Origin of the sequence: Azospirillum sp. TSH64, assembly GCF_003116035.1 — a bacterium.
Classification (GTDB): domain Bacteria; phylum Pseudomonadota; class Alphaproteobacteria; order Azospirillales; family Azospirillaceae; genus Azospirillum.
Window position 1 is genome coordinate 3,589,736 of sequence record NZ_LGQW01000015.1, and the last position, 87,233, is coordinate 3,676,968.

Genomic DNA, 87,233 nt, shown 5'->3' on the forward strand with positions numbered 1-87,233 from the left:
GCGATGGCGCGGATCGAACGCCCGAGCGGCGTCAGCCGCAGCATGGCGAAGAAGCCGATCAGGCAGACGGCGGTGATGGCGATGGCGGCGATCTGCAAATCGGACAGGATGGCGCCCCACAGATCGTGCGGCGGGGTCAGCGGCGTGTCGAACTGCTGCGGCCGGGTACCGAAGACCGCCTGAAGGCCGGCGCGCAGCATCATGGCGATGGCGAGCGAGCCGATCAGCGCGCTGGCCGGGCCGGCGCCGGCGAGCCGCTCGAAGGCGAAGCGGTGCAGCAGCATCGCCGCCAGCCCGGCGGCGAGCGCCCCGGCGACGGCGGCGCCGACCAGCCCGCCGCCGGGAAACAGGGCGGCCACCGCCAGCGCCACCGCCGCACCCAGCGGGGCCATCTCGACATGGGCGACGTTGGGGAAACGGCTGACGCCGTAGGACAGGTTGAGGCCGAGTGCGATCAGGGCGAGGTCGCTCGTCCGGATCAGGGTGTCGATCAATATCTGGATCACGGGACGTGTCTCCGGTCGGGCGGGGCAGGGGCCCCGGCCGGGCGGCCGGGGAACCCTTCGCGTGCGGGAGGTCCGATCTGGGGCGGCGCCTACTTGGCGGCCGTCTTCAGCTCGCCGCCTTTGTAGGAGACGACGATGTAGGGCTGGGTCTTGCGCTGGCCCTGGGCGTCGAAGGCGATCGGCCCGGTGGCGCCGGCATAGTCGCCGAGTGCTGCCAGCGCCTCGCGGATCTTGGCGGGCTCGGCGCTGCCGGCCTTGTTGATCGCGGCGGCGGCCATCATCACGGCGTCGTAGGTGTAGCCGCTGAAGGTTGTGGCGAACTCCTTGCCGAACTTCTTCTTGTAGGCGTCGCGGTACCAGGCGCCGTCGGGGCCGACATAGTTGACCTCCATGCCCATCTGGCCCTCGACCGTCTCCGGCCGGGAATCGGCGGTGCACATCGACAGGTAGATGCCGAACCAGGGGGTCTTCGACAGTCCCAGCTCGAAGGCTTCGCGGTTGATCGTCGCCGCCTCCTGGCCGTAGCCGGAATAGATGATCACGTCGGGCTTGGCGGCGGCGATGCGCTGCAATTCGCGCCGGTAGTTCGACTGCCCCTCGGTGTAGAGCAGGTTGGCGACGACCTGGCCGCCCAGCGCCTCGAAGGCCGCCTTGGTCTCGCTGTAGACGCCCTGGCCGTAGGCGTTGTTGGGCGCGAGGAAGACCGCCTTGCGGTGGCCCATCCCGTAGACCGCCTGGGCGGTGAACTTCCCGGCGACGTCGTCCAGCCCGATGGTGCTGAAGGAGCGGTCGCCGATGGTCTTGATCACCGGCGAGGAGGAGCCGGGGTTGATGTGGACGATCCCCTCGCGCTGGAGATACTGGCCGACCGGGATGGTGTTGCCCGAGGAATATTCGCCGATCACCACCGGGGTCTTCGACACCGACACCAGCTTGCGCGCCGCGTCGATGGCGCTCTGCGCCCGGCCGCCGGAATCCTCGACCGCCACCGCCAGCTTGCGGCCGAGCACGCCGCCGTCGGCGTTGACCTTCTCCACCGCCAGCTCGATGCCGCGGCGCTGGTCCTCGCCGATGGTGGCGCTGGCCCCGCTCAGCGGCAGGACCGCGCCGAGCGTCACCGTGTCCTGTGCCAGCGCCGCACCGCCGCCCAGCATCGCCAGCGCCACCGCGCCCAGCAGCGCGCCCCCTGCCGAGCGCCGCGTCATGCCGTTCATCCTCGCCATCGCACATCTCCCTGCCGGTGAATGTTAAGCTGAATGACAATCTGTATACACTTAAGCGTATCGTCGTCCGCAAGGGGGCGTCAACGGATTTGTTCATGGGGCGAACATTTGTGCAGTTGCACAGGAATCGGGCCCGATTTTTGGGCGGTGCAGCATGGGAAAATTTCTGTGGACTATTGTGTATACAGTTACGTATCGTGTTTCGGACAGGCGGCGCCGGTCCCCGGCCCGCCGGCTTTCCGGGAGACAAGCATGAGCATCCAGCGTATCGAGGTCGGCCCGCGCATGAGCCAGGCCGTCGTCCATGGCGGTCTCGTCTGCACCGCGGGCGTGGTGGCGCTGCGGGCGCCGGGCGCCCCGGTGGCCGAGCAGACCACCGACATCCTCGGCAGGATCGACGAGCTGCTGGCCGCCGCCGGCACCGACAAGACCAAGCTGCTGACCGCCACCATCTGGCTCGCCGACATCGCCGGCTTCGCCGAGATGAACGGGGTGTGGGACGCCTGGGTCGCGCCGGGCAACACGCCGGTGCGCGCCTGCGTCGAGGCCAGGCTCGCCGCCCCGCAATTCACCGTGGAAATCCAGGTGACCGCGGCGCTGTGACCGCTCCGGCCGGAGGCGTTCATGCCAGGGAGGGGTTCATGAAGGTCATCGTGATGGGCAGCGGGGTCGTCGGCGTGACGACGGCCTACTGCCTGCTCAAGGACGGACACGAAGTCACCGTCGTCGAGCGGCATGACGGCGCCGCCGACGAGACCAGCTTCGCCAATGCGGGGCTGGTGGCGCCGGGGCACGCCTACACCTGGGCGTCGCCGAAGGCGCCGAAGATCCTGCTGAAGTCGCTGTGGCGCAACGACCAGGCTTTGCGCTTCCGGCTGCGGCTGGATCCGGCGCTGTGGTCCTGGTCGCTGAAGTTCCTCGGCAACTGCCGGTCCGACCGGGTGGCGGTCAACACCGCCCGCAAGGTGCGGCTCAGCCTCTATTCGCAGGACATGCTGCATCAGGTGGTCGAGGACACCGGGGTCGCCTTCGACGGCGCCAAGGGCGGGCTGCTCTATCTCTACCGCAGCCCGGCGGCCTTCGACGCCGGGGTCGCCAAGATGAGGATCCTGACCGACATCGGCCTGCCGCTGGAGGTGGTCGACCGCGACCGCGCCGCCGCCATCGACCCGGCGCTGTCGGCCACCAGGGACCGCATCGTCGGCGGCATCTACGCCCCGTCCGACGAGAGCGGCGACGCCCGGCTGTTCACCCGCAACCTCGCGGACTGGTGCGCGGAGCGGGGCGTCCGTTTCCTCTACGGCACGACGATCCGCGGCGTCGAGACCGCCGCCGGCGAGGTGACCGGGCTGGTCACCGACAAGGGCACGCTCACCGCCGACGCCTATGTGCTGGCGATGGGCTGCCAGAGTGCGGCACTGGCGAAGCCGCTCGGCCTGTCGCTGCCGATCTACCCGATCAAGGGCTATTCGGTCACCGTGCCGGTGGCCGGGCGCAACAACACGCCGCGCATTGGCGGGGTGGACGAGGAGAATCTCGTCGCCTACGCCCCGATGGGCGACCGGCTGCGCATCACCGCGACCGCCGACTTCGCCGGCTACGACAAGCGCCACAGCCCGGCCGACTTCCGGGCCATGCTGGCGGCGGCACAGGATCTGTTCCCGGACGCGGCCGACTACAGCCGGCCCAGCTATTGGGCGGGCTTGCGGCCGATGACGCCGGAGGGAACGCCGATCTTCGGCCGCGGGCGCCAGCGCAACCTGTTCCTCAACACCGGACACGGCCACATGGGCTGGACCATGTCCTGCGGGTCGGCCCGCATCACCGCCGACCTGATCGCCGGCCGCACCCCGGCCATCCCGCTCGACGGCATGCAGGCCGTCCACTGACAGGCGCGCGGGCGGCGTCACAGCCCGTGCCGGTGCGTCCGCGCCACTCCTCCGCACCACTGGGAGAATCCCCGAAATGGATACCAATGTCACCGTCGCCGGGGATGGCGCCGGTTCCCCGGCCGCCACCCTGGTGCTTCCCTTCGCGACCGACTGCGGCCTGGCCGCCCGCGCCGCCATCGGGCTTCTGGTGCTCGCCACCGACCAGACCATCGAGCATGAGTGGCGCTTCCTGCTCGGGGAGCCGGGGATCGCCGTCTACAATGCGCGCCTGTGGAACGACAAGGAGATCGCGCCGGAAACGCTGGCGCGGATGGAACAGGACATTGCACCGACGACCCGCCTGATCCTGCCCGGGCTGGAGCTGGACGTCGTCGCCTTCGGCTGCACGTCGGGCAGCATGGTGATCGGCCCCGAGCGCGTCCGCGAGCGCATCCGCGAGGTGCGGCCGGGCATCGCCACCACCACGCCGGTCGAGGCGGTGGATGCCGCGCTCGGCTCCCTCGGGGCGCGGCGCATCGGTCTCGTCGCGCCCTACCAGCGCCGTGTCGGCGAAGCGATGCGCGATTACTTCGTGAAGGCCGGTTACGAGGTGCCGGTGCTGGCGATCTTCGACGAACCCGACGATACCATCGCGGCGCGCATCGCCCCGGACTCCATCGCCGCGGCGGTGGCACAGGCCGCCGCCCACCCGGAGGTGGACGCCGTTTTCGTATCCTGCACCAGCCTGCGTGTCGCCGAGGCGGTCGAGGCGTTGGAGGCCCGCACCGGCAAGCCGGTCACCTCGAGCAACCACGCGCTGGCCTGGCACAGCCTGCGCCTTGCCGGCGTCACGGATGTGCTGGAGGGCCGGGGGAGGCTGTTCCGCACCCCGCTGCGGTAGACAAAGCGGTTTGCCGGCGGTCTCCGCTTGCGGCAGTGTGGCCAGGGACGACTTGATGGGAAAGGCGGCGAACCAATCTCTGACCCCAGAGGTCGCCATCCCAGGGCCGCCCAAGAGGAGACCGCTGCAATGGCCGAAACCGCCGTAGGGCGCTTCACCACCGGTTCGCCGATGCGCCATGTGATGGTGATGACCGCCACCGGCTCGGTCGGGCTGATCGCGGTGTTCGCCGTCGATCTGCTGAACCTGTTCTACATTTCACTGCTGGGCGAACGCGAGCTGGCGGCGGCGGTCGGCTTTGCCGGCACCGTCCTGTTCCTGCAATCGTCGCTGTGCATCGGGCTGTCGATCGGCGCCGGAGCGCTGGTCGCCCGCGCCATCGGCGGCGGCCGGCGCGCGGAGGCGGCGAGGCTGGCGGGATCCAGCCTGATTCTGACAGCGCTGGTCGCCGCGGCGGTCGGCCTGCTGACCCTGCCGCTGCTGGGGCCGGCGATGGATCTGCTGGGCGCCAGGGGAGCCACCAGGGAGCTTGCCGTCGGCTACCTGACCATCCTGTCGCCGACCCTGCCGCTGCTCGGCCTCGGCATGGGCTGTTCGGCGATGCTGCGGGCGCAGGGCGATGCGCGCCGTGCCATGACCGTCACGCTCTATGCGGCGCTGTTCACCGCGGCGCTGAACCCGATCCTGATCTTCGGCCTGCGGCTGGACCTGACCGGTGCGGCGGTGACGGTCGTGCTGTCGCGCTGCCTGCTCGCCGCCGTCGGCTGGCACGGCGTGGCGCGGGTGCACCGGCTGGTCGCCGCACCGGGCTGGACCGGCCTGCTGACGGATGCCGGGACGCTGGCCGGCATCGCCGGTCCGGCGGTCCTCACCAACCTCGCCACCCCGGTCGCCGGCGTCTATGTCACCACCAGCATGGCGCGTTTCGGCGATGCGGCCATCGCCGGGGCGGCCATCGTCGACCGCCTGGTTCCGGTCGCCTTCGGCACCATCTTCGCCCTGACCGGTGCCGTCGGCCCGATCCTGGCGCAGAATCTGGGGGCCGACCGCCCCGACCGGGTGCGCGCGACTCTGCGGGCCAGCCTGGCGCTGATCGTCGTCTGGGTGCTGGCGGTCTGGCTGGGTCTGTTCCTTGCCCGCGATCTGGTGGTGGGCGCCTTTTCCGCCGAGGGCGTGTCGGCCGATCTGGTCCGCCTGTTCTGCACCGCAGTGGCCGGCGGGTTCCTGTTCGTAGGCTTCCTGTTCGTCGGCAATGCTGCCTTCAACAATCTAGGCTTTCCCCTGCTGGCGACCGGGTTCAACTGGGGCAGGGCGACGCTGGGGACCATGCCGTTCGTTGCGGTCGGCGGCTGGCTGGGCGGGGCGCCGGGGGTGCTGATCGGGCAGGCGGCAGGATCGGTGCTATTCGGCATCGCGGCGGTCCTGGTGGCGTTCCGGGTGACCGGGCGGCTCGGCCGGAGCGGAGGCGGCCCGGCACCGGAGGCCGTTGCCGTGCCGGCCGACGTTCCGCTGTCCGGCAAGGCGGCGGTCGCGCTGGCCGTGCAGGTCAACCGGCCGTGAGGCGGCATCGCTTACCTGACACCCGGCTTGCTCTTCCCTGTCCGTGACCCCGGCAGCCTCGCCCTGCGCTGGGTAAAATATTGTGCCGGCGTGCTTCCCAGGGCCTTCTTGAACATCGTGATGAAGGCGTTGACCGATTCGTAGCCGAGCGTGTCCGCCACCGTCTGCACCGCGGCCCCGCCGGCCAGTTCGCGAAGCGCCACGACAAGGTGAAGCTGCTGCCGCCAGCGCCCGAAGGTCAGGCCGGTCTCGCGGAGCATCAGGCGGGCCAGCGACCTCTCGCTCATGGCGACGCGTCTGGCCCAGTCCGCCAAGGTGCTGCGGTCGGACGGTTCCAGCGTCAGGGCATCGGCGATCGCCCGGATCTTCGGATCGTTGGAGATGGGCAGGTTGAAGTGTTCGCGCGGCATCGCGGCCAGCTCGTCCAGCGTCACCCGTGCAAGCCGGGCGGCATGGCTGTCCGGCGGATAGTCCAGAACCTCGCCGGTCAGCCGGTTGACCAGCTCCCGCACCAGCGGAGAGATCGACAGGGTGCAGCAGAGCTCGGGCAGGTTTGCCGCTCCCGGCTCGACGAACAAATAGCTGAGCCGGGCATTCGCCGTCGTCCTGACGCTGTGCGGCATGCCGCCCGGAATCCACACCCCGCAATCGGGCGGCACGATCCAGATCTCGTCGTCCGCGGTGCAGGTGACGGCGCCGTGCAGCGCCAGAATCAACTGCCCCCGCCGATGCACGTGCACCGGCACTTCCGCCTCGTAGTCCGCGAAGTCGAGCAGGCGTGCGACGGCAGGCCGGTCCGCAAGATCGGGGTCGAAGACGGAAACGGCGGACCGTGACCCGGACATCGCATTCGGCATGATTGGTTTTGGCAGGATTAAGGGATTTTTTGACAGGATACCTAATTTATCTGGCAGCGCAACGCGCCGATACTCGGGGGCATGAGAACCCACCATCCTTTGAACCGGTTCCTGACAGCCACCGGGATCGCGCTGCTGCGGAGCGATGCCGACGCTCTGCTCTTCTCGGCGAAAAGCTTCGCCGCGGCGATGCTGGCCTATTACATCGCGCTGCGCGCAGGGGTGCCGAAACCCTCCTGGGCCATCGTCACCGTCTACATCGTGTCGCAGAATTCGGCCGGCGCGTCGCTCGGCCGCGGCGTCTACCGCTTCGCGGGCACGATTGTCGGTGCGGTGGCGACCGTGGCGATCGTCCCCTGCTTCGTGAACGATCCGCTTGTCTGCAGCGTGGTTCTTGCCGGCTGGATCGGCCTGTGCCTCTATTTCTCACTGCTCGACCGCACCGCGCGGGCCTATGCCTTCGTGCTGTCCGGCTACACCGCCAGCCTGATCGGCTTCCCCGGCGTGTTCCATCCCGCCGCCATCTTCGATACGGCGTCGGTGCGGGTCCAGGAGATCTCCATCGGCATCCTCTGCGCCGTCCTGGTCCATCGCTTCGTCCTGCCGAAGCGCATGACCGGCCAGTTCACCGCCAAGCTGTCGGCGACGCTGCGGGACGCCCGCCGGCTGGCGGGCGATGCGCTGCATGGACGCTCCGGGCAGGGGTTCCGCCACGACCGCGACCGGCTCGCCGGCGATCTTCTCGCCCTGCAAGGGCTGGCCGCTCACCTGCCCTACGATCCGGTGCCGGTGACGCCGAGCCTGGAGACGCTGCACCTGATCCATGACCGGCTTGCGCGGCTGCTTCCGCTCGCCACGGAGGTCGGGGACCGCATCCATGCGCTGCGCAGCGGAGACCGCAGTTTGCGCAACGAGCGGCCAAACGAACTGGCCGACGAGCTGGCCGCGCTGCTGGATGGTGCGGGGGATTGGCTCGCCGCCGCCGATGCGGCCGGGCGGGATGCCGTCGCGATCCGTCTGATCGATCGTGCCCGCACGCTGCGGACACGCATCGCCGCGGAGGCCGCGACGGCCGGCGACAGGCTGGCGGCCAACCTCGCCGGCCACCTCGCCGAGATGATCGGCCTGCTTCACGAGTGCGACCGGCTCGGACGGATCGTCGGACGGAGCAGTGCCCGGACCGCCCTTGCCACCCCCCGGCCGCCGGACGCCGCATCGCACCGGCGCGCCGGGCGCGCGACGGGCTATGTCTATCACCGCGACCCCTGGATGGCCGCCCGGAGCGCGCTGGGCGCGGTCGCCGGCATCGTCATCGGCTGTGCGTTCTGGATCTGGTCGGCCTGGCCGGAGGGTGGGCTGGCGGTGTCGATCCTGGGCGTCTGCTGCGCCCTGTTCGGCAATGTCGACACGCCGGCGCCGAATGTCGTCAAATACATGACCGGCTCGGTCGTCGGGGTGGCGGTCAGCCTGGTCTACAGCTTCGCCATCCTGCCCCGCGTGACGGATTTCGCCGGTCTCGCCGCGGTGCTGGCACCGGCCTTCCTGGTCGCCGGCTCGCTGCAAGCCCGGCCGACGACGGCCTACATGGCGCTCGGCATCACTTTGACGATCCCGATCCTGTCGGGACTGGGCGCCAGCTATGCCGGCGACTTCGCCGGGTCGCTCAACAGCGTCGTCGCGCTGTTCGCGGCAACGGGATTTGCCGTCGCCAGCATGAGCCTGTTCCAGACCATCCCGGTCGATGCGGCAATCGGCCGGCTGCTTCGGCTGAACCGGCGGGATGTCAGGCGGCGGGCCCTGGGCGGCGCACCCGACGAGGCGCTGTGGACGAGCCTGATGATCGACCGGACGGCGCTGCTGCTGCCGAGGCTCCGGCTGTCCGGGACGTCCCACCCGGATGTGCTCGACGACACGCTGCACCATCTGCGCGTCGGTCACGCCGCCGGCCGGCTTCATCGGGCGATCCGGCATCTCGGCGCGAATGACGGGGAGATCGCTCATGACGGGTTCGAGCTTCTCACCGCGATTGCCCTGCGCTTCGGCCCCGGATATCGGGCGGGGCCGTCCGATGCCACGGCCCTGCACCGGCGCATCGAAGCGCTGGCGGCGCGGATTGCCGACAGCCCGCCTGCCGACCGTGCTTTGCTGCTCGACCTGCTCATCGACCTCCGGTTCGCCCTCGGTCCGGGCGGGGCGGTGTCTTGGGAGACCGACCGATGATCCCCGATCTCGATTTCGGGGGAGTCTTCCTCCCCGGTCTGCTGGTGCTTGCCCTGGAGGCGCTCGCCGGAACCGTCGCGCTGGTCCGTCTCTTCGCGGCTGCGGGGCTCTTCCGCCTGACCGCCAGCCGGCCGCTCGTCGAACTCGCCATTTTCGCCCTTCTCTACGGCCTGCTTTTGCAGGCTCTGCCCTCCAGCGGAACATTCCAATGAAAGCTGTGCTGTCCCTGCTCGGGCGCTATGCCCTGACCCTGTGCTTCGGCACGGCTGCCGCCGCCGTGGCGTTGCAGGTGTGGAACCGTCACGAGCAGACGCCGTGGACGCGGGATGCCCGGGTGAGCGCGGAGGTGGTCCAGATCGCGCCGGAGGTCTCCGGGACCGTGGGCGCCGTCTCCGTCGCCGACAACCAGTATGTGCATCGCGGCGATGTCCTCTATGCGATCGACGCCGCGCGGTTCTCGCTCGCGGTGGCGTCCGCACAGGCCGAGGCGGAGGCCCGGCGCCAGGACATGCTTGTCCGGCAGGCGGCGGCGCGGCGGCGAAGCCAGCTCCGCGAGGTCATCTCGCAGGAGGATGTGCAGCAGACGGCCGGCGCCGCGGCACAGGCGGCGGCGACCTATGACGGCGCGGTGGCGGCGCTCGATCTCGCCAGGCTCAACCTCGCGCGGGCGACGATCCGGGCACCGGTCGACGGGTATGTCACCAATCTGCGGCTGCGGCCCGGCGACTATGCCACGGCCGGCGTGACGAAGATCGCCATCCTCGACGCCACCAGCTTCTGGATCACCAGCTATTTCGAGGAAACCAAGCTGCGGCGGATCCGTGTCGGCAGCCCGGCGCGGATCATGCTGATGGGCTTCGACGAGCCGCTGTCCGGCCATGTCGACAGCATCGGCCGCGGCATCGAGGACAGCAACGGAACGCCGGGGCACCTCGGCCTGCCGAACGTCGAGCCGACCTTCAGCTGGGTCCGCCTCGCCCAGCGCATCCCGGTGCGCATCCACATCGACCGGGTGCCGCCCGGCGTCGAGCTGGCGGCGGGCATGACGGCGACCGTCGCCATCGGGTCCACAACGGACCCCGACGCGCTGTGACCGGCCGCATCGGCAGTCGCGTCAGGCGTCGCGACTGCCGCTCAGGGCGGCGGGGGCAGCCGGTCGCGGGCGATTTCGACCGGGTAATCGGCGAAGAAGACCGGAAAGGCCCCATGCTCGGCGTGCCCGAGCATGGCGACATACCAGCCGGCATAGGCCCAGTCCGCACCCTGGCCGTCGCGGGCGATCTCGGGAAACCGCTCGATGAACTTCGCGGCGAGGTGACGGGCGGATTCCTGCGCCGAATCCTCCCATCCGAAATAGCGGTCCTTCTGGCCGGTGCTGTAGCTGGCGACCTGCCGGCTCCAATCGAGCGGTTCCCATCCGTTCGCGGCGACATTGCCCGCCGGCGTGACGTGGCAGCGCCAATGGCATCCCGAGGGGGCCATGCCGGGGGCGATCCTGAGACGCTGATACCCGACCTTGTGAAGCTCGCCCACCATGGCGAGCAGGCGGCCGGCCCAGCGGATGGCCGGATCGGTGGGCGGAGACAGCGACACCGGCATGACTTGCGCTCCGTCCATCCGCATCTCCTTCCATGATCGACCGGTCGCCGATTCAGCCATCGCCGTTCCGGCCTTGCAAGCTTCCTGGCGCGGCCCGGCCCCCGACCGTAAAGCGGCGGCTTCGCGCAGCCACCGCCGCTTCGAGTAGCCACCGCCGCTTCGCGGTGTTCCGGAGTTCAGCCGGCCTCGGGCATCCATGCTTCGGCATCGGCGCCTGCGGGGATGCGCAGGGGGGCCGAGGGATCGGTCACGGTGCGCCAGATCGCCTGGGCGACATCCCCGGCATGGGTCACCGGACCCGAACTGCTGCGCATTCCCGTCAGCATGCGCTCGATCAGCGGCTGGTAATCGGGGTCGTCGAGGCCGCGCAGATGCCGGCGCGCGCTGTCGCCGAACTTCGTTTCGGGCGAGCGGCCGGGCATCACCAGATGCACCCGGATGCCGAAGGGCTCCACCTCCACCGCCAGGGATTCGGTGTACGCATCCACCGCGGCCTTGCTGGCGCGATAGACGCCGATCAGCGGCAGCGGCTTGAGGAGGGCGGCCGAGGTGACGTTGATCACCACGCCCGCACGGCGTTCGCGGAACTGCGGCAGTGCGGCCTGGAGCATCGCCAGCGTGCCGAGCGTGTTGGTCTCGAAAAGGGACTTCGCCGTTTCCGGGCTGGTCAGCTCCACCGGGACGGGTGCGCCAAAACCGGCACTGTTGACCAAAACGTCGATGGGGCCGGCATCGCCGATCACCCGATCGATGCTGCTCCGGTCGGTGAGGTCGAGCGGCAGGACGCGCAGACGCTCGGACGCGGGCAGCATGTCGGCGCGCCCGTTGCGCGTCGTCGCGACGACAGTCCAGCCGCGGTCGAGGAAGAGCCGGACGGTCTCAAGGCCGAAGCCGGATGAGCAGCCGGTGATGAGGATGGTGGACATACGAGGCCTCGTTTCAGGGGTGTGGCCTGCATGCTAGCCAGAGGAGGCAGGACGGTATACGGTCAGGCGTCCTTATTTCTACGCAGATGGTCCTGATTTGCGCGTCGATCCGCTTGCCGAAGTCGTCAGCCTCCTGAAACCCGCCGCACGGTTTTCCAAATTCGTGGAATGCGCCGGGTCCTGGCGCATCCGGCGCGAGGGCACCGGCGAGCCGTTCTATTGCGCGATCCTGGAAGGCAAGTGCCGGATGATGGTGAACGGACACACGCCGGCGGTGCTTGAAGCCGGGGATTTCGTGATGGTCCCGGCCATGCAGGAACTCATCAACGAGAGTCCGGTGCCGCCTCCGCCCGGTGTGTTCGAAAGGCCGGCGGAGATCGGGCCCGGCCATTTTCGGGCAGGATGTGCGGAGGGGTCGCCGGATCTGCGCATGCAGATCGGGCACTGCGTTTTCGATTCGCCCGACGCCCCGCTTCTGGTGCCCCTGCTGCCCCGCACGGTGATCGTCCGCGGCGAACCCCGTCTTCTGACGGTGATGCAGCTCGTCAGCGACGAATCGCAGGCGCGCAGATCGGCCCGCGACCTCGTCCTGGAGCGGTTGCTGGAGGTGCTGCTGATCGAAGCGTTCCGCTGCGCCGGCAGTGTGGATGGCGCGCCGGGCCTGGCGCGCGGGCTTGCGGATCCGCGGCTGGCCGAGGCGTTGGGCGCAATGCACGCCGAGCCGGGCCGCGGCTGGACGGTGGCCGACCTCGCCGCCGAAGCGGGCATGTCGAGATCCGCCTTCTTTGCCCGCTTCAACCGGGTCGTCGGCGTGGCGCCGATGGAATATCTGCTCTCCTGGCGCATGGCGCTGGCCAAACAGCTTTTGCGCGACAGCGAATTCGGGGTCGAGGAGGTTGCGGAGCGTGTCGGCTACAGCTCGGCCAACACGTTCACCGTCGCCTTCACGCGCTTCCAGGGGGTTTCGCCGGCCCGCTACTCACGCTTGCCCGGGACCGGCGAAGGCCCGGCGTCGGTCGGCGGGCGGCGCTGAGTTTTCAAATCCGCACGGCACTCAGCTCCCGCTCCAGACCGGGGGGCGCTTTTCCAGGAACGCGGCGATGCCCTCCTGATAGTCGGCCGACAGGTAGCAGCGGCGCAGCAGGTCGCCGTCGATGTCCCGCGGCAGGCTGTTGTCGCGCAGCCGGCGCAGCCCCTCGCGCGTCGCCCAGAGGGTCAGGGGGGCCAGCGCGGCCAGCTCCTCGGCCACCTGCTGGCCATGGGCGGTCAGCTCGTCCTCGCCGGCGACGACGGTGCGCACCGCCCCGGCCGCCGCCAGATCTTCAGCGCCCAGCAGGCGGGCGCTGAAGATCATCTCCCGTGTCCGCACGGTGCCGAGCAGCGCCGACAGCCTCGCCAGATTCTTGACGCTCAGGCAATTCCCCACCGTGCGGGCGATGGGGAAGCCGAAGCGCACCGACGGCGAGGCGATGCGCACGTCGCAGCAGGAGGCCAGCAGCGCCCCCTCGCCGATGCAGGGGCCCGAGAGGACGGCGACCGTCGGCACGCGCACCGCCTCCAGGGCCATCGCCGCCGCCTCGGCACGGGTTTCCAGGATGGTGAAATCCTCAGGCGAGGAGACGCTTTGCAGGCAGGACAGATCGGCCCCGGCCATGAAGGCCGGCTTGTCGCCGGCCGCACCGGTGAGGGCAAGCGCCTTCACAGTGGGATCGGCATCGACCGCCCGGCAGATCTCGATCAGCCGGTCCTCCATCCAGGGGGTCATGGCGTTGCGGGCGCGCGGGCGGTTGAAGATCACCCATTGCACGGCACCGCGCCGTTCCGTCAGGATTTCGGGCGCAGTGCCGGGGGCGGCGCCGGTCGGGGCGCCGGTCGTCGGATCGGTCATGATCGGGTATTTCCTTAAAAGGCCGCCTGGGAAGACTGCAAGGGGAAGACTGCCAGGGGGAAGGCCGTCAGGCGGAGGGGGCCAGGATCTGGCAGGCGTCGATGGGGAGATGGACCGTCGTCACCGCACCCGGTCCGTAACGCCGCTCGGGCGGAACGAAGGCGCGGATCGTCCGCCCCTCGCCGATGTCGACCAGCACGTCGCGATGCTCGCCGAGATAGGCGGAGCGGACGATCGTGCCGGGCAGGCTGTTGCAGGACAGGCCGCCGTCATCGTCCAGCCGCACCTTGGAGGGGCGCACGCAGAGCGAGACGGACCCGCCGCGCGCCACCCCGCTGCGGTCGGGAGCGGTCAGCACGCGGTCGCCGATGCGGATGCTGCCCTCGCCCTCGCCGGTGCCGGCCAACTCGTTGTTCGAGCCGATGAAGCGGGCGACGAAGGCGTTGGCCGGCCGCTCGAACACGTCCTCGGGCGTGCCGAACTGCTGGACCGCCCCCGCCTGCATCACGGCGATGCGGTCGGCGGTGACCAGCGCCTCCGACTGGTCGTGGGTGACATAGACGGTGGTGATGCCGAGAAGGTCGTGGACCTGCCGGATCTCGAAGCGCATCTCCTCGCGCAGATGGGCGTCGAGGTTGGACAGCGGCTCGTCGAGCAGCAGGATGGAGGGCTCCACCACCAGCGCCCGGGCGAGTGCGACGCGCTGCTGCTGGCCGCCCGACAGCTCGGACGGGTAGCGGTCGCGCAGGCTCTCCAGCCGGACGGTGCGCAGCGCGCGGGTCAGCCGCTCGGCGATCTCGGCCTTGGGCAGGCGGCGGATGCTGAGCCCGAAGGCGACATTCTCGGCCACCGTCTTGTGCGGCCAGACCGCATAGTTCTGGAAGACCAGCGAGATGCCGCGCCGCTCCGGCGGCAGCACCCCGCGCGGCGAGGAGAGCAGCACGTCGTCGGCCCAGATCTCGCCCTCGGTCGGGGTCTCGAAGCCGGCCAGCAATTGCAGGGTGGTCGATTTCCCGCAGCCCGACGGTCCCAGCAGCGCCAGCAGCGTGCCGTTGGGAACCTGGAGGTCGATGCCGCGCAGCGCGGTGTAGCTGCCGAAGGACTTGCGCAGATTGGTGATGCGGATGCCGCTCATGAGGGAACTCCGGCCGCCGTGGCGGTCTTGCGGGAGGTGCGCCGGGCGCCGGTCAACCCGGCCAGCGGGCGGGCCACCGCCACGAGGAACAGCGTGATCAGGAGGAGAAGGACGCTCATCGCGCAGACGGCTTCGTAATTGCCGCCGTCCTTGGCGTTGTAGATCAGCGTGGTCATCACGTTGGTCTTCGGCGTGATCAGGAAGACGGCGACCGACAGCTCGCGGATGATCGGGATGAAGACCAGGAACCAGCCCGACACCAGCCCGCCGCCCATCAGAGGCAGGGTGATCGACAGGAAGGTCCGCGCCTCGCCGGCGCCCAGGCTGCGGGCGGCGCGCTCCAGCTCCGGCCCGATGCCCTTCAGGATCGAGCCGCCATGGGAATAGGCGATCGGCAGGAAGGTGGCGGCGAAGGCAGCGATCAGCAGCAGCGGCGTGCCGTAGAGGTTGAGGGGGGCCCGGGTGTAGGCGGCGAAGAAGCCGACCGACAGGACGATGCCGGGGATGACGATGGGCACCGTCGCCACCGCCCCCAGCAGGGAGGCGCCGACCATCAGCCGCCGCTCGACGATGTAGGCGACCAGCGTGCCGAGCGCCACGCACAGCGTCGCTCCCAGCGTCGAATAGACCAGCGAATTGACGATGGCGGTGTGGGTTTCCGAATTGCCGAAGATCGCCCACCAGTACCAGTAGAGCGACAGGTTCTCCCAGCTCAGCCCCTGGCCCCAGGCGCGGGTCAGCGACACCAGCAGCAGCGCGGCGTAGGGCAGGAAGACCGACATCAGCGGCACCAGCAGGGCGAGGATGAGTGCAGGCCAGCGCCAGCCGCCGAGACGGATCTGCCGGCCGGCGCGCGTCTTGCCGGAGATGGTGACGTACTGCTTGCGGCCGAGATAGCGGCGGCGCATCCAGAACAAGGCACCGGTGACCAGCAGCAGCGGCATGCAGTAGGCGGCGGCCAGATAGATCTCCGGCGGGAAGAGCTGGTAGAACTCGGCCAGCTTGGTGGTGACCACCGGGATGCCGGTCGGCGTCAGCAGGAAGGCCGGGACGCCGAACAGCGTCAGCCCCTGGATGAAGGACAGGATGAAGCTGGCGATCACCGCCGGTGCGGCCAGCGGGATGGTGATGCTGGCCATCGTCCGCAGCACCCCGCAGCCGAGCGTCGTCGCCGCGTCCTCCAGCTCCACCGCCATCTCGTCGAGCGCGCTCGACACCATGGTGAAGCTGTAGGGGACGGTGTAGATGCCGCAGACGAAGATGGCGCCGGCCATCGAATAGATGTTCAGCGGCGTCCCGGCACCCTCGCCGGCCAGCCAGCGCCATGCCGTGTTGAGCCAGCCCGAGTTGGGCGCGGCCAGCAGGATCCAGCCGGTGGCGCCGATGAAGGACGGGGTGACGAAGGCGGTCAGCGTCAGGACGCGGATGGTGCGGCGCAACGGCAGGTCGGTGCGCGACACCAGCCAGGCCAGCGGCACGCCGATGCCGACCGCGATCACCGCCGTGGCGGCGGCCAGGATCAGGGAATTGACCAGCGGCTCGATCAGCTCGGCCGACTGGACAACGCGCGCGTAGTTGTTCAGGGTCCAGGCGCCGGTCGCGTCGTCGTGCAGGCTGTTGAACAGCACCCAGCCGAAGGGCTGGACCACCAGCAGCACCAGGAGAAGGATGACGGCGCCGAGGACCGCCGCCTTGACGAGCGGCACCCGCGCCATGACGGGACGGGCTTCGGCGTCGCGGGAACTGGTTGAAATGACCCCCATTGGGTCCGCCTCCCGTTGCCAGGGATGGGCCCTGCGGCCCAGCATGATGGAGTGTTCCCGAACCGGCGGCCGGGTGGCAACCGCCGCCGGTCCGGGATTTGGAACCTTTCGGGGAGGCTAACGCACCAGCTCCTTCCACTTTGCGATGCCTTCGGCCACTTCGGCGGCGAGGTCGTCGCCGCTGTTGCGGTACCATTTCAACTGGTCCAGCGAGCGGCCCTCGGCCCAGGCGACGTCGGTGCGCAGAGTCGGCCAGTAATTCTTCGACAGGATGTCGGAGACCTCCTTGGAATAGAGGAAGTTGGTGAACAGCCGGGCGGCGTTGGGGTGGGGCGCCTTCACCGGGATGCCGGTCAGTCCGAGATTCAGGATGGCGTCGTCGGTGGGCACGCTGACGTCGATGGGATTGCCGGCCGCCTTCTGGGTCAGCGTGTAGCTGAAGGGCGCGCCCGACCCGACCACGCGCTCGCCGGCCAGGATGTCGGTGACGGTGTCGACGTTGGACTGGCCGACCTTCGGCTTCTGCTGGCCGAAGCGGCGCAGGTAGTCGTCGCCGTATTTGCGGCGGATGGCGACCACCCAGCTCGCCACGTCGCCGGAGAAGGCGGGGCTGCCGGTGGTGATCTTGCCCTTCCACTGGTCCTCCAGCAGCGCCGTCCAGCTCGTCGGCGGGGCGGACACCTTGCCCGGCGCGTAGTTGATGCTGGTCAGGCTGATGGCGCCGACATGGTACATGGCGTCCTTGTCCAGCCCTTTGAAGGCGGCGGGCAGCATGGCCGCGTCGGGCGGGTCGTAGGCGGCCAGCGCACCGATCTTCTTCAGCTCGGTGTAATGCAGCAGGTTGGTGGTGCCCAGGGAGTCGCACTCGGCGACGCCGTTCTGCAATTCCAGCCGCAGGCGGGTGTAGACGGTCTGCGAGGCCTGACGGAGAAGCTGGACCTCGATGCCCGGATACTTCGCCTTGAAGGCGTCGCGGATCGCCTCCATCGTCTGCTGCTCGTAGGAGCCCCAATAGAGCGTCAGCGCGCCTTCCTTGCGGGCGGCGGCGTAGAGCGGATCGTCTTGTGCTGCCGCCAGCCGGGCGAAGCCGGTTCCGGCGAGGCCGCCGGACAGCAGCGCCGCCCCGGCCAGTCCACCCGTCTTCAAAAGCCCGCGGCGAGAGATGTCCGTCATGTTCGTCGTCCCTGTTCGGTGTTGCGAGGATGCCGTTTTCGGCTTCGTTGCTTTTCGTGTTCAGTAGTCGCCGGTGGTGGCGCCGCCGTCGGCGACGATGGTCTGGCCGGTGATGTAGGAGGCATCGTCCGACGCCAGGAAGGCGACGATGGCGGCGATCTCCTCCGGCTTGCCGAGCCGGCCGATGGGGGTCTTCCCCACCCATTGCGCGCGGATCGCGTCCGGCACGCCCTCGACGATGCTGGTTTCGACCACGCCGGGGGCGACGGCGTTGACCAGGATGCCGCGCCGGGCGCCTTCCAGCGCCGCCGTCCGCGTCAGCCCGACCACGCCGGCCTTGGACGCCGAGTAGTTGGCCTGCCCGAAGGTGCCGAGCATGGCGGTGGAGGCGATGTTGACGATGCGGCCCCAGCCGCGGTCGCCGACCAGCCGGAAGGCGGTCTGGCAGCCGAGCCATGTGCCGCGCAGATTGACGTCGAGGACGGCGCTCCAGTCCGCATCGCTCATCTTCACCAGCGAGCGGTCGCGGACGATGCCGGCGACGTTGACCAGGATGTCGACGGCGCGGAACGGCTCGGGCAGGGCGGCGACGGCCGCCTCCCAGCCCGCCCGGTCGGCCACGTCGAGCTGCACGGCGAAGGCGTCGGCGCCGCCGTCGCGCAAGTCCGCGGCGACCCGTTCGGCCGGGTCCAGCCCGATGTCGGCGACGATGACTGCAGCACCCTCGGCCGCCAGCCGTCCGCACACCGCGCGGCCGATGCCGCCACCGCCGCCGGTCACGAAGGCCGTGCGGCCCTTCAGACGATCCTGCATGCTCATGCCGTCACCCGCCCCTTGGCTTGTCGTGCGATGGACAGGACGTCCTCGCCCTCCTGCACCGTGCCGCCCGTCTGGTTGCGGACGGTGATGCCGACGCGGACGATGCCGCGGTCGGGCTTCGAGGCGCTGGGGCGGACCTCCAGCACCTCGGCCTCGTACTGGATGGTGTCGCCGGCGAAGACCGGGCCGACGAAGCGGCGGCGGGTCTCCAGGAAGGCCAGGATCGCCCAGTCGTCGATGGCGGAGCGCAGGCCGGTGCTCATCGAATGGGTCAGCATGCCGTGGGCGATGGTGCGGCCGAAGCCGTTCGCTTTTGCCGCCTCGGCGTCCATGTGCAGCGGGTTGAAGTCGCCGGTCAGCCCGGCGAACCAGACGATGTGCGCCTCGGTCACGGTGACGCGGCTGGACAGCGCGCGGGCGCCCGGTTCGATGTCGTCGAGGTGGATGGGGTCGGTCATGCGTCGCTCCCTCCTGTGAGGCTGGGGGGCCGGAAAATCGGCAGGCTGATGGTCTCGTCCAGGCGATGGAAGGCGACGGCCAGCAGCAGGCCGGCGCGAAGATCGCCTTCGGCGATGCCCTCGACCCGCGAGAAGACGGTGACGCCCTCCTCCAACCGGACCAGCGCGCAGGTGTAGGGATCGCCGCGGCTGTTGCCGCGATGGACGACCGAGTAGGACAGCAGCTCGCCGCGCCCGCTCGCCTCGACCCAGTCCGGGGTGGCGTGGGGCGCGTGGATGGAGTGGGCGCGGGGATACCACTGGTACAGCCCGGTCTCCGGGCAGCGCTGGATCAGGAAGCGACCCTCGCGCGCCGCTTCCCAGAAGGGGGCGGAGGTCTCGTCGAGGATCGGCAGGGTCGTCATGGCGGTCATTGATGCCCCCTTAGACGGCGAGGATGGCGGTGGCGGCGGAGCAGAAGGTGCCGCCCAAGCCGTGGGCCAGCGCGACCTTGGCGTCCGGCACCTGGACGCCCGGCGCGTCGCCGCGCAGCTGGCGGACGCTCTCGATCAGGGTGAAGATGCCGCGCTTGCCCGGATGGTTGGAGGAGAGCCCGCCACCGTCGGTGTTGGTCGGCAAGCTGCCGCCATCGGCCGACAGGGCGCCGGCCGCGACGAAGGGGCCGCTCTCGCCGCGCCCGCAGAAGCCTAGATCCTCCAGCGCCAGCATCGGCGTGATGGTGAAGGCGTCGTAGATCTGCGCCACGTCGATGTCGGCGGGGGTCATCCCGGCCATGGCGAAGGCGCGCGGGCCGGACAGGGCGGCGGGGGTGGAGAGGTCGTCGGGGATCTGGCTGTTCTGGGTCCGTGCGACGGCGGCGCCATAGCCGACGAGATAGACCGGGCGGCGCTTCAGGTCGCGCGCCCGCTCGCGGCTGGTCATCACAAGGGCACCGCCGCCGTCGGTGACGACGCAGCAGTCCAGCCGGTGCAGCGGCGAGGCGATCATCGGCGAGGCCAGCACGTCGTCCACCGTGATCGGCTTGCGCAGCCGGGCCTGGGGATTGGCGGCGGCGTGACCGCGGAAGGTGACGGCGACCTGGGCCAGCTGCTCCGGCGTCGTGCCGTAGAGGTCCATGTGGCGGCGGGCGAACAGGCCGTAGGTCGAGATCAGCGTCGGCGCATAGGGGATCTCGTACTGGCCCGGCCCGGCCGGGAAGACGAAGGGATCGAAGGACGGGGTGGAGAGCGGCCACCAGCGCGGACAGGCGGCATAGCTGATGACCACCACCTCGGCCAGCCCGGCGGCGATGGCGGCGGCGGCCTGACCGGCTTGCAAAATATAGGAGCAGCCGCCGACGTCGGTGCTGTTCACATAGGTCGGCTGGATGCCGATGTATTCGGCCAGCTCGATGACGTCCATCGTGCCGCCGCCCTCGGCCCAGTCGCCGGACGCCGCGCAAAGCCCGTCCACATCCGACAGCGCCAGCCCGGCATCGTCGAGCGCGCCCAGGATGCATTCCATCTGGAGGGCGAAGGGATGGACCCGCGGCGCGTCCCGGCGGGGGGACTCATAGGCGCCGACGATGGCGGTCTTGCCCGAAAGCTGCTTCACGCGCTGGTCGTCCTTTCATGGTTGCAGGCTTTCACGGTTGCAGGAGCCCTGGCGCCGGCGGTGGGGCGTCGGCGTGCAAAGAGGGGTCCATCGAACAAGTATTGGAAGACAGGGCGACGGGGCGGCACGGGGAACGCGAAGATGTCCCGGCGTCCATCATAGAACTCGATCGCCGCCGGTGCGCTGCCGGCAAGATCGAGAATACCGGACACCCTCCGTGTCACAAGCAGAAAAAAGTGTGCGCTCCGGTGCATGGAGCGCACCAATGACCGACGGCCGTCCGGTGCGTTTGCTGCACCGGATTGGGCCAAACTAAGCGATTGTTTTCGGAGCGCGGCGGCGCAAGCCTTTGGGCATTGCATTCCCGCCGGCGCCTTGCGGCGCGGCCATCTCCGGCCCGGACCACCGGTGTCCGGCAGCCCCGAAGGACCGCTCATGACCAACACGGAAACCCAACGCCGGGACGGCCCGCTGGCCGGCGTGCGCGTTGTCGATCTCACCCACATGTTGGCCGGCCCCTACAGCACCTGGCTGCTCGGCGCGCTGGGCGCCGACGTCATCAAGATCGAGCGTCCGGGCAAGGGCGATTTCACCCGCGTCATCGCCCCCTTCAGCGACGACGAGAGCATTTACTTCATGAGCGTCAACCGCAACAAGCGGAGCCTCACGCTCAACTTGAAGGAGGACAAGGGAAAGGAGATCTTCCGGCGCATCGTCGCCACCAGCGACGTGCTGGTGGAGAACAACCGGGCCGGCACGATGGACCGGCTGGGGCTGGGCTACGGCGACCTGAAGCCGGTTAACCCGAAGCTGGTTTACGCCTCGATCTCCGGCTTCGGGCAGGATGGCCCCTACCGCCACCGGCCCTGCTTCGACGTGGTGGCCCAGGCGATGTCCGGCATGATGAGCATCACCGGCGAGCCCGGCGGCCAGCCGGCCCGCGTCGGCGCCTCCATCGGCGACATCGGGTCGAGCCTGTTCGCCACCATAGGTATCCTGTCGGCCTTGCAGAAGCGGGCCGCCACCGGGGAAGGCAGCTTCATCGACGTGGCGATGCTGGATTGCCAGCTGGCGCTGATGGAGAACGCCATCGCCCGCTATCTGAATGCCGGCGACGTGCCGCGGGCGCTGGGCAGCCGCCATCCGCTGATCGCGCCCTTCCAGTCTTTCCCCACTGCCGACAAGCCCATCGCCGTCTGCGTCGACACCAACGAGCAGTGGGAGCGGCTGGTCGGCGCCATGGGGCTGCAACATCTGCTCGCCGACCCGCGTTTCCTCACCGGCTCCCTGCGCAACGCCCATCACGCCGAGCTTGAGCCGCTGCTCGTTCCGGTCTTCGCCGGCCGCAGCCGCGACGAATGGCTGGAGCGGCTGGAGGCGGCGGACGTGCCGTCCAGCCCGATCAACAGCGTGGCCGACGCGCTGGTCGACCCGCAGGTGGTCCACCGCGGCATGGTGGTGGAGGTTCCGCCGAACTCGGGCAAGCGCTTCGCCGCCGTGCCGATCCACATGCAGGGCGCTCCGCTGGCGGCCGAGGCCCCGGCGCCGCGGCTGGGCGAGCACACCGACGCCATCCTGGCCGAGTTGGGCTTCGCCGCCGCCGACATCGAGGCGTTGCGCAGCGCCGCGGTGGTGTGAGGATGGACGGGCGGACGCCGAAGAAAAGGGCCGGAAACGGGGCGCGTGCGGTGCTGGCGAAAATGCTTCATGATGGCATCGGATCCGCACCGTTGCACACCGCCCCGCCGCATATCGCCCCGATGACCCAGCCCCGCATGGCGCGCCGCCTTCCTCCACTCCTGGCACTCCGTGCCTTCGACGTCTTCGCTCGGTTGGGCACCGTGCGCGCCGCCGCCGACGAGCTGGCGGTGTCACACACCGTGGTGTCCCGCCACATCCAGAACCTGGAGCAGTCCGTCGGCGTCAAGCTGGTGGCCAAGTCGGGGCGCGGCCTGTCCCTGACCCGCGAGGGCACCCGCTTCGCCGCCCAGATGCACCGCGCCTTCGATCTGATCGCCGACGCCAGCAACGAGCTGCGCAACGGCGGGATCGAGGCGGTGCACATCTGCTGCCTCGCCGGCCTGGCCTCGCGCCGCCTGCTCGGCCGGCTGCCGGATTTGGAAGCGGCGATGGACGGGCGCGAGGTGATTTTGCAGCCGACCTCCGCCCGTCCCGACTTCAGCCGCGGCGAGGCCGATGTCGAAATCATGTATCTGGAGGATGGCGCCGCCGCTGTCGCCGAGGGGCTGCGCGCCGAGATGTTCGCCAAGCCGCGCATCCTCGCCATCGCCAGCCCGGAGTTCAAGGCACGCTATCCCGACGTGCGGACCGCCGCCGATCTGGTCGGTCTGCCGCTGATCCACGAGCAGTCCACCGGCATGTGGGAGGCGTGGCTGGAGGAGGCAGGCGTCGGCGAGCTGCCGCGGCTGCGCGGCCCGCGCCTGTGGCAGGCCCATCTGACCATCGAGGCCGCCCGGCTCGGGCGCGGCGTGGCGCTGGTCAGCGACCTGCTGGTCATCGACACCCTCGCCAGCGGCGAGCTGGTGGAGATGGTGCGCAGCGACGTCACCATCGGCGGCTATTACCTGATCGCCCCGGCGCAGAAATGGAACACGCCGGTGATCGCGGCGATCCGGCAATGGCTGCGCGACGTTTTCCCTCCATCGGTGCCAGAACCGATCTCCTGACAGCCTGGTCTCCTGAATTTCACCATCCGGGGCGGCGCCGCCCGGCTCCCGGCCATCGCGGAACCCGACCATGCCCAACCACTCCCTGTTCGACCAACTGCTGAACCCGGCCACCGACCCGGCCCGCCTCGCCATCGAGACCGCGGACGGCGGGCGTCTCACCCATGGCGATCTGCGCGCCGCCACCGGCCGCATGGCGAACGCGCTGGTCGCCGCCGGCGTGCGCCCCGGCGACCGCGTCGCCGTGCAGGTCGAGAAGTCGGTCGAGGCGCTGGTGCTCTACCTCGCCTGCCTGCGGGCCGGGATGGTCTATCTGCCGCTGAACACCGCCTATACCCCGGCGGAGCTGAGCTATTTCGTCGGCGACGCCGAACCGGCCCTGGTGGTCTGCGACCCGGCGCGTCTCGACGCCACCATGGCGCTGGCCGGGACCGTCGCGGTGCGCACGCTGGACGCGCGCGGGCAGGGCAGCCTGACCGAGGCGGCGGCCGGACAGCCGGACGAGTTCGCCACCGTCGCGCGCGGCCCCGACGATCTGGCCGCCATCCTCTACACCTCGGGCACCACCGGGCGGTCGAAGGGGGCGATGCTGACGCAGGAGAACCTGCTGTCCAACGCGCGGGTGCTCCAGACCGAATGGCGCTTCGGGCCGGACGATGTGCTGCTGCACGCCCTGCCGATCTTCCACACCCACGGGCTGTTCGTCGCCTGCAACCTCGTGCTGCTGTCCGGCGCCTCGATGGTCCTGCTGCCGCGTTTCGACCCGGCCGACGTGCTGGCCCGGCTGCCGGCCGCCACGGTGATGATGGGGGTGCCGACCTTCTACACCCGCCTGCTCGGCCAGGAGGGGCTGACGCCCGAGGCCTGCCGGTCGATCCGGCTGTTCGTCTCCGGCTCCGCCCCGCTGCTGGCCGAGACCCACCGCGCCTGGGAGGAGCGCACCGGCCACCGCATCCTGGAGCGCTACGGCATGACCGAGACCGGCATGCTGACCTCCAACCCCTATGACGGCGACCGCGTGGCCGGCACCGTCGGCTTCCCGCTGCCGGGCGTCGAGCTGCGCATCGCCGACCCGGCGACCGGCGCGCCGCTTGCCGGCGACGCCATCGGCGCCATCGAGGTGCGCGGTCCCAACGTCTTCAAGGGCTACTGGCGCATGCCGGAGAAGACGGCGTCGGAGTTCCGGCCGGACGGCTTCTTCATCACCGGCGACCTCGGCCGCATCGACGGCCGGGGCTATGTCCACATCGTCGGGCGCGGCAAGGACCTGATCATCAGCGGCGGCTTCAACGTCTATCCCAAGGAGGTGGAGGGCGAGATCGACGAGCTGCCCGGCGTGCTGGAAAGCGCCGTGATCGGCATCCCCCATCCCGATTTCGGCGAGGCCGTCGTCGCCGTCGTGGTTGCGGACGGCACCGCACCCGTCACCGAGGCCACCGTCGCCGCCGCCCTGAAGGACCGGCTCGCCCGCTACAAGCAGCCCAAGCGCGTGGTGGTGGTGGCCGAGCTGCCGCGCAACAGCATGGGCAAGGTGCAGAAGGCGCAGCTTCGCGATACCCACGCGGGGGTGTTCGGATGAGCGGCGCCGTCCTGCCGCCTCTTCCCACCGAAATCCTGACCTCCGGGCCTTTGCGGGTCGCGGAGGAATGGATCGACCTCTACGGCCACATGAACATGGCGCGCTATGTCGCCCTGTTCGACGAGGTCGGCTATGCGCTCCAGGAGCGCTGGGGGCTGGGGGAGACCTACACCGGCGAGACCCGGAAGGGGCTGTTCGTGGTCGACGTCGCCGTCAGCTACAAGCGGGAGCTGACCGCCGGCACGCCGCTGACGCTGGCGCTGCGGCTGCTGGAGGCCGACACCAAGCGTCTGGTCAGCCTGATGGAGCTGCGCCGCGGCGATGACGGCACGCTCGCCGCGACGATGGAGCAGCTGTCCGTCCACGCCGACCTGACGACGCGGCGGGTCGTCCCGTTCGATCCGCCGGTGGCGGAGCGCTTGCGCGATCTGGCGGCCGTCCATGGCGCGCTGTCGCTGCCGGCCGGTCATCGGCGCCGGCTGACCTGCCGGGGGTGAGGCCGGCGGCAGGAATTTTGCTGGCTATCAAAACAACACTGCCGCATGCAAGCTGTCCCACATCGGGAAGTCGTTGTCGGTGGACACAAGCATGGTCGGTCGTCTTGGCGTTTGGGTGGTGCGGACGCTGGCGGGCGTGGTCCTGCTGCTGCCGGGTGCCAGGGCTTCCGGACAGGAGATGCCGGGCGGGGCGGAGGCGATCACCGTCCTGACCTCCTTTCCCGCCGCCTTCTACGAGCCGGTGCGCGACGCGTTCGAGCAGGCCTATCCCGACCGGCGCCTGCATGTGATCAACACCAAGACCACCGCCGCGATCACCCAATTGCAGGATCGCGTGGCGAAGGACGTCGACGTCTTCTGGGCATCGGCCCCCGACGCCTTCGAGGTGCTGAAGGCCGCCAGGCTGCTGGCGCCGGTGGCGCCGCGTCCGACCGGCGCCCCGGCGACCGTCGGCAACCAGCCCATCGACGACCCCGACGGCCTCTATCTCGGCTTCGCGCTGTCGGGATACGGGCTGATCTGGGACCAGTCCTATCTGGACCGGCACGGCCTCGCCGCCCCGCGCCGCTGGGAGGATCTGCGCCGGCCCGGCTATGCCCGGCATCTCGGCATCACCTCGCCGTCGCGCTCCGGCACCATGCATCTGATGGTGGAGACGGTGCTGCAACTGCATGGCTGGGAGCGCGGCTGGGCGACCTGGCTGGAGATCGCCGGCAATCTGGCGACGGTGACGGCGCGCAGCTATGGCGTGGTGGAAGGCGTCGGCAAGGGGCGCTTCGGCATCGGGCTCGCCATCGATTTCCTCGGGCAGGGGACAAGGCAGGAGTCCGGGCCGCGCGAGAGCGGGGAGTTGGGCACTCTGCGCTTTGCCTATCCGGCCGACGGCGTGTTCCTGCCGGCCAGCGTGGCGGTCCTGCGCACCGCCCCCAATCCGGCGGGGGCGAACCTGTTCATCGACTTCCTGCTGTCGCCGGCCGGGCAGGCCCTGATGCTGCGTCCCGACATCGGGCGGCTGCCGGTGCGGCCCGATGCCTATGCCGCCGCCCCCGCCGGCTATCCGGCCCCGTATGCGCGGGAGACCGGCGACGACCTGTTCCTCTTCGACCGCGCCTTGTCCGGCCGCCGCTATGAGCTGGTCAACCTGCTGTTCGACGAGTTGATCACCTTCCGCGTGAAGACGCTCAACCGGGTCTGGCACCTGATCCATCAGGGCGAGAGCCGTCTTGCGGCAACCCCCGATCCGACCGCGCGCGACCTGTTGCGCACCGCCCGCGAGGCGGCGACGGCGATCCCGGTCGATGCCGCCCAGGCCATCGACCCGGCCTTCTCCACCGCCCTGCGCCGGCCGGCGCGCGGCATGCCGGTGTCCGCCCGGCAGGGCGAGCTGGAGGAGGAGTGGCGCGCCTTCTCGCAGAATCAGTTGGAAACGGCGCTGTCGGCGGCGGAACGCGCGCTGGTGATCCTGCGGGCGGCGGCTGGCGAAGGGGTCTGGCCGTGAGTGCCGTGGCGACGCCCTCTTCCGGTGGCTTGTCCGGCCGGCCGGGCAACGGTGCGGGCAGGCTGCGCTTCGGCATCCGGGTCCGGCTGTTCCTCGCCTTCGTCGCGGTCGCCACCCTGTCGGTGGTGGCCTGCGCGCTCGGCTGGCTGTCCTACGACCGGCTGGGCGGCACGCTGGACGAGTTCGCCGAAAGCCACCTGCCGGCCTTGGGCGTGGCGGCCAAGCTGGCGGAGGAGGGTGGGGCCATCATCGCCACCGCCCCCATCCTGGCCGGCAGCCGGACCGAGGACGAGATGGACGCGATCCGCGACACGCTCGGCCGCCGCCTGACCACCCTGAGGGCGCTGACCGACGCCATCGAGGGCGGCGTTCCCGGCCTGCGCCCGGTGGTGGATTCGCTGGGCCGCAATCTGGCGGCGCTGGACGGCACGGTGCGCCAGCGGCTGGCGCTCGGCCGCCGGAACCAGGAGGCCATCGAGCGGCTGCGCTGGCTGCATGCCGATTTCCTCGACGAGATCGATCCGCTGGTCGCCGACGCCCGCTTCAACATCCAGAGCGCGCTCGCCACGGTGGAGAGCGGGAAGCCGTCGGCCGATGCCGTCCGCATCCTGCGCGAGGAGAACCGGCGCAGCGAGGCGCTGTTGCAGATCGGCGCCAACGGAAACCTCGCGGTCGGGCTGGTCGCGCGGGCGGCGACGCTCGCCACGGCGGAGCTGCTCGACGACAATGCCGGCTTCCTGGACGAGACCGCCGACCGGCTGCAACGCGACCTGACGGCGCTGGCCGGCTGGGCGGACGGCGTCTCGCTGCGGCAGCTGGTGGGCCAGCTTCTCGACCTCGCGCGCGGGGCCGACGGCAGCGTGCCGGCGCTGCGCCGGGAGGAGCTGGAGACGGCGGCGCGCGGACAGGCCCTGCTGGCGGAGAACCGCGACATCGTCGCCCGGCTGAACGGGCTGATCGCCCGGCAGGTCCAGGCGGTGGAGCAGGATTCCCGCGCCGCCGCCGCCCGCTCCGCCGGGGCGGTGGCGTTCGGCCGTTCCGCCCTGCTGGCGAGTGCGCTGGTCAGCCTGCTGGTGGCGGTGCTGGTGGCCTGGCTCTACGTCAACCGCAACCTGATTTCCCGCCTGACGCGGCTGGGCGATGCCGCCCGCGCCATCGCCGCCGGCGACCTCAAGGCCGACATTCCGCTCGGCGGCGGCGACGAGCTGTCGGACATGGCGGCGGCGCTGCTGGTCTTCCGCGACACCGCCATCGCGGTGGAGGAGGCGAACGCCCAGGCGATCATCGACAATGCCCAGGCCGGGCTGGCGATCACCGACGCGCAGGGCGTGATCGAGTTCGTCAACCCGCTCGCCGCAGCGCTGATCGCGCCGCCGCCCGGCGTCCGGGCCGGGGAGGGGGAGGCCGGGCGCCTTGCCGACCGGCTGGATGCGGAGGCCGCCGCCCGCCTTGCGGCCTTCTTCGCCCGGGCGCCCTTCGCTCAAGCACCCGACGGTGCAGGCGGTCCGGCGCCCACCCTGTCGATCCTGGCGACCGGGCGCCGTCCGGACGGCGGGGCGGTTCCGGTGCAGGTCGGCGTCCGTCCCTTCTGGCGGCGCCAGCGGCAGCGCTTCATCGTCACCCTCACCGACATGACCGAGCGGCTGGAAGCCCAACATGTCCTGGAACGCACGGTGCAGGAGCGCACCACCGACCTGCGCGCCACCAACGACCGGCTGGAGCGCGCCATCGCCGAACACCAGCGCACCGAACGCGAGCTGCGCGAGGCGCAGGCGGAGCTGGTGCAGGCCGGCAAGCTGGCGGCGCTCGGCCAGCTTGCCGCCGGGGTCGGGCACGAGCTGAACCAGCCGCTCGCCGCCATCCGGTCCTACGCCCACAACGGCCGCAAGCTGATCGGGCTGGGCCGGGTTGAGGAGGCCGAGGGCAATCTCGGCAAGATCGCCGACCTGACGGCCCGCATGGCGAACATCACCAACCACCTGAAGCGCTTCGCCCGCCGTCCCGACAGCCGGCTGGGGGCCGTGGAGCTGGCGCCGGTGATCCAGGGTGCCCTGTCGCTGTTCGGCAACCGCCTGCGCGAGGAGGCGGTCGCGGTCGAGCTGGCGCTGCCGGACGCCGGCCCCGCCTCCGGCACGCCCTTGCGGGTCCGCGCCGAGGAGGTGCGGCTGGAGCAGGTGCTGGTCAATCTGCTGAGCAACGCGCTGGACGCCGTGGCCGGCGCGCCGGTGCGCCGCATCCTGATCCGCGCAGAGGTCGTGGAGGACGGGGAGGAGAGCGGGGGCGAGGAGGGCGGCGCCGTCCGCATCGAGGTGCGGGACAGCGGCTCCGGCATCGCCGCCGATCCGGTCGCCCAGATCTTCGATCCCTTCTTCACCACCAAGCCGGTGGGGACAGGGCTGGGTCTCGGCCTGTCGATCTCCTACAACATCGTCCGCGACTTCGGCGGCGTGCTGTCGGTGGCCGAGAGCGGCCCCGATGGAACCGCCTTCGTCCTCACCCTGACCCGTGCGTGAAAGTCTTGCCCATGACCGTCCTGCTGATCGACGACGACCCGGAAGTGCTAGATTCCAGCCGCCAGACGCTGGAGCTGGAGGGCTTCGCCGTCGAAGCGGTGACGGAGCCGGAGGCCGGGCTGGCCCGGCTCGGCGCCTCCTGGCCCGGCGTGGTGGTGACCGACGTGCGCATGCCGGGGATGGACGGCTTCGCCCTGCTGGAGCGGGTGCGCGCGGCGGACGCGGAGGTGCCGGTGGTGCTGGTCACCGGCCATGGCGACATCGCCATGGCGATGCGCGCGGTCCGCGAGGGCGCCTACGACTTCATCGAGAAGCCGGCCGAGCCCGACCATCTGGTCGAGGTGGTGCGGCGCGCGCTGGCCCATCGCGGGCTGGTGCTGGAGAACCGCCGCCTGCGGGCGCAACTGGCGGAAGGCGGGCCGGAGGGGCGGATCATCGGCCGCTCGCCTGCCATCGAGCATCTGCGGGCCGCGGTGGCGAACCTCGCCGACGCCGAGGTCGACGTGCTGCTGTTCGGCGAGACCGGCACGGGGAAGGAACTGGTCGCGCGCAGCCTGCACGAGGGCGGCCGGCGGCGCGCCGGCAATTTCGTGGCGCTGAACTGCGGCGCCATGCCCGACACCATCATCGAGAGCGAGCTGTTCGGGCATGAGCCGGGCGCCTTCACCGGGGCGCAGGGGCGGCGCATCGGCAAGCTGGAATATGCGGCGGGCGGCACCCTGTTCCTCGACGAGATCGAGAGCATGCCGATGCATCTCCAGGTCAAGCTGCTGCGCGTGTTGCAGGAGCGGGCCATCGAGCGGATCGGCGGCAACCGGACGATCCAGCTGGACCTGCGGGTGGTGGCGGCGACCAAGGTGGATCTGCTGCGGCTGGCGGCGGAGGGGAAGTTCCGCGAGGATCTCTATTACCGCCTGAACGTCGTCACAGTGCCGCTGCCGCCCTTGCGCGAGCGGCGCGGCGACGTGGCGCTGCTGTTCCGCCATTTCCTCGACGCGGCCCTGGCGCGGTCGCGCCGGACGCCGCCGCCGCTCGATCCTGTCCTGCTGGCGCGCCTCGCCGCCCATGGCTGGCCCGGCAATGTCCGCGAGCTGCGCAATGTCGCCGAGCGGGTGGCGCTCGGGCTGGGCGACGGGCTGGCCACGGTCGGCGCTTCCGCCGCATCTGCCGGCATGACGGAATCGGCGGAGATCGAGCCGCTGGCCGACCAGCTTGACCGCGTCGAGAAGCAGCTGATCGAGGATGCGCTGGCCCGTTGCGGCGGCCGGGTCGGCGAGACGGCGGAACGGCTGGGGATCACCCGCAAGACGCTGTACCTGAAGATGCGCCACCACGGGCTGAGCCGGGACGATTTCGCGGAGGAGTGAAAAAGCAGGGGCTGGAATGTTCCCCGCATTACCCAGTCGCCTCCGCCGATGTTCCCGTCCTGACCCATCGATGATGTGCGAAGCCAGAGCGTGCAAGGGCTGACCGTCTGGCATGCCGATTGCTGAATGGGCGAGCATAAGACATCAAGGGAGGGACAACACCCATGCTTCGCACCTCGCGCAACCTGCGCAACGCCGCCGCCGCCCTGGGCGTCCTGCTGCTGTCCGGCACCGCCGCCTTCGCGCAGGATGCCAGCGGCAAGCTCGTCATCGTCACCTCTTTCCCCAAGGACATGACGACCGCCTTCCAGCAGGCCTACCAAAAAGCGAACCCCAAGGTCACGGTCGAGATCCTGAACCGCAACACCAACGCGGGCGTGAAGTATCTCCAGGAAACCGCGTCCAACAACGGCGTCGACCTGTTCTGGGCGTCGGCCCCCGACGCCTTCGAGGTGCTGAAGGGCGCCGGGCTGCTCCAGCCCTACAAGCCCAAGGTGGAGGGCATTCCCGAGAAGGTCGGCGCCTATCCGGTCAACGATCCCGAGGGGATGTATGCCGGCTTCGCCGCGTCCGGCTACGGCATCATGTGGAACAGCCGCTACATGAAGGCCAACGATCTGCCGATCCCCAAGGAATGGGCCGACCTGACCAAGCCCGCCTATTACGACCATGTCGCGATCTCCGCCCCGTCGCGCTCCGGCACGACGCACCTGACCATCGAGACGATCCTCCAGGGCGAGGGCTGGGAAAAGGGCTGGCGCACCAACAAGGAGATGGCCGGCAACTACCGCACCATCACCGAGCGCAGCTTCGGCGTGCCGGACGGGGTGAATTCCGGCGCCTTCGGCGTCGGCATCGTCATCGACTTCTTCGCGCTGTCGTCGCAGGCCTCGGGCTTCCCGGTCGAGTTCGTCTATCCGACCGTCACCACCATCGTCCCGGCCAATGTCGGCGTCGTGAAGAACGCCCCCAACAAGGCCGCCGCCGAAGGCTTCGTCGACTTCCTGCTGTCGCCCAAGGGGCAGGAGGTTCTGCTGGAACCGGCGATCCGCCGCCTGCCGGTCAACCCGGTCACCTACGAGAAGGCCCCCGCCGGCTATCCCAACCCGTTCAAGGACAAGTCGCTGGGCTCGCAGGTGAACTTCGACGTCAACGTCTCGCAGGCCCGCTACAATGTGGTGGACGCGCTGTTCGACCAGCTCGTCACCTTCCAGCTCGACGACCTCAAGGCGGCGACCCAGGCGATTCACAAGGCCGAGGCGGCGCTCGCCAAGAAGCCGAACGACAAGGCCAAGGCCCTGCTGGGCGAGGCGCGCGACCTCGTCGCCGCCATGCCGGTGACGGCGGAGCAGGCCGCCGATCCGCAACTGGCCGGCGCCTTCACGGTGGAACGCAAGTCGGCCAAGGACGCTGTGCCGGAGCGTCAGGCGCAGGTCGAGCAGAAGTGGGCCGCCTTCGCCAAGGAGAACTACGCCAACGCCCGCAAGAAGGCCGACGAGGCGGCTGCCCTGGCGCGTTGAGCCTGATGCGCTGACGCTGGTTGCGTCCAGCCTAGGGGGGCGCTCCAAGAGCGTCCCCTCCTTTCTCCTCAGCCGACAGGCCTTTCCATGACGTCACTTGCGCTCACGCGCGACCGCATCGCGCGCGTGCGGCCGGGGCCGGCGCTGGCCGCGCTGCTGATCGCCGCATTCCTGCTGCTGTTCCTGGTCGTTCCGGTCGTCCAGGTCATCTTCGTCGCCTTCCAGGACAAGACGACCGGGGCCTTCACCCTGGTGAACTTCGCCGACTTCTTCCAGAACGACCTGTTCATGCGGTCGTTCGGGAACTCCTTCTACGTCTCTGCGATGTCGGTGGTGGTGGCGAGCCTGCTGGCGCTGCCGCTGGCTTACCTGACCACGCGCTTCGAGTTCCGCGGCTCGGTGCTGATCCAGAGCCTGGGCATCATCCCGCTGATCATGCCGCCTTTCATCGGCGCGGTGGCGATGCAGCTGCTGTTCGGGCGCAACGGCTCGGTCAACCTGCTGCTGCGCGACCATTTCGGCTTCTCGATCCCCTTCATGGAGGGGCTGAACGGCGTCATCTTCGTCCAGAGCATCCATTATTTCCCCTTCATCCTGATCAACCTGTCGGCCAGCCTGAAGAACATCGACCGGGCGATGGAGGAATCGGCGCAGAATCTCGGCTGCCACGGCTTCCGCCTGTTCCGCCGCATCGTCTTCCCGCTTGCGATGCCGGGCTACGTCGCCGGCGCCTCGCTGGTCTTCATCAAGGTGTTCGACGATCTCGGCACGCCGCTCCTGCTGAACGTCAACGACATGCTGGCGCCGCAGGCCTACCTGCGCATCTCCTCCATCGGCATCGCCGATCCGATGGGCTACGTCATCTCGGTCGTGCTGATCGCCTGCTCGCTGCTGGCCTTGTGGGTGTCGGCGCTGGCGATGCGCGGCAAGGACTACGCCACCGTGCAGCGTGGCGGCGGCGGTCTCGCCAAGCGGCGCCTGAAGCCGCTGGAGATGGTGGCGGCCTACGGCATCGTGCTGCTGATCCTGGTGCTGGTGCTGGCGCCGCATGTCGGGCTCGGCCTGTTGTCCTTCGCCACCATCTGGTCCTTCAGTCCGCTGCCCGACGCCTTCACGCTGAAGCACTACCACACCGTCTTTTCCGAGAGCGGGCAGTACATCACCAACACGCTGCTCTACGCCTCGCTGGCGGCACTGCTCGACGTGGTGATCGGCACCGCCATCGCCTATCTGGTCCTGCGCACCAAGCTGCCGGGCCGGCAATGGCTGGACTACATCGCGATGGCGGCGCTGGCGGTGCCGGGCGTCGTGCTGGGCATCGGCTATCTGCGCAGCTTCTACGGCGTGCCGATGCCCTTCACCGGCCAGCCGCTGTCCAACTTCTGGCTGATCCTGGTCTTCGCGCTGGCGATCCGCCGCCTGCCCTACGCGCTGCGCGCCTGCACCGCCGCCTTGCAGCAGGTCAGCTCCTCGCTGGAGGAGGCGGCCGAGAATCTCGGCGCCACCAAGCTGCGGACGGTCGGGCGCATCGTCGTGCCGCTGATGTCCGGCGGCATCCTGGCCGGCTTCGTCACCAGCTTCGCCACCGCGGCGGTCGAGCTGTCGGCGACCATCATGCTGGTGCATTCGCAGAGCGACGCGCCGCTGGCCTACGGCCTCTACGTCTACATGCAGTCGGCGGCCGGCCGCGGTCCGGGGGCGGCGCTCGGCATCTTCGCCGTCATCATCGTCGGGCTCGGCACCTATCTGTCGCACGTCGTCATCGAGCGCGGCCGCCGCGACCGCGGCCAGGACCACTGAGGGAAACCATCGTCATGAACCACCAGTTTTCCGACCAACGGTTTTCCCCGGCCGCGCTCGCTGCCCAGATCGAGAGCGTCGGCGTCGACATCGAGGGCGTCAACCTGTCCTACGGCAGCAACCATGTGCTGAAGGACGTGAACCTCGCTATCAAGCCCGGCGAGTTCTTCGCCTTTCTTGGGCCCTCCGGCTGCGGCAAGACCACGCTCTTGCGGCTGATCGCCGGCTTCAACACCGCCCAGCGCGGCGAGGTCCGCATCGGCGGGCGCGACATCTCCGGCCTGCCGCCGCACCGGCGTGACGTCGGTATGGTGTTCCAGAGCTACGCGCTCTGGCCGCACATGACCGTGCGCCGCAACGTCGCCTTCGGGCTGGAGGAGCGCCGCGTTCCCCGCGCCGAGATCGAGCGGCGGGTGGACGCCGCGCTGGAACTGGTCGGGCTGAAGCATCTGGCCGACCGCCGCCCCTCGCAGCTGTCGGGCGGCCAGCAGCAGCGCGTGGCACTGGCGCGCACCGTGGTGATCGAGCCGAAGATCCTGCTGCTCGACGAACCGCTGTCCAACCTCGACGCCAAGCTGCGCGTGCAGATGCGCCAGGAGTTGCTGAGCCTGCAACGCAAGCTCGGCCTGACCACCATCTTCGTCACCCACGACCAGGAGGAGGCCAACACGATCTGCGACCGCATCGCGGTGATGGAGGACGGGCGGGTGCAGCAGGTCGGCACCCCGCAGGATCTCTACGACCATCCGGCCAACCTGTTCGTCGCCGGCTTCCTCGGCACCGCCAACGTGCTGGACGGCGCGGTGCGGGACGACGGGGCCGGGGGCCGCGCCTTCGTCGGCACCGGCTTCACCCCGGTGGCGCTGCCGGCGGCGGGCGTTGAGACTGGGGCCGGGGGCAAGCTGATGTTCCGGCCGCAGAACCTCGCCATCCGCGCCGATGGCCAGCCGCCGGCGCCCGGACATGCCCGGCTGACCGGCACCGTCCGCCACCGCGAATTCCTCGGCGCGTCGATCCGCTATGCGGTGGATGTCGGCGGGCAGCTGGTTCAGGTGGACGCGCCGCATCAGGCGGGCGATGCTCTGCTCCCCCCGGATGCCCCGATCATCCTCGACCTCGCGGCCGACAAGGCCCGCTTCCTCCGCCAGTAAGGTGCCGCAACCGTGACCGATACCGTGAACCGCCCCACCATCCGCGCCGTCGCCTTCGACCTCGACGGCACGCTGGTGGACAGCGTGGCCGACCTGATGCATGCCTCCAACGCCCTGCTGGCCGAGCTGGGGCGCCCGCCGGTCGATCTGGCGGCGGTGCGCTCCTTCGTCGGCGACGGAGCGCCCAAGCTGGTCGAGCGCGTGCTGGCCGCCACCGGCGGGGTTCCGGCTGCGGACGAGACCGCCCGCTGCGTCAAGCGCTTCCTGGCGATCTACGAGGCCGACCCCAGCGCCCACAGCACGCTCTACCCCGGCGTCGCCGAAACGCTGGGCCGGCTGGCGGAGGCCGGGCTGCGGCTCGGCGTCTGCACCAACAAGCCGATGGCGGCGACCCTGCGGCTGCTCGACGATCTGAGCATCGCCGGCCGCTTCGCCGCGGTGGTCGGCGGCGACAGCTACCCGACCCGCAAGCCGTCGCCGGAGCCGGTGCTGGGGCTGCTGGAGCGGCTGGAGGTCACGCCGGCGGAGACCGTCTTCGTCGGCGACAACGAGCATGACGTGGCGGCCGCCCGCGCCGCCGGGGTGGCGCGGGTGCTGGTGGTGCCCTACGGCTACGCCCGCGTCCCGCTCGACGGCCTGCCGCATGACGGCATCCTCGGCGGCTTCGCCGATCTGGCGGAGCGGCTGTCATGCTGAGGTCGGTGATCTTCTGCCGGCACGGCGAGACGGAGAGCAACCTCGGCGGCTGGCTCGCCGGCTCGAAGGACGTGGCGCTGACCGAGCGGGGCCGGGCGCAGGCGCGGGAGGCCGCCGCGAGCCTGCGCGCCGGAGGACAGTCGGTGGCTGCGGTCCACAGCAGCCCGCAGCGCCGTGCGCTGGAGACGGCGGGCATCCTGGCGGAGGCGCTGGGCGTTCCGGTGATTCCCGTGGCCGGGCTGGAGGAGCGGCGCTGGGGCGATCTCGAAGGCGGCGCCATCCCGGCCGACCTGCTGCGGGAGGAGGTGCCGAACGGCGAAAGCCTGACCGGCTTCCGCGCCCGCGTCACCGCGGCGCTCGACGGGCTGCCGGTGCCCGGCGACGGCGGCCCGCTGCTGATCGTCGCCCATGCCGGCACCTGGCCGGTGCTCTGCCGCTGGATGGGTGTCGAGTCCGACCTGCTGTGGCCGCCCAACGCATCGCCCGTCACCCTGACGCGGGAAGGGGTGGCGGCCCTGTGAGCGACCGTGTGAGCGGCCCTGTGAGCGGATGCCGGGCAAAACAGGAGTCGCCAAGCAATCCGTCCTTGTCATAGTATGGACGCACATATCTGTCCGACGTCACGCCAGGGGGCCGCAGCTGGGTTTCAGCGGGTCCCGACGTGACGGAGCGGGCCGGAGCAATGGCGCTCCAATCCGGGCCGACCGCCCTGATTGGGGCTTTTTTTGTTTTATTTTCAACCGGATGATGGCCGGTTGGCCTGGGTGTGGATTACGGCTGCGAGTTCGACGAAGAGGTGGATGCAGATGGAGTGTACCCCCAAGAGCGGTGAACCATGGCGGGTCGGCGTGCTGTTCTCGCAGACCGGGGTCACGGCGGGAATCGAACGCACCCAGCTCCAGGGCACGCTGATGGCGATCGAGGAGATCAATGCCGGCGGCGGGGTCAACGGCCGGGAGATCCTGCCCATCGTCGAGGATCCGCGGTCCGACCCGGCGCTGTTCGCGGCACTCGCCGAGCGGCTGATGACCGAGGAGCGGGTCGGCGTCCTGTTCGGCTGCTACATGTCGAGCACGCGCAAGGCGATCCTGCCGGTGGTGGAGCGGCGCAACGGGTTGCTGCTCTATTCGACCCTCTATGAGGGGTTCGAGTGCTCGCGCAATGTCATCTACACCGGCGCCGCCCCCAACCAGAATGGCCGGCAGCTGGCCGACTATCTGACGCGGGAGTATGGCAGCCGCGTCTACATGGTGGGATCGGACTACATCTATCCCTATGAATCCAGCCGGATCATGCGGGATCTGGTGCTCCAGCGGTCGGGAAAGATCCTGGCGGAGAAATATCTGCCGCTGAACGCGACGCAGAAGGCATTCGCCCCGGTCATCCGCGACATCCGGCGCAAGGAGCCGGACTTCATCTTCTCCACGGTGGTCGGCGCCGCCACCGCCCATCTCTACCACGCCTATGCCGAGGCCGGGTTCGACCCGGCGCGGATGCCGATTGCCAGCCTGACCACCAGCGAGGCGGAAATCAGCGACATCGGCGTCGCCGCCTCGCGCGGGCATGTCACCGCCGCCCCCTATTTCGATTCCATCGACAGCGAGGCCAACCGCCGCTTCGTCGCCCGCTACCGCGAGCGGTTCGGGGAGCATGAGCGGACCAACGCGTCGTGCGAGGCCGCCTATTTCCAGGTCCATCTGTTCGCCCAGGCCCTGCGCATCGCCAACTGCATGGACACCGACCGGCTGCGCGACGCCATCTTCGGGCAGGAATTCGATGCGCCGCAGGGGCGGGTGCGGATCGATCCCGACAACAACCACACCTATCTGTGGCCGCGCGTCGGCCGGGTCGATGCGGATGGCCGGTTCGAGATCGTCGCGGAGTCGCCGGTGGCGATGAAGCCCGATCCGTATCTGGTGGATCACAACGCTGCCGGCGATGCGGACATCCGCTGGCGGCGGCAGGCCACGGTCTGACCGCAAACGGGGCGAACGCCGCATGTCGATCAACCTGCTCCGCGACATCCGTTCCTTTCGCGTGGTGGTCATCCACCCGCAGGACGCCGAGGCGGAGGAGCTGCTGCGCCAGCTCCACCGCATCGGCTGCCAGGCCCGGTCCGAATGGCCGCCGCCCAAGGACCGCCCCAGCGGCGTCGACCTGATCTTCCTCGACATGACCCAACTGCTGTCGGGGCAGGGACGGCTGTCCTGGTCCAGCGCCGACGACGGGCCGCCCATCGTCGCCGTGCTGGATTACGAAAGCCCGACCGTGCTGAAGGCCCTGGTCGATTACGGGGTGCGCGGATTCGTCAGCAAGCCGATCCGCGCCTTCGGCCTGCTGACCACCATGTTCATGGCCCACCGTGCCGCGGAGGGCGAGCGCGGCATGCGCAAGCGCCTGCACAAGGTCGAGCAGCGGCTGGACGGCATCAAGAAGGTCAGCAAGGCCAAGGCGATCCTGATCGAGCAGCGCCGCATCACCGAGGAGGAGGCCTATCGCTTCATCCGCGAGCGCGCCATGGCCCGGCGGACGACCATCGAGGCGGTCGCCGCCGCCATCATCGACGCCAGCGAAATGCTCATGGCAGAAAATCCGAGCCGCTGACCATTTTTGATGTTGACGGTGAGGCGGAGCACTGTGCATCTTACTAAGCAAGTGAAGCAAATCGCCCGCGTCCGCCAATGATGTCGGATCGACGGGCAGGCGATGAAGCCCCTGAAGGTGTCACAGCCTTGCCGGGGCTTTTTTTGTGCTTGAACCTGACGTACCGACGCTCACTCCGGCACCACAGATGCGAGGGACGCCGATGGATGGGTTTGTGCAGGGATAAGTTCGACTGTTCAGTCTTTGCGGATTGACGCGGCGATCAGCTTGTCGCGCAACGGCTTCTTTTGCCCGGCGCCTCATTCATTGGATGTCGGCAAGAACAATACTGCATGATCGACGCCACCATTCGTTGAGTATTTTAAAATCAGCTGACACGACTTGAGACCGCACCAGGCACACCCCCGCCGATGACGCCGGGAGATCGTGCCGAGGCAATGAAGCCCCAGCAGGCCGCCGGCCTGGGTGGGGCTTTTTTTGTGCGCTCTCCTGTCCGTGCCGAAGAACTGCCCAAAACAGGCAAACGAGGAGGAAGCGCGTCATGACCTTCACACGGCGTAATTTTCTGAAATCGACGGCCGTCGCCGGGGTGGCCGGATCGGTCGGCTTCCCGCACATCTGGATCAAGGACAGCGGCGCCGCCTGGGCGGCGAACGGCGAGATCAAGGTCGGCGTCCTCTTCTCGCTGACCGGCACCACCGCGGTCGTCGAGAAGTCGATGCACAACGCCACCATGATGGCCATCGACGAGATCAACGCCGCCGGCGGCATCAACGGGATGAAGCTGACCGCAATCGTCGAGGATCCGGCCTCCGACCCCGCCACCTTCGCCGACAAGTCCAACAAGCTGGTGCTGAACGACAAATGCGTCAGCGTCTTCGGCTCCTACACCTCCGCCTCGCGCAAGGCGGTGCTGCCGGTCTTCGAGAAGCGCAAGAACCTCTACTGGTATCCGACGCTCTACGAAGGCCGCGAGTGCTCGAAGAACGTCATGTACACCGGGGCGGTGCCCAACCAGCAGCAGAAGGAGTTCATTCCCTGGCTGGTCAAGACGTTCGGCAAGAAATTCTACCTGATCGGCTCCAACTACATCTATCCCAAGGAAGAGAACAACGTCTGCAAGATCCTGCTGAAGGAGCTGGGCGGCGAGGTGGTCGGCGAGGAGTATGTGCCGCTCGGCCATTCGGAGTTCGGCTCGGTGCTGAACAAGTTCCGCGAGACCAAGCCGGACGTGATCTTCTCCACCGTGGTCGGCGACAGCGTGATCGCGCTGCACAAGCAGTACAAGGCGGCGGGGTTCAGCCCGGACAAGATGCCGATGGCGAGCCTGACCACGTCGGAGGTGGAGATCGCGGCGATGGGCGGCGAGTATGCCGCCGGCCACTTCACCTCCGCCCCCTACTTCATGGGCCACCAGTCCAAGGAGAACGAGGTCTTCGTCGAGAATTACCGGAAGCGCTTCGGCAAGGAGTCGGTGACGCACTTCGTGTCGGAGGCGGCCTATTTCCAGATGCACCTGTTCCGCAAGGCGGTGGAGAAGATCGGCAAGGGCGACATCACCCCCATCGCCGTCCGCGACGCCACCGCCGGGCTGGAGATCATGGCGCCGCAGGGCAAGGTGAAGGTCGATGGCGACAACCTGCATTGCTACCTGTGGCCGAAGATCGGCCAGGCCCAGGCCGACGGCCAGTTCAAGGTCATCCAGCAATCGTCGGACTGGGTGAAGCCGGAACCCTACTGGGCCTATCCGGGCCAGAGCTGCACCAAGGACGGCCTGAAGGGTGCGTGAGCAATGAACGGCCAGGGGAGGGCGTCGCCCGACGCTCTCCCCGTCGGAGGGGCTTATGGATATTTTCTTCGGTCAACTCTTCACCGGGCTCAGCATCGCGTCGATCCTGCTGCTGGTGGCGCTCGGGCTTGCGATCATCTACGGCGCGATGGGGGTGATCAACCTCGCCCATGGCGAGTTCGTCATGCTGGGCGCCTACGGCACCTGGTTCCTCCAGTCGCAGTTCGGCCTGCCGCTGATCCCCTGCCTGCTGCTGGTGTTCTTCATGGTGGCGGCGGCCGGCTGGGTGGTCGAGAGCACGGTGGTCCGCTTCCTCTACCACCGGCCGCTCGACACCATCCTGGCGACCTGGGGCATCGGCATCATGCTGCAACAGGCGGTGCGCCTGTCCGCCGGGGCCGAGCTGCGCTATGTCCAGACGCCGGAGTTCCTGTCCGGCAGCATCGACATTGCCGGGGTCGGCATCCCCAGCTACCGCCTGTTCATCCTGGCACTGACCGCCGCCCTGCTGGCGCTGACCTGGTTCGTCATCCAGCGCACCGAGTTCGGCATGAAGCTGCGCGCCGTCACCCAGAACCGCGAGATGGCCAGCTGCTACGGCATCAACAGCGCCAGGATCTACAGCCTGACCTTCGCCTTCGGTTCCGGCCTCGCCGGGCTGGCCGGGGCGCTGGTGGCGCCGATCAAGAGCGTGGCGCCGGACATGGGCACCAACTTCGTGGTCGATGCCTTCATGGTGGTGGTGGTCGGCGGGGTGGGCAGCCTGATCGGCACGGTGGTCAGTTCCGGCCTGCTCGGCAGCGGCACCGCCGGCATCGCCTTCCTGCTGAACGACACGCTGGCAAAGGCGCTGGTCTTCCTGGCGGTGGTGGTGCTGGTCCGCTTCCGTCCGCAGGGCCTGTTCGTCGACCAGCGGCGCCGGTGAGGGGGCCAAGGAGATGACCATCCTCCCGTTCCCCGACGACCTCCCCCACGACCGGCCCGCCACCCTCGGTCAATCGACTCCCAGCCAGCCAAATCTCCGCCAACCCGATCTTCAAAGCCGGGCCGGTTCCCCGGTCGGTCCCGTCGTCCGGAGCCCGCTCATGTCGAAATCGACCCTGTCGCGCAGCAAGCCCTACGCCCAGCTCGCCGCCTATCTGCTGTTCTGCGCCGTCATCCTGGCGGTTCCCAGTTTCGTCACCGACGCCTTCCTCCTGAACAAGTTCGCCCGCTATCTGGCGCTCGGCCTCGCCGCCGCCGCGCTGGCGCTCAGCTGGGGCTATGCCGGCATCCTCAATCTGGGGCAGGGGGTCAGCTTCGGCATCGGCGCCTATGCCATCGCCATGCATCTGAAGCTGAAGACCAGCCCGGTCCACACCGGGTCGGCCGGGCTGCCGGACTTCATGGTGTGGAACAACCTCGACCACCTGCCCTGGTTCTGGCAGCCCTTCCATTCCAGCCTGTTCGCGGTGGCGGCCGGCATCCTGGCGCCGGTGGTGGTGGCGCTGCTGCTGGGCTCCTTCATGTTCCGGGCGCGGATCGCCGGGGTCTATGTCGCCATCATCACGCTCGCCATGCTGGCGGTGGTCAATCTGCTGTTCATCGACCAGCAGGCCTACACCGGCGGCTTCAACGGCATCACCGATCTGGCGTGGCTGGAGGCCGGCAGCGTCACCTTCGATCCCTACAGCCCGGCCTTCTACTATCTGTCCGCCGGGGCGCTGTCGCTGTGCCTGCTGCTCGGCCTCGCCTTCACCCGCAGCAAGGCCGGGCTGATCCTCCAGGCCATCCGCAACGACGCCGACCGGGTGCGCTTCTTCGGCTACGACGTCGCCGCCTACCAGTCGCTCGCCTTCGCGGTGTCGGCCGGTATGGCCGGGCTGGCGGGCATGCTCTACGCCATGGTGCTGGAATTCGCCTCGCCCACCTTCATGGGGGTGCCGCTCAGCCTGTCGATGGTGATCTGGGCGGCGGTCGGCGGGCGCGGCTCGCTCTTGGGGGCCGCCATCGGCGCCATTCTGGTCAACTTCATGCAGGGCAGCCTGTCCGAGAGCTTCCTCGACACCTGGCAGCTGATCCTCGGCGGCATGTTCATCCTGGTCGTGGTCTTCCTGCCCAACGGCCTGTCGAGCCTGATCGGCATCCTGGCCGACCGCCTGACCCGCCCAGCGCGGCAGACGCCGGACACCGCCCTTGCCGCCCTTTCCGAGGCGCCGCGTGCCGGCCGCACGCCGAGCTGAAGGAGACGATCCTCATGGCCTATCTCGAACTCCACGGGCTGGAAGTCAGCTTCGACGGCTTCAAGGCGGTTAACGGCCTGGATCTGGCGGTCGAGCGCGGCGAGCTGCGCTGCCTGCTGGGCGCCAACGGGGCCGGCAAGTCGACCACGCTGGACCTGATCTGCGGCCGGACCCAGCCGACCGGCGGGCGCATCCTGCTCGACGGGCAGGACATCACCAGTGCGCCGGAATACCGGCGCGCCCGCCATGGGGTGGGGCGCAAGTTCCAGGTGCCCAGCGTGTTCAGGGAGCTGACGGTGCGCGAAAATCTGGAGGTCGCGCACTCCCGGCATCCCGGCCCGGCGCGGACGATCCGCCTGTTCCCCGGCATCCGCCTCGACCGGCGCATCGCCGAGGTGCTGGAGATCGTCGAGCTGGCCGACGAGCTGGACACCCGGGCCGCCTTCCTGTCGCACGGCCAGACGCAATGGCTGGAGATCGCCATGCTGCTGGTCCAGGACAGCGCTCTGATCCTGATGGACGAGCCGACCGCCGGCATGACCATCCAGGAGACCGGCAAGACCTCGCGAATCTTCCAGCGGCTGCGCGGCCGGCACACGCTGATCGTGGTCGAGCACGACATGGGCTTCGTGCGCGAGATCGCCGAGACCATCACCGTGCTGCACCAGGGCAAGCGCCTGTCCGAAGGATCGATCCGGCAGGTGGAGGAGGATCCCAAGGTGCGCGAGGCCTATCTTGGAAGCGGGGGCATCTCCCATGCTTGACATGACCGACGTCTATTCCTTCTACGGCAGCAGCCCGGTGTTGCAGAATGTCAGCTTCGCCGTACCCAGGGGCAGCCTGCTCAGCGTGCTGGGCCGCAACGGGGTGGGGAAGACCACGCTGATGCGGACCGTCATGGGGCTTACCGACCGGGTCACCGGCCGGATCGGGCTGGGCGGCAGCGACATCCGGGGCGAGCCGACCCACCGCCGCGCCGGTCTCGGCATCGGCTATGTCCCGCAGGGGCGCGGCATCGTCGGCAAATTCACCATCCGCGAGAACATCCTGATGGGCAGCTTCGCCCGACCGGACGGCAAGCGCGAGATCCCGCCGCTGGTGTTCGAGATGTTCCCCTATCTGCGCGACAATTTGAACCGGAAGGGCGGCGACCTGTCCGGCGGCCAGCAGCAGCAGCTGGCGATCGCGCGGGCGCTGGCGGCGAAGCCGCAGGTCCTGCTGCTGGACGAGCCGACCGAGGGCATCCAGCCCAACATCGTCGAGCAGATCCAAAACGTCATCATGACCCTGAACCGCCAGCACGGCATCACCGTCGTGCTGGTCGAACAGAATGTGAGGTTCGCGCGGCAGGCCTCCGACCTCTTCCTGATGCTCGACAAGGGGCGGGTCGCCGCCCACGGGCCGACGGAGAGCCTGACCGACGATCTGGTGCACCGGCACATGGCGGTCTAGGCGCCGTCCGGGCCGCATCTCCAACCCCGAAACACGGGTTCGCCGTCCGGCCTCGCGCCGGGACGGGACGCCCCCTCCTTATCGATCCACAGACCAGAAAGGGAATGCACCATGTTGCACGGCGATATTTCCAGCAGCAAGGACACCGTCGGCGTCGCGGTCGTGAACTACAAGATGCCGCGCCTGCACACCAAGGCCGAAGTCCTCGACAATGCCCGCAAGATCGCGGAGATGGTCCAGGGCATGAAGGTCGGCCTGCCCGGCATGGATCTGGTGATCTTCCCGGAATATTCGACCCATGGGATCATGTACGATTCCAAGGAGATGTACGAGACCGCCTCGTCGGTCCCCGGCGACGAGACCCAGATCTTCGCCGACGCCTGCCGCAAGGCGAAGGTCTGGGGCGTCTTCTCCCTGACCGGCGAGCGGCATGAGGAGCATCCGCACAAGGCGCCCTACAACACGCTGATCCTGATGAACGACAAGGGCGAGATCGTCCAGAAATACCGCAAGATCATGCCGTGGGTGCCCATCGAGGGCTGGTATCCCGGCAACTGCACCTTCGTCACCGACGGGCCGAAGGGGCTGAAGATCAGCCTGATCATCTGCGACGACGGCAATTATCCGGAGATCTGGCGCGACTGCGCCATGAAGGGTGCGGAGCTGATCGTCCGCTGCCAGGGCTACATGTATCCGGCCAAGGAGCAGCAGGTCATCATGTCCAAGGCGATGGCCTGGGCCAACAACACCTATGTCGCGGTGGCGAACGCCGCCGGCTTCGACGGGGTCTATTCCTACTTCGGCCATTCCGCCATCATCGGCTTCGACGGCCGGACACTGGGCGAGTGCGGCACCGAGGAGAACGGCATCCAGTACGCCCAGCTCTCCACCTCGCTGATCCGCGACGCGCGCAAGAACATGCAGTCGCAGAACCACCTCTTCAAGCTGGTCCACCGCGGCTACACCGGCAAGATCAACTCCGGCGAGGATTCCAAGGGCGAGGCGGCCTGCGCCTACAGCTTCTACCATGACTGGATCAACGATCCGGAAGGCACGCGCGCGCGGGTCGAGGCGATGACCCGCGGCACCGTCGGCACCGAGGAATGTCCCATCGACGGCATCCCCAACCCGGAAACCGCCCTGCATCGCTGACGAGCAGGTCTGAAGGCGCGGCGGGGGTCGGGAGACGCCCGCCGCATCTCTTCGGAGCGAGACCAACAACAGGGAGACGTGCCGATGGCGCTGGATGCACACCGGATTCCGGAGGAGCCCTATTACCGGCCGGTCGCCGGGGAGGTGGCACTGTTCGAGGCCGCCTATGCGGCGCGCATGCCGATGATGCTGAAGGGCCCCACCGGCTGCGGCAAGACCCGCTTCATCGAGCATATGGCATGGCGGCTCGGCCGGCCGCTGGTGACGGTGGCCTGCCACGAGGACATGACCGCATCGGATCTGGTCGGGCGCTTCCTGCTCGATCCCGGCGGCACGGTCTGGCACGACGGGCCGCTGACCCAGGCGGTGCGCCACGGCGCCATCTGCTATCTCGACGAGATCGTCGAGGCCCGCCAGGACACCACCGTCGTCATCCACCCGCTGACCGACGCCCGCCGCATCCTGCCGCTGGAGAAGCGCAACGAGCTGGTCCAGGCCCATCCGGACTTCCAACTGGTGATCTCCTACAACCCCGGCTACCAGAGCGTCCTGAAGGATCTGAAGGAATCGACCAAGCAGCGCTTCGCCGCCATCGAGTTCGGCTATCCCAACGCCACGGTGGAAGCGGAGATCGTCGCCCATGAATCGGGCGTTGACGCCAACGTCGCGGCTTTGCTGGTCCGCATCGCCGCAAGCTCGCGCAACCTGAAGGGCCACGGGCTGCAGGAGGGGGTGTCCACCCGCATGCTGATCCATGCCGGCCGGCTGGCGGCGCAGGGGATCGCGCTGGAGACCGCCTGCCGGATCGCGCTGGTGCTGCCGATCACCGATGACGCCGACGTGCGGGATGCCTTCTCCGCCGCCGTGTCGGCGGCGATTGCCTGAGCTGTCCCTGTTTGGGGGAGAGGACCGGAGACCAGATGCCCGACGACCAATCGCGTCAATTTCCCGCGGACCAGTTTCCCGCCGACACCGCCTTTTCCTCCGTTGAGCGCCGGCTGGTCGCCTATCTGGTCGCGCTGTGGCGGTTGCGGGTGCCGATCCGCCATGCCAAGCCGGATGCCGCCGGCAACCCGCCGCGGCGGGTCAGCCTGTCGGACGGGCTGATTTGGATGCCCGGCACCTTCCGCGGCGTCGATGGCCACCGCTCCGGCGCGTTGTTTCGCGCCGCCCTGGTCCATGCCGGGGCGCATCTGCGCTTCACCGGCCCGCGCTTTCCCGCCGCCGGGCTGAAGCCGTTGCAGCTGGCGCTCGTCTCGCTGATCGAGGATGCCCGGGTCGAGCAGTTGGCGATGCGCGAGCATCCCGGACTGCTGCGGGTCTGGCGGCCCTTCCACGTCGCCGAGCCGGACGGCGCCGGCACGGCGCCCGCCCTGATGGCGCGGCTGGCCCGCGCGCTGATCGACCCCGACTACCGCGACGACGACGCCTGGGTCGCCAAGGGCAGGCGGCTGTTCTTCGCGGCGGAGTCCGACTGGCACAGCCCGGCGCTCAGCCGCCGGATCGGCGGGCTGCTCGGCAACGATCTCGGCCAGATGCGGGTGCAGTTCAATTCCAAGGATCATGTCGTCGAGCCGGCCTACCGCGACGACAACATCGGCCTGTGGGACCATGGCGAGGCGCCGCCGAGCCCGCCAAGCGACGCCGAGACGGTGTTCGAGGCCTTCCGCACCGAGCAGGAAGAGCGCGACCGCGGCCGCCCCGACGATCAGGTCGGGGAGGGCGCCACCCCGGCACGGCTGTCCGCCACCGATGTCCCCGCCCGCGCGGTGGGGGAGGAGGAGATCACCGCCCCGCCGGTACGTTACCCGGAATGGGACTACCGCGTCGGCATCGACCGTCCCGACTGGGTGGTGCTGAACGAACGGCGGAGCGAACCCGGCGACCCCGCCGCCATCGCCCGCATCGTCGAACGCCATCAGGCGACCGCCGACCGGCTGACCGCGCTGGTCCGCTCGGCCAAGGTCAGCCGTCCGGTGCGGCTGCGCCGCCAGCCGGAGGGCGACCGCATGGATCTGGACGCCTGCATCGACGCGATGGTCAGCCACCGCCGCGGCGAGGCTCCCGATCCGCGGGTGCATGAGGTGCTGGTCCGCCGCAACCGCGACCTGTCGGTCCTGCTGCTGCTCGACGTGTCCGCCTCGACCGGCGATCCGGTTGCCGGGGGCGGGCGCAGCGTGCTGTCGGTGGAGCGGGAGGCCGCGACCCTGTTCGCCCAGGCGCTGGACGGGCTGGGCGATCCCTTCGCCATCCATGCCTTCCGCTCCAACGGGCGGCAGGACGTCAGCTATTACCGGATCAAGGCGTTCCGCCAGCCTTACGACGACGCGGCCAGGGGGCGGCTGGCCGGATTGAAGGCCGGGCTGTCCACCCGGCTCGGCACCGCGCTGCGCCATGCCGGGCGGCTGCTGGAACGGCAGGCGACCCATCGCCGCCTTCTGCTGGTGGTGACCGACGGCGAGCCGTCGGACATCGACGTCGCCGACCGCCGCTATCTGCTGGACGACGCCCGTCGCGCCGTGCTGGGGCTGGCGGCGCGGGGGATCGACTGCTTCGTGATCGGGCTCGACCCCCAGGGCCGCGACTACCTGACCCGGATGTTCGGGGCCCGCAACGTCATGGTGATCGACCGCGCCGACAAGCTGCCGGAGGTGCTGCCGACCTTCTATCTGCGCCTGTCGACGTGATGGGATCGGCCGGGCCGGCGGAACCGGGCCGAACGGCGTGACGGCGGATGTCGTCATTGCCGAGACGCCACAGAATTTTCGCGCATCGCGGCGACGGGCAGCGTAGACTCCGCCGGATCGGAGGATGCCCCTCCCTGTCTCCTCAAGGAAGTCCGTAAGCCCCATGCCACCCTCCAGGCCCCGCGTACCAGTGCCGCGACCGAACTTCAGCAAGTCCCGCTCCAACACCGGCGCATCGACCGGGGTCCGGCCGGCGCCCGCCCGTGTGAACGGATCGGCGCTGCAAAAACAGACCCAGTGGCTCGCCCGCGCCACCGATGCCGAACGCACGGGCGACAGTGTGGAAGCGGAGCTTTGCCGGCAGTATGCCGAGCATTGGTTTCGCGTCTCGCGCGGCCAGGATTGAAAGCAGCCTGTCGCCAAGGCGAGCGAATCGACGTTTCCACCAGGCAGAGGCGGTCGCCGCCGTCTTCCCCGCAGCGTGAGCCGACCTTGTCCGGGACAGTCCCACCGTCTATAAACGGGCATGCCTCAGCGGAAGACTGCTCCAGCCCCACCCGGTTCCGAACGCCAAGCCGTTGCCGGACGACTGCCGGCTGAGAGCCGGACGCGCAGGCAGGGCAGAGGGTCAGCGACCGCATGAGCACCCATTTGCCGGACCTCGAGGCGTGCGATTGGAGCGCAACCCCGCTCGGACCGCGTGAGAGCTGGAGTCCCGCCCTCGAGGCGATCTTCACCATGATGCTCGGATCCCCCTTCGCCATGTGCGCGACCTGGGGACCGGAACAGACGCTGCTCTACAACGCCGCCTATGTTCCCTTCCTGGGCAAGCGCCACCCGGCGGCGCTGGGGCAGCCGATTGCCGTCGTCTGGTCCGAGGTGTGGGACACGATCGGCCCGCTCATCGCGCGTGTGCTGGAGGGCCAGTCGGTCAGCGTCACCGACATGCACCTCGTGATGACCCGCAACGGCAGCGAGGAGGACACATGGTGGACCTTCGCCTACAGCCCGCTGCGCGATCGCGGACGGGTCGTCGGCATGCTCGACATCGCGACGGAAACGACGGCAGGGGTCATGGCGGCCAGGCAGCGCGACGCCGTCGAGGCGGAACTGCGGGCGCGCAACGTGGCGCTGGAGCAGGAGGTGGCCGCCCGCACCGAAGCCGGCAACCGGTTCTCCACCCTCATTCAGCATCTTCCGGTCGCGGTGTGCCTGTTCGACGCCGATGGGCGGGCGCTGCTGTCCAGCCCGCTCTATCGCGAACTCCTGCCCGATCAACCCATCCCCTCCAGAATGACGAAGCAGGAGGAGGCCGACCGCTGGCGCAGTTTCGACGCCAACGGGGAGCGCCTTCCGCCCAGCCGTTATCCCGCCGCACGCTCCCTGCGCGGCGAATTGGTCTCTCCCGGCATCGAATTCCTCCACCGAAAGACGGATGGAACCGAGCGCTGGTTCGCCGTCAGCAGCGTGCCGCTGACGGACGGCGCCGGACAGGTCACCGGCGCCATCGCGATGCTGGAAGACATCGACCATCGCAAGCGCGCCCTGGAGACCGCCCGCACCGATGCCGAACGGGTCCAGCTGGCCCTGTCGGCCGGCGCGATCATCGGCACCTGGTTCTGGGACATCGCGACCGACCGCTTCACCATCGACGAGGCGTTCGCCAAGGCCTTCGGGGTCGATCCGGCGCTCGGGCGCGAGGGCATCAGCCTGGCGCAGATGGTCGAGACCGTGCATCCGGACGACCGGGCCGGTCTGGCCAAGGCGGTCGGCGAAGCGGTTGCGCGGGGTGGCCGCTATGCCCACCAGTACCGCGTCCGCCGGCATGACGGACGCTATTACTGGATCGAGGCCAACGGGCGCGTCGATCACGGCGCCGACGGGACGCCGCTGGGCTTTCCCGGCGTGCTCATCGATGTCGAGGAGCGGCGCACGATCATAGCGGAGCGCGACCGGGCGATTGCGGAGCTGCGCGCCCTCAACGACACCCTGGAACAGCGCGTCGCCGAGCGCACGGCCGAGCTGATGCAGGCCGAGGAGACGCTGCGGCAATCGCAAAAGATGGAGGCGGTCGGCCAGCTGACCGGCGGCATGGCGCACGACTTCAACAATCTGCTCCAGGCGATGTCGGGCTGCCTTCAACTGGTCGGGCGGCGCGCTGGCCATGTCGCCGGGGTGCAGAAGGTGCTCGATTCCGGCCATCAGGCGGTGGACCGCGGCGCCAGCATGATCCGGCAGCTGATGGCCTTCTCGCGCCGCCAGAACCTCGAACCCGAAGCCTTCGACGTCCGCGACCGCCTGCTGGGGATGCGCAGTTTCCTCGACCGGGCGCTGCGCGCGGACATCCGGCTGGAGTTCGATCTGGAAGCCGGCTTGTGGCCGGCGATGGCCGACCCGGTGCAGTTCGAACTGGCGATCCTGAACCTCGCCACCAACGCCCGCGATGCCATCGCCGGAGCCGGCCATCTGCTGATCGGTGCCGGCAACGTCGAGCAGTGCGGCGAGCATGGCCTGTACGGCTCCTTCCTGCGGATCTGGGTGCGGGACAGCGGCCATGGCATGGCGCCGGCAACGCTGGAGCGGATCTTCGAACCCTTCTTCACTACCAAGGCGGTGGGCCAGGGCACCGGGCTGGGGCTGGCGCAGGTCTACGGCTTCTGCCGGCAATCCGGCGGGATCGCGACCGTCGACAGCGCGGAGGGGCAGGGCACCAGTGTGACGCTGCTGCTGCCGCGTGCCGAGACGATGCCCGCGGTGGCGGTCGATGCCCGGCGGCCCGTGGTCGATGGCGGCGGCGCCAGCGTGCTGCTGGTCGAAGACGACCCGGTGGTGGCGCTGGTGATCGTCGCGGCGCTGGAGGAAATGGGGTATCGGGTCAGCCGCGCCGCGAACGGGGAAGAGGCGTTGCGCCTGTTGCGGGACGGGGAAAGGCCGGACCTGCTGTTCAGCGACGTGGTGATGCCGGGCGAGATCGACGGTCCGGCCCTGGCGGCGGCGGCGCGGGCCCTGCTGCCCCGGCTGGCGGTGGTTCTGACCACCGGCTACAGCGAGGACCGGGCCGGGTTGAAAGGCTTCCCGGTGCTGTCGAAGCCCTACCGGATCGAGGATCTGGCGCTGACCCTGCGCCAGGAGATCGACCGGAACGCTAAACTTTAGAGCAAACCGCCTATTTTCAAAAGAACGGCAGGGGGCCGGGAAAGTTGCCGACGGGCACGAGGTGGGTGACCAGCCCCGCGCCCTCCTGCCAGCGGTGAAGCAGGAAGGCCGGCGGCTCGACGTAGGAGGCCGGCTCGGCATCCGGTGCGAGCCGCAACGCGATGGCCGTCGTCGTGCTGGGGGCTGTGACCAGCACCGTCCCGGCAAAGCGGGCCAGCATGAAGCGGTGGACATGCCCGCACAGAAGCCGCTCGACCTGGGGATGGGCGGCCAGCACCGCCGCCAGACCCATGCCGTTCCGGCAATTGTACGCGTCGATGCAGGCGATGCCGCTTTCAAGGGGCGGCTGATGCAGCATGACGAGCGTCGGCCGCTCCGGCTCCTCCGACAGGCGCGCTGCGAGCCAGGCGCAGGCCTCCTCGCTTGCCTCCCCATGATGCTCGCGGGGAACGGTCACATCGAGGCCGAGGATGCGCAGCGGCCCTTTGTCGCCCACAGCGAAGTGGAGAGGCCCCGTTGCCGGCAGGTATGAGTGATCCGCGAAGGCCGTCCGGAACGCGTCCCGGTCATCGTGATTGCCCGGCAGCAGCAGGACCGGCTGGCGAATGGACCGCAGTGCGGCGCGCGCCTGCCCGTACTCGGCCGCGGTGCCGCGGTCGACGATGTCGCCGGTGACGATCACGAGGTCGGGTGCCGGATCGAGCGCGTTCAGCTGACGAACTGCGGCGTCGAACATCGCGTTCGAGTCGACCAGCCCCTGGTACAGCTCGCCCCGCGGGCGGATGTGGGGATCGGACAGATGGGCGATCAGCAAGGCGGCGGTCCCCGGTCGTGGTTTCGGTCAGCCTAGAGGGTCGGGACCGTTTTCAAAAGCCGATGAGCCGGCTTCGCGGTAGGGCCCGTCACGGTTATCCCGCCGGACACAAAGCCAGATTCTTTCCGAATGCATGATGACAACGTTGTCATTGCATCCATGCGGCGCTATGATAACGTTGTCATCGGACGTTCGACGCTTCGTCCTCATCTGGCTGATCAGGATTGCCGCCCATGAGCCTGTTTCTCGATGCGCTGCTCGACAGCGGTTTGGACGACACCATCCGCGGGGTGCCGCCGGGGACGGCGCCGCTGCAGCTGCGCGATGTCGGCGCCCAGAACTGGCGGCCGGCTGCCGGCGACATGGCGCTGCCGGTCCTGACGCTCGACGAGGACGCGTTTGCCGCCAACCGCGACCTGATCCTTGCCTATGCGCGACAGCACGGTGTGGCACTCGCCCCGCATGCCAAGACGCCGATGGCGCCGCAGATCGCGTCGGGACTGGTGGAGGCCGGGGCCTGGGGCGCCACCGTCGCCAATCTGCAGCAGGCCGCCGTGCTGCTGCGCGCCGGCGTGACCCGGCTGATCCTCGGCAACGAGATCGGCGGCATCGCCAGCGGCAGACGGCTGGGCGCTCTGCTCGCCGCCCACCCCGACGCCGACCTGCGCGCCTTCGCCGACTCCCCGGCGGCGGTTGAGACGCTTGCCGCTGCCGCCAAAGCCGCCGGCCGTCCGCTGGCCGTCTTGGTCGAAGTCGGCGCCGGCCGCGGCGGCGCCCGCGACCGCGCGGCGGTGGACGCGATCCTCACCGCGGTGCTGCTGCATCCCGGCCTGCTGGTTCTCGACGGCGTCGCCACCTATGAGGGGGCTGTCGCGACCTCCGATCCGGCCCAGACCGCCGCCAACATCGCCGCCCTGATGGAGCGGACGGCGGAGGCCTTCGCTCTGGTGCGCGCGCTGGCGCCGGAGCGGCCGCTGCTGCTCACCGCCGGCGGATCGGCCTTCTTCGACATGGTGGTCGCCGCCCTGGCGCCGGTCGCGAAAGCCGACGGCAACGCCACGCTGGTGCTGCGCAGCGGTGCCATCTTCTTCCACGACCACGGCACCTACGAACGCGCGCTCGGCGCGCTGGACGCCCGGCAGGGTTTCGCCTGCGGCGGGGCGACGGCCGCCGATTTCCGCCCGGCCCTGCGCCTGTGGGCGGAGGTGCTGACCCGGCCGGAGCCGGGGCTGGCGATCTGCGGCTTCGGCATGCGCGATTCCTCCTTCGACCAGGATCTGCCCCGCCCGCTGCGCATCCACCGCGACGGCGTGGCGCTGTCGGCGGACGGGCTGCGGGTGACGCGGCTGAACGACCAGCACGCCTTCGTCGCCGTGCCGGCCGGCCAAGAGCTCGCTGTCGGCGACATCGTCGAGTTCGGCATCTCGCACCCCTGCACCTGCATCGACCGCTGGCGGGTGCTGTTCGGCCTCGATGCCGACGGGCGGGTGTGCCGTGCCTACCGCACCTTCTTCGGCTGACCCGAGACGGCCAGATTCCCCATGCAGACATTGAATTTCCAGCAGCTCTGGCGCTATCAGGACCAGCTGATCGACGGCACGCTGCACACGCTGCTGCTGACCCTGGTCGCCGCGGTCCTCGGCACCGCCATCGGCGTCGCCGCGGCGGCGGCGGTGCGCAGCGGGCCGCGTCCGGTGCGCTGGGCGATCCGCGGCTATGTCGAGCTGATCCGCAACACGCCGTCGCTGATCCAGCTGTTCGTGGTCTTCTTCGTGCTGCCGGGCTTCGGCCTGCGGATGGGGGCCTTCGAGGCGGCGTCCATCGCGCTCGGCCTCTATTTCGGCGCCTACTGCACCGAGATCGTCCGTGCCGGGCTCGACGCCATCCCCGGCAGCCAAGTGGAAGCGGGCCAGTGCCTGGGGCTCTCGCGCTGGCAGGTGTTCCGGTACATCGTGCTGCCGCCCGCCCTGCGCAGCGTCTATCCCGCCTTCACCAGCCAGTTCGTCCTGCTGCTGCTCGGCACCTCGCTGGCCTCGCAGATCTCGGCGGAGGAGCTGTTCCATACCGGCGGCTTCATCGAGACGCGCACCTACCGCAGCTTCGAGGTCTATGCCGTGATCTGCGGCATCTACTTCGCCCTGGTGATGACCTTCAAACTGCTGTTCGCCGCGGTGGGGCACCTCGCCTTCCGCTGGCCGGTTCGGCGCTGACGGAGACACCGGCCATGCGTTCCTTCTCCCTCGGCGACCTGCTGTCGCTGCTCAGCGCCCTGCAATGGACGGCCGTCCTCGTCCTCATAGCACTCGGCTTCGGCGCGCCGCTGGCGCTGGCGCTCGCCCTGATGCGGACCAGTGCCAGCCGCGCGCTGCGCTGGACCGCCACCGCCTTCCTGCAACTGGTGCAGGGCGTGCCGCTGCTCGGCCTGCTGATGTTCTTCTATTTCGGCATGCCGGTCTTCCTCGGCATCGAGATGCCGCCGCTGGTCGCCGTCGGCATCGCCATGACCGTCTACACCGCCTCCTTCCTCGGCGAGATCTGGCGCGGCGGCATCGAGGCGGTGAAGCACGAGCAGTGGGAGGCCGCCGCCTGTCTCGGCCTGTCGACCTGGCACCAGTTCCGCTACGTCATCGCGCCGCAGGCCTTCCGCATGGCGCTGCCGCCGACCGTCGGCTTCCTCGTCCAGCTGATCAAGGGCACCTCGCTGGCCTCCATCGTCGGCTTCGTCGAGCTTGCCCGCGCCGGCCAGCTGGTCAGCGCCGCCACCTTCCAGCCCCTGCTGGTCTACTCGATCGTCGCGGCGATCTATTTCGCCGCCTGCCTGCCGCTCACCCTGTGGGCCCGTTCCCTGGAGGTCCGTCTCAATGGCGCTCGTTGACATCCGAAACGTTACCAAGAGCTATGGGTCAACCCAGGTGCTCAAGGGGGTGTCGCTCGACATCAAGGAAGGCGAGATCGTCACCATCATCGGCAAGTCGGGCTCCGGCAAATCGACCCTGCTGCGCTGCATCAACGCGCTAGAGCGCATCGACGGCGGCGAGATCACGGTGGAAGGCCAGCCGGTGCGCACCGACATGCCGAACCTGCGCGACTTCCGCCAGCGCGTCGGCATCGTCTTCCAGGCCTTCAACCTGTTCCCCCACATGACGGTGGAGCGCAACATCACGCTGGCGCCGGTCCTCAACAAGCGGATTGCCAAGGCCGACGGCCGGGCGCTGGCGCTGGACGTGCTGGAGCGGGTCGGGCTGGCCGACAAGATCGACGCCTTTCCGGCCCAACTGTCCGGCGGGCAGCAGCAGCGCGTCGCCATCGCCCGCTGCCTCGCCATGAAGCCGCACCTGATGCTGTTCGACGAGGTGACCTCGGCGCTCGACCCCGAACTGGTCGGCGAGGTGCTGAAGGTGATGGAGGACATGGCGCGCCAGGGCATGACCATGGTGCTGGTCACCCACGAGATGGGCTTCGCCCGCAACGTCGCCTCCAAGATCGTCTTCATGCACCAGGGCCGCGTCTGGGAAGAGGGGCCGCCGGCCGAACTCTTCGCCAACCCCCGCACACCCGAATTGCAGAGCTTCATCGCCTCCGTCCGCTGAGGCGCTGCCGTGCCATTCGCCGAACCAACCACCGGTTCCCTGCCGAGGACCGGACAACCACCAGAACAGAGGAGCAATGTCGTGAGACTCTTCCGGACCCTCGCCGCCGCCGTGGCGGTCTGCGCCACCGTCGCGCTCTCCGCCGCCGCCCTGCCGTCCGCCGCCAAGGCCGATGCCCTGCAGAACGTGCTGTCGGCCGGCAAGCTGCGCGTCGGCGTTCTGATGGACGCCGCCCCCTGGGGCTTCAAGGACGCCAAGGGCGAGGCCGCCGGCCTCGACATCGACCTGGCGAAGCTGATGGCCGCCGACATGGGCGTGAAGCTGGATCTGGTCCAGGTGACCGGCGCCAACCGCATTCCCAGCCTGCTCGCCAACAAGGTCGACGTGCTGATCGCCGCCGCCGGGGCCACGCCGGAGCGCGCCCAGCAGGTGACCTTCACCCAGCCCTACGCCGCGGTCAATCTCGGCGTCTACGGGCCGAAGTCGATGGCGAACGCCAGCGATCCCGAGGGTCTGAAGGGCCACAGCATCGGCGTCGCCAAGGGCTCGACGCTCGACATCTGGCTGACCGACAACGCTCCCGGCGCCAAGCTGGTGCGCTTCGAGGACACCCCCGGCGCCATCGCCGCCTATCTGGCCGGGCAGGTCGAAACCTTCGCCGAGAACAGCGCCATCGCGCTGAAGGTCGCGCAGGACAATCCCGGCAAGGAGGTCGAGCAGAAGTTCCTGATCCGCCAGTCGCCGGCCCATGTCGCCGTCCGCCACGGCGAACAGGATTTGGTCAACTGGATCAACACCTTCCTGTTCTACAACCGCCTGAACGGCAAGCTGGGCGCCCTGCAGATGACGTGGTTCAAGGAAAAGCAGACGCTTCCGCAGATGTAACCCGCCGTTCGGCATCCAAGAGAGGTTCTTTCCGATGATCACGAGGTTCCAGGTCGGTTCGCGCATGAGCCAGGCCGTCGTCTGCCAGGGCATGGTCCACATCGCGGGCCAGGTCGCCAACAACCGCACCGGCTCCATCCACGAGCAGACCCGCGACGTGCTGGCCAAGATCGACGCCCTGCTGGAGGAGGCCGGCAGCGACAAGTCCAAGCTGGTCGCCGTCAACGTCTTCCTGCCGCACATCACCGACTTCGACGCCATGAACGAAGTCTATGACGCCTGGATCGACCCGGCCAACCCGCCGGCCCGCGCCTGCACCGAGGCGCGGCTGGCCGACCCCGACCTGCGCGTCGAGATGACGGCGCTCGCCGCCCTGTAAGCGGGCTTCCTCGGTGAACCGGAAGGGGCGCCGGGCAACCGCTGCCAAGGCGCCCCTCCGCCAGAAGGTTTTTGGAATGCACACTGGCCTCTACCACGCGCTCGATTTCGCCGCCGACGGCAAGTCGCTGGATTTCCTCAGCATCCCGTTCTCGGTGGACCGCTCCCCCTATTATCAGGTGAAGGTTCCGGTCTGCCGCGTGCGCAACGGGACGGGCCCGCGCGTGCTGCTGATGGCGGGCAACCACGGCGACGAATATGAGGGCGAACTGCTGCTGGGCCGGCTGTTCCGCCGCCTCGATCCGGCGCGCATCCGTGGCGAGGTGACGATCCTGCCGGTCGCCAACGCCCCGGCGGCGATGGCGGCGCGGCGCCGGTCGCCGCTGGACGAGGGCAACCTCAACCGCGCCTTCCCCGGCGACCCCGCCGGCACGCCCACCTTCCGGCTGGCGTATTTCCTCGAACATGAGCTGTTCCCGCGCCACGACGTGGTGTTCGATATCCATTCCGGCGGCACCTCGATGGCCCACCTGCCCTGCGCCCTGATCGAACGGCAGGGCACGCCGGACCGGCTCGGCCGCGCGCTGGAGCTGATGCGGGCGCTCGGCATGCCCTACGGATTCGTGGCGGAGAACGGGGCGACAGCGCCGACCTCGATGGCCGCCGCCGCACGGGCCGGCGTCATCGGCATCAGCGGCGAGTTCGGCGGCGGCGGCACGGTGACGCCGGAGACCATGGCCTACACCGCCCGCGCCATCGACAATCTGCTGATCGCCGTCGGGTTGACCGACGCGCCGGTTCTCTCGGTTCCGGCACCGGTTCCGGCGCCGATGCAACTGCTTCAGCTTGACAGCCATCGGCAGGCGATCTACGCGCTGCGGCGCGGCTGGTTCGAGCCGGCGGTCGATGTCGGGGCGCGGGTCGCCGCGGGCGATCTCGCCGGCTGGTTCCACGACCTGACGCGGCTCGACCAGCCCGAGGAGGAACTGCGCTTCGAGGAGGCGGGCATCGTCATTTCGCGGCGCCTGCACAGCGACAGCGAGGCCGGCGACTGCCTGATCCAGGTGGCCCGTCCGGTGGAGGAGGCGGGCATCCTGGGGCGCGCGGCCTGACCGGGCGGCATCGCATGGAGAGGCGGCCAAGGAGACGGGCGACATGAGTGAGAGCAGCGCGGCCAAACGTCCGCCGACCATCGACGACGTCCTCCGCCTCCGCGCGGCGGAACCGGTGCCGTCGGCAGATGGGGACGCCGCCGGGGACGCCACCGGTGACGCCGCTGGGGGGCCGGCTCCGACGCGCATCGTCGAGATCGCCCGGCTGGCCGGGGTGTCGCCGATCACCGTGTCGCGCGCCCTGCGCCAGCCGGAGAAGGTGGCCGAGGCCAAGCGCCGGAAGATCCTGGAGATCGTCGAGCGCACCGGCTACGCCACCAACCCGCATGCCCGCGCCCTGCGGTCGGGCCAGTCGAACATCGTCGCCGCCTTCGTCTCCAACCTGCAAAGCCAGCAGTTCTGCCTTGCCGTGCAGGGCTGCGGCGAGGTGCTGGAGCCGCAGGGCTACCAGCTGATGATCGGGCAGACCTCCTACTCCTACGCCAAGGAGACGACGATGATCCAGTCGCTGCGCGAGATGCGGCCGGCGGCGGTCATGTTCACCGGCGTCATCGAGATCGAGGAGAACCGGCGGGCGCTGCGGGCGCTCGGCATTCCGATCATGGAGACCTGGGCCTATCCCCGTGACCCTATCGACATGCTGGTCGGCTTCTCCAATATCGACGGCGGCCGTCTGGCGGCCGAGCATTTCGCCGGGCGGGGCTACCGCCGCGTCGCCTATATCGGCCGGCGCAGCGGCCGCGGTGCCCTGCGCCTCACCGGCTTCCGCGAGGGTGCCCGCGCCGCCGGGCTCGACATCGCCGCCGAGCTGTCGGTCGACAGGGTGACCAGCATGGTCGATGGCCGCCGTGCGCTGGCCGAGCTGCTGTCCCGCAAGGCGGCGGTCGAGGCGGTGTTCTGCGCCAACGACCTGCTGGCGACCGGCGCACTGCTGGAGGCACGCCGGCTGGGCATGCGCCTGCCCGACGACATCGCCATCCTGGGATTCGGCCACAATGACGTGGCCGAGGAGCTGCCGCCCGGCCTGACCACCATCGGCATCGACAGCCGCGACCTCGGCCGGCAGGCCGGGGCGATGATCCTGCAACGGATGCGCGGAGACATGCCGCCGGAGCCGATCCGTGCCGTCGAACTGACGCTGACCCATCGCGGCAGCAGCTGAGACGGGGCCGCCGGTCTGCGTGCCCGAGACTTTGTCCGACACTGATTCCGTGAGATGCTCTTAAGCCGAGTCCTGCCGATTGGCTGCATCGCCGCTCATCGGCAGCCAGCGCGGCAGGCCAGGCCGATGAGCGAGCGGGGAAGCATGGCGAACCGATGCCGGCATGGTGTCAGAAGAATTGCCTGCGCACCGCTGCCATGACGCACTTGCCACCGGCCGGTCCCGACCCTGCGCTCGAAGACCGTATACAACGGATCGCAGCCGGTCTTCCGCCGCCGGTGATCGTCGCCGGTGAACCGGCCGACTGGCCGGGTCTGGCTGCGTACATGAGTCTGGCTGCGCGCATGGCGGCGCTGCATGTCCCTGGCGTCAGCGTTGCGGTCATCCATGAGGGTCGTCTGGCCTGGACGCGCGGTTTTGGAGATGCCACGGTCGGCGGCTCTCCGGTGACTGCCGACACGCTGTTCCAGGCGGCGTCGATCAGCAAGCCGATCACTGCGCTGGCGGTGCTGAGGCTGGTTCAGGACGGTCGGCTTGGCCTTGACTCGGACGTCGACAGCCACCTCGTTTCCTGGCACATCCCGCCTGCCGCCGGGTCAACCGCCGTCACTGTCCGCGGATTGCTGAACCATAGCGCGGGGCTGACCGTGCACGGGTTCGCCGGCTATCCGGCCGGTCAGCCAGTCCCGACGCTGGCTCAGCTGCTCGATGGCATCGACCCGGCGAACTCGCCGCCGATCCGCGTCGGCCAACCGCCGGGCAACGCATGGCGGTATTCAGGCGGCGGATATACGGTGCTTCAGCAGCTGTTGATCGATGTCACGGGCGAGGCGTTCCCCGTTCACATGGAGCGGGCGGTCCTGGGTCCATTGTCGATGACCGACAGCACATTCGCACAACCTCTTCCCGTCGACCGGGTCGCCGAGGCGGCGACACCCTACGGTTTCGATGGAAAGCCGGTCGAGGGCGGTCCCCACATCTATCCGGAGATGGCAGCCGCCGGGCTGTGGTCGACACCGTCCGACCTGGCGCTGGTTATCATGGCGCTCCAGCGCGCCTGGTCCGGCCGGCGCGATGAGGTGCTGTCGCCTGACATGGTCAAAACAATGCTGACGCCCGGTCTTGGCGGCTTCGGCCTGGGGTTTGGACTCGATGGCGGCGGAAAGGGCGGTGGACCCGAACCCTGCTTCTTCCACAGCGGGCTCAATGCCGGCTTTTCGTGCGTGATGGCGGGTTTCGTGGGCGGCAGCCAGGACGGAGCCGTGATCATGACCAACGGCTCCGCCGGAGCTGTCGCTCATGGCCTGCTGCGCGCGATTGCCGAAGAGTACGATTGGCCGGCGTTCCGGCCGGTCGAACGCCGGCTCGGTATCGCCGACCCGGCATTCTACGCCCGTTTGGCTGGCCGCTACCGCCTGCCCGATTTCGAGATCGCTGTCATTGCCGATGGCAATCGCCTGTACGGTCGGGTCGGCAGCGATCAGGTCGAGATGTTTCCCCTTGCCGGCACCGACGAATTTTTCCTGAAAGTCGATGTTTCGACAGTCGCCTTTCGTATGCCTGCCGCCGGTCCTGCAACGGCGCTGGTTCTTCGGACCGGGAGCATCGACCAGACGGGGCTGCGGATCGATTGACGTTCGGCCGGTGCCGAGCTTGTGCCTCGCCGCGTCAATGACGACCGTTTTCATCGGGGGGGCCGATTGGAGCGTTCGCTATCCTCATCGCTCTCCCGGACTCAGCCGAACGCCCCGGTCCTGACCGTTCGCGCCCAGGCATGTGCAAGCGCCACGGCCTATCTGTCTGCCCTGCCTGTCATCGAATCGAAACGATCGGACCCCGCTTATGGAAGCTTTGAACCAACATCTGTTCCTTCTGCTGAACGCTCCATCCGATCCGCCGGCCGGGCTTCTCATGCTGGCGCGCTTTCTGGCCGACGACGTGGTGGTGCTGGTCGCGGCCCTGGTCGCGGCGCTGTGGGTGTGGGGACGGCAAGACGGACGCGCCGTCCTGGTCGGTGCCGGATGCGCCCTGCTGACGGCGGCGCTGGTCAACGCGGCGATTGGCGCGCTCTGGCATCATCCGCGCCCCTTCGTGCTCGGGTTGGGGCATCAGCTGATCCCGCATGCCGCGGATTCATCCTTCCCCAGCGACCATGCGACCTTCATGTGGACGATCGGGATCAGCCTGCTGCTGCGGGGATCCTGGCAACGGCTGGGCTGGGGGATGATGACCTTCGGGATGGGCGTCGCGTGGGCGCGCATCTATCTTGGCGTTCACTTCCCCCTCGACATGGCGGGTGCGCTTCTGGTTTCCGCCACCGCGTCCCTGCTGGTCATTCCGGCACGTCCCATCGTCGACGGAGTGCTGACGCCGGCCATCGTCCGGCTTTACGAGGGAACCGTGCGGCTGCTGCATCTGCCCGCCGCCCTGTTCCCGCTGGACCGCAAATGATGGTTTGATGGGATCGTGCTCCTGAACCGCCTGGATCGGGAGCCGGACCCTTGCCGACATCGGCGGCATGGCTCGAACCCGGGCCGAGCCTCGCTATGTCGCCACGCTGTCGGGGAAACGGGGATCATCCCAAACGGCCGAGCGCGCTCCCGTGGAGGCGTTTCCAGAAATGGGGAAACGCCTCCACGGGAGCGCTGACGCTCACGCATACGCAGACACTTTGTTCGCGGAGAACGCCCCGCTTACTCCACCGTCACGCTCTTTGCCAGATTGCGCGGCTGGTCCACGTCGGTGCCCTTCAGCACGGCGGTGTGATAGGCCAGCAGCTGCACCGGGATGGCGTAGAGCAGCGGGGCGACCAGCGGGTCGCAGGCCGGCAGCTCGACCGACCAGCGGACCTTGTCCTTCAGCTTGTCGATGCCCTTGCGGTCGGCCAGCAGCAGCACCTTGCCCGACCGCGCGCAGACCTCCTGCACGTTCGACACGACCTTCTCGAACAGGGCGTCGGACGGCACCAGCACGATCACCGGCACATTGTCGTCGATCAGCGCGATGGGACCGTGCTTCAACTCGCCGGCGGCGTAACCTTCCGCGTGGATGTAGCTGATCTCCTTCAGCTTCAACGCCCCTTCCAGGGCCAGCGGATACATGGCACCGCGACCGAGATACAGCACGTCGCGGGCTTCCGACACCTCCTGCGCCAGCTCCTTCAGCCGCTCGTCATGGGCCAGCACGTCGGCGGCACGGGCGGGCACCTCGCGCAGCGCGTGGGCGATCTGCTGCATCCGCTCCTGGTCGATGGCGCCGCGGGCGCGGCCGACGGTGACGGCAAGGCAGGCCAGCGTGGTCAGCTGGGTGGTGAAGGCCTTGGTCGAGGCCACACCGATCTCCGGCCCCGCCATGGTGTAGAGCACCGCGTCGGATTCCCGGGCGATGGTGCTTTCCGGGGCGTTGACGATCGACAGGATCTTCTGGCCCTGGCGCTTGCAATAGCGCAGCGCCTCCAGCGTATCCAGCGTCTCGCCCGACTGCGAGATGAACAGGGCGATGCCGCCCGGCGGCAGCGGCGCCTCGCGGTAACGGAACTCGGACGCGATGTCGACCTCGACCGGGATGCGGGCCAGCGTCTCGAACCAGTATTTGGCGACGAAGCCGGCGTAATAGGCGGTGCCGCAGGCGACGATGGTCAGCTTCGACGCGCCAGCCAGATCGAACGGGAAGTCCGGCAGGGTGAAAGTGCCGGTCTCCGGGTTGATGTAGGCGTTCAGCGTGTCGCCGATGACCTGCGGCTGCTCGTAGATTTCCTTGAGCATGTAGTGGCGGTAGCCGTCCTTGCCGATCAGGGCGCCGGACACCGCCGTGGTCTTCACCGGCCGCTCCACCACCGCATCGGATGCGTCGTGGACGATGGCGGCGGTGCGGCTGACCTCGACCCAGTCGCCGTCCTCCAGATAGCAGATGCGGTTGGTCAGCGGCGCCAGCGCGAAGGCGTCCGAGGCCAGGTACATCTCGCCGTCGCCATAGCCGACGGCCAGCGGCGTGCCGTGGCGGGCGCCGATCATCAGCTCATGCTCGCCGGCGAAGATCAGCACCAGGGAGAAGGCGCCGGTGAAGCGCTTGAAGGCGGCGGCCGACGCCTGGACCGGGGTCATGCCCTGCCGGTCCAGGTAGTAGGTGACGAGATGGACGATCACCTCGGTGTCGGTGGCGCTTTCAAAGACGTAGCCGTGGCCGGTCAGCTCGTCCTTCAGCTCCTGGTAATTCTCGATGATGCCGTTGTGGACGACGGCGACACGCTTGGTGGCGTGCGGGTGGGCGTTGTTCTCCGTCGGGCCGCCGTGGGTGGCCCAGCGGGTGTGGCCGATGCCGACCGTCCCGGACAGCGGCTGGTCGCGCAGCTTCATGTCCAGGTTGGCCAGCTTGCCCTCGGCGCGGCGGCGCTCGATATGGCCGTTCACCAGGGTGGCGACGCCCGCGCTGTCATAGCCGCGGTATTCGAGCCGGCGCAGGCCCTCCACCAACCGGGGGGACGCGTCGTGGATGCCGTTGATGCCGATGATGCCGCACATGGACCTGATGCTCCTGAAAAAGGTGCCGGCTGACGAGCCGGAGAGAAACGGATCCCGGACCGATCCTACGCCTTTTTTGCTTTCTCGTTTTGCTTCCGTTCGCGAAAACGCTTTGCCCAGCCGGCGTACGCCTTCTGGTTGCCGCGGGCGACCACCAGCGCGTCGGCCTCCACCGCCATCGTCACCACGCTGCCGGCGCCGACGATGGCACCGTCGCCGATGACGACCGGGGCGACCAGCGCGCTGTTGGAGCCGATGAAGGCCCCGGCGCCGATCTCCGTCCGGCTCTTGGAGAAGCCGTCGTAATTGCAGGTGATGGTGCCGGCGCCGATGTTGGCCTTGGCCCCGACCCGCGCGTCGCCGATGTAGGTCAGATGGTTGGCCTTGGCCCCGGCTTCGATCACCGCGTTCTTCACCTCGACGAAATTGCCGATGTGGGCGTCCGGGCCGATCTCCGCACCCGGGCGCAGCCGGGCATAGGGGCCGATGACGGCGCCGCTGTCGATGCGCACGCCTTCCAGATGGCAGTAGGGCTTGATCTCCACCCGGTCGGCGACCGTCACGCCGGCACCGAAGAAGCAGCCGGGGCCGACCACCACGTCGCGGCCGAGCCGGGTGTCGACGCTGAGGAAGATGCTGTCGGGGTCGATCAGCGTGGCGCCGTTGTCCATCGCGGCCTTGCGCAGGCGGCGCTGCAGCAGCTTTTCCACCTCCGCCAGCTCGGCGCGGGAATTGACGCCGACCACCTCGGCCGGGGCGGCCTCCACCACGGCGCAGGCCATGCCGGCGCGGCGCGCGATCTGGACCACGTCGGTCAGGTAATATTCGGACTTGGCGTTGTCGTTGCCGACGCTGCCGATCAGGTCGACCATGCGCGCGCCGTCGAACGCCATCAGCCCGGCGTTGCACAGGGTGACCGCGCGCTCCTCCTCGCTGGCGTCGAGATATTCGACGATCTTCTCCAGCCCGCCGCGGGCGTTCAGGATCAGGCGGCCATAGGCGCCGGGATCGTCGGGGCGCATGCCCAGCACCACCACGGCCGGGTCGGCCGCCTGCCGGCGCGCCTGCACCAGCGCGCGCAGCGTGTCCGGCGTCACCAGCGGCGTGTCGCCGTACAGCACGATGACGTCGCCGGTGAAGCCCTCCAGCAGGCCGAAGGCTGCGCGCACGGCGTCGGCGGTGCCGCGCTGCTCGTGCTGGACCGCGGTGGGGTAGGGGGCGACGGCGGCGGCCACGCTGTCCATGCCGGGGCCGACCACGACCACGACATGGTCGGGGTCGAGCGTCTTCACCGCGGCCAGCACATGCCCGACCATCGGCCGGCCGGCAACCCGGTGCAGCACCTTGGGCAGATCGGATTTCATGCGTGTGCCCTTGCCGGCGGCGAGGATCACGCAGGCGAGCGGACGATGGGCCATGGTGATGTTCCTGGTCGAGCCTTGAAGTGGAAGGGAAAGCCGGTCGATGAAGGCGCCGTACTTGAGCCGGTAAACGTTAAGACATCGCTGCTGGAAAGGACGGCGCTTTTACCGGAGTGGGCGCCGCACCATCCGCATTTCCGAGAATGGTGTGCCACAGCACAGCATGGAAGCCCAAGTCAACTTTTGTTTCAATCTGCAATAAACAAATGTTTCCAACGGGTTACCTGCCCGGTTCCCCCATGACTCCCGCCGGTTCGCCCGGTCGCATGGGTTTCGTGATCCTTCAGTGACATGTATCCGATGACGGTCGTGATCTCCAGGGCAGGACGTCCGAATTCCGCCGGCAGAGAGGATGATTCCTTTCACAGATCACGGAAATGTTTCCTTTCAGTTCCGGCTGATTTTTCTTGCCAGGATCAGGGCGCCGCCAAATCCTATTCTGTCCCGGAGGTGTCCGGGAGCGGCGTTGAACAGTATTGTCACCGAAGTAGCGTTTCGCTTCCCCTGCGTCAATTCGGCCTTTAGGTCCGCGCGGCACGGTACCAACAGCCGGCTACACGGTCTTTTTCCGAGTAGCCAGGACCGCAGAGCCGTCATAGTCATGCCGCCGTCCGGCCGGCGAGGTCCGATGACGTCTGGCCAATGCACGGCTGCCGGCACCATGGCGCGGTGCAGGGAGCTTTCAGGCTGTGGGAGGGCCGGAAGATCCGTCCTTCTGCCGCAGCGCCTTGAGCAGGGCAGCCCGGAGGGTCTCGGGCGAGCAGGGCATCTCCAGCAGGATTCCGCTGAAGGCGCTGGCTTTCCAGCGTTGCAGAAGGCTGGAATCCCCGGTGATGCCGATCCATGGCAGGGGGTAGCCGATTTCGGCTTCAAAGCGGCTGGCCAGCTGGTCGCCGGTTTCCTGGCCGTTCGTCGGAGGAAGAAGCAACACCGTCGGACGGAGATTGTCTGCCCTGGTGTCGGCAATGATGTCATCCAGGTTGTCGCCGGAAACGACTTGGCATCCCCAGGATTCCAGCAATGCTTCGACGCCAAGGCGCAGAACGGCGTTCTGCTCCAACACAACGACGGTGTTCCCTTTGATTGCCGGCACTGTGCGAAGCCCTCCAGCCGTGAGTGGTCCGGAACATTTCCCGAGACGGTAACTCGGGGGCCTGGGTGGACATTGCATACGGTCTCAACTTTGTCATTAACCTGTGATGGCTTCAACCGACAGTAGGTTCGAGGCGCGATGTCCACCGACCGTGGGGCGATCCGGGTTCGGATAGCGACGGGTACATACACCGATACTATCCCTTTGAACGGAAGGGGTATCCCTCAGGACCCGCGTGCCGGAACCGCAAAGCCCCTAGACTGGCAAGGGTCGATCCGGCGCTGCCGGGCGACGGGACGCCGATCCGGGGGAGGACGCGCCATGATGCAGGACGATGCCCTGACAGCCGGCTCGCTGGCTTTCACCGTTCTGCTGCTGACGTTGGCCGCAGCCGGCAGGCACGACAATCAATCAAAAACCTGCCGGGTGCGGGTCGGACGGCGGCGTGTTTCGCGGCCGTCCGGCCAGCGTCATGGCGGCAGCCGATGGGAAGGAACTCCACCATGGCCTCTCGCATGGCTCGGATCGTTCATATGGGCAAACTTGGCGGCTTTGCGGCGTTGCTGGACGGCAGGATGCTCGAGCTGGAAGGCTGTTTCCTCTGGCCGTCGGCCACGGCGCTGAGCGACGCGGCGCGGCGGGCCGGCATCGCGCTGTCCGATCTGGTCCTGGACACCCGATCCACAACGGGACCGGCCGGGCCGGCTGCCGCGGTCAGCGCACGGTCTGCGGCGAGGCTCCGGCCCGGCGGTCTGCCGCTGGCGGCGTGACGCCGGTCAGATGGACCACCACGCTGCCGAAATCGCTGTCCGTCTCCAGCCGGACCGGCAGCGGCGGATAGCCGGCGGCGACCGGGGCCAGCCACAGATTGACCGGCGGCCGGTCGGCAGGATTGTTGCGCTGCCAGAAGCGGCCGCCCGACGATGACCGGGCATAGCCGGCCACCGGCTTGTAGCTCACGCGGCATTGCTGGGCGACGCCGGAGAAGATCGAGTAGCGCGACGGGTCGACGATCCGCCGCCCCACCTCGCTGAACACCATGTCGTAGCGGCGGCGGCCGTCGAACACCGGCAGCGACCGGTCGCAGCCCTCGCTCGCGCCCACCGCGAACAGCAGGTCGAGCACGGCGGTCAGCGGATCCAGCGTGCCGCGCTGCAGGTCCGGCGGCACCGTCTCGCGGTCGTCCTTGTCCGCCGGCGGCGTGACGCTGGTGGAAATCTCGCCCTGCGGTCCGTAGGTCAGCGTGACGTTGCGCGGTTCGCCGCGCAGCTGGCTGGTCTGGCGGTGGCTGTCCGGCCGCAGATCGTCGCCGCGGACATGGCCGTCGCTCTCGGAGTCGGTGCGCCAGCTGAACAGCCGGCCGATGGTGCCGCCGGTGACCGCCGACACGGCGATGCGGTAGCGGTCGCCGGCCACGTCCAGCGTCGCATTCACGTCCAGCGCGGTCACCCCGCCGACGAAGACCCGGTAGGTCGCCTTCACCGGCTCCGCCGACGCCACGGCCGTTGCCAGCGGAAGCAGGGGCAGTGAGAGGCCGGCCGCAATCAGGGCCGTCCGGGCAGGGCAGAGGAGATGGCAGAGGAGATGGCGGGGGAGATGGCGGGGAAGGCGGCGGGGGCTGGGCTGGGGCACGGTCCAAAGCTCCTGCGGTCGTCGTGTCGGTTCGGGGGCGACGTTTTCGGGGGTGTCGTTTCGGGTGGGCAATCTTTTTTAAGATGGGGATGAATCTGACGCTTGACACCCGTTGGGGAAGGCCGTAGAAACCCGCCCACCGCAGCGGCGGGGCCGACGAAAGACGGTCGCGGCGCAAAAGAGTTCGGTACAGAGTTTCAGGGTTCGGGCGCGTAGCTCAGCGGGAGAGCATTCGCTTCACACGCGAAGGGTCACAGGTTCAATCCCTGTCGCGCCCACCATTAAAAAAAGGCTCCGGACAATCGTCCGGAGCCTTTTTTGCTTTCCGCTCCTGTCTGACCGCAGTTGCGTGCGCTGGCGCGGACCGGCACAGCCAACATCGCAAAATCCTTATGTAATGGGCGATCCCGCGGTCGATTGACGCAGATCAGCCCCTTTTGCGCTGCAATAGGCTAGACAGGGCATCATTCCTGTCACCCGCTTCGGAAAGCCAACTCACATGGACGATACCCGTATCGCTTTGCTGTCTCTCGCCCTGCTGGTCGCCGTCCTGGCCGTCATCATCGGTTCGGTGATCCTGGTGCCGTCCTTCACCGCGCTGCTGGCGACTCTGCTCGCCTGGGCGAATCTGGCCTATCTGGTCGGCATCACCTTCAAGCGCTGATGGCCAAGCGCTGATGGCCAAGCGCCGATAGCCGGTAGCTGATCCGGAACCGCGGCGGAGAGGGAGGCCGCCCTCTCCGCCGCGGCTGCCGAACCATGACGGTTCGGCAACAGTCTGTCCTGCGGAAAGCTTTTCTGGACAGGAACGGTCCGTCGGGGTATCCAGCGCCCGTTTCGCTGTGCCAAGGACCGACGCCATGACACCGACCGCCGCCTCGTCGTCTTCCAATCCGATCGGCACCCTGTCCGCCGGCACCCTGCCGGTCCTGCGGACGGTCGAGAATCTGCGGTTGCAGGTCGCCGCCTGGCGCCGGGAGAGGCTGACCGTTGCACTGGTGCCGACCATGGGCGCCCTGCATGACGGCCATCTTGGCCTCATCCGGCGCGGCCGCGAGCTTGCCGACCGGGTGGTGGCCAGCGTCTTCGTCAACCCGACCCAGTTCGCCCCGCACGAGGATTTCGACCGCTACCCGCGCGATGAGGACGGCGATGCCGCCAAGCTGGCCTCGGCCGGCTGCCATGCGCTCTATGCGCCGACCGTGCGCGCCATGTATCCCCAGGGCTTCGCCACCGCCATTTCGGTCGGCGGTCCGTCGGAGGGGCTGTGCGGCACCTTCCGGCCGCAGATGTTCGGCGGCGTGGCGCTGGTGGTGACCAAGCTGTTCCTCCAGGCCCTGCCCGACGTGGCGGTGTTCGGCGAGAAGGACTATCAGCAGCTGATGGTGATCCGCCGCTTCACCCGCGACCTCGACATTCCCGTCCGGGTCGAAGGGCTGCCGACGGTGCGCGAGGCCGACGGGCTCGCCATGTCCTCGCGCAACGCCTATCTCAGCGCCGACGAGCGTGCCCGCGCGCCCGAACTGAACCGGGCGCTGACCGCCGCCGCCGCCGCGCTGGCGGCCGGGGCGGAGGTCGATGGCGCGCTGACCGGCATCCGCGGCCGCATTGCCGAGGCCGGCTTCGGCACCATCGACTATGTCGAGCTGCGCGACGCCGAAACGCTGGAGCCGGTGAGCGCCGTCACCCGGCCGGCCCGCCTGCTGGCCGCCGCCTGGATGGGCAAGGCCCGGCTGATCGACAATGTGCCGGTGATCCCCGCCGGCTGACCGGCCGAAGATTGGGCCCCAACATTTGGGGCCTGAACATTGGCCGTTGCCGGCATGATCGGCATTTGACCGGCATTTGTTGTGCGCCTAGCATTCCCGGACGGGCAGGATCCCCGATGGGTTTCGTGGTCCCCGCGATGGGGGCGGAAAGGCCACTTTGCGGCTCGTTCGTCGCAACCGGCAGGGGGAAACGGTTTCCCTGATGCCAATCCTTCTGACCGGCCTGCTGCTGGTGCTGGCGGCGTTGGGGGGCACCGCCGCTTTGGTCGCCACCCGCAACCGCGCCCCGGCTTCCCAGACACAGCTGGGACCCGACAAGAAATACGCGGCGCTGCCGCTGATGACCTTCAGCCTGGGCGGCAACGATGCCCGGATGGTGGACGTCAAGGTGCTGCTGGAGATCGACCCGTCGGTGGACGGCAAGGTGGCCGACCCCTATGTCCCCCGCATCACCGACCGGCTGTCCGACCGCATGCGCCAGCTCGACCCGCAGCAGCTGACCGGCGCCGACGGGGCGATGCTGATGAAAAGCACGATTGCCGGGGTCCTCGACCGCGAACTGCGCGGGGTGCGGGTGAGGGAAATCCTGCTCGACCGGATGGTGGTCAGGTAGCAACTCCCCAAAAAAGAAGCCCGGCCCCCGCGGACTGTCCGCAGAGGCCGGGCGGCTCGTGCAGCCGTTCGGTTGGTTTTCAGTCGGCCAGCCGGGTGGTCAGGCGCGGGGCGGTGTTGCTGGCCGCCGCGACATAGCGGGCGCGCAGCGGCTTCAGGACGAACAGGGCGAGGAAGGCGGCCAGCGCGTTGACGATGGCGACGCTGTAGAAGACGGTCTGCCAGCTGCCGGTCGCCTCGACCATCAGGTTGCCGACGGGCACCAGCAGGGCGGCGACGCCCTTGGCGGTGTAGAGAAGGCCGGCGTTGGTGGCGGCGAAGCGCGACCCGAAGGTGTCGCCGCAGCAGGCCGGAAACAGGCTGAAGATCTCACCCCAGGCGAAGAACACCAGGCCGGTCAGGATGACGAAAGCGACCGGGTCGGCACCGTATGCGCTGAGCGCCATCACGCCCACCGCCTCGATGGTGAAGGCGATGAACATGGTGTTCTCGCGCCCGATATGGTCGGACACCCAGCCGAAGAAGGGCCGCGTGATGCCGTTCATCACCCGGTCGATGGAGAGCGCGAAGGTCAGCGCCGGCAGGGTCAGGCCCAGGATGCTGACCGGGGCATCGATCAGCCCCATGTCGGTGGCGATGGGGCCGAGCTGGGCCGTCACCATCAGGCCGCCGGCGGCGACCATGGTGAACATGCCGTACATGATCCAGAAGACCGGCGTCCGCAGCATCTCCTGCGGGGTGTAGTGGCGGCGCTGCGGGGCGGAGCCGCCGCGCGCCTGCCCGTAGCCGTGCTTTGGCGAGTCGGCCATGAACCAGGCCAGCACCAGGATGACCATCCCCTGGCCAAGCCCGAAGGTCATGAAGGTGTTCTCGAAGCCCGAGGTCTCGATCATGGTGGCGATCGGCACGACGGTGAGGGCGGAGCCGGCGCCGAAGCCGGCGGCGGTCAGGCCGGCGGCCAGACCGCGGCGGTCGGGGAACCATTTCAGCGCATTGCCGACGCAGGTGCCATAGACGCCGCCGGCGCCGATGCCGCCGATCACCGCGGCGAGATAGAGCAGGGTCAGCGAATCCGCCACCGCGTTCAAGGCCCAGGACAGGGCGCACAGCGCGCCGCCCACCAGCACGACGATGCGCGGACCGAACCTGTCGACGAACCAGCCCTCGACCGGCACCAGCCAGGTTTCGGTGACGATGAAGATGGTGAAGGCCACCTGGATCGCGGTGCGGCCCCAGCCATGCTTGTCGTCGATCGGCTCGACGAACAGGGTCCAGCCATATTGCAGGTTGGCGATCATCGACATGCAGACGATGCCAATGGCCAGCTGCATCCAGCGCCCGCCCCAGGGTGCGACCTGGGCCGTATTGCCGTGCGTGTCACGCACCATGTCCTTCCTCCCCATTGCACCCGACATGTTCTGTTCGGCGACATGTTTCGTTCGGATTGCCGGACCCCGGGCTCCCGCGTGGCCGCAGTGTTGGTGTGGCCGCATCGTTGCGTTCTGAGGTCCGGTCCGGAAAAAAGGTGACGGGCTGGGGCTCTCTACCACCAACTTAGGGTTGCTGGCATGCCAAATGCCCCATGCCCGCCCCTACGATCATCAGTTTAACGGATGATGTCAATACGAACCATTTGCCGGACGGACAACGGGCATGCGGATTGTCGATTTGTATCCATTGGATTTCCGTAGAGTGGGAAAATGACCGTCTCGGAACTGGCCGAAAGAGACGGGCCCTGCGATGATGACCGGCCCAACGGAAGGACGCGGCGCCATTTCACCTCCCGTCTCACATCCCATGCCATTGCCCGAGCCGCCGCTGCTGGCGATCACCGACCGCCGGCTGGCCGACCGGCCGCTGCCGCAGGTGGCGGAGCGTCTGTTCGCCTGTGGCGTGCGCTGGCTCTCCTTGCGGGACAAGGACTTGCCGGATAGGGAAAGGCTGGATTTGGCTCGCGCACTGATTGCATGCGCCCGTCCGTGGGGAGCCCGCGTCACCCTGCATGGCGATCCGGCGCTGGCCGCCGCGGCCGGCGTGGACGGGGTGCATCTGCCAGCCCTCGGCGACCCTGCGGCGGCGCGCGCGCTGCTCGGGGCCGGGGCCCTGATCGGGCTGTCGCTCCACGACTCGGACGGTGCGGCGGCGATGGAGCGGGCGGCCGGGCAGGCCGATTATGTGACCGTCTCGCCGGTTTTCCCCTCCGCCAGCAAGCCGGGCTACGGTCCTTGCCTGGGCGAAGCGGGTGTGCGGCGATGGGTGGATCTCGGGGCGCGCTGCGGCGTGCCGGTGATCGGGCTGGGCGGTCTCGACCGGGCGGATGCGGTGGCCGGATGCCGGGCGGCCGGGGCCGCGGGCGTTGCGGTGATGGGGCTGGCGATGCGCGACGCGCAGGCGCTGGCGCCTCTGCTGGCAGCGCTGGCGCCGGAGGGAGACGATCTGCCGCGCTGAGGCCGGCCGTGGGCGCAATTCACGCCTGCCCCCCTGGACATCTCAGCGGCTTGCATGCATCTGGTATGTAGGATACGAAAACGCGAAAGGTCCCGAACCGGGGACCCGCCCGGCTGCGCCGCAACGTCCGGCGAGACATGAGGACATCCACTCCATGACCTTTCCCGCTCTCAACGTCCAGCCCCTCGACACCGGAACCACCTTCCGCAGTCAGGTCTATCACGCGCTGAAGCAGGCGATCACGGAGATGGACATCTATGACCATGACCGCGAGATCCGGCTGGACGAGCGGCAGCTCAGCGACAAGCTCGGCGTCAGCCGCACCCCGATCCGCGAGGCGCTGACCCTGCTGGAGCAGGAGGGCTTCATCCGCCTGCAACCGCGCCGCGGCATCTTCGTCGTCCGCAAGACCAAGACCGAAATCGTCGAGATGATCCAGGTCTGGGCCGCATTGGAGAGCATGGCCGCCCGCATGGCTGCCGACCATGCCCCGGCCGCCGAGATCCACAAGCTGTGGGACCTGTTCGGCAGCTTCGAGCAGCGCAGCCCGAAGGACCATGTCGGCGAATATTCCGACGCCAACATCGCCTTCCACAAGAGCATCATCCAGCTGAGCGGGTCGAAGCTGATCCAGGACGTCACCGACAACCTGTTCATCCACATGCGGGCGATCCGCAAGCTGACCATCGGCCAGGAGGACCGGGCCGAGCGCTCCATCCACGACCACCGCGCCATCATCAAGGCGCTGGAGGACCGCGACGCCAACCTCGCCGAACGGCTGGTGCGCGAGCACACCATGGGTCTGGCCGCGCATGTGGAGAAGCACTGCGACTTCCTGGAATGACTGTTTGGGAGTGAGGACCGGGCCCAGGGCGGTTCCCGCCGCCCTGGCCGCAGCTCGCCTTCAAGCGGGCACCGCCTCCTTCTGCGCCGTTTCCAGCTTCGGCACATCGTCGCCGTCGATGGTCACCACCCGCAGCGAGTTCGTCTTGCCCGGCGTGCCGAAGGGAACGCCAGCGGTGATCACCAGCGACTGGCCGGACTTGCCGATGCCGGTCTCCGCCGCCGCCGTCAGCGCACGGCCGACCATCTCCGAGAAATTCGCCACGTCGTCGGTCAGCACGGCATGGACGCCCCAGGCCAGCGACAGCCGCCGCGCCGTCGCCTCGTTGGCGCTGAGGCCGAGGATCGGCACGCTGGGCCGCTCGCGCGAGGCGCGCAGCGTGGTCGAGCCGGTGGTGGTGTAGGTGACGATGGCGGCGGCGCTGATGGTTTCCGCCACCTGTCGCGCGGCGGCGGTCAGCGCGTCGGGGGCGGTCGCCTCCGGGCTGGGATGGTCGGCATCCATGATGCGGCGGTAGAGCGGGTCGCCCTCCACCCGGCGGACGATGCGCTCCATCATCGCGACCGCCTCGACCGGATAGCGGCCGGAGGCGGACTCCGCACTCAGCATCACCGCATCGGCCCCGTCATAGACGGCGTTGGCGACGTCGGAGGCCTCGGCGCGGGTCGGGGTCGGCTCCGACACCATCGATTCCAGCATCTGGGTGGCGACGATCACCGGCTTGCCCATGGCGCGGCTGAGCCGGATCATCTTCTTCTGCAGGCCCGGCACGTCCTCCGGCGGCAGTTCGACGCCGAGGTCGCCGCGCGCCACCATCACCGCGTCCGACAGCTCGATGATGCGGTCGAGCGTCGGCAACGCTGCCGGCTTCTCGATCTTGGTCATCACATGCGCGCGGTTGCCGATCAGCTCGCGCGCTTCCAGGATGTCCTCCGGCCGCTGGACGAAGCTGAGGCCGATCCAGTCGACCCCGAGGTCGAGCCCGAAGGCGAGGTCGCTGCGGTCCTTCTCCGACAGGGCGCTGAGCGCCAGCGCCGCACCCGGCACATTGACGCCCTTGCGGTCGGACAGGGTGCCGCCGGCCACCACCTCCGTCTCGGCGAAGTCGGGGCCGCAATCCAGAACGCGCAGACGGATGCGGCCGTCGTTCAGCAGCAGGTCCAGGCCGGCCTCCAGGCTGGCGAACACCTCCGGGTGGGGCAGGCAGACGCGGCGGCTGTCGCCCGGCCGGCGGTCGAGATCCAGGCGGAAACGGTCGCCGATGGCGAGATCCACCGGCCCGAAGCCGAAGGTGCCGACCCGCAGCTTCGGCCCCTGGAGGTCGAGCAGGACGCCGATCGGCCGGCCCACGGCCTTTTCGGCGGCGCGGATGCGGGCGAAGCGCTCCGCATGTTCGGCCTGGGTGCCGTGGCTGGCGTTCAGGCGGAAGACATTCACGCCCGCCCGGGCGAGCGCCGTGATCTGGCTTTCCGACGAGCTGGCGGGGCCCAGCGTGGCAACGATCTTTGTGCTGCGGTGAAACGGCATGACGACAGCCTTCCTCCGCCCGGCCCTTTGCGAAAAGGGGCGGGACTGGCGAACGATGATGAGTTGAGGGTCGGTGTTGGCCCGATGCTGGAAGTCCTAGGCCGGACGGTCAAACGGCGCCCGATCCTTATTCCGCATCGTGAGAGTGGTTCCACCCGCCGCACGTGGACAGCCGGCCGGCCCGTCGGCGACACTGGGGCATGCCCGAGACCGCGCCGCAAAGCCCCGTTCCGCCCCATCCCGCCGCCACGCTGATCCTGCTGCGGGACGGGCTTGAGGGGCTGGAACTGCTGGTGATGGAACGCCACGCCGGCCTGCGCTTCGCCCCCGGCGCCACCGTCTTCCCCGGCGGCCGGCTGGAGGCGATGGACCATGATCCGCTCTGGCGCCGTCACTGGCTGGATGGAGGTCCGCCGGCCGATCTGGCGCACCGCGTCGCTGCCTTGCGGGAGTGCGTGGAGGAATGCGGCGTGCTGCTGACCCGCGATCCCCTGGCGTCCGGTGCGCTCGATGACCTGCGTTGCGCCCTGGCGGCGGGGGAGGGGTTCGCCGCGGCGCTGGCGCGGATGGGCGCTGTCCCCGCCCTCGATTGCATGGCGCCGCTGGCGCGCTGGGTGACGCCGGAGACGCTGCCGCGCCGCTTCGACACGCTGTTCTATCTGGCTCCGGCACCGGAGGGGCAGCAGCCGGTCTGCGATGGCGGCGAGGCGGTCGGAACCCTGTGGGCGAGCCCGCGCCGCCTTCTAGCGGAGGCCGGGGCCGGACAGCGGCGGCTGGTCTACGCCACCCGGATGACCCTGCTGCGGCTGGCGGACTGTGCCGACAGGGCGGCGGCGATGGCCCTTGGCCGTCCCGGGCCCGACTTTCCGCCGCCGATCATGCCGCGTCTGGTTGAAACCCAGACCGGTCCGGTGCTCCGCATTCCGGAGGGCTGCGGCTTTTCGCCACTGGAGACCCCGGCCGAAAATGTTAGGCTTGGGTAAGATTAGGTAAGTCGGAACCGGTTTCCGCGATGTGAAAATTGCGCGATGGTGCTATTGTGCGACGCGGAATGCGCAATCAATCTCCAGGCTGACGCACGGTGCCGGATCCCGCTGAGGGGAATGGCGGCAGGGGCGGAGGCAGGAGGATCGCGCAATGGATGTCGGGTTCGTCGGAAACGGGGAGATGGCCGATGCGATCATGGACAGGCTGCGGCAGGCCGGGCACCGGCTGCATCACGACCGCCATGGCCGCGGCGCGTTCCGTCACCAGGCCGGGATGTGCGACGTCGTGATGATGCTGTTGCCCGATGCCTGCGCGGTCGAGGCCGCCCTGTTCGGCGACGCCCGTTTCGCCAATGACGGCTTTGCCGGCGCCCTGCCGCCGGGCACGCTGGTGATCGACCTGTCCCGCCTCCCGCCCACCGAGGCTTCGGCCAACGCCGCGCGGCTGTCCGGCATGGGGGTCCTGACCGTCGATGCGCCGCTCTCCCCCGGCTTCATCCCCGGCTTTGCCATCGATCTGGGCGGCAGCGATGCGGCCTGCGCGCGGGCCGAACCGCTGCTGCGGCTGTTGTGCGATGGCGTCGTTCGTGCCGGCGGACCCGGTGACGGGCAGCGGGCGCATCTTGCCCGGACTGCGGACGGGAAGAACGACGATCCGGATGGACTGCACCGGCTGCTGCGTCTGATGGCCTTCGACGGGCCGGCCGAACCCATGTTGAGTGCATCATGAACAGCTTGACCGCTCCCGACATCGCCACGCTCCGCCATCCCGCCGCGCTCGTCCCGGCCGCTCTCGTTCGGGCCGCCGTACCGGACGTGATCGTGCCCTTCGGGGCTGGGCTGGGCGCCGGACCGGGCGATGGCCGGGCCGATGTCGGGCGGCTGGGCAACAAGGGCGCGCGTCTGGTGGAGATGGCGGCGCTGGGCATTCCGGTGCCGCCGGGCTTCGTCATCGCCGCGGAGGCCGGGCGCGGGCTGGGGGCGCAGGATGCGCTGCCGGCCGGCTTGACCGAGCGGATTGACGGCGCCGTTTTGGCGTTGGAACGGCAGGCCGGGGGGCGTTTCGGCGATGCCGAGCGTCCGCTGCTGCTGTCGGTCCGCTCCGGTGCGGCGGTGTCGATGCCCGGCATGATGGACAGCATCCTCAATCTCGGCCTCAACGACCGCAGCGTCGAGGGGCTGGCGGCGACGTCGGGCGACGCGCGCTTCGCCTATGACTGCTATCGCCGGCTGGTCCAGTCCTTCGGCTGCGTGGTGATGGGCGTGCCCGGCCACCGGTTCGAGGCGCTGCTGGACGAGCACAAGGAGGAGCGGGCGCTCCAGCGTGACGGCGACCTGACGGCGGAGGACTGGCGCACCCTGCTGCCGTCCTTCCTGCGGCTGGTGGAGACCCGTTGCGGCCGGCCCTTCCCCCAAGATCCCGCCGAACAGCTGCGTCTGGCGGTGGCGGCGGTGTTCCGGTCCTGGATGAACCCGCGGGCGGTGGCCTTCCGCGCCCTGCACGACGTTCCGGAGGATCTGGGAACGGCGGTGACGGTGCAGGCCATGGTGTTCGGCAACCGCGGGCCTGATTCCGGCACCGGCGTGCTGTTCACCCGCGACCCCTCGACCGGCGCCCCCGGCCTGTGCGGCGAGTTCCTCGCCGACGCCCAGGGCGAGGATGTGGTGTCCGGTACCTGCGACCCCGACCCGCTGAGCGCCAGCCAAGCGAATCCCGGCCGCTCCATGGAATGCCGCCTGCCGTCGGCCTATGCCGAGCTTTGCGCGGTGGCGGACCGGCTGGAGCGCGCCTTCGGCGACATGCAGGACATCGAGTTCACGGTGGAGGGCGGGCGCCTGTTCATCCTGCAATCGCGCAGCGGCAAGCGGTCGTCCGAGGCGGCGGTCCGCATCGCCGTCGATCTGGCGGAGGAGGGGATCATCGCCCGCGACGAGGCGGTGCGCCGCGTCGATCCGCAGGCGCTGGACGAGCTGCTGCGCCCGACCCTGACGGCCGATGCCCTGGCGGCGGCCATCGCCACTGGCCTGCCGGCCTCTCCCGGAGCGGCCACCGGCCGGGCCGCCTTCACCACCGACGAGGCGGTGCGGCTGGCCCGTGGTGGGGCGCCGGTGATCCTGTGCCGGCCGGAAACCTCGCCGGAGGACATCCACGGCATGCAGGCCGCCGTCGGAATCGTCACCGCCCGCGGCGGCTTCACCAGCCACGCCGCCACGGTCGCCCGCGGCATGGGCCGGCCCTGCGTCTGCGGCGCCCGCATGCTCCGCATCGATGTCGAGGAGGGGGTGATGCGGGTCGGCGAGGTGACCGTCCGCACCGGCGACCTGCTGACCATCGACGGCAGCAACGGCGCCGTGGTGCTTGGGGCTGCCCCGTTGCAGCGGCCGGCCCCGGACGGCGCGACCGCCCGGCTGCTGGACTGGGCGCGCGCCTGCGGGGTGGGGCTGGCGACGGATTGAGAGGACAGGGGGCAGGCTTGCGCGCCTGCTCCCCATACAGCGCTCCTTAGGCGCGCATCAGCGCCGTCAGATGGGCAGCGCAGCCTTCCGCCAGACCGGTGGCGTCATAGCCGCCCTCCAGCGCCGACACCACGCGCCCGCCGCAGACGTGGTCGGCAAGCTCGACCAGCTTGCGCGTCACCCATTCAAAATCCTCCGTCGTCAGGCCGAGTTGCGCCAGTGGATCGCGCTTGTGGGCGTCGAAGCCGGCGGAGATCAGCAGCAGTTCCGGCTGGAACGCCTCCAGCGCCGGCAGGATGACGCGCTCCACCGCCTGGCGGAACTCGACGGAGCCGCTGTAGGGCTCCAGCGGCAGATTCAGGATGTTGCCGTCGACGCCGCGCTCCCAGGAATTGCCGGTGCCGGGATAGAGCGGCGACTGGTGGGTCGAGGCGAAGAACAGGTTGGGGTCGTCGGCGAACATCGCCTGCGTGCCGTTGCCGTGATGCACGTCGAAATCGACCACCGCGACGCGGGTCAGCCCATGGATTTTGCGGGCATGCTCCGCCCCGACGGCGATGTTGTTGAAGACGCAGAACCCCATGGCGCGGGCGGGTTCGGCATGGTGGCCGCAGGGGCGCACCGCGCAGAAGGCGTTGGTCGCCTCGCCGGCCAGCACGGCATCGACCGCGGCGCAGACCGACCCGGCCGCCCGCAGGATCGCGCCGCGCGACCCTGGCGACAGCAGCGTGTCGCCGTCCAGCCGCTGATAGCCGTCGGCCGGGACCGCGGCCAGAACCGCATCGACGTAAGCGCGTTCATGGACGCGCGACAGCTGTTCCACATCCGCTTCGGGAGCGGACCGGCGCTCCAGGTCGCGGAACTCCGGCCGATCGAGCACCTGCCACACCACGGCCAGCCGTTCCGGCGCCTCCGGGTGGCCGGGGCCGGTGTCGTGCGCGAAGCAGTCGTGATGGGTGAAGATCAGGGTGGTCACGGAGGGTCACTCCCATGGCAAAGGCGCCGCCGGACTGGATGTGCCGGCGGCGCCGCGGTCGGGTGGGGTGGGTAAGACGGATCAGTGGGCGTAGGTGGCCGCGGACGGCGGTTCCGCGACCGCGGTGACGGTGCCGTCCAGCTCCTGCAATTGCAGCCGGGTGAAGTCGCGGGCGCTGACGACGCCGACCAGATGACCGTCCTCCAGAACCGGAAGATGGCGGATGTGGTGCTGCTCCATCAGCTGCAAGGCCTGCCGCACGCTGTCGGACGGGGCGCAGGTCACCGGCTGGCGCGTCATCAGCTGCGACACCGGCATCGTCATCAGCGAGCTGCCGCGCTCCAGCAGGGCGTGCACGATGTCGCGCTCCGACAGGACGCCGGCCAGCGTGTTGCCTTCGGTGCGGCAGACGTCCTTGACGACCAGGGCGCTGATGTTCTCCGCCTTCATCAGGCGGATGGCGTCGGCGACCGTCGCACTGGTCCGCACGGCGACGACGCGGGCTTGCTTGGTGCGCAGGATGTGTTCGACCTTCATGGCGGGACTCCTGATCGGCTGCGGCTGGCGGGAAAGCCATCTGTGGGGCGGCCCGTCTTCAGGGCCGGCAGGGCGCCCGGCCGGGCGTCTTGCTTTGAATATGGTATGCCAAATACTGTACGCCAATCAAACAATTTCGATGGCCAATGTTGGCGGCGGCCCTAATTTTCAGGCCGTCTCATACGATGGTGCAGCGCAACGGGCTGCGCTCTGTTGGCTCATGATACCAACGCAGCACAGCGCAACAGTTGGTAATGCGATATGTTTGTTACGCATGCAAATGGACGGAGGCATGCGGTATGCGCATGTCCGGCATCATGTACCTTGTATACCAAAAAACTTGAACCAATTGCTGCGCTGCGTCATAACGGAACGGTCACGCCGAAGCCGACCAAACAAAAAAAACCCCACCGAGACACTGGAGCGATGAACATGTTGGAAATGCTGGTTCTGGCGCTTGTGCTGTCCGTCTTCGGCGGCACGGTCCATTATATTCTGTCGATGCAGATCGCCAATGCGGGCAAGACGCAGCGCGATTTTTCCTCAGCCCCCCTTCGCCTCGCCAATCCGACCGAAGCCGATCTCAAGGAACCCGAAGACGAACTGCCGCCGGGTCCGGCCTGGGCGAGCTTCCCGCGCGCCTTCTGATCCGCGCCTCTTCCTTCCTGTCATCGTGAGAAAGACGGCCTCCCAAGGGCCGTCTTTTTCGTTTCCGGTCTTCGGGTGTCTTTCCCCGATCAGGTGAGCGGCAGCACCAGCTGGAAGCTTTTGATGGTCATCCGCTTGCGGTGGTAGAAGCGGTGGGCCTCGCCGCGCTGGATGCCGGAGATGATCTCCATCTGGGCGCAGCCGCGCTCCCGCGCCTCGCCGGCCAGCCAGTCGAACAGCTTGTCGCCCAGCCCGTAGGAGCGCTTGGCCGAGCTGGTCACCAGATCCTCGACATACATATAGCGACCGCGCGACAGCGTCTCGTGGACGCGGAAGCCGCCACAGCCGGCGATCTCGCCGTCCAGCCGCAGCAGGGCGAGGTTGTAGCCGTCGTCCATCTGGCGGCGGATCTGCGCGCGGTAGGCTTCGGGGTCGGTCATGTGGGTCCGCAGCTCCTTCATGATCGGGTAGCTGGCGGCGATATCGGCATCGTCACGCGCCACGACGATCTCAATGTTCTGCTGCTGGTCCATGGCGGTCGACTCCTTAATCAATATGGGTTCTGCCCGGATGGCATCGGCGCCGGCGGTCCGTCCCTGGCGCTGGCATACCATATGCCAGTAGATTGTCCGGCCGAAAGCTGGCCTGCCACACTTTCCGCGTGCCGGAAAACCAACAGCCGGCGGCAGGCCCCGCAACGGCACGAATGCAGCCTGCGGAAACAGTTCGTGCCTTCCACTAATCACTTGCGCGGCATTCGGCATCTGGTATACCATATTGATAATTCCAGATCGGATCAGGACCGCACCGATTTGGCGGGGGGCGAAAATCCGCCTCCCACAGCAGTGCAGCGCCCCGGGGCCGCATCCCCGCCGCGCTGTCACTCAGAGCAAACAACAGCATCAAATTCCGAAGCATCTCAGAAGACATCCAAAGAAAACGCCTAAAGCATCAAAACAGAAGCGACGCCCGAATCGGCAGAGAACCGCTTCCTAGGAGGAGATAGAAGATGCAGCATACGAATTCGGAGGCGCAGGGAGCACCGCTCGGCGGCCGCTGGATGCAGTTGGTCATCGGCGTGATCTGCATGTCGATGATTGCGAACCTGCAATATGGCTGGACGCTGTTCGTCAACCCCATCGATGAAAAGTATCATTGGGGCCGTGCCGCCATTCAGATCGCCTTCACCATTTTCGTCGTGACCGAAACCTGGCTGGTGCCGGTCGAGGGCTGGTTCGTCGACAAGTTCGGTCCCCGCATCGTCGTCGTGGTCGGTGGCATCCTGTGCGCCCTGGCCTGGGTCATCAATTCGTTCGCCGACTCGCTGGCGCTGCTCTACATCGGTGCGGCCGTGGGCGGCGTCGGTGCCGGCGCCGTGTACGGCACCTGCGTCGGCAACGCGCTGAAGTGGTTCCCGGATCGCCGCGGCCTGGCCGCCGGCCTGACCGCCGCCGGTTTCGGCGCCGGTTCCGCCCTGACGGTCGTTCCGATCGCCAACATGATCCAGACCTCCGGCTTCGAGCAGACCTTCCTGGTGTTCGGTCTGGGCCAGGGCCTGATCGTCTTCGCGCTGGCCTGGTTCCTGAAGGAAGCCGACCCGGCCCTGCTGCCGAAGACCAAGAGCAACATCGTTCAGAGCCGCCGCAACTACACCCCGCAGGAGACGCTGAAGTCGCCGGTCTTCTGGGTGATGTACCTGATGTTCGTCATGGTCGCCGCCGGCGGTCTGATGGCCACCGCCCAGCTCGGCCCGATCGCCAAGGACTTCCACCTCGACGGCATGCCCGTCAGCATCATGGGCCTGACCCTGCCGGCGCTGACCTTCGCCCTGACCATCGACCGCGTGCTGAACGGCGTGACCCGTCCGTTCTTCGGCTGGGTGTCCGATCATATCGGCCGTGAAAACACGATGTTCGTCGCCTTCGCCATCGAAGCGGTCGGCATCCTGGCGCTGAACCAGTGGGGTCACAACCCGGTCGCCTTCGTCATCCTGACCGGTCTGGTGTTCTTCGCCTGGGGCGAGATCTACAGCCTGTTCCCGTCCTGCTGCGCCGACAGCTTCGGGTCGAAGTTCGCCACCACCAACGCCGGCCTGCTCTACACCGCCAAGGGCACCGCGTCGCTGGTCGTTCCCTTCGCCAACGTGATCGTGTCCTCCACCGGCAGCTGGCAGGCGGTGTTCTTCTTCGCCGCCGCGGTCAACGCCATCGCCGCCTTCATGGCCCTGTTCGTCCTGAAGCCGATGCGTGCCCGCCAGATCGCCGAGGACACCACCCAGCCGGTCGGCAAGCTGGCGGCCGAGGGCGCCGACTGAAAGCACCGCGGACCGTCCGCCGAGAGAGTTCCCGTTGACCGGGGGGCCAGCCGGAACTCTCAATAAGGGCGGAACAGTTACCGCCGAAAAAACGACAAACCGGCATCGGGACCACCGCATTGGTCCCGGTGTCGGTTTGTCGCGTTTTGGGGGGCAGGCCGTGAACCGCATCCACGACCCGCACCTCCGACTGACAGGTCCCGGCAGAGAACGCTGGGAGACTGATATTCTGTATACAGAATACGGGTTGCATCGTCAACACGGATCGAAAGGGGTGGGTCGGTCATGTTGGGTATTCTTGTCCTGATGCTGGCGGCCTTCTGTTCCGGCGCGCTCAACGCCGTCGCCGGGGGTGGCGCCTTCATCACCTTTCCGGCCCTGCTGTTCGCCGGCGTGCCGCCGGTGGCCGCCAACGCCTCCAGCACCGTGGCGCTGTTTCCTGGGCAGGCGGCCAGCAGCTGGGCCTATCGCCGGGAGATCGCCGCCGGCGGCCAAGTGAATGTCCCGGTCTTTGCCGTCCTCAGCCTTGTCGGAGGGCTGGTGGGCGCGCTGCTTCTGCTGGTGACGCCGAATGCGACTTTCGCCCGCTTCGTGCCCTGGCTTCTGCTGTTCGCGACCTCCGTCTTCGCCATCGGCGCCTATGCGCCGGGCATCGTCTCCAGGCTGCGGTTGGGCGGTCGCAGCGTGCTGGTGGTGCAGTTCCTGATCTCGATCTATGGCGGTTATTTCGGCGGCGGCATCGGCTTCCTGATGCTGGCGGCGCTGACCCTGTTCGGGCTGCGCGACATCCACGCCATGAACGGGTTGCGGCTTTTGCTGGCGATGTTGATGAACGCGGCGGCGGTCGGCACCTTCATCGTCGCGGGCGCCGTGTCCTGGCCGGAAACCGTGGCGATGGCCCTGGCGGCGGTGGCCGGCGGCTATGCCGGCGCCATGGGGGCGAAGCGGGTCGATCCCAAGCTTCTGAAGACCTTCGTGGTCATCATCGGAACGGTGCTGACCCTGTACTTTTTTGCGAAGGGAGCCTGATCCGGACGGGGTGTAGACGGCGTCCGCAATCTCAACCGTGCCCCCACATTCCGCATTGACATACGGTATGTGGTATACCAAACTCCAGACACAGTTTGCGCGACAGACTGTTGGATGCCGCTGCAAAGCAACCGGTCAGCCGATGGATGCGGCCGGTGTGGGCAGGCTGGCGTCGTCCAGCCCCACAGCATTCAAAAAGTGAAATCGGGGGAGAGGGGAATCCGGCATGAAGATCTGCATCTACGGATCCGGGGCCATCGGCGGCTACCTCGGCGTTCGCCTGCATCAGGCAGGTGCCGAAGTCAGTCTGGTGGCGCGTGGCGCGCATCTGGCGGCGATGCGCGAGAACGGCGTCACCTTGCTGATGGGGGAGGAAAAGACCGTCGTCCACCCCCGCTGCACCGACAACCCGGCCGAACTCGGCCCGCAGGATTATGTGATCGTCGCGTTGAAGGCCCACTCCGTCCCCGGTGTCGTGCCCGCGATGCAACCGCTGCTCGGTGACCACACCGCCGTCGTCACCGCGGTCAACGGCATTCCCTATTGGTATTTCTACGGCACCGGCGGCGAGTTCGACGGCCGCACGCTGGAAACCGTCGATCCGGGCTCGGTCCAATGGAACGGCCTGGGTCCGCAGCGCGCCATCGGCTGCGTCGTCTATCCGGCGACCGAGGTGGTGGAGCCGGGCGTCATCCAGCATGTCTATGGCGACAAATTCTCTCTCGGCGAGCCGGACGGGTCGAAGTCGGACCGCGTCGTCGCCCTGTCGAAGGCGATGGAGGCCGGCGGCCTGCGCGCGCCGGTGCTGGACCGCATCCGCGACGAGATCTGGCTGAAGCTGTGGGGCAACCTCTGCTTCAACCCGATCAGCGCGCTGACCCACGGCACGCTGGAAGTCATCTGCGGCGATGCCGACACCCGCGCCGTCGCCAAGGCGATGATGCTGGAGGCCAAGGACATCGGCGACAAGCTGGGCGTCCATTTCCGCGTCGATGTGGAGCGCCGCATCAACGGCGCCGCCGCGGTGGGCGCGCACAAGACCTCGATGCTGCAGGATCTGGAGCGCGGCCGGCCGATGGAGATCGACCCGCTGCTGTCGGTGGTGCAGGAGATGGGCCGCATGGTGGGCGTGCCGACGCCGACCATCGACGTGGTGCTGGCGCTGGTGAAGCAGCGCGGCGAGACCGCCGGCTGCTACAGCCGGCCGCAGCCCGCTGCTCCCGCCCGCACGCCGGAAGCGGTGGCGGCCCAATAACCAAGTCAGGGCAACCAAAGTCAGGCGACGCGGCCGGCGCAAACCCGGACAGGGTCCGCGCCGGCCGCCTCAAGGGGGGTGGAGCGTCATGAAGGTCGAGGACATTCTCCGCAAGAAGGGCACGCGCATCGGCATGGTGCGCATCAATGAAACGGTCTCCACCGCGCTGCGCCTGATGAAGGCGGAGAACACCGGCGCGCTGGTGGTCAAGGACGTCTGCCGCACCGAAGGCAACACGGTGGTCGGCGTCATTTCCGAACGCGATGTCGTCCGCGCCCTGGTCGACCGCGGTCCCGCCATCCTGGAGCAGGCGGTGTCGGCGCTGATGACGCGCGATCCCTACTGCTGCAGCCCGTCGGACTCCGTGCGCCATGTGCTGAGCCTGATGGACGAGCATGGCATCCGCCATGTTCCGGTTCTGGAAGGCTCGACCCTGGTCGGCGTCGTCAGCGTCCGCGACCTGATCCGCCGCCAGCTGGAAGAGTTGTCGGGCGAGGGCGTTCCGGTCGCCGCTGCAACGGCTGCCGCCACGGCCGCCGCCACGGCCGCCGAGGGCTGGGACTTCCCGGTCGTCGCCAACCAGTGAGTGTTGCGGGTGGGGCCGGCGCATGTCCGCCGCCCCACCCGAGTTGCCGCTTCGGCGCTTGCCCGCCCTGATCCGGCCCTGGCCCGGACGCGGGCCGATTATTGCCCGCCGCCAAGGCCGGCCTTCGAAAGCAAAACGACATGAAGATCGCGATACCCAGGGAGCGCCGCCCGGGCGAGCGCCGCGTCGCCGCGTCTCCCGAAACCGTCAAGAAATTCAAAGCCCTCGGTCTGGATGTGGTGGTGGAGAGCGGGGCCGGTCTCGGTTCCAGCATCACCGACGCAGCCTATGAGGCGGCGGGGGCCGCCATCGCCGCCGACCAGACTTCGGCGCTGGCCGATGCCGACATCGTGCTGAAGGTCCAGCGCCCGCTCATCGCTGCGGAAGGTGGTGAGGACGAACTGGCGCTGATCCGCAAGGGCGCGCTGCTGTTCGCCATCCTCAATCCCTACAACAGCCGCGACCATGTGAAGGCCTACGCCGATGCCGGCGTCAACGCCTTCGCCATGGAGTTCATGCCGCGCATCACCCGTGCTCAGGTCATGGACGTGCTGTCCTCCCAGGCCAACCTCGCCGGCTACAAGGCCGTCGTCGATGCCGCCAGCGAGTATGGCCGCGCCTTTCCGATGATGATGACCGCCGCCGGCACCGTGCCGCCGGCCCGTGCCTTCATCATGGGCGTCGGCGTCGCCGGCCTCCAGGCCATCGCCACCGCCAAGCGCCTCGGCGCCATCGTCTCGGCCACCGACGTGCGCCCGGCGGTGAAGGAGCAGGTCCAGTCGCTGGGCGGCAGCTTCGTCGCAGTGGAGAACGACGAGTTCAAGCAGGCCGAGACCGCCGGCGGCTATGCCAAGGAGATGTCCGACGACTACAAGCGCCAGCAGGCAGCCCTGGTCGCCGAGCACATCAAGAAGCAGGACCTCGTCATCACCACAGCGCTGATCCCCGGCCGCAAGGCGCCGATCCTGGTGACGGCGGAGCATGTGGCGTCGATGAAGCCGGGCTCGGTGATCGTCGATCTGGCGGTGGAGCAGGGCGGCAACGTCGAGGGCGCCAAGCTGGGCGAGGTGGTGACCACGGCCAACGGCGTGAAGATCGTCGGCCACGCCAACTATGCCAGCCGCATCGCCGAGAGCGCCTCGCTCTTGTACGCCAAGAACCTGCTGGCGCTGCTGACCTCGCTGCACGGGAAAGACACCGGTGTGGCCGTCAACTGGGACGACGAGATCGTCAAGGCCATCGCGCTGACCCGCGACGGCGCCATCGTGCATCCTGCCTTCGCGGACGCCCGCGAAGCGCAACCCGCGTGAGGAGGCGGATCCCATGGAACACCCGGATCCCGCAAGCAACATCGCCGCGTTCCGCCAGACCCTGGCGGCGCTGACCAATCAGGTCGACGCGCTGGCCGTGCAAGTGGCGCAGCTGTCGCCGGTCCCGGTGACCGAGGCGGCAAGCCATGGCAGCTTCTTCGTTACCGGCCTGACGGTGCTCGTTCTGGCCTGCTTCGTCGGCTACTACGTCGTCTGGCGCGTCACTCCGGCCCTGCATTCGCCGCTGATGGCTGTCACCAACGCCGTGTCGTCGGTCATCATCGTCGGCGCGCTGGTCGCCGCCGGCCCGGCCGGCTTCGGTTTCTCCAAGGTCCTGGGATTCCTCGCCGTCATCCTGGCGTCCGTCAACATCTTCGGCGGCTTCCTGGTGACCCAGCGCATGCTCTCCATGTTCAAGAAGAAGGGCAAGTAAGACCATGGAAACCTTGTCCGCCCTTCTCTATCT

The 87,233-nt window shown here is 68.7% G+C and carries 81 protein-coding genes and 1 tRNA gene (1 of these 82 cut by a window edge); 59 read left to right on the forward strand and 23 right to left on the reverse strand.

From position 1 onward, the window contains the following. A protein-coding gene (locus TSH64_RS17690; protein ID WP_109446864.1) for a branched-chain amino acid ABC transporter permease crosses the window boundary here: on the reverse strand, positions 1-506 show its 5' portion. Its footprint begins 394 nt before the window's first position; 506 of the gene's 900 nt are visible here — the first part of the coding sequence; its start codon is at positions 504-506; its stop codon lies off the left edge, out of view. An 89-nt stretch (positions 507-595) separates the two neighbouring features. Beyond that, on the reverse strand, positions 596-1,729 hold the full coding sequence (locus TSH64_RS17695; protein WP_199237593.1) for an ABC transporter substrate-binding protein: 1,134 nt from the start codon (positions 1,727-1,729) through the stop codon (positions 596-598). Between the two features lie 252 nt (positions 1,730-1,981). Here TSH64_RS17695 and TSH64_RS17700 point away from each other — a divergent pair, with 252 nt between their 5' ends. From TSH64_RS17700 to TSH64_RS17715, 4 genes are all read left to right on the forward strand, one after another. Then, a complete protein-coding gene (locus TSH64_RS17700) occupies positions 1,982-2,332 on the forward strand; it encodes a RidA family protein (protein ID WP_109446866.1) in 351 nt (116 codons plus the stop codon). Positions 2,333-2,370: 38 nt separating this feature from the next. Beyond that, a complete protein-coding gene (locus TSH64_RS17705) occupies positions 2,371-3,618 on the forward strand; it encodes a D-amino acid dehydrogenase (RefSeq protein WP_109446868.1) in 1,248 nt (415 codons plus the stop codon). Positions 3,619-3,694: 76 nt separating this feature from the next. After that, positions 3,695-4,501: an aspartate/glutamate racemase family protein gene (locus TSH64_RS17710; RefSeq protein WP_109446870.1), complete on the forward strand. Its 807-nt coding sequence runs from the start codon at positions 3,695-3,697 to the stop codon at positions 4,499-4,501. Positions 4,502-4,630: 129 nt separating this feature from the next. Further along, positions 4,631-6,061, forward strand: a complete 1,431-nt coding sequence (locus tag TSH64_RS17715) for an MATE family efflux transporter (protein ID WP_109446872.1) — start codon at positions 4,631-4,633, stop codon at positions 6,059-6,061. An 11-nt stretch (positions 6,062-6,072) separates the two neighbouring features. Here TSH64_RS17715 and TSH64_RS17720 read toward each other — a convergent pair whose 3' ends face one another. Then, positions 6,073-6,906, reverse strand: coding sequence for a helix-turn-helix transcriptional regulator (locus tag TSH64_RS17720; RefSeq protein WP_109452784.1), 834 nt, complete (start codon positions 6,904-6,906; stop codon positions 6,073-6,075). A 111-nt stretch (positions 6,907-7,017) separates the two neighbouring features. On the opposite strand from TSH64_RS17720, the gene TSH64_RS17725 reads away from it, so the two are divergent. Genes TSH64_RS17725 through TSH64_RS17735 form a run of 3 tightly spaced genes read left to right on the forward strand, consistent with a single transcriptional unit; the run spans position 7,018 to position 10,231 of the window. Further along, positions 7,018-9,138, forward strand: a complete 2,121-nt coding sequence (locus TSH64_RS17725) for an FUSC family protein (RefSeq protein ID WP_348770326.1) — start codon at positions 7,018-7,020, stop codon at positions 9,136-9,138. Further along, entirely contained in the window at positions 9,135-9,350 is a 216-nt protein-coding gene (locus TSH64_RS17730; RefSeq protein WP_109446876.1) for a DUF1656 domain-containing protein, read from the forward strand. Before TSH64_RS17725 ends, TSH64_RS17730 begins: the two co-directional genes overlap by 4 nt. Further along, positions 9,347-10,231, forward strand: a complete 885-nt coding sequence (locus tag TSH64_RS17735) for an HlyD family secretion protein (RefSeq protein ID WP_109446878.1) — start codon at positions 9,347-9,349, stop codon at positions 10,229-10,231. The genes TSH64_RS17730 and TSH64_RS17735 overlap by 4 nt, the downstream gene beginning before the upstream one ends. Positions 10,232-10,272: 41 nt before the next feature. On the opposite strand, the gene TSH64_RS17740 is transcribed toward TSH64_RS17735, so the two are convergent. Both TSH64_RS17740 and TSH64_RS17745 read right to left on the reverse strand, forming a co-directional pair. Then, complete coding sequence (locus tag TSH64_RS17740; RefSeq protein ID WP_109446880.1) at positions 10,273-10,755, reverse strand: hypothetical protein; 483 nt, start codon at positions 10,753-10,755, stop codon at positions 10,273-10,275. Between the two features lie 158 nt (positions 10,756-10,913). Continuing rightward, positions 10,914-11,663: an SDR family oxidoreductase gene (locus TSH64_RS17745; RefSeq protein WP_109446882.1), complete on the reverse strand. Its 750-nt coding sequence runs from the start codon at positions 11,661-11,663 to the stop codon at positions 10,914-10,916. A 97-nt stretch (positions 11,664-11,760) separates the two neighbouring features. Between TSH64_RS17745 and TSH64_RS17750 the strand changes: the two genes are divergently transcribed. Beyond that, the gene (locus TSH64_RS17750; RefSeq protein WP_109446884.1) at positions 11,761-12,696 is read left to right on the forward strand and encodes an AraC family transcriptional regulator; all 936 of its coding nucleotides are present in this window, start codon (positions 11,761-11,763) and stop codon (positions 12,694-12,696) included. Positions 12,697-12,717: 21 nt separating this feature from the next. Here TSH64_RS17750 and TSH64_RS17755 read toward each other — a convergent pair whose 3' ends face one another. The 8 genes from TSH64_RS17755 to TSH64_RS17790 form a co-directional block, all read right to left on the reverse strand. After that, the gene (locus tag TSH64_RS17755) at positions 12,718-13,551 is read right to left on the reverse strand and encodes an enoyl-CoA hydratase (protein ID WP_109446886.1); all 834 of its coding nucleotides are present in this window, start codon (positions 13,549-13,551) and stop codon (positions 12,718-12,720) included. A 67-nt stretch (positions 13,552-13,618) separates the two neighbouring features. Beyond that, positions 13,619-14,686 carry an ABC transporter ATP-binding protein gene (locus TSH64_RS17760; RefSeq protein ID WP_109446888.1) on the reverse strand — a complete coding sequence of 356 codons (1,068 nt, stop codon included), beginning with the start codon at positions 14,684-14,686 and terminating at the stop codon, positions 13,619-13,621. Then, positions 14,683-16,449, reverse strand: a complete 1,767-nt coding sequence (locus TSH64_RS17765) for an iron ABC transporter permease (protein WP_199237594.1) — start codon at positions 16,447-16,449, stop codon at positions 14,683-14,685. The genes TSH64_RS17760 and TSH64_RS17765 overlap by 4 nt, the downstream gene beginning before the upstream one ends. A gap of 117 nt (positions 16,450-16,566) precedes the next feature. Further along, positions 16,567-17,622 (reverse strand): extracellular solute-binding protein, encoded by a 1,056-nt coding sequence (locus tag TSH64_RS17770; protein WP_109446892.1) that lies wholly within the window; start codon positions 17,620-17,622, stop codon positions 16,567-16,569. 60 nt (positions 17,623-17,682) lie between these two features. Next, on the reverse strand, positions 17,683-18,441 hold the full coding sequence (locus TSH64_RS17775) for an SDR family oxidoreductase (RefSeq protein WP_199237595.1): 759 nt from the start codon (positions 18,439-18,441) through the stop codon (positions 17,683-17,685). Further along, on the reverse strand, positions 18,438-18,899 hold the full coding sequence (locus tag TSH64_RS17780) for a MaoC/PaaZ C-terminal domain-containing protein (RefSeq protein WP_109446896.1): 462 nt from the start codon (positions 18,897-18,899) through the stop codon (positions 18,438-18,440). The genes TSH64_RS17775 and TSH64_RS17780 overlap by 4 nt, the downstream gene beginning before the upstream one ends. After that, positions 18,896-19,312: an OB-fold domain-containing protein gene (locus tag TSH64_RS17785; protein WP_109446898.1), complete on the reverse strand. Its 417-nt coding sequence runs from the start codon at positions 19,310-19,312 to the stop codon at positions 18,896-18,898. The genes TSH64_RS17780 and TSH64_RS17785 overlap by 4 nt, the downstream gene beginning before the upstream one ends. Before the next feature lie 10 nt (positions 19,313-19,322). After that, positions 19,323-20,492, reverse strand: coding sequence for an acetyl-CoA acetyltransferase (locus TSH64_RS17790; RefSeq protein ID WP_109446900.1), 1,170 nt, complete (start codon positions 20,490-20,492; stop codon positions 19,323-19,325). Between the two features lie 435 nt (positions 20,493-20,927). On the opposite strand from TSH64_RS17790, the gene TSH64_RS17795 reads away from it, so the two are divergent. The 24 genes from TSH64_RS17795 to TSH64_RS17910 all read left to right on the forward strand — a co-directional run bounded on the left by TSH64_RS17795 (position 20,928) and on the right by TSH64_RS17910 (position 50,862). Then, complete coding sequence (locus tag TSH64_RS17795) at positions 20,928-22,130, forward strand: CaiB/BaiF CoA-transferase family protein (RefSeq protein ID WP_109446902.1); 1,203 nt, start codon at positions 20,928-20,930, stop codon at positions 22,128-22,130. Positions 22,131-22,252: 122 nt separating this feature from the next. Next, positions 22,253-23,179 (forward strand): LysR substrate-binding domain-containing protein, encoded by a 927-nt coding sequence (locus TSH64_RS17800; protein WP_109452786.1) that lies wholly within the window; start codon positions 22,253-22,255, stop codon positions 23,177-23,179. A 70-nt stretch (positions 23,180-23,249) separates the two neighbouring features. Further along, positions 23,250-24,758, forward strand: a complete 1,509-nt coding sequence (locus TSH64_RS17805) for a malonyl-CoA synthase (protein ID WP_109446904.1) — start codon at positions 23,250-23,252, stop codon at positions 24,756-24,758. Continuing rightward, positions 24,755-25,255, forward strand: coding sequence for a thioesterase family protein (locus TSH64_RS17810; protein WP_109446906.1), 501 nt, complete (start codon positions 24,755-24,757; stop codon positions 25,253-25,255). Before TSH64_RS17805 ends, TSH64_RS17810 begins: the two co-directional genes overlap by 4 nt. Positions 25,256-25,346: 91 nt before the next feature. Then, positions 25,347-26,753 carry an extracellular solute-binding protein gene (locus tag TSH64_RS17815; protein ID WP_109446908.1) on the forward strand — a complete coding sequence of 469 codons (1,407 nt, stop codon included), beginning with the start codon at positions 25,347-25,349 and terminating at the stop codon, positions 26,751-26,753. After that, the gene (locus TSH64_RS17820; protein WP_247873008.1) at positions 26,750-29,266 is read left to right on the forward strand and encodes an ATP-binding protein; all 2,517 of its coding nucleotides are present in this window, start codon (positions 26,750-26,752) and stop codon (positions 29,264-29,266) included. The genes TSH64_RS17815 and TSH64_RS17820 overlap by 4 nt, the downstream gene beginning before the upstream one ends. A gap of 11 nt (positions 29,267-29,277) precedes the next feature. Then, on the forward strand, positions 29,278-30,633 hold the full coding sequence (locus TSH64_RS17825; RefSeq protein WP_109446912.1) for a sigma-54 dependent transcriptional regulator: 1,356 nt from the start codon (positions 29,278-29,280) through the stop codon (positions 30,631-30,633). A gap of 164 nt (positions 30,634-30,797) precedes the next feature. Further along, positions 30,798-32,153 (forward strand): extracellular solute-binding protein, encoded by a 1,356-nt coding sequence (locus TSH64_RS17830; protein ID WP_109446914.1) that lies wholly within the window; start codon positions 30,798-30,800, stop codon positions 32,151-32,153. 87 nt (positions 32,154-32,240) lie between these two features. Next, complete coding sequence (locus TSH64_RS17835) at positions 32,241-33,953, forward strand: iron ABC transporter permease (protein ID WP_109446916.1); 1,713 nt, start codon at positions 32,241-32,243, stop codon at positions 33,951-33,953. Between the two features lie 14 nt (positions 33,954-33,967). Beyond that, positions 33,968-35,104, forward strand: coding sequence for an ABC transporter ATP-binding protein (locus TSH64_RS17840; protein WP_109446918.1), 1,137 nt, complete (start codon positions 33,968-33,970; stop codon positions 35,102-35,104). Between the two features lie 12 nt (positions 35,105-35,116). Next, positions 35,117-35,800, forward strand: a complete 684-nt coding sequence (gph, locus tag TSH64_RS17845) for a phosphoglycolate phosphatase (RefSeq protein WP_109446920.1) — start codon at positions 35,117-35,119, stop codon at positions 35,798-35,800. Next, positions 35,794-36,321, forward strand: a complete 528-nt coding sequence (locus TSH64_RS17850; RefSeq protein ID WP_109446922.1) for a histidine phosphatase family protein — start codon at positions 35,794-35,796, stop codon at positions 36,319-36,321. The genes gph and TSH64_RS17850 overlap by 7 nt, the downstream gene beginning before the upstream one ends. A 285-nt stretch (positions 36,322-36,606) precedes the next feature. Next, positions 36,607-37,776, forward strand: coding sequence for a transporter substrate-binding domain-containing protein (locus TSH64_RS17855; RefSeq protein WP_109452788.1), 1,170 nt, complete (start codon positions 36,607-36,609; stop codon positions 37,774-37,776). A 22-nt stretch (positions 37,777-37,798) separates the two neighbouring features. Next, positions 37,799-38,404 (forward strand): ANTAR domain-containing protein, encoded by a 606-nt coding sequence (locus tag TSH64_RS17860; RefSeq protein WP_158285391.1) that lies wholly within the window; start codon positions 37,799-37,801, stop codon positions 38,402-38,404. 541 nt (positions 38,405-38,945) lie between these two features. Continuing rightward, on the forward strand, positions 38,946-40,193 hold the full coding sequence (locus TSH64_RS17865; protein ID WP_109446926.1) for a transporter substrate-binding protein: 1,248 nt from the start codon (positions 38,946-38,948) through the stop codon (positions 40,191-40,193). A 55-nt stretch (positions 40,194-40,248) separates the two neighbouring features. Next, positions 40,249-41,118, forward strand: a complete 870-nt coding sequence (gene urtB / locus TSH64_RS17870) for an urea ABC transporter permease subunit UrtB (RefSeq protein ID WP_109446928.1) — start codon at positions 40,249-40,251, stop codon at positions 41,116-41,118. 160 nt (positions 41,119-41,278) lie between these two features. Next, positions 41,279-42,415 (forward strand): urea ABC transporter permease subunit UrtC, encoded by a 1,137-nt coding sequence (urtC, locus tag TSH64_RS17875; RefSeq protein ID WP_109446930.1) that lies wholly within the window; start codon positions 41,279-41,281, stop codon positions 42,413-42,415. A gap of 14 nt (positions 42,416-42,429) precedes the next feature. Continuing rightward, complete coding sequence (gene urtD, locus TSH64_RS17880; protein ID WP_109446932.1) at positions 42,430-43,179, forward strand: urea ABC transporter ATP-binding protein UrtD; 750 nt, start codon at positions 42,430-42,432, stop codon at positions 43,177-43,179. Continuing rightward, positions 43,172-43,867: an urea ABC transporter ATP-binding subunit UrtE gene (urtE, locus tag TSH64_RS17885; protein WP_109446934.1), complete on the forward strand. Its 696-nt coding sequence runs from the start codon at positions 43,172-43,174 to the stop codon at positions 43,865-43,867. Before urtD ends, urtE begins: the two co-directional genes overlap by 8 nt. A gap of 111 nt (positions 43,868-43,978) precedes the next feature. Further along, the gene (locus TSH64_RS17890; protein WP_109446936.1) at positions 43,979-45,019 is read left to right on the forward strand and encodes an aliphatic amidase; all 1,041 of its coding nucleotides are present in this window, start codon (positions 43,979-43,981) and stop codon (positions 45,017-45,019) included. Positions 45,020-45,103: 84 nt separating this feature from the next. After that, positions 45,104-45,904 (forward strand): CbbQ/NirQ/NorQ/GpvN family protein, encoded by an 801-nt coding sequence (locus tag TSH64_RS17895; protein WP_109446938.1) that lies wholly within the window; start codon positions 45,104-45,106, stop codon positions 45,902-45,904. A gap of 35 nt (positions 45,905-45,939) precedes the next feature. Next, a complete protein-coding gene (locus tag TSH64_RS17900; RefSeq protein ID WP_109446941.1) occupies positions 45,940-47,706 on the forward strand; it encodes a VWA domain-containing protein in 1,767 nt (588 codons plus the stop codon). A 190-nt stretch (positions 47,707-47,896) separates the two neighbouring features. Beyond that, positions 47,897-48,112, forward strand: coding sequence for a DUF4167 domain-containing protein (locus TSH64_RS17905; RefSeq protein ID WP_247873009.1), 216 nt, complete (start codon positions 47,897-47,899; stop codon positions 48,110-48,112). A 233-nt stretch (positions 48,113-48,345) separates the two neighbouring features. Next, the gene (locus TSH64_RS17910) at positions 48,346-50,862 is read left to right on the forward strand and encodes a PAS domain S-box protein (RefSeq protein ID WP_109446943.1); all 2,517 of its coding nucleotides are present in this window, start codon (positions 48,346-48,348) and stop codon (positions 50,860-50,862) included. Positions 50,863-50,878: 16 nt separating this feature from the next. Here the strand turns inward: TSH64_RS17910 and TSH64_RS17915 are convergent, their stop codons facing one another. Next, positions 50,879-51,676: a phosphodiesterase gene (locus TSH64_RS17915; RefSeq protein ID WP_109446945.1), complete on the reverse strand. Its 798-nt coding sequence runs from the start codon at positions 51,674-51,676 to the stop codon at positions 50,879-50,881. A 233-nt stretch (positions 51,677-51,909) separates the two neighbouring features. Between TSH64_RS17915 and TSH64_RS17920 the strand changes: the two genes are divergently transcribed. The 10 genes from TSH64_RS17920 to TSH64_RS17965 all read left to right on the forward strand — a co-directional run bounded on the left by TSH64_RS17920 (position 51,910) and on the right by TSH64_RS17965 (position 61,254). Continuing rightward, positions 51,910-53,196 (forward strand): alanine racemase, encoded by a 1,287-nt coding sequence (locus TSH64_RS17920; RefSeq protein ID WP_109446947.1) that lies wholly within the window; start codon positions 51,910-51,912, stop codon positions 53,194-53,196. Between the two features lie 21 nt (positions 53,197-53,217). Beyond that, on the forward strand, positions 53,218-53,886 hold the full coding sequence (locus TSH64_RS17925; protein ID WP_109446949.1) for an amino acid ABC transporter permease: 669 nt from the start codon (positions 53,218-53,220) through the stop codon (positions 53,884-53,886). Between the two features lie 14 nt (positions 53,887-53,900). Then, the gene (locus tag TSH64_RS17930) at positions 53,901-54,551 is read left to right on the forward strand and encodes an amino acid ABC transporter permease (protein WP_109446951.1); all 651 of its coding nucleotides are present in this window, start codon (positions 53,901-53,903) and stop codon (positions 54,549-54,551) included. After that, positions 54,538-55,266, forward strand: a complete 729-nt coding sequence (locus TSH64_RS17935; protein WP_109446953.1) for an amino acid ABC transporter ATP-binding protein — start codon at positions 54,538-54,540, stop codon at positions 55,264-55,266. The genes TSH64_RS17930 and TSH64_RS17935 overlap by 14 nt, the downstream gene beginning before the upstream one ends. An 81-nt stretch (positions 55,267-55,347) precedes the next feature. After that, on the forward strand, positions 55,348-56,151 hold the full coding sequence (locus tag TSH64_RS17940; protein ID WP_109446955.1) for a transporter substrate-binding domain-containing protein: 804 nt from the start codon (positions 55,348-55,350) through the stop codon (positions 56,149-56,151). 34 nt (positions 56,152-56,185) lie between these two features. Then, entirely contained in the window at positions 56,186-56,530 is a 345-nt protein-coding gene (locus TSH64_RS17945) for a RidA family protein (RefSeq protein WP_109046903.1), read from the forward strand. A gap of 76 nt (positions 56,531-56,606) precedes the next feature. Continuing rightward, positions 56,607-57,641, forward strand: coding sequence for a succinylglutamate desuccinylase/aspartoacylase family protein (locus tag TSH64_RS17950; protein ID WP_109446958.1), 1,035 nt, complete (start codon positions 56,607-56,609; stop codon positions 57,639-57,641). A gap of 43 nt (positions 57,642-57,684) precedes the next feature. Further along, the gene (locus TSH64_RS17955; protein ID WP_109446960.1) at positions 57,685-58,803 is read left to right on the forward strand and encodes a LacI family DNA-binding transcriptional regulator; all 1,119 of its coding nucleotides are present in this window, start codon (positions 57,685-57,687) and stop codon (positions 58,801-58,803) included. Positions 58,804-59,000: 197 nt separating this feature from the next. Continuing rightward, positions 59,001-60,437: a serine hydrolase gene (locus tag TSH64_RS17960; RefSeq protein WP_158285393.1), complete on the forward strand. Its 1,437-nt coding sequence runs from the start codon at positions 59,001-59,003 to the stop codon at positions 60,435-60,437. Positions 60,438-60,645: 208 nt separating this feature from the next. Next, the gene (locus TSH64_RS17965; RefSeq protein ID WP_109446964.1) at positions 60,646-61,254 is read left to right on the forward strand and encodes an undecaprenyl-diphosphatase; all 609 of its coding nucleotides are present in this window, start codon (positions 60,646-60,648) and stop codon (positions 61,252-61,254) included. A 242-nt stretch (positions 61,255-61,496) separates the two neighbouring features. On the opposite strand, the gene glmS is transcribed toward TSH64_RS17965, so the two are convergent. From glmS to TSH64_RS17980, 3 genes are all read right to left on the reverse strand, one after another. Further along, positions 61,497-63,323, reverse strand: a complete 1,827-nt coding sequence (gene glmS / locus TSH64_RS17970; RefSeq protein WP_109446966.1) for a glutamine--fructose-6-phosphate transaminase (isomerizing) — start codon at positions 63,321-63,323, stop codon at positions 61,497-61,499. A 65-nt stretch (positions 63,324-63,388) separates the two neighbouring features. After that, positions 63,389-64,741, reverse strand: a complete 1,353-nt coding sequence (glmU, locus tag TSH64_RS17975) for a bifunctional UDP-N-acetylglucosamine diphosphorylase/glucosamine-1-phosphate N-acetyltransferase GlmU (RefSeq protein ID WP_109446968.1) — start codon at positions 64,739-64,741, stop codon at positions 63,389-63,391. Between the two features lie 685 nt (positions 64,742-65,426). Beyond that, entirely contained in the window at positions 65,427-65,804 is a 378-nt protein-coding gene (locus TSH64_RS17980) for a hypothetical protein (protein WP_109446970.1), read from the reverse strand. Positions 65,805-66,340: 536 nt separating this feature from the next. Here TSH64_RS17980 and TSH64_RS17985 point away from each other — a divergent pair. Further along, positions 66,341-66,607 carry a hypothetical protein gene (locus tag TSH64_RS17985; protein WP_109446972.1) on the forward strand — a complete coding sequence of 89 codons (267 nt, stop codon included), beginning with the start codon at positions 66,341-66,343 and terminating at the stop codon, positions 66,605-66,607. On the opposite strand, the gene TSH64_RS17990 is transcribed toward TSH64_RS17985, so the two are convergent. Then, complete coding sequence (locus tag TSH64_RS17990) at positions 66,552-67,469, reverse strand: DUF3108 domain-containing protein (protein ID WP_109446974.1); 918 nt, start codon at positions 67,467-67,469, stop codon at positions 66,552-66,554. The genes TSH64_RS17985 and TSH64_RS17990 overlap by 56 nt on opposite strands. Positions 67,470-67,675: 206 nt before the next feature. Here TSH64_RS17990 and TSH64_RS17995 point away from each other — a divergent pair. From TSH64_RS17995 to TSH64_RS18010, 4 genes are all read left to right on the forward strand, one after another. Then, positions 67,676-67,750 (forward strand) — tRNA-Val (locus tag TSH64_RS17995). Positions 67,751-67,968: 218 nt separating this feature from the next. Continuing rightward, on the forward strand, positions 67,969-68,133 hold the full coding sequence (locus TSH64_RS18000) for a sugar tyrosine-protein kinase (protein WP_098737443.1): 165 nt from the start codon (positions 67,969-67,971) through the stop codon (positions 68,131-68,133). A gap of 196 nt (positions 68,134-68,329) precedes the next feature. Then, on the forward strand, positions 68,330-69,238 hold the full coding sequence (gene panC / locus TSH64_RS18005; RefSeq protein ID WP_109446976.1) for a pantoate--beta-alanine ligase: 909 nt from the start codon (positions 68,330-68,332) through the stop codon (positions 69,236-69,238). A 202-nt stretch (positions 69,239-69,440) separates the two neighbouring features. Next, on the forward strand, positions 69,441-69,851 hold the full coding sequence (locus TSH64_RS18010) for a flagellar basal body-associated FliL family protein (protein WP_109446978.1): 411 nt from the start codon (positions 69,441-69,443) through the stop codon (positions 69,849-69,851). A 79-nt stretch (positions 69,852-69,930) separates the two neighbouring features. Here the strand turns inward: TSH64_RS18010 and oxlT (TSH64_RS18015) are convergent, their stop codons facing one another. Beyond that, complete coding sequence (oxlT, locus tag TSH64_RS18015) at positions 69,931-71,238, reverse strand: oxalate/formate MFS antiporter (RefSeq protein WP_109446980.1); 1,308 nt, start codon at positions 71,236-71,238, stop codon at positions 69,931-69,933. Between the two features lie 409 nt (positions 71,239-71,647). On the opposite strand from oxlT (TSH64_RS18015), the gene TSH64_RS18020 reads away from it, so the two are divergent. Together TSH64_RS18020 and TSH64_RS18025 are read left to right on the forward strand one after the other, a co-directional pair. Then, positions 71,648-72,298: a thiamine phosphate synthase gene (locus tag TSH64_RS18020; RefSeq protein WP_109446982.1), complete on the forward strand. Its 651-nt coding sequence runs from the start codon at positions 71,648-71,650 to the stop codon at positions 72,296-72,298. A 154-nt stretch (positions 72,299-72,452) separates the two neighbouring features. Beyond that, positions 72,453-73,142 (forward strand): GntR family transcriptional regulator, encoded by a 690-nt coding sequence (locus TSH64_RS18025; RefSeq protein ID WP_109446984.1) that lies wholly within the window; start codon positions 72,453-72,455, stop codon positions 73,140-73,142. A 60-nt stretch (positions 73,143-73,202) separates the two neighbouring features. On the opposite strand, the gene pyk is transcribed toward TSH64_RS18025, so the two are convergent. Beyond that, positions 73,203-74,669 (reverse strand): pyruvate kinase, encoded by a 1,467-nt coding sequence (pyk, locus tag TSH64_RS18030; RefSeq protein ID WP_109446986.1) that lies wholly within the window; start codon positions 74,667-74,669, stop codon positions 73,203-73,205. 200 nt (positions 74,670-74,869) lie between these two features. Here pyk and TSH64_RS18035 point away from each other — a divergent pair, with 200 nt between their 5' ends. The 3 genes from TSH64_RS18035 (at position 74,870) to TSH64_RS18045 (ending at position 78,112) form a co-directional block, all read left to right on the forward strand. Continuing rightward, positions 74,870-75,652 carry an NUDIX domain-containing protein gene (locus TSH64_RS18035; RefSeq protein WP_109446988.1) on the forward strand — a complete coding sequence of 261 codons (783 nt, stop codon included), beginning with the start codon at positions 74,870-74,872 and terminating at the stop codon, positions 75,650-75,652. Between the two features lie 154 nt (positions 75,653-75,806). Beyond that, entirely contained in the window at positions 75,807-76,385 is a 579-nt protein-coding gene (locus TSH64_RS18040) for an NAD(P)-binding domain-containing protein (RefSeq protein WP_109446990.1), read from the forward strand. Continuing rightward, the gene (locus TSH64_RS18045) at positions 76,382-78,112 is read left to right on the forward strand and encodes a pyruvate, phosphate dikinase (protein WP_109446992.1); all 1,731 of its coding nucleotides are present in this window, start codon (positions 76,382-76,384) and stop codon (positions 78,110-78,112) included. The genes TSH64_RS18040 and TSH64_RS18045 overlap by 4 nt, the downstream gene beginning before the upstream one ends. A 46-nt stretch (positions 78,113-78,158) precedes the next feature. Here TSH64_RS18045 and TSH64_RS18050 read toward each other — a convergent pair whose 3' ends face one another. Further along, positions 78,159-79,088, reverse strand: a complete 930-nt coding sequence (locus tag TSH64_RS18050) for a histone deacetylase family protein (RefSeq protein ID WP_109446994.1) — start codon at positions 79,086-79,088, stop codon at positions 78,159-78,161. Positions 79,089-79,169: 81 nt separating this feature from the next. Continuing rightward, positions 79,170-79,625, reverse strand: a complete 456-nt coding sequence (locus tag TSH64_RS18055; RefSeq protein ID WP_109446996.1) for a CBS domain-containing protein — start codon at positions 79,623-79,625, stop codon at positions 79,170-79,172. A gap of 324 nt (positions 79,626-79,949) precedes the next feature. Between TSH64_RS18055 and TSH64_RS18060 the strand changes: the two genes are divergently transcribed. After that, positions 79,950-80,273, forward strand: coding sequence for a hypothetical protein (locus TSH64_RS18060; RefSeq protein WP_247873010.1), 324 nt, complete (start codon positions 79,950-79,952; stop codon positions 80,271-80,273). 89 nt (positions 80,274-80,362) lie between these two features. Here TSH64_RS18060 and TSH64_RS18065 read toward each other — a convergent pair whose 3' ends face one another. Next, entirely contained in the window at positions 80,363-80,806 is a 444-nt protein-coding gene (locus TSH64_RS18065; protein ID WP_109447000.1) for a GNAT family N-acetyltransferase, read from the reverse strand. 476 nt (positions 80,807-81,282) lie between these two features. Here TSH64_RS18065 and oxlT (TSH64_RS18070) point away from each other — a divergent pair, with 476 nt between their 5' ends. The 6 genes from oxlT (TSH64_RS18070) to TSH64_RS18095 all read left to right on the forward strand — a co-directional run bounded on the left by oxlT (TSH64_RS18070) (position 81,283) and on the right by TSH64_RS18095 (position 87,200). Beyond that, on the forward strand, positions 81,283-82,587 hold the full coding sequence (oxlT, locus tag TSH64_RS18070; protein WP_109447002.1) for an oxalate/formate MFS antiporter: 1,305 nt from the start codon (positions 81,283-81,285) through the stop codon (positions 82,585-82,587). 285 nt (positions 82,588-82,872) lie between these two features. Continuing rightward, positions 82,873-83,616, forward strand: a complete 744-nt coding sequence (locus TSH64_RS18075) for a sulfite exporter TauE/SafE family protein (RefSeq protein WP_109447004.1) — start codon at positions 82,873-82,875, stop codon at positions 83,614-83,616. A 226-nt stretch (positions 83,617-83,842) separates the two neighbouring features. After that, positions 83,843-84,871, forward strand: coding sequence for a 2-dehydropantoate 2-reductase (locus tag TSH64_RS18080; protein ID WP_109447006.1), 1,029 nt, complete (start codon positions 83,843-83,845; stop codon positions 84,869-84,871). A gap of 88 nt (positions 84,872-84,959) precedes the next feature. Then, a complete protein-coding gene (locus tag TSH64_RS18085; RefSeq protein ID WP_109447008.1) occupies positions 84,960-85,457 on the forward strand; it encodes a CBS domain-containing protein in 498 nt (165 codons plus the stop codon). A 140-nt stretch (positions 85,458-85,597) separates the two neighbouring features. Continuing rightward, the gene (locus TSH64_RS18090; RefSeq protein WP_109447010.1) at positions 85,598-86,767 is read left to right on the forward strand and encodes a Re/Si-specific NAD(P)(+) transhydrogenase subunit alpha; all 1,170 of its coding nucleotides are present in this window, start codon (positions 85,598-85,600) and stop codon (positions 86,765-86,767) included. A gap of 40 nt (positions 86,768-86,807) precedes the next feature. Next, the gene (locus TSH64_RS18095; RefSeq protein ID WP_345773861.1) at positions 86,808-87,200 is read left to right on the forward strand and encodes an NAD(P) transhydrogenase subunit alpha; all 393 of its coding nucleotides are present in this window, start codon (positions 86,808-86,810) and stop codon (positions 87,198-87,200) included. Positions 87,201-87,233: the final 33 nt, after the last annotated feature.

Coding starts and splice junctions, on each gene's coding strand:
- TSH64_RS17695 (WP_199237593.1), bottom strand. CDS start 1,729: ATGGCGAGGATGAACGGCATGACGCGGCGCTCGGCAGGGGGCGCGCTG.
- TSH64_RS17700 (WP_109446866.1), top strand. CDS start 1,982: ATGAGCATCCAGCGTATCGAGGTCGGCCCGCGCATGAGCCAGGCCGTC.
- TSH64_RS17705 (WP_109446868.1), top strand. CDS start 2,371: ATGAAGGTCATCGTGATGGGCAGCGGGGTCGTCGGCGTGACGACGGCC.
- TSH64_RS17710 (WP_109446870.1), top strand. CDS start 3,695: ATGGATACCAATGTCACCGTCGCCGGGGATGGCGCCGGTTCCCCGGCC.
- TSH64_RS17715 (WP_109446872.1), top strand. CDS start 4,631: ATGGCCGAAACCGCCGTAGGGCGCTTCACCACCGGTTCGCCGATGCGC.
- TSH64_RS17720 (WP_109452784.1), bottom strand. CDS start 6,906: ATGTCCGGGTCACGGTCCGCCGTTTCCGTCTTCGACCCCGATCTTGCG.
- TSH64_RS17730 (WP_109446876.1), top strand. CDS start 9,135: ATGATCCCCGATCTCGATTTCGGGGGAGTCTTCCTCCCCGGTCTGCTG.
- TSH64_RS17735 (WP_109446878.1), top strand. CDS start 9,347: ATGAAAGCTGTGCTGTCCCTGCTCGGGCGCTATGCCCTGACCCTGTGC.
- TSH64_RS17740 (WP_109446880.1), bottom strand. CDS start 10,755: ATGGACGGAGCGCAAGTCATGCCGGTGTCGCTGTCTCCGCCCACCGAT.
- TSH64_RS17745 (WP_109446882.1), bottom strand. CDS start 11,663: ATGTCCACCATCCTCATCACCGGCTGCTCATCCGGCTTCGGCCTTGAG.
- TSH64_RS17755 (WP_109446886.1), bottom strand. CDS start 13,551: ATGACCGATCCGACGACCGGCGCCCCGACCGGCGCCGCCCCCGGCACT.
- TSH64_RS17760 (WP_109446888.1), bottom strand. CDS start 14,686: ATGAGCGGCATCCGCATCACCAATCTGCGCAAGTCCTTCGGCAGCTAC.
- TSH64_RS17765 (WP_199237594.1), bottom strand. CDS start 16,449: ATGGGGGTCATTTCAACCAGTTCCCGCGACGCCGAAGCCCGTCCCGTC.
- TSH64_RS17770 (WP_109446892.1), bottom strand. CDS start 17,622: ATGACGGACATCTCTCGCCGCGGGCTTTTGAAGACGGGTGGACTGGCC.
- TSH64_RS17775 (WP_199237595.1), bottom strand. CDS start 18,441: ATGAGCATGCAGGATCGTCTGAAGGGCCGCACGGCCTTCGTGACCGGC.
- TSH64_RS17780 (WP_109446896.1), bottom strand. CDS start 18,899: ATGACCGACCCCATCCACCTCGACGACATCGAACCGGGCGCCCGCGCG.
- TSH64_RS17785 (WP_109446898.1), bottom strand. CDS start 19,312: ATGACCGCCATGACGACCCTGCCGATCCTCGACGAGACCTCCGCCCCC.
- TSH64_RS17795 (WP_109446902.1), top strand. CDS start 20,928: ATGACCAACACGGAAACCCAACGCCGGGACGGCCCGCTGGCCGGCGTG.
- TSH64_RS17800 (WP_109452786.1), top strand. CDS start 22,253: ATGACCCAGCCCCGCATGGCGCGCCGCCTTCCTCCACTCCTGGCACTC.
- TSH64_RS17805 (WP_109446904.1), top strand. CDS start 23,250: ATGCCCAACCACTCCCTGTTCGACCAACTGCTGAACCCGGCCACCGAC.
- TSH64_RS17810 (WP_109446906.1), top strand. CDS start 24,755: ATGAGCGGCGCCGTCCTGCCGCCTCTTCCCACCGAAATCCTGACCTCC.
- TSH64_RS17815 (WP_109446908.1), top strand. CDS start 25,347: ATGGTCGGTCGTCTTGGCGTTTGGGTGGTGCGGACGCTGGCGGGCGTG.
- TSH64_RS17825 (WP_109446912.1), top strand. CDS start 29,278: ATGACCGTCCTGCTGATCGACGACGACCCGGAAGTGCTAGATTCCAGC.
- TSH64_RS17830 (WP_109446914.1), top strand. CDS start 30,798: ATGCTTCGCACCTCGCGCAACCTGCGCAACGCCGCCGCCGCCCTGGGC.
- TSH64_RS17835 (WP_109446916.1), top strand. CDS start 32,241: ATGACGTCACTTGCGCTCACGCGCGACCGCATCGCGCGCGTGCGGCCG.
- TSH64_RS17840 (WP_109446918.1), top strand. CDS start 33,968: ATGAACCACCAGTTTTCCGACCAACGGTTTTCCCCGGCCGCGCTCGCT.
- TSH64_RS17850 (WP_109446922.1), top strand. CDS start 35,794: ATGCTGAGGTCGGTGATCTTCTGCCGGCACGGCGAGACGGAGAGCAAC.
- TSH64_RS17855 (WP_109452788.1), top strand. CDS start 36,607: ATGGAGTGTACCCCCAAGAGCGGTGAACCATGGCGGGTCGGCGTGCTG.
- TSH64_RS17860 (WP_158285391.1), top strand. CDS start 37,799: ATGTCGATCAACCTGCTCCGCGACATCCGTTCCTTTCGCGTGGTGGTC.
- TSH64_RS17865 (WP_109446926.1), top strand. CDS start 38,946: ATGACCTTCACACGGCGTAATTTTCTGAAATCGACGGCCGTCGCCGGG.
- urtB (WP_109446928.1), top strand. CDS start 40,249: ATGGATATTTTCTTCGGTCAACTCTTCACCGGGCTCAGCATCGCGTCG.
- urtC (WP_109446930.1), top strand. CDS start 41,279: ATGTCGAAATCGACCCTGTCGCGCAGCAAGCCCTACGCCCAGCTCGCC.
- urtD (WP_109446932.1), top strand. CDS start 42,430: ATGGCCTATCTCGAACTCCACGGGCTGGAAGTCAGCTTCGACGGCTTC.
- urtE (WP_109446934.1), top strand. CDS start 43,172: ATGCTTGACATGACCGACGTCTATTCCTTCTACGGCAGCAGCCCGGTG.
- TSH64_RS17890 (WP_109446936.1), top strand. CDS start 43,979: ATGTTGCACGGCGATATTTCCAGCAGCAAGGACACCGTCGGCGTCGCG.
- TSH64_RS17895 (WP_109446938.1), top strand. CDS start 45,104: ATGGCGCTGGATGCACACCGGATTCCGGAGGAGCCCTATTACCGGCCG.
- TSH64_RS17900 (WP_109446941.1), top strand. CDS start 45,940: ATGCCCGACGACCAATCGCGTCAATTTCCCGCGGACCAGTTTCCCGCC.
- TSH64_RS17910 (WP_109446943.1), top strand. CDS start 48,346: ATGAGCACCCATTTGCCGGACCTCGAGGCGTGCGATTGGAGCGCAACC.
- TSH64_RS17920 (WP_109446947.1), top strand. CDS start 51,910: ATGAGCCTGTTTCTCGATGCGCTGCTCGACAGCGGTTTGGACGACACC.
- TSH64_RS17925 (WP_109446949.1), top strand. CDS start 53,218: ATGCAGACATTGAATTTCCAGCAGCTCTGGCGCTATCAGGACCAGCTG.
- TSH64_RS17930 (WP_109446951.1), top strand. CDS start 53,901: ATGCGTTCCTTCTCCCTCGGCGACCTGCTGTCGCTGCTCAGCGCCCTG.
- TSH64_RS17935 (WP_109446953.1), top strand. CDS start 54,538: ATGGCGCTCGTTGACATCCGAAACGTTACCAAGAGCTATGGGTCAACC.
- TSH64_RS17945 (WP_109046903.1), top strand. CDS start 56,186: ATGATCACGAGGTTCCAGGTCGGTTCGCGCATGAGCCAGGCCGTCGTC.
- TSH64_RS17950 (WP_109446958.1), top strand. CDS start 56,607: ATGCACACTGGCCTCTACCACGCGCTCGATTTCGCCGCCGACGGCAAG.
- TSH64_RS17955 (WP_109446960.1), top strand. CDS start 57,685: ATGAGTGAGAGCAGCGCGGCCAAACGTCCGCCGACCATCGACGACGTC.
- TSH64_RS17960 (WP_158285393.1), top strand. CDS start 59,001: ATGACGCACTTGCCACCGGCCGGTCCCGACCCTGCGCTCGAAGACCGT.
- TSH64_RS17965 (WP_109446964.1), top strand. CDS start 60,646: ATGGAAGCTTTGAACCAACATCTGTTCCTTCTGCTGAACGCTCCATCC.
- glmS (WP_109446966.1), bottom strand. CDS start 63,323: ATGTGCGGCATCATCGGCATCAACGGCATCCACGACGCGTCCCCCCGG.
- glmU (WP_109446968.1), bottom strand. CDS start 64,741: ATGGCCCATCGTCCGCTCGCCTGCGTGATCCTCGCCGCCGGCAAGGGC.
- TSH64_RS17985 (WP_109446972.1), top strand. CDS start 66,341: ATGGCCTCTCGCATGGCTCGGATCGTTCATATGGGCAAACTTGGCGGC.
- TSH64_RS18000 (WP_098737443.1), top strand. CDS start 67,969: ATGGACGATACCCGTATCGCTTTGCTGTCTCTCGCCCTGCTGGTCGCC.
- panC (WP_109446976.1), top strand. CDS start 68,330: ATGACACCGACCGCCGCCTCGTCGTCTTCCAATCCGATCGGCACCCTG.
- TSH64_RS18010 (WP_109446978.1), top strand. CDS start 69,441: ATGCCAATCCTTCTGACCGGCCTGCTGCTGGTGCTGGCGGCGTTGGGG.
- oxlT (WP_109446980.1), bottom strand. CDS start 71,238: ATGGTGCGTGACACGCACGGCAATACGGCCCAGGTCGCACCCTGGGGC.
- TSH64_RS18020 (WP_109446982.1), top strand. CDS start 71,648: ATGCCATTGCCCGAGCCGCCGCTGCTGGCGATCACCGACCGCCGGCTG.
- TSH64_RS18025 (WP_109446984.1), top strand. CDS start 72,453: ATGACCTTTCCCGCTCTCAACGTCCAGCCCCTCGACACCGGAACCACC.
- pyk (WP_109446986.1), bottom strand. CDS start 74,669: ATGCCGTTTCACCGCAGCACAAAGATCGTTGCCACGCTGGGCCCCGCC.
- TSH64_RS18035 (WP_109446988.1), top strand. CDS start 74,870: ATGCCCGAGACCGCGCCGCAAAGCCCCGTTCCGCCCCATCCCGCCGCC.
- TSH64_RS18040 (WP_109446990.1), top strand. CDS start 75,807: ATGGATGTCGGGTTCGTCGGAAACGGGGAGATGGCCGATGCGATCATG.
- TSH64_RS18045 (WP_109446992.1), top strand. CDS start 76,382: ATGAACAGCTTGACCGCTCCCGACATCGCCACGCTCCGCCATCCCGCC.
- TSH64_RS18055 (WP_109446996.1), bottom strand. CDS start 79,625: ATGAAGGTCGAACACATCCTGCGCACCAAGCAAGCCCGCGTCGTCGCC.
- TSH64_RS18065 (WP_109447000.1), bottom strand. CDS start 80,806: ATGGACCAGCAGCAGAACATTGAGATCGTCGTGGCGCGTGACGATGCC.
- oxlT (WP_109447002.1), top strand. CDS start 81,283: ATGCAGCATACGAATTCGGAGGCGCAGGGAGCACCGCTCGGCGGCCGC.
- TSH64_RS18075 (WP_109447004.1), top strand. CDS start 82,873: ATGTTGGGTATTCTTGTCCTGATGCTGGCGGCCTTCTGTTCCGGCGCG.
- TSH64_RS18080 (WP_109447006.1), top strand. CDS start 83,843: ATGAAGATCTGCATCTACGGATCCGGGGCCATCGGCGGCTACCTCGGC.
- TSH64_RS18085 (WP_109447008.1), top strand. CDS start 84,960: ATGAAGGTCGAGGACATTCTCCGCAAGAAGGGCACGCGCATCGGCATG.
- TSH64_RS18090 (WP_109447010.1), top strand. CDS start 85,598: ATGAAGATCGCGATACCCAGGGAGCGCCGCCCGGGCGAGCGCCGCGTC.